The following is a 113,608-nucleotide window of genomic DNA, read 5'->3' on the forward strand; positions in this document are numbered from 1 at the left end:
CTACACCGAGCAGCAGGCCATCGGCAAGCGTTCGCGTATCTTCAGCCGCAACCGGGCCGTCGGTGGTCTTGGCGAGGATGCCCTGCAGCAACTGCAGCAGCATGGCTACTGGCAAGGTGATGTTCAGGACAAACACCGGCAGGGCCATACTTACCCGGTGTGGCTCAGCATCAGTGCGGTGCATGACGAGCATGGTCAGCTCAGCCATCACGTTGCGGTCTTTTCCGACATTACCGCCCGCAAGGAGGCGGAGACTCGCCTGCACTATCTGGCCAACCATGACCCGCTGACCGGACTCCCCAACCGCACGCTGCTGCATGAGACGTTGCAGCATGCGATGCAGGCGGCCCGCCTGCATGAAGAATCCCTGGCCCTGTTCTTTATTGACCTGGACCGCTTCAAGATCGTGAACGACAGTCTGGGCCATGATGCGGGCGATCAATTGCTACAGGCCGCCACCCGTCGCCTGGCAGAAGTCATCGGCCAGCAAGCCTTGCTCGCCCGTATTGGCGGGGATGAGTTCGTGGTACTGCTGGAGCGCTGTCACGAGATCCCGGTTGCCGCGCAATGGGCCGAGCGCTTTCTGCAGGCCATGGCCCAGCCGTTCAGCATCCTCGGGCGGGAGTTCTATCTGGGCTGCAGCATCGGCATCAGCCTGTTTCCGCATGATGGCTCGGACGGCCATACCCTGCTCAAGAATGCAGACCTCGCCATGTATCGGGCCAAAGAGGCAGGCAAGAACACCTACCAGTTCTTTGCACCGGAGATGAATACCCGCGCCTTCGAGTTTCTGATGATTGAGCATAGCCTGCGTCAGGCCATGGCTCATGAGCAGCTGGAGCTGCACTATCAGCCCCAGGTGCGCCTGCAGGATCAGCATATGGTCGGCGTTGAAGCGCTGCTGCGCTGGCAGCACCCGGAGCTGGGCCAGGTTCCGCCCTCCCGCTTCATTCCACTGGCCGAGGAAACCGGCCTGATTGTCAGCCTGGGGGCCTGGCTATTGCAGCAATCCTGCCTGCAGTTGAAGCAATGGCATCAGGAGGGCAGGCAGGGATTGCGGCTATCGGTCAACCTTTCGCCCCGTCAGTTCAACCATGGCTCGCTACTGCCAACCGTACAGGCCGCCTTACAGGACAGCGGTATTGATCCGGGCTGCCTGGAGCTGGAGATCACCGAGGGGATGATCATGCAGCAGCCCGACGAAGCCCGCCGCATCATGGCCGATCTGCGTCGTCTGGGGGTACGGCTGGCGATTGACGATTTTGGTACCGGCTACTCATCACTGGCCAACCTCAAGCTGTTTCCGATCCAGACGCTGAAAATCGACCGGGCCTTCATCACGAGTCTGGCGGATTCCAGCAGTGACCGCGCCATTGCCACCACCATCATTCAGCTGGGCAAACTGCTGGGTATGACCGTGATTGCAGAAGGCGTGGAAAACCAGCAGCAACTGGCCTTTCTGAATGAACATGGCTGCGATATTGCCCAAGGCTACTGGTTTGGCGCAGCCAGCCGGGCAGCCTCGCTACCCTCTTCCCCCGTCCGCTCAGGAGCTCACCCTGCATGAACGCCCCCAGCACTGAGGTACGTCAGCAAGCCATCCGACGCCTGTTGATCGGCATTGCCCTGATTCTGGTCGCCATTGTCGTGCTCAATGCCCTGTCCCGGCTGAAAGAAAGCCAGCGGCGTGAGTTACTGGCCTCCGCGCCAACCGTCGCCTCGCTGGCGGTGGAAGAACCGGTGGCCAGCCAGCCAGCCCCCGCAGCCAGCACCGCCCTGCCCGCCTCCGCCGCCAGCGAACCCTTGTCGGCGGCCAGTCAAGCGCAGACTGCCAGTGCACCGGTAGCGGCGTCCGTTGCCCCCAAACCGCAACCGCCGGTTGTCCTTAACCATACCGGCCTGCCACCGGTTGCCACCACGCCAGCGGCAACAACGGCACCGCCCGTCAAACCACAAGCCGCACCCGCGGCAACGCCGCCCAAGCCAAGTCAAGCTTCCGGCGCGGCGACTGCTCCCACAAGCCAGCCCAAGCTCACGACAAAACCGCAGGCAGCCCCCTCTGCCAGCCCCGCCCAACCGGCAACCCCACCTGCCGCCCCCCCCACCCCTCAAGCCCTCCCGCTCCCTGTCAAATTAACCGGTGCCGCCGAGGGTCAATATCAGGTGCAGCTGGGGCTGTTCAGCCACCCGGACAACGCCACGGCCCTGTTGCGACGCTTGCAGGAAAACGGGGTGGCTGCCCATCTGGAAAGCCGGGTGGTACTGGGCCCCTTCAAGGACAAAGCCAGCGCCAAGGCGGCTGTCGCCCAGCTACGCGCGCTGGGCGTACAGCCTATCGTGGTGGGCGGGGGCGAGTAAATCCGGCCAGACCAGCAGCCTCAGTCTGGCCGCCACACCACCTCCAGGCCAGGCATATCAGCCGCCCCCTGCAGCGTGTGATCATGGCCGAGTCCCGGCACCCACACCAAGTGACCTTCCGCATGAAACAGCGGCGTCCGCTCCCGCTGCCAGGGCGGCACTCCTGCCGCCTGCCATAGCTTGACCAAGGTCTGGCGAGGCTGTTTGGCGTGCCGCTTCAGCACTTCCCCACCCTGCCTCGGTGCAATGCGCAGGGTCTGCCCCAGCCAGGCCACTGGCCAGCCACCCTGCTCGGTGGCGCGCACCTGCACCCGGCCTCCCCAGCCGGGCAAGGCGGTGTCACCGTACTGCACCACCCAGTCGCACGCTTCACGCGGCGGGGTAAAGTCGGCCACCCAGTACAGCACACCGCGATACACCCGCACGCTGCCCGCCGCGCCTGGCAGCGAGACTTGCAAGAGGGCATCTGGCCGCACCGCCTGCAAGGCTTCGCGCAGCGCCTCCAGCCAGCGCCAGGAAGGCGGGCGCTGCTGATGCCGCACACACAGCTGATGGCGCAGCAGGTTACGCTGCCGGTGTGCGGGCAAGGCCAGCAAGGCGGCAACCGACAGACCCTCGCCCTCAGCCACCGTTACCCTGTCCTGCTCCGCCAGCTCGGCAAGGCAGGCTGCTGCATCCTGTTGCACCCACTGGCTGCGGGTCAAGGTCTGCCGGTAGGCGGGGTAGCGCTGCGCCAGTTGCGGCAGCAGCTGCTGCCGCCAGAAATTGCGGTCAAAGCGGGTATCCTGATTGCTCGGGTCCTCCACCCATGGCAGCTGATGCTGCTGAGCATACGTCTCCAGCGTTTGACGCGGCAGTGCCAGCCAGGGACGCAATTGACGCAACGTACCCACCGCCTGCTCGCTGGCCATGCCTTGCAGACCCTCCGGCCCCGCCCCGCGCAGCAGCTGCATGAACAGGGTTTCCATCTGGTCGTCCTGATGCTGAGCCAGCAACAGCACGTCCTCAGCGGTCTGGTACAAGGCCTGATAGCGATGACGCCGCGCCACCGCCTCCAGACTCTCGCCACCTTTTCGTGCCACTTGGCAGCGCTGCACTGTCAGGGGAATCTGCCAGCGGCTGCACAGCTGCTCACAAAACGTGACCCATTCCTCTGCCACGGCCTGCAGACCATGGTGGACATGGCAGGCGGCCAGCGGTACGGCATGCGCTTTGGCCCAATGCTGTGCGGCATGCAGCAGGCACACCGAGTCCAGTCCGCCCGACAAAGCCACCCACAGCTGGCGTGGCGGCTCTGCCAGACGGGATAACGCTTCATCCAGCGCGTGATAGGGACTTGCTTGCATATGCAGGCCTCCAAAACAAAACGGCGTCTTGCGACGCCGTTTGATCCAGCCGGGGCAGCCTCACGATCAGGCGGCCTCTTCCTTGAACTTGCCGTAAGCCATCAGCCGATCGTAACGCTGATCCAGCAGGGTATCCACCGGCAGGGTCTGCAAGCCTTTCAGTGCTTCCTGCAAGGCTTTCTTCAGCGAAGCGGTCATGGCGCGCGGGTCACGATGTGCACCACCAACGGGTTCATTGACCACCTTGTCGATCAGACCCAGGGTCTTCAGACGGCTGGCGGTAATACCCAGCGCCTCTGCAGCATCCGGCGCACGCTCGGCGGTTTTCCACAGAATGGACGCACACCCTTCCGGCGAAATCACCGAGTAGGTGGCGTATTGCAGCATGAGGGTGACGTCCCCCACCGCAATGGCCAATGCCCCACCGGAACCTCCTTCACCAATCACCGTGCAGACCACCGGCACGCGCAGACGGGCCATTTCAAACAGGTTGCGGCCAATCGCCTCAGACTGGCCACGCTCTTCCGCGCCGATCCCGGGATACGCACCCATGGTATCAACAAAGGTCAGCACCGGGATGCCAAACTTCTCGGCCAGCTTCATCAGGCGCAAGGCCTTACGATAGCCTTCCGGTTTGGGCATGCCGAAGTTGCGCAACACCTTTTCTTTCGAGTCGCGCCCCTTCTGGTGGCCAATCACCATCACCGTTTGACCATTGAAGCGTGCCATGCCACCGACAATCGCCTTGTCATCGGCAAACGCACGGTCGCCATGCAGTTCCTGAAAGTCGGTAAACAGGCCCGCCACATAGTCCAGCAACTGCGGGCGCTGCGGATGGCGTGCCACCTGCGAAATCTGCACTGCCGTCAGCTTGCTGTAGATGCTCTTGGTCAATTCCTGACTTTTCTTCTGCAGCCGCTCGATCTCTTCCGAGATGTCTACGGCAGAATCATCCTGCACATAGCGCAGCTCTTCAATTTTGGCTTCCAGTTCGGCAATTGGTTGCTCGAACTCAAGAAAGGTGGTTTTCATCCGGTTCGGATTCCACTGGAAAAACGGCGCCTATCATACTACCGTCCAGGTCAATTCACCAAACCATCAATCCAGACTGTTTGCACCAGCGCTCATGCAACTTCGTCAAAAAGCAGTGAACATCCGCCAAATGGCGCGTCAAACATTTTTGAACACCAGTTCACAACGTGTTGCCGGTTTTTGATAGCCGCGCCGCTTCTCCAGATTGAGCAAGATCGGGTACTTGACTTTCGGCTCCACCGCCCGCGTTTCCGGATTCCGGCCCAGCAACATCAGGATGGCAATCTGCTCGGCTTGCTGGCAATCCAGCAAGGCGCATTCTTCATCCGTCAAGGTCAGCTCATAGCTCACCCCGAACAGAGAGGGATCGACCACGCTGAAGGTGATCTCCGGCTGGTCCAGCGATTGCAGCCAGCGTACCTGTGGCTGGGCACTGCCTTCGTCGTACAGCAGCTGGAAGCGGGTACACTGCTCCAGCCCCGGCAACCCGGCAGGAAAGGTCAGCACGGTTTCCGGGTCCACATCCAGGGGGCCAAACCATTCGGTCATCACTTGCATGCGGTGCTCCTGTTGTGTGTTTGTGTATTCTCCCAGCATAGCGCCCCAAGCCAGAAAGTACCAGCGCTTGGCAAAGCGACGGGGGTGGCATAGCATAGCGCCGGTACACCGTGCAGTGTTTTCAATTCAAGGACCCCACATGCATTTCTCCCCTGTGAGCTTCTGGCTGATTTGCGGACTGGTGCTGGTCGGTCTGGAATTGCTGACTGGCACGTTCTATCTGCTGATCATCGGTGTTGGCACGCTGCTGGCTGCGGCTGCGGCCTGGCTCGGTCAAGGCCCGGTCATCCAGCTGCTGGCGGCCAGCATCGGCAGCCTGCTGGGTGTGTTGCTGTTGTGGCAGCGACGCAAAGCCGATACCGGTCTGGCAGCCGCCTCGCCCAGTCTGGACATTGGTCAACAGGTGGAGCGCATCTCAAACCCGCAAGACCGTTTGCAAGTTCGCTACCGAGGTACGGTGTGGCAGGCCGAGTGGCTTAATGCGCCGGCCGCCGAAGGGGTGCCGCTGTATATTCATGCCATGCGTCAAAATGTGCTGATCATCAGCGATCAGCCGGTGCAGCAAACCTGATTCCCATCCGAGGAGATCATCGTGTCTTCCCTGTCGAACCTGCTGGAGTTGTATATGCAGAACGTTGCCCTGATCCTGTTGGTGGTCGCCGTCATTCTGGTATTCATGTCGATCCGCGTGGTGCCACAGCAAAGCGCGCTGATTGTGGAGCGACTGGGGCGCTTTCGCGCGGTGCTGGAACCTGGCCTCAATGTGGTGTTGCCGATGATTGACCGGGTGGCCTACAAGCATAGTTTGAAAGAAATCCCGCTGGACGTCCCCAGTCAGATTTGCATTACCAAGGACAATACCCAGCTGCAGGTGGATGGCATTCTGTATTTTCAGGTAACCGACCCCAAGCTGGCCTCCTACGGCACCAGTGATTACATCCTGGCCATTACCCAACTGGCGCAGACCACCTTGCGCTCGGTGGTGGGCAAGATGGAGCTGGACAAAACCTTTGAGGAGCGCGACGAGATCAACCACACAGTAGTGATGGCACTGGATGAGGCGGCCGTCAACTGGGGGGTGAAGGTGCTGCGTTATGAAATCAAGGATTTGACGCCGCCCAAGGACATCCTGCACGCCATGCAGGCACAGATCACCGCCGAGCGCGAAAAGCGTGCGCTGATTGCTGCCTCCGAAGGCCGCAAGCAGGAGCAGGTCAATATCGCCACAGGTGAACGTGAAGCCGCCATCCAGCGCTCAGAGGGCGACATGCAGGCGGCGATCAACCAGTCGGAAGGGGAAAAGCAGGCCGCCATCAACAAGGCGCAAGGCGAATCTGAAGCCATTCGGCTGGTGGCGCGTGCGACCGCCGAGGCTATTCATATGGTGGCGCAAACCATCAAGCAGCCGGGCGGACTGGAAGCCGTCAACCTGAAAGTGGCCGAACAATATGTCGAGGCGTTTGCCAAGCTGGCCAAGACCGGCAACACCCTGATCGTGCCGAGCAATCTGTCCGATGTCAGTAGCTTGGTCAGCAGCGCCATGCAAGTGGTCAAGAACAGCGGGACCAGCAGCCAAGGCTGAACGGAACAACAGCATTACCACAGGCCATGCCTCGCATGGCCTGTTTGCATTCTGGAGCTCGCATGACCCCACCCCGACACTGGGACTTGTTCTGCGCTGTCATCGACAACTTTGGCGATATCGGCGTCTGCTGGCGGCTGGCACGCCAGCTGCAGCACGAGTATCAACAGCCCGTGCGGCTGTGGGTGGATGATCTGACCGTGTTCCGCCAGCTCTGCCCGAGCGTGGACCCGACACAAGCACAGCAATGGGTTGAGGGCATTGAGATCGTGCACTGGCTGCCGGACAGGTCCCTCGATCATCTCCAGCCCGGCGAGGTGGTCATCGAGGCCTTCGCCTGCAACCCGCCGGAGGCCTTTCTCACGGCCATGGCCCGGCAAGCCGTGAAGCCACTATGGCTGAATCTGGAGTACCTGAGTGCGGAGGACTGGGTGCCGGGCTGTCACCTGCTGCCCTCGCCCCACCCTCGTCTGCCCCTCCGCAAATATTTTTTCTTCCCTGGCTTTGTACCGGGTACCGGCGGCCTGTTACGCGAAGATGGGCTACTGGCCCAAGTGGCAGCAGATCGCCAGCAGCGTGCGCTGTTCTGGCAGTCATTGGGGCTGGCGATTCCGGAAGCAGCCTTGTGTGTCTCCCTGTTTGCCTACGAGAACCCCTGCCTGACCGAGTTGCTGCAGGCCTGGCAGCACAGTCCGGTGCCCATTCATTGCCTGATGCCGCCGGGTCGGGTCGTTCCTGATCTGCTGAAAGCCTTGCAGTGGTCCGAGCTGCCTGTTGGCCGCAGCGGCAGCCGGGGTGCGTTGACCGTACACGCCCTGCCCTTTCTGTCACCCCGCCACTACGATCAACTGCTGGCCTGCTGTGACCTGAACTTTGTTCGCGGCGAAGATTCCTTCGTGCGGGCACAATGGGCTGCACAAGCCATGGTGTGGCACATCTACCCTCAGGCGGAGGACGCCCATGTGCCCAAGCTGGAGGCCTTCCTCGATGGCTATCTGAGCTCTGCGGACAAGACACTGGCCACTCCGCTACGCCAGCTGTGGCATGCATGGAACGGCTTGGGTCCACTGGCGGACAGCTGGTCCGCCCTCATGGCGCAATGGCCGCGCTGGCAGCAACACGCCCGCCAATGGCAGCAGCAACAGGCGCAGCAGCCCTCGCTGGCAGACAATCTGGTCGAATGGGCCAAAACACGTTAGAATAAGCTGTTTTGGCGCAGCGTTTTCCGGATTGCGCCTTGGTCAAACTGTACAGGACGTAACGATGAAAACCGCTCAGGAACTCCGCTCTGGCAACGTGTTCATGGTTGGCAGCGACCCGATGGTCGTGCAGAAAACCGAATTCTCCAAGTCTGGCCGTAACGCCTCGGTCGTGAAGATGAAGATGAAGAACCTGCTGACCGGCGCTGCTTCGGAAGCCGTTTACAAGGCCGATGAAAAATTCGACGTGGTGGTGCTGGAAAAGCGTGAATGCACCTACTCCTACTTTGCCGACCCGATGTATGTGTTCATGGACGCCGAGTACAACCAGTACGAAGTGGAAAAGGACAACCTGGGTGACGTGCTGAACTTCCTGGAAGACGGCATGGAAGACCAGTGCGAAGTGGTGTTCTACGATGGCAAGGCCATCTCGGTTGAACTGCCGACCACCATCGTGCGCGAAGTGGCTTACACCGAGCCGGTCGCCCGTGGCGACACTTCTGGCAAGGTGATGAAGGCTGCGCGTCTGGCCAGCGGCTTCGAGCTGCAAGTAGCTGCCTTCATCGAAATCGGTGAAAAGATCGAAATCGATTCCCGCACCGGTGAATTCAAGCGCCGCGCCTGATTCTCAGACTGCACGCAATCAAAAAGCCCCTTGCTTGCAAGGGGCTTTTTGTTGTCCCATTACCAGCGGCTTAACGTCCCATCGCCAGATATTCAAAGCCTTGGGCGCGTACCAGTGCCGGATCGTACAGGTTCCGCCCGTCAAAGATGACCGGCGTTTTCAGCGCTTGCTTTAACCACTCGAAGTCCGGGCTACGGAATGGCTTCCACTCGGTAGCGATCAGCAAGGCATCGGCTTGCGCCACCGCTGCATTGGCCGATTCAGCAAACTGCACGCGATCCAGCGCGATACCGGCAGCCTGCATCGCCACCCGTCCGGTCTCCATGGCAATCGGGTCAAACACCGCCACCGTCGCACCGCGCTGCAACAGCCCTTGCAGGATGGTCAGGCTGGGCGCTTCACGCATGTCGTCGGTATTGGGCTTGAATGCCAGTCCCCACAGGGCAAAATGCCGCCCGACCAGGTCCTCACCAAAGCGTTGCACCACCTTATCCACCAGTCGCTGCTTCTGCTGCTCATTGGCATGCTCTACCGCTGCCAGCACCGCCAGTTCGACGCCCGAAGCCTGCGCAGTGCGCTGCAGGGCCTGCACGTCCTTAGGGAAGCAGGAGCCACCATAACCAATGCCCGGATAGAGAAAATGATAGCCAATGCGCGGGTCAGAGCCGATGCCTTGGCGGACCAGCTCAATGTCCGCGCCCAGGCGTTCGGCCAGATTGGCCAGTTCGTTCATGAAGGAAATCCGCGTCGCCAGCATGGCATTCGCTGCATACTTGGTCAGCTCGGCAGAGCGCACGTCCATCCACACCATGCGGTCATGATTACGCTGGAACGGCGCATACAGCTCACGCATCAGTTTGCGTGCCGTCTCATCCTCACACCCGACCACGATGCGGTCGGGGCGCATGAAATCTTCAATGGCCGCCCCTTCCTTCAGGAACTCCGGATTGGATACCACGCTGAACGGGATATCCACACCCCGCGCCTGCAGCTCCTGCTGTACCGCCTGCCGTACCTGATCGGCGGTACCCACCGGTACCGTGGACTTGTCCACGATCACACGGTATTCCGTCATATGGCGCGCCAACTGTCGGGCCGCCGCCAGTACATACTGCAGATCCGCCGAGCCATCCTCACCCGGCGGCGTCCCCACCGCGATGAACTGCACGGTGCCAAAGGCAGCCGCCTCAGCTGCATCGGTGGTAAACGACAGGCGGCCTGCCGCCACATTACGGCGGATCACTTCATCCAGCCCCGGCTCATGGATCGGCACTTCGCCCTGCTGCAGGCGGGCGACCTTGCGGGCATCCACATCCAGACACAGCACCATATTGCCCACATCGGCCAGACAAGCGCCACTGACCAGCCCGACATAACCGGAACCGACTACGGTAATCTTCAAACCACTTCTCCAATCTCCTGCCGGATGGCGTGCAAGGCCGCCAACGGATCTTCTGCTCGGGTAATGGGCCGCCCCACCACCAGATAGTCACTGCCAATGGCGATGGCTTCAGCCGGGGTCAGGATGCGCGCCTGATCGTCCGCTGCCGCGCTGGCCGGGCGAATCCCCGGGGTGACGGTCAGGAATCCGGCACCGCACGCTTGCTTGATCGGCTGCACTTCCTGCGCAGAACTCACCACCCCATCAAAACCGCTGCTGCGGGTCAGCGCAGCCAGCCGCAGCACATGCTGCTCCAGCGTGCCCTGTACACCCAGCTCGGCCAGCTCGTCCTGCTGCATGCTGGTCAGTACGGTGACAGCGATCAACAGCGGGCGATGTGACAAGCCCTCAACCCGCTCGCGCGTGGTTTCCATCATGCGGCGACCGCCGGAGGCATGGACATTGACCATCCACACCCCCAGCTCTGCGGCCGCTCGTACCGCTTGCGCCACCGTATTCGGAATATCATGAAACTTGAGGTCAAGAAACAGGCTGAACCCCAGCGCCTGCAGCTGCTCCACGATCGCTGGGCCTGCACAGGTGAACAGCTCTTTGCCCACTTTCAGGCGGCAGGCCTTGGGGTCCAGCTGTCGGGCCAAGGCTAGGGCGGAGGCGGCATCGGCATAATCCAGTGCCACCACAATGCGGGGCGAATGAAGCAAAGTCATCAGGGCCATCCTCTACGGCAAACTGGCTTGCCCGCGCAGGGCGCTATAGCTTTCCCACTCGGCGCAGCCCGGGCAATGCCAGAAATACTGGCGGGCACGGAAGCCGCAATGGCGGCAGCTGTGCATATTGTGCTTGTCGGCATGCTGGTGGACCAGGTTACGCACCTGCTCGAGGTCAGCACGGCGCTCCGGTGGCGCCACCAGCAGCTGCACCTGCAGCAGTCGGTCCAGACCGAGCAGCGAGGGCTGACGGCGCACTTCATCGCGCAGCAGCTCGTAACTGTCCTGCAGTTTTCCGGCCTGCTGCAACGCCAGATTAAGGGGCTCCAGCAAATCCAGGCTCGGGTAGCGCTGATACAAACCACGCAACAGCGTCAGCCCTTCATCCTGCCGTCCTTCATCCTGATAGATGCGCAGCACCTTCTCGGCCACCATGTGCAAGTAGTCCGGGTTCTGCTGCTCGATGCGCAGCCACGCTTGCCGCGCGGCATCGGGCTGGCCTTGCATCAAGGCCAGATCACCTTGCAGCAGGGTGGCACGTACGCATTTACGGTGCACTTCCAGTGCGGATTGCAAATACGGCCCCGCCACCTCCCACTGTGAAGCGCTCATCGCCCGCTGGGCCAGCTCACAGTAGAACTGTGCCACTTCATGCTGGTGGGCATGCGCAGCATCCGGCAGTTGGCTGGCCATGTCGATGGCCTTCTGCCACTCCCGCTCCTGCTGATAGATGTTCAGCAGCGCCATGCGGGCCTCGGTGGCCTGGCCGTTATCCAGCAACTGGCGGTAACTGTCTTCCGCCCGGTCCAGCAGGCCTGCTCGCTGGTAATCCTCACCCAGCGCCTGCAGGGCTTGTGAGCGCACATCGGGGCTCAGATCGGGACGTTGCAGAATGGATTGATGCAGCTTGATGGCACGGTCAAGCTCGCCCCGTTTGCGGAACAGGCTGCCCAAGGCAAACTGTAGCTCCACCGCATCCGGGTGGTGATGCGCCACGCTGACCAGCGCGCCCAATGCCCGGTCCGGTTGCTCATTGAGCAGAAAATTCAATCCTTCAAAATAGGCCTTGGGCACCGCCCGCGAATCGCGCAGCAATTGCCGGATGTCGATACGGGCCGCCAGCCAGCCCAGCCCAAAGAACACCGGCAGCAGCAACAACCAGAGGTAATCAAATTCCACAGTGGATCCGTCAGATCAGAGAACGGCGTCGGATGCCGGTTGGGTCAGCGGGCTGGCAGCAGCATTGCGGTTGCGCAACTCCCGTTTGAGGGCGAGCAACTCACGACGCACGCGCATCACGAACACCATGCTGGCCAGCAGGCCAAACAGGGTGCCCACGGCAAAGAACACCAGCAGCAACACCACCAGCGGCGTCTGCCAGGCATGACCCTGAAACAGGTTCAGACTGACCGTCTGGCCGTTTTTCATGGCAAACGCCAGCAGCAGGATGAACAGGGTGATTTTCAGCAGCAGGAACACATAGCGCATCGCGGCACCTCTCCAAGCATAACCCCGCATTGTACCGGAGAAGCGCCCTCACGGACAGGCGCACCCCGGTGCGTCCAGCGCGCCTTACGCCAGACGGGCCAGCCCCCGTGCCAGGTCCGCTTGCAGATCCTGTACTGACTCCAGCCCGACCGACACCCGCAGCAGCCCCTCACCAATACCCGCCAGCTCACGGGCCTCCGGGCTGATGCGGAAGTGGGTGGTGGTGGCCGGGTGGGTGATGGTGCTGCGCGAATCCCCCAAATTGCCGGTGATGGAAATCAGCTGGCAGGCATCAATCACCTGCCATGCGGCCTCACGCCCGCCCACCACCACAAAAGACAGCATGCCACCCGGCAGTGCCAGTTGCGCGCTGGCCAGCTCATGCTGCGGGTGGTCAGGCAAACCGGGATAGAACACCCGCTTGACCGCCGACTGCGCTTGCAGCCAGGCGGCCAGTTCGGCAGCGTTGCGGCAGTGCCGCTCCATGCGCAGCGGCAAGGTTTCCAGTGCCTTCAACAGCACCCAGGCATTGAAGGCAGACAGCGTCGGCCCGGCGGTGCGCAGGTAGAGGAATACTTGCTGCATCAGGTCCGCCTTGCCCAGCACCGCGCCACCCAGCACGCGACCCTGTCCATCCAGATATTTGGTGGCCGAATGCACCACCAGATCCGCCCCCATCTGCAAAGGCTTCTGCAGGATCGGGGTCGCAAAACAGTTGTCGACCGCCAGCAGTGCACCCGCCTGGTGCGCAATTTCCGCCACGGCGCGGATATCGCCCACTTCGGTCAGCGGGTTGGACGGTGTTTCCATGAAGAACAGGCGGGTATTTGGCTGCACCGCATCGCGCCAAGCGGCTGTCTCCGACAGCGGCACATAGCTGACACTGATGCCGAAGCGGGAGAGGATGTTGTTGAACAGGCCAATGGTGGAGCCAAACAGGCTTTGCGAGGCGACGATGTGGTCACCCTGCTTCAGCAAGGCCATGCACAGCGCATTGATGGCCGACATGCCGCTGGCAGTGGCCACACAGCGCTCTGCCCCTTCCAGCGCCGCCAGCCGGTTTTCAAACATGGTGACAGAGGGATTGGTAAAGCGCGAGTAGGTATAACCCGGCTCCACCTCGGCAAAGCGGGCAGCCGCTTCAGCAGCGGAAGTGAACACATAGCTCGAGGTGGGATACATCGCCTCGCTGTGCTCGCCAAAGGGTGAGCGTTCCGTGCCGGCGCGGATGGCCAGCGTCTCATCATCCCAGTCCGGTGTACCGGCTCCCTGCTGCTGCATGTGTTTACTCTCCGTAACGCAAGGCTTGCTCGGCCACGCCCAGATTCAGGTCCAGATTGCGGGTCTGGCCATCATCCGCCGCATCCGCCGAACCATCACTATGGCGATTCTCGATACCGGCCAGATAGGCTTCGGTGATGTCGCCCGTGGTATAGCAACCATCAAAGCAGGAGGCATCGAACGAGGTATTGGCCGGATTGGCCGCCCGTACTGCGGCTTTCAGCGTGTCGAGGTCCTGGTAGATCACCGCATCAGCACCGATTTCAGCGGCAATCTGCTCATGGCTACGACCATTGGCCAGCAGCTCGCTGCGGCTGGGCATGTCAATACCGTAGACGTAGGGGAAACGCACCGGCGGCGCAGCCGAGGCGAAGAATACCTTGGTCGCCCCGGCATCGCGCGCCATCTGCACGATTTCACGGCTGGTGGTGCCGCGCACGATGGAGTCATCCACCAGCAACACATTCTTGCCTTTGAACTCCATGCCGATGGCGTTCAGTTTCTGCCGTACCGACTTCTTGCGCATGGCCTGGCCCGGCATGATGAAGGTGCGACCAATGTAGCGGTTCTTGATGAAACCATCGCGGTACGGCAGGTTCAGCTTGTTGGCCAGCTGCAGTGCGCTGGGGCGGCTGGAGTCCGGAATCGGGATCACCACGTCAATCTGCTCGCCGTTCAGCTCATGGCGCACCTTGTCGGCCAGACCGCTGCCCATGTTGAGGCGGGTTTCATGCACCGATGCGCCGTCGATCACCGAATCCGGTCGCGCCAGATACACAAACTCAAAGATGCAGGTGTTGAGGCTGGGGTTCTCGGCACACTGGCGGTTGTGGAAAGTACCATCAAACTCGATATACAGTGCCTCACCCGGCGCCACATCCCGCACCATGTGAAAACCGAGCGAATCCAGCGCCACCGACTCGGACGCCACCAGATATTCCTTGCCCAGTGCCGTATCAGCCTCACCATACACCAGCGGGCGAATGCCGTAAGGGTCGCGGAAAGCCACCAAACCATGCCCTGCGATCATGGCGACTACCGCATAAGCACCACGACAGCGGCGATGTACGGCGGAAATGGCAGCAAACACGCCATCTGCATCCAGCCGGGTACCCTTGCTCTGCTTTTGCAGCTCATGTGCCAGCACATTGAGCAACACTTCGGAATCGGAGTGGGTGTTGATATGCCGCAGGTCGAGCTGGAACATTTCCTGTTTCAGCTGTTCGGCGTTGGTCAGATTGCCGTTGTGTGCCAGCACCACACCAAACGGTGAGTTGACATAGAACGGCTGCGACTCTGCCACCGAGGAGGAGCCCGCAGTCGGATAGCGCACATGGGCAATCCCGGCATGACCCATCAGCGAGCGCATATTACGGGTGCGGAACACATCACGCACCAGGCCATTGCCCTTGTGCATGTGGAAGGAATTGCCATTGGCGGTCACGATGCCTGCGGCATCCTGCCCACGGTGCTGAAGAACCAGCAGACCGTCGTACAACAACTGGTTGACCGGTTGCTGGCCAACGGTGCCCAAAATACCACACATAACGACTTGCCTCTTTCTGTCAGGGGGGTACCCGCAACGGCAATGATTACGGGCTGCTCATCCCCTCGCCTTCCGGCGCGGGGTCAAAACGGATGCTCTTGGCCAGGCCTTCCGGCAGCCAGGGTTTGCTTTGCAAGACCAGCGCCTCCATCGGCGCACTGAAAGCAGCATTACGCCAGAAATCGCTCTGCGGCAAGCGGGTCAGCCCGCCCAGCATCACCATCACCAGCGCCACCAGCAAGCCACGCAGCAAGCCAAACACGCCGCCCAGCGCCCGGTCCAGCGGCTGCAAGCCACTGCCTTTGATCAGCTCATGCAAGGTGATGCTGAGCAAACTCATCAGCAACCAGCCAGCCATCATCAGGATGGCGAAGGCCACCAGCATTTTCAGGGCCAGATTCGGTATGTCTGCCGGCAAGTACGGAATCAGATCCATATAAAAGGTCTGCGCCAGCGCGTAAGCCACCAGCCAGGTCAGCAGTGCCAGCAGTTCGCGCACCAGGCCGCGCATGACCGCCAACACCACCGAGGCCCCTACTACGGCCAACAGCATGTAGTCAAAGCTGGTCAAACAGACGCCTCCCGGCGGTGAAGATCAATCGACATCACCTGCCCGCCACCACAATGGCCTGCAAACCGGCTGCCTCGGCTTTCTGCCGGGCTTGATCGGCTTCATCCTTGCTGCCGTATGGCCCGGCACGCACCTTGCTGACTTCGCCATTCGGGGTATGAATGGTCACCACATAGGCCTTGAAACCCTGTCCGGACAGGGTTTTCAGCAAGGCCTTGGCTTTGCTGGCATCATTCAGCGCCGCAAACTGTACCGACCATTTGCCCGCTGCGGCCGCCGGACGCTCAGTGCTGGCTTGCTGCTCGCGCGCACTCACCAAGGCATTGAGTGGATCATCCTCAGCAGGCTTGGTCGCAGTCGGCTTGGTGGGCTTGCTGGTATTATCCGCTGCAGGCTTGGCACCCTCAGTTGGCTTTTCAGGTTTGGTGGTGGGCTTGGGCGTCGTCGCCTCCGGCTTGGTGGTGGCCGTCGCAGGCTTGGACACGGAAGCAGGCGTCTCCGTCGGCTGCGTCACCACAGCGGGGGGCTGAGGCGTATCCGCTGCGGAAGCGGTGCCGGGTTTCAGTGGCGGTGTCGAGCCATCCGGTTCGGGGATGTCGATCGGGATATCCTGCTCCACCGCACGCGGTTTCTGATCCAGCACCATCGGCAGGAAAATCACCATCAGCAGGACCAGCGCCAGGGCACCGACCAGACGGCGGCGTGCACGACGCTTCAGTTGTTGCTGCTCATCACTCAGACTCTGAATCCGCGACACCTTGTCAGCCATCCTTGTTTATCCCTACCCGAGCGCCCATGATTGCCCCGCGCCGCTCTGGCAGTATCATCAGCCCTTGCGGACCGATGGTGAGTCAATTTTCCGTCGTCACACCCTGCAGCATCTGGTGTAACGCCCTATTCTGGTGCCTGCCCTTGGCAGCCGTTCATGACCTAGCGGCCAGATGCCTCGCTGGGCGGCAGGGATGCAGCATGTTGCACCGGGGTGGCCGCTGCCTGCGGCTTCCTGGGCCGGTGAACCGGAAACAGCGTAATCAATAACACCGCCAGTAAAGCCACGCCGTAGAGCACATGCCCCCAGCGCTTGCGCTGGGCCGTTCGCGCCTGCCATCGCTGCCATGCGGTGGACGGCACCTCGGGCTTGTCCGCGTCCACTTTCAATGCGCCCCTGCCTTATCCCGCGCCTGCAATACCGCACCTACCGTCACAAAGGAACCAAACACCACAATCCGGTCCCGCTCCCCCGCCTCTCGCTGGGCAAACTGCCATGCGGCTTCCGGGGAGGCAAATACACTGGCCTTGCCTGCACTCTGACTCGCCAGCGCCTGCAAGGTTTCCGCTTTGGCACCCCGTGGCGGCGGCAGATCACAAAACAGCCAGTGATCCACTTGCGGCTGCATCGCCTGCAGCACCGCCAGCTGATCCTTGTCCTGCATCATGCCGCAAATGGCAAAGGTACGCTCGAAATAGCCCATCTGCGACAGATTCTGCACCAAGGCCCGCGCAGCATGCGGATTATGCCCGACATCGAGCACCACCGCCGGACGACCCGGCAACACCTGAAACCGCCCCGGCAACTCCACTTCCAGCAGGCCACGACGCACCGCCCCCATGCTGACCGGCAGACGTGCATTGAGCTGCGTAATGGCTGCCAGTGCCGCTGCGGCATTGGCGAGCTGATAACTGCCGCGCAGCGCCGGGATGGGCAAGGAATGGAAGGCTCGCCCCTCGCACCAGCACTCCCACTGGTTTTCCATGCGGCGGTAGCCGAAACCATCGCCGCTGGAATCCCGCTGCAGTGGTAACCAGTGAGCGCCAATCGAGCGCGCATGCGCCACGATGGATGCCGGGATCTCCGGGTCGGTACAGATGGCAGGTTTGCCACTGCGATAAATCCCGGCTTTCTCAAAACCGATCAGCTCGCGGGTATCGCCCAGCAAGGCCTGATGATCAAGGTCAATGCTGGTGATGATGGAGGCATCCGGCTCAAAGGCATTGACCGCGTCCAGCCGCCCACCCAGCCCGACTTCCAGAATCATGACATCGACCGCTGCAGCCATGAACGCCGCTACCGCGGCCAGCGTGCCAAACTCGAAATAGGTCAGCGCCACCAGACCGCGCCCTTGCTCGACAGCCGCAAAGGAAGCGCACAGTGCCGCATCATCTATCGGCTGCACATTCAGACGGACCCGCTCGTGGTAGCGCAGCAAGTGCGGTGAGCTGTAGACGCCCACCTTGTAGCCCGCAGCACTGTAGATGCGCTCCAGCATGGCGCAAGTCGAACCCTTGCCATTGGTGCCCGCCACCATGATGACCGGACAGGTTGGCTTGAGCGCCATCTGCTGGATTACCCCTTGCACGCGGGCCAAGCCCAGCTCGATCACATCCGCGTGCAGGGCTTCCAGGTGAGCCAGCCAGCCGCTCACATCCTGCGGCAAGGCATTAGCCTCTCCGTGCTGCGTGGTCGCCAGTGGCATCAGGCGTCCAACGGCGGGTTGTTCTGCAGCAGGGTCAGCAGCTCGGCAATACGACGACGCAAGTCACGACGATCCACAATCATGTCGATGGCGCCATGCTCCAGCAGGAATTCGGAACGCTGGAAGCCTTCCGGCAGGGTTTCGCGCACCGTCTGCTCAATCACGCGGGAACCGGCAAAGCCGATTTCGGCCCCCGGCTCGGCCATCACGACGTCACCGAGGAAGGCAAAACTGGCGGACACGCCACCCATGGTCGGATCCGTCAGCAAGGAGATATATGGCAGCTTGCGATCGGCCAGCCGGGTGAGCGCGGCGCTGGTTTTGGCCATCTGCATCAGGGAATTCATCCCCTCCTGCATGCGGGCGCCACCGGAAGCGGCAATACTGATGAAAGGCACGTTCTGTTCCAGTGCGGCGTTGACCCCCCGCACAAAGCGCTCGCCCACCACCGAGCCCATCGAACCGCCGATAAACTTGAACTCAAAGGCCGCCGCCACCACCGGCTGACGCAGGATGGCACCTTGCATCACCAGCAGGGCATCGGTCTCGCCGGTTGCCGCTTCAGCCGCTTCCAGACGATCGACATAGCGCTTGCTGTCCTTGAAACGCAGGATGTCGATCGGCTTGACCTCGGAGGCCAGCTCGAAACGACCTTCCGGATCCAGCAGCATTTCCAGCCGGGCCCGCGCGCCCAGCGGGTTGTGGTGATTGCACTTCGGGCAGACGAACTGGTTATTTTCCAGGTCAGTCCGGTACAGCACAGCTTCACAAGCAGAGCACTTGCTCCACAGGCCTTCCGGCACCACGGTCTTGCCACCTGCCGGTTTGCTTTTGATTTTGGGCGGCAGCAGTTTTTGTAACCAGCTCATGGTTTATCCTCACATCCAATTACGCACCTCCCGTCACCGGGAGCACTGCCCATCACGCAGCGGTAGCCGCATCCATGGCAGCACGCAGCTCGGCCACCAGCCGCTGCAGGTTCCCTGCCAGCGTGTCAGCCGTGCTGCTTTCAATTTCCTTCACCAGCCGCGAGCCTATGATGACGGCGTCCGCCACCTTGGCCACGGCTGCGGCTCCAGCACCATCGCTGATGCCAAAGCCGACCCCGATTGGCAAGTGAATGTGCTTGCGCAGCTCAGGCATGCGCGCACCCACTGCACTGTAATCCACGTGACTGGCCCCGGTCACCCCCTTGAGGGAGACATAGTAGACATAGCCCTGTGCCCGCTCGGCAATCGCCTTGATCCGGGCTTCCGGCGTGGTCGGTGCCAGCAGGTAGATCGGGGCGATCTGCTGCGCCTTCAGGGCTGTCAGCAGCTCATCACTCTCTTCCGGCGGCACATCCACCGTCAGCAGACCGTCAACGCCCGCCATTTTCGCACGATTTGCGAACACCTCATAACCCATTCGCGCGACCGGGTTGGCATAGCCCATCAACACCACCGGCGTCTGGCTATCGGTCTTGCGGAATTCGGCCACCATGTCGAGCACCTGCCCGAGTCCGACACCGTGTTTCAAGGCACGCTCGCTGGCACGCTGGATCACCGGGCCATCGGCCATCGGGTCGGAAAACGGCACACCGAGTTCGATCAGGTTGGCGCCACCGGCGACCAGCGCGTGCATCAGGCTGACGGTTTGTCCGGGGTGTGGATCCCCGGCGGTGATGAAAGGGATCAGCGCTTTGCGGCCACGCTGTTGCAAGTCGGAAAACAGGGCGTCGATACGGGACATGATGCTTTCAGTATTCGGGTTGCGGAGCGGCGCTTACAGGGTAATGCCCATGCGCTTGGCGACGGTATTGATATCTTTGTCGCCACGGCCAGACAGGCAGACAAGGATCGACTGGTCGCGCGACAAGGTCGGGGCGATACGCCGGGCATGCGCCAGGGCATGGCTGCTCTCCAGCGCCGGGATGATCCCTTCAAAACGGCACAGGTCGTTGAACGCCTGCATGGCCTCATCATCGGTCACCGCCGTATATTCGGCGCGACCCACATCCTTGAGCCAGCTGTGCTCTGGCCCCACGCCTGGATAATCCAGCCCGGCAGAGATGGAGTGGGTTTCAATGACCTGCCCGTTTTCATCCTGCATCAGGTAAGAACGCGCACCATGCAAAATGCCCGGTTGTCCGGCGGACAAGGGGGCGGCATGCTTGCCGCTGTCCAGACCATGCCCACCCGCCTCGACGCCAACCAGCTTCACCGCCTCATCCTGCAGGAAACCGTGGAACATGCCGATGGCGTTGGAACCGCCGCCCACGCAGGCCACCACCTGGTCCGGCAGGCGCCCGGTCAGCTCCAGAATCTGCGCCCGTGCTTCGCGGCCGATCACCGACAGGAAATCCCGCACCATCATCGGGTAGGGGTGCGGGCCCGCTGCGGTGCCGAGAATGTAGAAGGTGTGGTCCACATTGGTCACCCAGTCGCGCATCGCTTCGTTCAGCGCATCCTTCAGGGTGCGTGAGCCACTGGACACGGGCACCACGGTGGCCCCCAGCAGTTTCATGCGGAATACATTAGGGGCCTGACGCTGTACGTCTTCCTCGCCCATGTACACCACGCACTCCATACCATAGCGCGCGGCAACGGTCGCGCTGGCCACGCCATGCTGACCCGCACCAGTCTCGGCAATCACCCGGCGCTTGCCCATGCGGCGCGCCAGCAACGCTTGCCCCATGGCGTTGGAAATCTTGTGTGCGCCGGTATGGTTCAGGTCTTCGCGCTTCAGATAGATTTGCGCACCACCCAGCTGTTCGGACCAGCGCGCGGCGTGATACACCGGGTTGGGGCGGCCCACAAAGTGCTTCAGTTCGTATTCAAACTCACGACGAAAGGCGTCATCTTGCTTGAAGTGCTCGTACTGTTGCCGCAGCTCATCCAGTGCCGACATCAGGGTTTCAGCGACATAGACGCCACCATAAGGGCCAAAATGACCACGGGCATCCGGCACACTGCGGAAATCGACCTGCTTCATTGCTTACCCCACATAGGTTGTTGCCACTGCACGCATGAACGCTTCGATGCGCGCCGGGTCCTTGACCCCTTTTTCCCGCTCTACCCCGCCGGACACGTCAACGGCCCAAGGTTTGACACGGCCAATGGCCTCGGCCACGTTGTCCGGGTCCAGCCCACCTGCCAGAATCAACGGCAAAGGCAAATCCGCCGGGATCAGCGACCAGTCAAACGACTGCCCCGTCCCGCCCGGCACCCCGGCCACCCAAGCATCCAGCAACAAACCGGCCGCATCGGCGTAGTTTTCGGCATATTGTAGCAAATCCAGCCCCGGTTTGACCCGCACTGCTTTCAGGTAAGGACGACCGAAGCTGCGGCAGAACGACGGCGATTCATCGCCATGAAACTGCAGCACATCCAGCGGGCATTGGGCCAGCACTTGCCGCACCTCGGCCTCAGTGGGATCGACAAACAAGCCCACTGTGGAGACAAAGGCAGGTACATGGCGGAGCAAGCCTGCGGCTTGCGCAATGCTCACACCACGGGGGCTGGGCGGATAAAACACCAGTCCAATGGCGTCTGCTCCGGCTTGGGCCGCCGCCGCCACATCCTCTGGACGGCTCAGGCCGCATATCTTGACGCGGGTACGCATGGGGAAACTCGATGAAATATGAAAGGACCTGCAGCGCAGCCTACCTTACCAGAACAGGCGGCCTTCGTCATGCCAGGTTGGCAGCTGATATACCTCCGGGTACTCGACACCGGCCAGATACAAACCCTCAGCCGCAAACATCGGCGCCCCCTTGCTGCGGTCACGACTGGCCAGCAGATCGGCCATCCAGCTGACCGGGGCCCGTCCGGTCCCCACGTGCACCAAGGCCCCGACCATATTGCGCACCATGTGATGCAGGAAGGCATTGGCGGTAAAACGCAGCTCGATCAGCTCGCCCTGCCGGCCCGGTGCATCATGGGTATGCAAGCTCAGCTGTTGCAAATGCTTGATGGGCGATTTGGCCTGACATTCGCTGGAGCGAAACGCACTGAAGTCATGCTCCCCCAGCAGGCAGCTGGCGGCCTCCTGCATGCTTTGCAGGCTCAGCTTGTGATGCAGCCAGCCCACGCGGGTCGCCAGCAGGCCGGGCCGTACCGGGTGGCTGTACAGGAAATAACGGTAACGTCGCCGCATGGCGGAAAACCGGGCATGAAAGGGTGCCTCAACCGGGCGCGCCCATAACACGGCCATATCATCCGGCAAGTGACTATTGACCCCACGCACCCAGGCCTGCTCCAGCCGGTGTACCTCGGTATCAAAATGCACCACCTGCATGCTGGCATGCACGCCGCGATCCGTACGCCCTGCAGCATGCACGGTGCTGAATTGCCCGGCGATGGTTTCAATCGCCGCCTCCAGCCGGGCTTGCAGGGTATCTACCTGCGGCTGGCGCTGCCAGCCCGCAAAGGCGGTGCCCCGATATTCCAGCCCCAACACCCAACGCATGCCATTTCCTTGTATTTGAACAGGCATGGGTTATACCACTGCCCCTCCCAAATGGACACCCCAAAATGCATACAGCAACCTCAATGAGGTTGCTGTATGCATGGTCTTGCGCACAGGCAAAGGCAGGTCATCTGACCTGCCCTGTAGCTTACTTCAGCTGATCCAGCAAGCGCCGGGCTTCGGATTGCTGCTCACCACTGCCCTCCTGCTCCACTTCGCCCAAGATCTCGCGCGCACCTTCCTGGTCACCCATTTCGATATAGGCTTTGGCCAGATCCAGCTTGGTGGCCACCGGATCGTCGCCCTCATCCATCGAGAACTCACCCACCTCGCCGGCGGACGATTCGCCGAGGTCCAAGCTGATGTCGCCAAGATCCATGTCGAGGCCATCGTCTGCAGCCGGGGCAGCACTTGGTGCCGCAGCCTTGGGCGCATCCAGGTCAAAGTTGAAGTCCAGCATGGCAGCTTCGTCAGCTGCGGCTTCAGCTGCTGGCGCAGCAGCCGGGGCATCCATCTCCAGCTCCGGCATATCAAGCGACATGTCCAGATCCAGCGACGGCGCTTCCTCCGCAGCGCTGGCAGCCGGTGCATCTGGCGCGCTCAGGTTCATGTCGCCCAGATCGAAGTCCAGCAATACCGGTGTTTCATCGGCAGCGGCCTCCGGTTCTGCAGTCACAGCAGCCTCAGCCGGGGTTCCGAGATCGAAGTCCAGATCCAGTTTCTGAGTCTGGTCCATGGCAGGCGCGGACGCCGCCGCCGGCTCATCACCCGGCAGGCCAAGGTCGAAGTCCAGATCGGTTGCCGCCGGAGCTGCAGCCGCGGCAGCGGCCACCGGGGCGGCTGCTTCAACCGCAGGCATGCTGGCCGTCTTGCTCATCGCCTCTTGCTGGCTGCCACCATAGAGCGGGTTTTGCGGATCGACCTGGCGGCCCATCTCGGCAGCCTTGCTCCACTGCGGCCCCATCCCCTGGGTATGCTTGTGCAGTTCGGCGGCTTGCGCGTTGAACGCTGTCACATCCTTGCGATTGGCGTAAATCTCCATCAACTTGACCCGCACTTCGTGGCGGGTGCCATCCTTGTGCAGGGCATCCCTCAGGATTTCTTCTGCCTGCGGATCGCGGCCATAAGCGAGGTAAACCTCTGCTTCAGCAATCGGATCGACCTCATCGGTATCGATCTGCCCCAGGCCTTCGCGGCTGAAATCGGTCAGGAAGGAGTTTTCCGTCGCGCCGGTATTGATGATGGCGCCACCGGTATTGCCAATATTGGTATTGGCGCGCAGGTCACTGCCCGTGATGATGCTGTCGTCAAAGCGGCCACGACGACGGCGGCGCATCACCAGCAACCCGCCAATCAGCGCCACAGCACCGACTGCGCCACCAATGATGGGCAAGTTCTCCATCACCACATCGGTCCATTCCGGCTCAGGGGCAGGTGCCTCCTGAACAGGTGCAACACGGCGCGGTTTGGCGGCAGGCTTGGAAGCCTCCTGCTCGGCACTCGCCACTTGCGGTTTGGCTTCACTGCTGGCGGTTTCCACAGCAGCACTGGCCACCGGCGCTGCCGAAGCCGCAGCGACCGGCAGCGGTTCGGAGGCTACTGCAGGTTTGGTGGGTTCTGCGGGCTTGACCGGCTCAGCAGGTTTGGTCGGTTCTGCAGGCTTGACCGGCTCAGTCGGTTTGCCGCTCTGCCCTGCTTTGGCCTGATCCTGAAGGCGCTTCATTTCCGCGTCCTTCAGCTTTAGCAAATCGCTCAGCTTCTTGTTCAGCGCTTCCTGCTCAGCCACCCGGTCCTGCAGTTCCTTCAGCTTCTTGTCTCGCGCCAGTGCTTCTGCTTCCAGCGCCTGCACCTTGTCCTTGGCTGCCTTGTTGCTGGTGGCATCGCTATTGGCGCTGGCCTTGCCGATCTGGCCCTGGGTCACCTTGACGGTACCCTTGTCGCCGTTGGCGGCAGCGGCACCCTTGTCCACCACCTTGGTTTCAATCTTGCCGCTGCTGGACTGGCCAGACTCACTGCTGCCGGAGGCGGGCTGCTGTGCCGCATTGCTGGCCACCTGCTGGCGATAACCGCTCCAGTTGGACGCATGCAGGCGGATCTCCTTGCGGGCTTCCGTCTGCGAAATGGCCTGAACCGCAGCCTGGTCGGGCACCTTGATGATGCTGCCAACCTTCATGCGGTTCATGTTGTTACGCTCGAAAGCATCGGGGTTGGCTTGATACAGCCCAACCAGCATTTGCTCCAGCGAAACATCATCATATTTGTTGCGACCCGCGATGCTGGCCAGTGTGTCGCCCCGCTTCACGGTGTAATCACCGCTGGCAGGCTCAGCTGCTGGCTCGGTTTTGGCGGGCTTGGCAGGTTTGGCTGGCTTGTCGGCCGCAGGCTGACCATTGGCCAGCAGCTGCTGATCCAGCGGAATGCTGGAGCGGAAGTTCTGTTTCTTGCTGCCTTTGCTGCCTTTGGTCGTGGGCAGGTTGACCGTTGGCGCATTGCCGGTGGGCTTGGCCGTCATCTTGTAGTCGGCGGGGTCGAGCAGCGCGGTGAACTCTTTCACCACCTTGCCAGACGACCAGGACAGCTCGACCAGCACATCGACAAACGGCTCATTGACGGGCTGTCCCGTCACCATGCGCACGTACGACGAGCCATTGCTTCGTCGCTCAATCGTGAAGCGCGCCCCGGCCAGCTGCGACGGAAAATCAATCCGCGCATCCCGATAGGCATCTTGCGAAGCCATGCGGATGATGAAGTTGGAGGGGTCTTCGTTAGCCCCGGTCACCAGCTCGATTTCTGCATGCAGGGGTTGCCCCAGTCCGGACAGGACGGTCAGCTTTCCCAAACCCGCAGCGCCGGCAACCATCGGGAACGCCAACAAGGCGGAAGCCACCAGCCTTGCTGTTGTTTTAGTGTAGATGCCCACGATGCCTCTCCTTGCCCTTGCCATATTATTGAATGTCATATTTTAAAATAACATCATGCAGTTAGCGTTGCAAGCTAAATACAAGCATAAAGTTGCCTACGTAAAAAGCTCATTTAAATGAAGAATTTACGAACAATGCGGCGTGACAAAATTACAACAGCATGTCATGCCTGTACCCAATTCGCTACGCATTGCACCACTGCTGTTGCATTCAGGCACATCGGGTCCGCACACAGCCAAAACCCCACACGCCGAGGGCTGATTTGCCGCAGCCGACTCACAAAAACATCGGCCTTGCCAATCACATCAATGGGCGTCATATAGCCCCCCGCCTTGGCCTCATCCCGCAGCAAGACCGTCTGGGCCGTATCCAGCCGGGTTCTGACTGCTTCTTCTGAGGCTTCATGATCCAGCTCCAGCGTTACGGAAGCTGCCAACCCATAAAACACCGGGGCCTGCACCGCCGTCACACTGACCAGCAGATCATCCCGCTGCAACAAGCCGGGTAACTGTTCCGCAACCCGCTGCTCCGTGCGGGTATGCTGTGCATCAATGAAGGCACCCACTTGCGGTATAGCATTAAATGCACTGCGCACCGGAAAACTTGCCAGTTCCACATCCTGATTATTGAAGAGCGCCACCGTTTGCTGGGCCAGTTCCTCTACAGCATCCCGCCCGCGTGACGCAGCCGGATACAGGGCGGTGACGTGAACCGCCGCCACGCCCCACTCTTCTTCGAAGCTGGGCAACACCCGCGCCAGCATGTGCGCCAAAGGCTCAGCCACCACCATGCTGGACGAAGTAATATCCCCCTCCAGCACCATCAGGCTGGCACCCGGCAAGCCACCCGAGAGATCCAACACCATGCAGCCGCTGGCTTGTGCTCGCGCTGCATGCCGCTGTACCACACGCTCACTGGCTGCGAAGACCACAATATCCGCTTGAGAGAAGTCAAAATCATCCACAGCCGACACCCGCAGGGATTTGCCCTGCCATTCGATGGTGTCACCAGACGAATCCGTGCTGGCCAGCGGGTACAAGGTAGTCACCGGCACCGCCTGGCTGTCCAGTTGCTCCAGTACCATTTCCCCCATGGCCCCGGTAGCACCCACCAAAGCCAGCCGACAAGGTTTACTCATGTTTCTTTCCATCCGTTCCTGCTACCAAAACAAAAGGGCGCGCCGCGCCCTGCATCGGGGAATCCCCCATGGCTACCCGCTTGCCGCGTCAGCCCTGCACCTTGCAGCGTTCACCCAGCACACTCTCTGCATCCGGCCCCAGCCGCCATACTTCGCTGCCCTCACCCGCCGCGCCTTGACTGTACTCAAAGCTGACGTACATGGGCTTGCGCCCTTTGTCGGCCACCTTGAAGAAGCGGAACTGATACGTTGCACTGTCTTCATCACACGACGTGCGCAAGGCCTGTACAGGCTCACCTTGCAGCATGGCCATGCCCTGCGCACGCCGGGCATCCAGCTGAAGTTCAGCCACCGCCACATACAGTCGGGCGCCTTTCAGCTCAATCCAGGCCGGCACACTCCCCTTGGCCAAGGGCAGCATGATTTTGCCTTGCAGGGTGTAGCCATGATCGCTGATTTGCTGGCGCGACCACTTCCAGACGGTCTGCGGCAATTTTTCTGCATCCTGCCACGCCACATTCGTCTGGGTGGTATCGGCAGGTACCGACAAGGCGCGCAATACCGGCGACAAGGGTGCGGCGTGCAACATCGGCACCACGAACAGCATCATCAGCCCAGCCCGGTGTTTACGCATCGGCATGCCTTGCTCAGTTCATAAAATAAACAGGGTTCATGATGATATCATGAACCCTGTCTCACTCCTACGCTACCGGCTGATTTACAAACGAGTCAGCGCTCCAGCAAGATACGCAGCATGCGGCGCAACGGCTCCGCCGCACCCCACAGCAGCTGGTCACCCACCGTGAAGGCACCCAGGTAATCCGGCCCCATATTGAGCTTGCGCAGGCGGCCCACCGGCACCGACAAGGTACCCGTCACCGCCGTCGGGGTCAGTTCACGTGCGCTGATTTCACGCTCATTCGGCACCACCTTCACCCAGTCATTGGCCTGGCCGATCATGTCCACCAACTCATCCAGTGGCACATCGCGCTTGAGTTTGATGGTCAGTGCCTGGCTGTGGCAACGCATCGCACCAATACGCACGCAGATGCCGTCCACCGGAATCGGGTTGGCTTCGCGGCCCAGGATCTTGTTGGTTTCCGCCTGCCCCTTCCACTCCTCCTTGCTCTGACCGCTTTCCAGTTGCTTGTCGATCCACGGAATCAGGCTGCCTGCCAGCGGCACGCCGAACTGGTCGGTCGGGAAGTCGCTGCTGCGCATGGTCGCCGCCACCTTGGCGTCGATATCCAGAATGGCGGAAGCCGGGTCGGCCAGCAGATCAGACACCCCGGCATGGATGCTGCCCATCTGGCGAATCAGCTCGCGCATGTTCTGCGCACCAGCACCTGACGCCGCCTGATAGGTCATGGCACTCATCCACTCGACCAGATTGTTCTGGTAGAGACCGCCCAGCGCCATCAGCATCAGGCTGACGGTGCAATTGCCGCCAATATAGTTCTTGACGCCACGCTTGAGGCCGTCGCGGATCACATCCAGGTTGACCGGATCAAGAATGATGATGCTGTCTTTGTCCTGACGCAGCGTGGAGGCGGCATCAATCCAGTAGCCTTGCCAGCCCGCCGCACGCAGCTGCGGAAAAACTTCACTGGTATAGTCGCCACCCTGGCAGGAAATGATGACATCCAGCGCTTTCAGGGCGTCAATCGAGCGGGCATCCTGCAATGCCGGACTGTCCTTGCCCACATTCGGGGCCGCACCGCCCACATTGGAGGTGGTGAAGAACACCGGCTCGATCAGGTCGAAATCGCGTTCTTCACGCATACGCTGCATCAGCACGGAACCCACCATGCCGCGCCAGCCAACAAACCCTACACGCATTTCCATTTTCCTCAAGCTGGTAGCGCCCCGCTTTTCCCCTCGTCCCACCGCTTGCGGGACGAAAGCGGAGGAGGTGTGAACTAGCCCTTCATCACGGTTTTGGTGATGATGGTGGTGGTGCGTTTGATGGACGCAATGCGGCCAGCCGGGGTCAGCTTGCCCGGCTGTTGCTTGCTGTTGATCAAACGCACACTGCTCATGTTCTTCCTGTTCCGCTCAGCGACAGATACGCTTACAGGGCTGCCAGTACGGCATCGCCCATCTGCGTGGTGGAGATCTTCTCGGTACCGGCCTCAAAGATGTCTGCAGTACGCAGACCCTGGGCCAGCACGGATTTAACTGCTGCTTCAATACGTTGCGCAGCGTCTTCCTTGGCAAAACTGTACCGCAACATCATGGCTACTGACAATATGGTTGCCAGCGGATTGGCCAGATTCTTCCCGGCGATGTCCGGTGCCGACCCATGACAAGGCTCGTACAAGCCCTTGTTGTTGGCGTCCAGCGAGGCTGATGGCAGCATACCGATGGAGCCGGTCAGCATCGAGGCCTCATCCGAGAGGATGTCGCCAAACATGTTGCCGGTCACCATCACGTCAAACTGCTTCGGGTTGCGCACCAGCTGCATGGCGGCGTTATCTACCAGCATGTGGCTCAGCTCCACTTGCGGGTAGTCCTTGCCCACTTCGGTCACCACGTCGCGCCACAGCTGGGTGGCTTCCAGCACGTTCATCTTGTCCACCGAGCACAGCTTGCGGTTGCGGCGCATGGCCGTCTCGAAGGCCACCTTGGCAATGCGGCGAATCTCCGACTCGCTGTACACCATGGTGTTGTAACCCACGCGCTCGCCATTGCGGGTTTCAATGCCACGCGGCTCGCCAAAGTAAATATCACCCACCAGCTCCCGGATGATCATGATGTCCAGCCCGGACACCACTTCCGGCTTCAGGGTAGAGGCATTGGCCAGTTCCGGGTAGAGCACGGCCGGGCGCAGGTTGGCAAATACACCCAGCTGCTTGCGGATGCCGAGCAGACCACGTTCCGGGCGTTGCTCACGCGGCAGGTTATCCCACTGCGGGCCACCGACGGCACCCAGCAGGATGGCATCGGCCGCTTGTGCCAGCTTTTGCGTTGCTTCCGGATAGGGGCTGCCGGTGGCATCCACCGCCCCACCACCCAGCACGCCGTATTCATACTCGATCGGCAAGCCATCGCTGCGCAGGGCATCCAGCACCCGCACGGCTTGCGCCACAATTTCCGGACCGATGCCGTCACCCGGCAGAATGGCAATCTTCATGTCTCAAACTCTCAACTCAGAAAAACAAATCGCCCCGAAGCGGGGCGATCCAGATCACTCAGGCAAACAACCATGGCTGCTGCTGGCGGCGCGTCGCCTCATAGGCACGGATCTCGTCCGCGTGCTCCAGCGTCAGCCCAATTTCATCCAGCCCATTGAGCAAGCAATGCTTGCGATGCGCTGTAATCTCAAAACCATAGCGCTGCCCATCCGGCGCTACCACCACCTGCGCTGCCAGATCAATGGTCAGGCGATAGCCAGCACCCGCCTCGCACTGGGCAAACAGGCGGTCCATCACTTCTGCCGGCAGCACGATCGGCAGCAGGCCGATCTTGAAGCAGTTGTTAAAGAAAATATCTGCAAAGCTCGGTGCCAGCACGGCGCGGAAGCCATAGTCTTCCAGCGCCCACGGTGCATGCTCACGGCTGGAGCCACAGCCGAAGTTCTCACGGCACAGCAGAATCTGTGCGCCTTGATAGCGCGGCTGGTTCAGCACGAATTCCGTATTGAGCGGGCGCGTGCTGTTGTCCATACCCGGCTCACCATGGTCCAGGTAGCGCCACTCATCAAACAGGTTGGGGCCAAAGCCGGCCCGCTTGATGGACTTGAGAAACTGCTTGGGAATGATGGCGTCGGTATCGACATTGGCCCGGTCCAGCGGACACACCAAACCATCAAGGGTCTGAAAAGCCTTCATGCTCAGCTCGCTGCTTTCTGGATGGCCTCGCCACCCTTCTCGATATCCTTGCCCACGCCCTTGACGGTATTGCAACCAGCCAGCCCCAGCAGGACAGACAACAGACCCAGCATCATGATCTTGCGCATGTGATTGACTCCTTGTTTAACAGTGCTTACTGGCGTTTCCAGTTGCGCACGTCCACAAACCGGCCCTCAATGGCTGCCGCAGCGGCCATGGCCGGGCTGACCAGATGGGTGCGGCCACCCTGCCCCTGGCGTCCCTCAAAATTACGATTGCTGGTGGAGGCGCAGCGCTCACCCGGTTGCAGCCGGTCCGCGTTCATGGCCAGACACATGGAGCAGCCGGGCTCACGCCACTCGAAGCCTGCCGCCACGAACACCTTGTCCAGCCCTTCGGCCTCAGCCTGGGCCTTGACCAGGCCACTACCCGGCACCACCAGCACAGCCTTGACGTTCGCCGCCTTTTGATAACCCTTGGCCACCGCCGCGGCCTCGCGCAGGTCTTCAATACGGGAGTTGGTACAGGAGCCAATGAACACGATATCGACCGGAATCTCGGTCATCGGTGTACCGGCCTGCAGACCCATATAGGCCAGCGCACGGGTCATGCCTTCCTTGCGGACGGCACTGGCTTCTGCCGCCGGGTCCGGCACACGGTCATCCACCGTCACCACCATTTCCGGGGAAGTGCCCCAGGTCACTTGCGGGCGCAGCTGGCTGGCGTCGAGCTCAACCACCGCGTCAAATGCCGCACCTTCATCCGATACCAGCGTGCGCCAGAAGTTCACTGCCGTATCCCACTGCTCGGCCTTCGGTGCAAACGGACGTCCTTTGACATAGTCGATGGTGATCTGATCCACCGCCACCATGCCCGCACGTGCACCGGCCTCGATGGCCATATTGCACAGGGTCATGCGGCCTTCCATGGAGAGGCTGCGTACCGTGCTGCCGCCAAATTCGATGGCGTAGCCGGTGCCACCCGCCGTTCCGATCTTGCCGATCACGGCCAGGGCCACATCCTTGGCGGTCACGCCAAAAGGCAGCGCCCCATCCACCTTGACCAGCATGTTTTTGGACTTCTTGGCGACCAGCGTCTGCGTCGCCAGCACATGCTCCACTTCCGAAGTGCCAATGCCATGCGCCAGGCAACCAAAAGCACCGTGGGTGGAGGTATGGCTGTCGCCACACACCACCGTCATGCCCGGCAGGGTCACCCCTTGCTCCGGCCCCACCACGTGCACAATGCCTTGCCCGTGATCACGGAACGGGAAATAAGCCAGCGAACCCACTTCACGGATGTTGGCATCCAGGGTTTCAACCTGCTGACGGGAGGTGGGGTCTTCAATGCCCTTGTCCCAGTCCTTGGTTGGGGTATTGTGATCCGCGGTTGCCACAATGGAGCTGGTGCGCCATACTTTGCGCCCCGCCAGCTTCAGGCCTTCGAACGCCTGCGGGCTGGTGACTTCATGGACCAGATGGCGGTCGATATACAGCAGCGCTGTACCATCCGCCTCTTCACGTACTACGTGGTTCTGCCAAAGCTTGTCGTATAAGGTTTGCGCGGCCATTGTCTGTCACTGGGAGGTGGGAAACAGCCTTTGATTATTACATACGGGGGCAGACACGCAATAGAGGAAAAGTACGCGATGGCAATATTTTTTACTGCCATCAAAAATTGCTTCAGGCGAAGGTATCCACCCCGCCCAGCTTGCCATGCCGTACCCACACTTGCGAACCTGAGCCAGCATGGCCACTGACGCCAGACACCCCCGCCATTGCCTCGCCTTGCTGCCAGCCACGACGCTCGCCTCGCTCCTGTGACTGACCTTGCTGCGTCATGCTTTGCGCCCAGGCGGCTTGCTGCTGGCTATCTGCACCGACATTGACATTGCCCAGAGACAAGCCGCTACCTGCAAACATTTCAATCAGTCGCGGGCTGGCGGACTGAATGGCCTCACGCACCGCCGCGTGTGGCGAGACAAAGTTCAGCGTGGCTTCCTGGTTCTGAATGGTCAACCGCACTTCCAGCGGACCCAGATGGGGCGGGTTCAATTGCAGCTCGGCGGACTGCATGTTCTGGCTCGCCATGAAAACGGCTCGCTGTGACAAGGCTTCACGCCAGCGCTCATCCCCCACCGGCACCGGAATGTGCAGGGTGGCAGGGCGAGCTGGCTCGGGATTTTGCGGTTGGGACACGGCAGGGGTGCTGACTGCTTTATGCGGGAGCTCCGGTTTTTCAGCGGGCTGGCGCAGGCTATCCATCACCTCGGCAAACTCGCCGCCCTTGCGCTTTTTGCCTCCTTCCAGCGGAGAAACCCCTTCCTCTGCTGCCAGGCTGGCCGTTTTTGCCGGGTCTGCGGCAAGGTTTGCCGATAAGCCATCCAGCTTGCCCGCCTTGCCGCCCGCCCCCTCTTCCGCCGTCGCACGGGGCGCTTGCTTCACGGTGGCGTTCCCCGGCATCACGGGCTGCGCCAAGGCCAGCCCCCACTGCTGCAGTAGCTGCTCCAGCGGCAGCGTGCCTTCGGCTTGCTCGTCTTTCTCCGGCAGCGGCTTGCTGTCTGCGCTCAGTTGCGGGACCGCTGTAGGCAGGTGGTTTTGCAGCATGGCCAGAAAATCGCCACCCTGCTCCGCCGGGGCTGCATCTGGCGCGGCGGAGGGGGTTGAAGCTGGGCTTTGCGTGGCCGTTACTACAATCATGGTCGGTCTCCCGGCATTATCTCGGACTGAGCCGACCCATGCAGGAACCATGCCACCTCAATGCCGCGACACACTCCCCTTGCGGCTGGCGAATTCATCCGTCTGCTTTTGTTCGCGCCGCGCCTCTTTACGCAGTTCGGTCTGGTCATGACGCTGCTGCAGTGCCTCAAAAGCCTGAACCTTCTGCTCACGCTCAAGCCATTGCTCCCGCGCCGCATCCCGCAACTGCTCACAGCGCTCGCATTCCTGCTGCTGCTGGGCAATCGCGGTATCCAGCTTGCCCAGAAACAGCAGGTAATCACGCCACTGCGTGACGGCCATGCCCTGCTGCTGCTGCCCGCCCAACCGCTGCTGATAGTCCTGCCGATACTGCTGCAACATGGCCAACTGCTGCTCAGCCGCCTGCACACGTGCCTGGGAGGCCTGCAAACCGCGAGCAGCCTCCTCACGCTGCTCTCGTGCCAGCTCCAGCAAACGCAGAAAAGGAAATTCCGCCATCAAACCGCCATCAGAAGACTCATCGCTTCAGTGTAGCAAGCCCGCAGGTGCTGCGGAATGACAAACCGCGCCATCAGGCGCGGTTTGTCATTTCAGGCTGCAAATCATTACTGGCTGGCCGCGCCCTCCCTGGCCAACGCTTCCAGCGCAGCCGCGCCATCATCCTGCGGCGCCTCACTGGCGGGCGTATTGCCTTGCGCGGCGGGTGCTTCCGGCTGCTGCAGGTTCATCAGCACATCCCCTGCTTTCTCGGTCGACAAGGTCTCCGGCCCTTTCTCCTTGTTACCGATGGCCATGCCAGGGAAAGCCAGCACCAGTGCAATCATCAATATCTGAATGCCGACAAACGGCACGGCCCCCCAGTAAATGTCACTGGTCTTGACCTCCTTGGGCGCCACGCTGCGCAGGTAGAACAAGGCAAACCCAAAGGGTGGATGCATGAAGGAGGTCTGCATGTTCACCGCCAGCAGCACCCCGAACCAGATCGGGTCCACCCCCAGTTTGTGCGCCACCGGCATCAGCAAGGGCACCAAAATGAAGGAGATCTCGAAGAAGTCGAGGAAGAAGGCGATCACGAATACCAGCACCATCACCGTGATCAGGAAGCCCGTCGCGCCGCCCGGCAGGCTCAGCAGCAGATGCTCTACCCACAGATTGCCATCCACGGCGAGGAAGGCAATGCGGAACACCCGCGCCCCGATCAGGATGAACACAACAAAGGTGGTCAGCTTGAGGGTGCTGCGTACCGCCTGGCGCACCATGTCGACGGTGAGCTTGCGTTTCATCAGCGCCAGCAGCATGGCCCCGGTGGCCCCCATCGCGCCGCCATCGGTCGGGGTCGCCACCCCCATAAAGATCAGACCCAGCACCAGGAAAATCAGCAGGAGCGGCGGCATCAGCACCGTAGACACCCGTTCGGCCACCTGACCGAACAGCCGCAGGCGCAGCCCTTTGTTGAGGTAGACCAGCACAAAGCTGCCCATCATGCCTACCAGCCCGCTGGCAACAATGCGGGTATCCAGTGCTTCGGTCGGCACCGCGCCGTAGTACATGCTGTTGAAGGCAACCGAAATGCCCGCCCCCATACCTACCAGCAGCAGCAGGGAGGGCAAGCCGGTGCTGCCATTCGGCTCGCGCAGGGTACGCGCCTCCGGCGGCAAAGCCGGCACCATCGCAGGCTTCACGATACTGACAATCAACACATAGAGCGCATACAGGCCTGTCAATACCAGCCCCGGAATCAGCGCGCCCTTGTACATGGCGGCAATGTCCACCTGCATCTGGTCCGCCAGCACAATCAGCACCAGCGAGGGCGGGATGATCTGCGCCAGCGTACCGGACGCGGCAATCACCCCGGAGGCCAGCCGCTTGTCGTAGCCATAGCGCAGCATGATGGGCAAGGCGATCAACCCCATGGAGATCACCGAGGCCGCCACCACGCCGGTGGTTGCTGCCAGCAAAGCCCCCACGAAAATCACCGCATAGGCCAAGCCGCCGCGTATCCCGCCAAACAACTGGCCAATGGTGTCCAGCATGGCCTCAGCCATGCCGCTTTTCTCCAGGATCAAGCCCATGAAGGTAAAGAACGGGATGGCCAGCATCACCTCGTTCTTCATGATGTCGAACACCTGCACCGGCAGTGCCTGGAGGAACTGGAATTCGATCAGACCCAGGTTCATCGCGATGGCACTGAATACCAGACCGACCGCTGCGAGTGAGAAAGCCACCGGATAGCCGATCAACAGCATGATGATCAGCGAGCCGAACATGATCGGCGCCAACAGTTCTGTACTCATGCGGACGCTCCTGTTGACGGATCGGCTTCATGCCTGGGGGCGTCATCCGGCAGTTTTCCGCTCAGTCGCGCCAGCGATTTGATGATTTCGGACACTCCCTGCAGGCTCAGCAGCACAAAACCCAAGGGGATCAGGCCCTTCACCGGCCAGCGCACCAGGCTGCCGGCATCGCCGCCGTTCTCACCAGAAACCCAGTAACGCACGAAATCCGGCCAGGAAAAGTACACCAGCAACAAGGTCATCGGCAGCAGGAACAACACCCCGCCCAACAGGTTGATCACATGCTGCATGCGGCGAGACAGGTTGCCGAACAGGATGTCGATGCGCACATGCTCGTTCTCCAGCAAGGTATAGGCGCCACCCAGCATGAAGATGGCCGCAAACAGATACCACGACGACTCGGATACCGAGAGGGAGAGCTGGTGAAACAATTCGGACTTGTTGAAGAATTTGCGCACCAGCGCATGCAGGGTGGTCAACAGGGTGACGGCCAGCACCAGCCAGGCGGCACTCTGCCCGATCCAGCGATTGATGCCATCCACACAGCGCGAAAACCGCAGCGGCGCCATCACCACCAGCCCCAGCAGAACCGCCAGCACAGCAAACACCCACCAGGGCAAGCCTGGTGGTTTCAACCAGGCGGCCAGCGCCCAGATCACCACAGTTGCAAGGTATGGCACGGTATCCCCTCTCTTGGTCTTGTCTGTCTCCGTCACGGAATACGGAGTGCTGACAAGCCTAAACCGGGTGATAGCCCGCTTGCAGTGGGGGAAATCCCTGATGCACGGCTACAAATGCACAGGGCATCCGAAGATGCCCTGTGGTAGTGCCTGCTTCAGGCAGGCTTAGCCGATGCGCCCCGGAATGCGCGGGGTGGGCACCGATACGTCCGCATTCTGCGCGCGGTGGCGCAAGGCATGGTCCATCAGCACCAGTGCCAGCATGGCTTCAGCAATCGGCGTGGCACGGATGCCTACGCAGGGATCATGCCGTCCGGTGGTCTGCATCATGACGGCCTGACCGTGCAGGTCAATCGACCGGCGCTCCTGCGGGATGCTGGAAGTAGGCTTGATGGCGATGCTGACCCGGATATCCTGCCCGGTGGAAACCCCACCCAGCACACCGCCAGCGTGGTTGCTGGCGAAACCTTGCGGCGTCAACTCGTCGCAGTGTTCGGAGCCACGCTGTGCCACCGAGGCAAAGCCCGCACCGATCTCGACGCCCTTCACCGCGTTGATGCCCATCATGGCGTGAGCAATATCGGCATCCAGCCGGTCATACACCGGCTCGCCCCAGCCCACCGGCACCTGCTCGGCCACTACTTCGATGCGCGCACCGATGGAATCGCGGGCGGCACGAATTTCGTCCATATAGGCTTCCAGCTGCGGCACCACACTGGCATTGGGGGCAAAGAAGGGGTTGTTGGCCACTTCGTCCCAAGACTCAAAAGGAATGCTCACCGTGCCGAGCTGACTCATATAACCGCGGATGCGGATACCAAAGCGCTCTGTCAGCCACTTGCGGGCAATTGCCCCAGCCGCCACACGCACTGCCGTTTCGCGTGCGCTGGAGCGGCCACCACCCCGGTAATCCCGCACCCCATACTTGTGCCACCAGCTGTAATCCGCATGGCCGGGCCGGAAGGTGTTGGCGATCTTGCTGTAATCCTGACTGCGCTGATCCTGGTTCCGAATCAGCAGCGCAATCGGCGTACCGGTGGTACGCCCCTCGAACACGCCGGAGAGAATCTCCACCGTATCCGGCTCCTTGCGCTGAGTCACATGGCGGGAGGTGCCCGGCTTGCGACGGTCCAGCTCGGCCTGGATATCCGCTTCGGTCAGCGCCAGTCCGGGCGGGCAGCCGTCCACAATGCAGCCAATACCGGGACCGTGGCTTTCGCCAAATGAGGTGACACAGAACAGATGGCCAAACGTATTACCCGACATGATGCGACACCGACCCTGGCTAATTCGGAAAAGAGTTTGAGTGTAACACAGGCCACCCAGCCCTCGTCCCCGCCACACTCATAAGGTTAGATGCATTCGCTATTTCCATATGGCGGGCGATTCCACTATGCTGTGACCAGACCAAATACCGCCTTGCTGCGGCAACATGACGAGGACCTCCCCCATGCGTATCGCTCAAAACGTGACGGAACTGATCGGCAACACCCCGCTGGTCAAGCTCAACCGGGTCAACGCGGCCCAGAACGCCACCATCGCCGCCAAGCTGGAATTTTTCAACCCGGCGCACAGCGTGAAAGACCGCATCGGGGCGGCGATGATTGACGCTGCAGAAGCGGCAGGCCTGATCAAACCAGATACCGTCATCGTCGAGCCCACCTCTGGCAATACCGGCATTGCCATTGCCATGGTGTGTGCAGCGCGGGGGTACAAGTGCGTGCTGACCATGCCGGAGAGCATGAGCAAGGAGCGCCGCATGCTGCTACGTGCCTACGGTGCCGAGCTGATCCTGACTCCGGCGGCTGAAGGCATGGGCGGCGCCATCAAGAAGGCCGAGGAGCTGGCAGCCAGCGACCATCGTTATCTGATCCTGCAGCAATTTGCCAACCCGGCCAACCCGGAGATTCATCGCCGCACCACGGCAGAAGAAATCTGGCGCGATACCGATGGGCAGGTGGACATCATCGTTTCCGGTGTTGGCACCGGCGGCACCATCACCGGGGTGGGTGAAGTCCTGAAGGAGCGCAAGCCCGGCCTGCAGGTGTTTGCCGTGGAGCCGGACGCTTCCCCCGTGCTGTCCGGCGGCCAGAAAGGCCCGCACCCGATCCAGGGCATTGGTGCCGGTTTTGTACCAGCTGTACTGAATACCGGGGTTTACGACGGCATCGTGCGCGTCAAGAATGACGATGCCTTCAGCACCGCACGCCGCATGGCGGCAGAAGAAGGCCTGCTGGTGGGCATCTCCAGCGGTGCGGCAGTATGGGCCGCCACCGAGCTGGCCAACCAGCCGGAGAACAAGGGCAAGCTGATCGTGGTGGTGATCCCGTCGTTCGGCGAACGCTACCTGTCCACCGCGCTGTTTGAACACCTGGCCGGTTAAACCTCGACACCATCGCCAGGGGCGCAGAGCCTGCGCCCCTCGCTGTCCTCATGGACGCCCCAGCCGAGGTGGCGTGCCAATTGGCAAGCCAGTGCCTCCGCATCCACAGCGGGCGCATGGCTGCTACAGATAAACTCGATCACATTGATTCTGTCCGGCAGGGCTGCACCGGTGTGGTAGTTACCCTGCGCATCCGCCTGCGCCAGCACCACCTCCAGCCACGGCAACCCTTCAGCGGCCATAAACGACTGCGGCCCGCTTTGCTGCAGTTGCGGACAGGCCAACAGCCAGGACAGGACGGCGCCGGTGTCGGCCATGCGGCTATAATCATCCGCGCCACGCAAGGTCAGGTACCAGGTCATGGCGCGGCGATGCTGCGCGCTTAGCTGGCCAGTGCTTCTTCCAGCACGGCGATGAAGCGGGCATTCTCTTCCGGCAGGCCGATCGACACCCGCAGGCAGTCGTGCAGGCCATAGTTGCCCAGCGGGCGCACGATGACACCGCGTTGCAGCATGAAGCGGTTCAAGGCGGCCGCATCACCACAGTGGAAGGTCACAAAATTGCCGCTGGCCGGGATAAAGCTGACCCCCAGACGCACAAAGGCATCGGTCAGCTGCTTCATGCCCTGACGGTTGACTTCAACCGAGCGGGCCAGGAAGTCTTCGTCATCCAGCGCAGCCACCGCAGCAGCCTGGGCCAGGCTGTTGACGTTGAACGGTTGGCGTACCCGGTTGATCAGGTCGGCTACCTCCGGCTGCGCCAGCAGGAAACCCACCCGCAGCCCGGCGAGGCCGTAGGCTTTGGACAAGGTACGGCTGACAATCAGGTTGGGGAAGCGCTGCAGCCAGCCAATGCTGTCGGCGCGCTGCGCGGGGTCCAGGTACTCGGTATAGGCTTCATCCAGCACCACCAGCACACGGGCGGGCACCTGCTCCATGAACTCCAGCAGCTCACCCGGCCGCAGCAAGGTGCCGGTCGGGTTGTTCGGGTTGGCGATAAACACCAGTTTGGTATCCGGGCGGATGGCCGCCAGCATGGCCGGCAAGTCATGCCCGTAATCCTTGGCCGGAACCGCAATGGCTTGCGCGCCGACCGACTGCACCGCCAGCGGGTACACCGCAAACGCGTACTGGGCAAACACGGCAGAATCCGCCGCGGTCAAAAAGGTACGGGCAATCAGCTCGAGCGTATCGTTGGAACCATTGCCCAGCACCACATGCTGCGTACTCACGCCAAACTTGCTGGCGATCTTGTCCTTCAGCGCAAACGCATTGCCATCCGGATAGCGGGCGATGTCCTCCGCCGCTGCCAGCATGGCCGCCTTCGCTTTCGGGCCCATGCCCAGCGGGTTTTCATTGGAAGCCAGCTTGACGATGCTGGCCTCATCCAGCCCCATTTCACGGGCCAGCTCGGAAATCGGCTTGCCCGGTACATAAGGGGCAATCGAACGAATATATGCAGGGGCGAGTTCAGTGAACGACATGATTGTGTTTCATCCAGTACGTGATGGCGAACATCCAGCCTGTTTCTGTTTTGGTGTTGCAGCCGCACGGTCTTTGCCGTGTCGGTTTTGACATTTCGTTTAGAGCACGGCCACAGGGTAAGAACCTAATATCTTCACAAACGCCGCACGCTCACGCAGCGCCTCAATGGCATCCTGCACCTGGGTCTGGCTGTGGTGGCCTTCTACATCCACAAAGAAAACATACTCCCACAAACCGGTACGTGAAGGCCGCGACTCAAACTTGGTCATCGACACGCCACGCTCGGCCAGCGGCGCCAGCAGCTGGTGCACGGCCCCCGGCTGGTTGCGGGCCGACATCACCAGTGAGGTCTTGTCATGCCCAGACAGGGTGGCATCGTGCGTACCCAGTACCAGGAAACGGGTGGTGTTGTTGGGCTCGTCCTCGATATTGCGGGCGAGGAAGCCGAGATTGAAACGCTCTGCCGCTGCCTCACCGGCAATCGCAGCAAAGCGACTGTCTTCCGCAGCCAGACGCGCCGCTTCGGCATTGCTGGCCACCGATACCCGCTCCACATCCGGCAGATGCTTGTTCAACCATTCGTGGCACTGCGCCAGCGACTGCGCATGCGAATACACCTTTTCGATGTGGTCCAGCGACGGTACCGAACGCAGCAAATGCTGATGGATGCGCAGGATCACTTCACCACAGATCTGCAGCGGGGTTTGTGTCAGCAGATCGAGCGAACGGCCCACCGCGCCTTCGGTCGAGTTCTCCACCGGCACCACCGCATAGTCTGCCTCGGAGGACTCACACACCCGGAAGACCTCGTCAATGGAGGCGCACGGCAGCAAACGCGCCGCATGACCAAAATGCTTGAAGCTGGCGGACTCGCTGAAAGTGCCCGCCGGCCCCAGATGGGCGATGGTCAGCGGCTTTTCCAGCGACAGGCAGGCCGACATGATCTCGCGGAACAGCCGGGCCACGGTTTCACCGCTCAGTGGGCCCGGATTCAGCTCCTTGATCCGGCGCAGCACCTGTGCCTCGCGCTCCGGGCGGTAGATGATGCCGCCGCCTTTGATCTCGCCAATGGCGCGTGCATGCTCGGCACGCTGGTTGAGCAACTTCAGGACCTGCTGGTCCAGGCTATCAATCGCATCACGATGCTGCTTGAGGCGTTCCTCGGACATATCGCCTCCTTAACCGCGCCGTTGCGCGAAATCCCGCATGAAGGCGACCAGGGCCTCCACCCCGGCCAGCGGCATCGGGTTGTAGATGGACGCGCGCATGCCCCCCACCACCTTGTGCCCCTTCAGCTGCAGCAACCCAGCCGCCTTGCTCTGCGCCAGGAAGTCTGCATTCAGCGATTCATCCCGCAGACGGAACACCACATTCATGCGCGAACGCGCCGAGGCTTCTACCGGGGCAAAATAGAAACCACCGCAATCATCCAGATAGCGGTACAGCAGGTCTGCCTTGGCCTTGTTCAACTGCTCGATGCCCGCTACGCCCCCTTGCTGCTTCAGCCACTTGAACACCAGCCCGGCCAGGTAGATGCCGTAGGTGCTGGGGGTGTTGAACAGCGAACCTGCATCCGCATACTTGCGGTACTGCAGGGTGATCGGGGTAATCGGCAAGGCGTGGTCCAGCAGGTCATCGCGCACGATCACTACGGTGACCCCGCTGGGGCCGATGTTCTTCTGCGCACTGGCGTAGATCAGGCCAAAACGCGATACATCCACCTCACGCGAGAGGATGTTGGAGGACATGTCTGCCACCAGCGGCACCGCGCCGACATCCGGAATATCCTGAAACTCGACGCCATTGACGGTTTCATTCGGGGTGTAGTGCACATAGGCGGCACGCGGGTCCAGCTCCCAGCCACTGCGGTCCGGGATGCCGTGGAAAGCATCACCCGCACTGCTGCATACTTCCCGCGCTTCACCATAGCGGGCGGCTTCCTTGACCGCCAGCGTCGACCAATGGCCGGTGTTGACGTAATCCGCGCGGCCAGTACGGCCAATCAGGTTGAGCGGCACAGCTGAAAACTGCCCCTGGCCACCGCCTTGCATGAACAACACCTGATAGTTGTCCGGAATCGCCATCAGTTCGCGCAGATCGGCAATCGCTTCGTCAATGATCTGCTGGAATTCGCCACCGCGGTGGCTCATTTCCATCACGCTCATGCCTGAACCGTGCCAGTCCAGCAATTCCGCTTGCGCCTGCTCCAGCACGACACGCGGCAGCATGGCCGGTCCTGCCGAGAAATTGAAAATCGACATGCCCTTCAACCCTTGCCGGGCCCACCCGGCATTCCTGGTTACCGTGACGGAGCGTGCTGCAGCTTATTCTTCAGCCACCGGACTCGTTCCATCTTCCCCTTCCGTCTCGATGACTTTGGCCAGCCCGGTCAGGATTTCGCCCTCATCCAGATTGATCAGCGTCACGCCCTGTGTGGCGCGACCCATCTCACGAATCTCGCTCACCCGGGTGCGGATCAGCACCCCGCCGGTGGTAATCAGCATGATTTCATCGGTCGCCTCCACCAGCGCGGCGGCCACCACCTTGCCATTGCGCTCGCTGGTCTGGATGGCGATCATGCCTTTGGTGCCGCGGCCATGTCGGGTGTACTCGGTGATCGAGGTGCGCTTGCCGAAGCCATTTTCGGTGGCGGTCAGTACCGACAGTGTCTCGTTCTCAGCCACCAGCAGCGCCATCACCTTCTGGCCGTCTTCCAGTGCCATGCCGCGTACACCGCGTGCGCCGCGCCCCATGGCACGGACATCATTCTCGTCAAAGCGAACCGCCTTGCCCGCGTCGGAGAACAGCATCACGTCGTGCTGGCCGTCGGTCAGCGCCACGCCAATCAGGTGATCACCTTCATCCAGCGTCACGGCGATGATGCCGGCCTTGCGCGGGTTGGCAAAGTCGGACAACGGGGTCTTCTTCACCGTACCCAGCGCGGTCGCCATGAAGATATAGCGGTCGTCGGTGAACTCACGCACCGGCAACACGGCAGAAATCTTTTCACCTTCGGACAGCGGCATCAGGCCCACCATCGGGCGACCACGGGCATTACGCGCACCCTGTGGCAACTCATAGACCTTGAGCCAGTACACCCGACCTGCATCCGAGAAGCACAGGATGTAATCGTGGGTATTGGCCACAAACAGCTGGTCGATGAAATCATCGTCCTTGGTGCTGGCGGCCTGCTTGCCGCGCCCGCCGCGCTTCTGCGCCCGGTAGTCTTCCAGCGGTTGCGCCTTGATGTAGCCGGTGTGGGACAGGGTCACCACCATGTCTTGCGGTGCGATCAGGTCTTCGGTGCTCAGATCCTGCGCATTGCGCACGATCTCCGAGCGGCGACCATCACCATATTGCGATTTGATCAGGGTCAGCTCATCGACGATGATGGCGGTCACTCGTTCCGGACGGGCCAGAATGTCGAGCAGATCGGCAATACGGTCCAGCACTTCGCGGTATTCGTTGACGATCTTGTCCTGCTCCAGCCCGGTCAGGCGTTGCAGGCGCAGGTCCAGAATCGCCTGGGCCTGTACTTCGGTCAGGCGGTAACCTTGTTGCGACAGACCAAACTCAGGCGCGACATCATCCGGGCGCGTGGCATCGGCCACCGCGCGTGACAGCATTTCTTCCACCAGCGCCGAGCGCCACTGGCGATCCATCAGCGACTGCTTGGCAATCGCGGGCGTCGCCGCCGCCTTGATCAAGGCGATGATCTCGTCCACATTGGACAGCGCCACCGCCAGACCTTCCAGCACATGGCCGCGTTCACGCGCCTTGCGCAGCTCGAAGACGGTGCGGCGGGTCACCACCTCGCGGCGGTGACGCAGGAAGCATTCCAGCATCTGCTTCAGGTTCAGCAGGCGCGGCTGGCCATCGACCAGCGCCACCATGTTCATGCCGAAGGTGTCCTGCAACTGCGTCATCTTGTACAGGTTGTTGAGCACCACGTCGGCGTTTTCGCCGCGCTTGAGCTCAATCACCACCCGCATGCCGTCCTTGTCGGACTCATCCTGGATGTGTGAAATGCCTTCCAGCCGCTTTTCGTTGACCAGCTCGGCTATCTTTTCCAGCAAGGTGCGCTTGTTGACCTGATACGGCAGCTCATCGACCACGATGATCTGCTTGTTGCCCTTCTCCATGTCTTCCACATGGCAGCGCGCCCGCATCACGACGCGGCCTCGGCCTGTCCGGTAGCCCTCGAATACACCGGAGACACCGTAGATGATGCCCGCAGTCGGGAAATCCGGCGCCGGAATCAGCTCGATCAGCTGATCAATCGACATTTCCGGGTCTTGCAGCAGCGCCAGGCAGCCGTCGATCACCTCACCCACGTTATGCGGCGGGATATTGGTCGCCATGCCCACCGCGATACCGGAAGCACCATTGATCAGCAGGTTGGGGATGCGCGAGGGCAGGATCAGCGGCTCATCCAGCGAGCCATCGTAGTTGGGGCCGAAATCGCAGGTTTCTTTTTCGATATCCTGCAGCAGCTCGTGTGCAATGCGGGACATGCGGATTTCGGTATACCGCATCGCGGCGGCATTATCGCCATCCACCGAACCGAAGTTACCCTGACCATCCACCAGCATGTAGCGCAAGGAGAAATCCTGGGCCATGCGCACAATGGCGTCGTACACGGCGGTGTCACCATGCGGGTGGTACTTACCGATCACGTCCCCGACGATACGGGCAGACTTTTTGTAAGCCCGATTCCAGTCGTTGGACAACTCGTGCATGGCGTACAAAATGCGGCGATGCACCGGCTTCAGGCCATCGCGTACGTCCGGCAAGGCGCGCCCCACGATGACGCTCATGGCATAGTCGAGGTACGACTTGCGCATTTCCTCTTCAAGGCTGACCGGAAGGGTTTCTTTGGCGAATTGATCCATGAGGGGCTATAGCAGCTTTAAAGGACTGAAACCCTGCGAGTGTACCATGAGCGCCCCACCTGCTCTAGCACGGCATCAGACCCCTGCCCAAGTATTCAGGTATGCATAAAGCATGAAAGACTGTAAAATAGTGTTGTAAACCGTTGGAAAAGCGCAAAATTCACGTCTCGTTCAGCTTTCCCGGCTTGTCGGGTTGAACTTTTGCGCTACAATTCGGACCAACAACGCTGTATGCCGTACAAGATTTACTGGCAGCTGCCCTGTAGGCAGTCGTTAAACGCCAGCCGCAATTGACTTAGCTGAGATGGGAGTACACCTGTGATGAAAAAAAGCAAACTGAGCCTGATGTTGGCTGCCGCCGTGATGACCATGGGCGTTTCGGTCAGCAGCATGGCACATGACAGCGACCCGTATTCGGGTGACGCCTACCTGACCGACACCCGTGGCAAGGTGGTGCGCAACGCCTATGACGAGTGCTGGCGCACGGGCTCCTGGACTCCGGCCAAGGAGATCTGGGGTTGCGGCGGCGCTGCTCCGAAGAAAGACGCACCGAAGGCTGAAGTGAAACCGGAAGTGAAGCCGGTTGCCCAGCCGAGCGGCCCGCAAAAGCCGGCCTTCGAAAAGGTGATGCTGTCTGCTGAAACCTTGTTCGACACCAACAAGGCCGTGATCAAGCCGGAAGGCAAGGCTTCGCTGGATGATCTGGTCAGCAACCTGCAGAAGTTCCCGGAAGTGGAACTGATCCTGGTGACCGGCCACGCCGACTACCGTGGTTCCGACAAGGCCAACATGACCCTGTCGCAAAAGCGTGCTGATTCCGTGAAGGGCTACCTGGTCTCCAAGGGCATCGCGGCTAACCGCGTTCAAGCCGAAGGCAAGGGTGAATCCGAGCCGGTTACCCACGCTGGCGACTGCAAGGGCAAGAAGGGCTCCGCCCTGTCCAGCTGCCTGCAGCCGGACCGTCGCGTGGTGGTGGAAATCGCCGTGCAGCGCGAAGTCAAGTCCAACTAAGTCTGGACTGTCTGCAAAAAACCCCGCTGCGGCGGGGTTTTTTGTTATCGGGTTCAGCTTCTGTCCAGACTGCAAGGAACAATATGGCTGGACCCGACTCTGAACCTGACTTTGACTGCTGGAGTGTACCGTGCGCGCCCTGCATCACCTGGCTTTGAGCCTCACCTTGCTGTCAGGCATGACCTTGGCCGATGGTCTCGATCAGTTGAACGCCTGGCTCACCGATACCACCCCCATGCGCGCCCGCTTCACCAAGGCGGTGGCCGAGAAAGGCCTGGGGCCGGAAGTCAGCAGCCTGTTTGGCGAGCACCGCATGGAGGGGGACTTTCTGCTGCAGCGCCCCGGCCTATTCCGTATGGAATACCGCCAACCCAACTGGCTGATGTATGTGGGTAATCCGCAGGACATCATGGGGGGTGACGGGCGGCGTAACAAGATGGAACGCTGGCCACTGGAAAGCGCCCTAGGCAGCTTCCCCGAAGCCTATCTGGCCAACCCGGACAAGCTGCAGCAGGCATTCACCTTGACCGCCGCCAAGGCACACGACGGGCTGGAATGGGTCCTCGCCCTTCCGCGTCAGGCGCATAGTCCCTTCCGACGTATTGAATTAGGCTTGGCCGAGCAACAGGTACGCCAGATGGTAACCGTCAATCGTTACGGGCAGCGCACTCACTATGTGTTTGACCGCTTCCAGCCCTGCCCGCCGCTGTAATCTTGCGCAATCCCCTATGGCACAAGCCCCATCCATGAAACAATAGACAGCGGCTGCCTGCGCAGCCTGATTTCACCGACATGAGCACCTTATCCATGAAACTGTTGTCCCGCCTCGCCTTGATCCTACCGTTATTGGCCGGTGTAGCCGCCGCCGATGGCATGAGCCAGCTGAAAGCGTTTCTGGATGGGGGGCAATCCGCCAGTGCCGTATTCACCCAGACGGTAGTTGGCAAGCAAAAACGCCAGCAATCCAGTGGCACCTTCGAGCTGCAGCGCCCCGGCAAATTCCGCTGGGAATACCTCAAGCCCTTCCCGCAGCTGATTGTCAGCGATGCCAAAAAAGTCTGGGTGTACGACCCCGATCTGGAGCAGGTCACCGAGCGCAACCTCACCCGCGCCATTGGCGACACCCCAGCCGCCCTGCTGGCAGGCTCCAATGAGCTGGAAAAGGGGTTCAGCCTCAAAGCGGCGGGTAGTCATGATGGCCTGGAGTGGGTGATTGCCACCCCCAAGGATGCAGAAAGCACCTTCAAGCAGATTGAGCTGGGCTTTACCGAGAACCAGCTCAAGCGCATGGTGATGCAAGACCAGTTCGGCCAGACCACCACGGTCGACTTCAGCCAGATCCAGCGCAACCCCAAGCTGGACCCCAAACGCTTTGAGTTCACCCCACCCAAGGGGGCCGACGTCATCAAGGACAAGGGCTGAGATGACTGGAGACCTGTTCAGCCAGACACCGCCCCCACCGCTGGCCGAGGCACTGCGCCCGCAGCATATTGATGAGGTAATCGGTCAGCGCCACCTGCTGGGGGAAGGCAAACCCTTGCGGCTGGCGTTTCAATCCGGCAAACCGCACTCCATGATCCTGTGGGGGCCACCCGGCGTGGGCAAAACCACCCTGGCCCGCTTGACCGCGCAGAGCTTCGACTGTGCCTTCATTGCACTTTCTGCGGTGTTCTCCGGTGTGAAGGACATCCGTGCGGCGATGGAGCAAGCCGAGCACAACCTGCAGCAAGGCCGGCACACCATCCTGTTTGTCGATGAAATTCACCGCTTCAACAAATCGCAGCAGGATGCGCTGCTGCCCTACGCCGAATCCGGGCTGATCACCTTTATCGGTGCCACCACCGAGAACCCCTCGTTTGAGGTCAACGCCGCCCTGCTCTCCCGCGCCCAGGTCTACGTACTGCAACCCTTGAGCGACGAAGAGCTGAAGCAACTGTGGCAACGGGCACAGCATAGCGCTGTGAGCGATCTGCAACTGGACGATGCCGCGCTGGATACCCTGGTCGGCTACGCCGATGGCGACGCCCGCCGCTTCCTCAATCTGCTGGAGCAATGCCGCACGGCGGCGCGGACCTCCGGCATCGAGCAGGTGGACAGCGCCTTCCTGCAAGAAGCCCTCACCCTCAATGCCCGCCGGTTTGACAAGGGTGGCGACCAGTTCTACGACCAGATTTCCGCCCTGCACAAGTCCGTACGCGGCTCCAGCCCGGATGGTGCGCTGTACTGGCTGTGCCGCATGCTCGATGGCGGCGCCGACCCGCTCTACCTCGCCCGCCGCATCATCCGCATGGCGTGGGAGGACATCGGCCTGGCCGACCCGCGCGCCATGCAGATCGCCAACGACGCCGCGCTGACCTACGAGCGGCTGGGCTCCCCCGAAGGCGAACTGGCCTTGGCACAAGCGGTGATCTATCTCGCCGTGGCTGCCAAAAGCAATGCTGGCTATATGGCCTACAACCAGGCCAAGGCCTTTGTCAAACAGGACAAGAGCCGCAGCGTGCCGGTACACCTGCGCAATGCACCGACCAAGCTGATGAAAGAACTCGGCTACGGCCACGCCTACCGCTACGCCCACGACGAGCCCCATGCCTACGCCGCAGGCGAAACCTACCTGCCGGACGATATGCCCGCTCCACACTGGTACCAGCCCACCCCGCGCGGGCTGGAGAGCAAGATCAGCGAGAAGCTGACACAACTGCGCAAATGGGATGACGAGGCGAAACAGTAGCTGCTAGGTCCCGGATGAATATCTGCCAAAAAAAAGTTACCGCTACTGATCGGTCGTGAACGCCCCGCCACCTACATGGCACAGACTTTTCTTAGGGGTGAAGTCCACGCATCATGTTTAGTGTCGATGCACTGCCCCCAATGGAGACAGGGATTCCACATGGATGATCTAAAAGCACACGAGGTCATTAGGCGAGCTGAAGATTTGATAGAGGCAGGAGGCTGTCAAGCAGCCTATGATTTGTTACTGCCCTTACTCGCAGAAGGCAGGCCAGAGGCGATGTTTTTGTATGCGCAGTTTAGTATTTCAAGGCTAGAGACCGACGATGAATTTGAGCTCCGCAGCTTTAAGCTTTTACAACAAGCTTCGGAGCGAGGATATGCTCCAGCAACTTATGCACTTGGCGTTTGCTTTGAAATGGGAGACCTTGTCGAGCAAGACATCATTAGAGCGTCTGGTTTGTACAAGAGCGCTTCGGATAGCGGATATCCAAAAGCAAAACTAACTCATGGCCTGAATCTGTTTTACGGCTCACTCGGCGTACCTAAAGATGAAGCACAGGGCCTAGCATTAGTAAAACAGGCTATTGCTGAAGGGGTTGAGGGGGCTGCCGAAGCATTGGATCTAATCAAGGCTGCAGGACAGGGCAGAACTTGACTGAACACTTGGTTACCATCGCAAGGGCTGGGCCTTGGATCACACCCATGAACGCCAAGGCGTCCGCATGTTAATTCCGATTGAACAGATTCAACCTGAGCACCCCCATGCAAAAAGGCCCTTTCGGGCCTTTTTGTTTATCCACAGCGCCAGCTTGCTTACGCCAGCGGCTGGGTTTCCTTGTCCAGCTCGAAGGCCTTGTGCAGCACACGTACCGCCAGCTCCATATATTTCTCGTCGATGCCGACGGAAATCTTGATCTCGGAGGTGGTGATCATCTGGATGTTGATGCCCTCTTCTGCCAGTGCGCGGAACATGGTGCTGGCAACACCGGCGTGGGAACGCATGCCGATACCCACCACTGACACCTTGGCGATGTCTGCCGAGCCGGTCACGCTGGCGCCACCGATGTGGGAGAGGCTCTCTTCCAGGATGGCCTTGGCCTTCTGGAAGTCATTACGGTGCACGGTAAAGGAGAAGTCCGTAGTGCCGTCGTGGCTGATGTTCTGGATGATCATGTCCACATCCACATTGGCATCCGCTACCGGGCCGAGGATCTGGAAGGCAATGCCCGGCTTGTCCGGTACACCGCGCACGGTAATCTTGGCTTCGTCGCGGTTGAAGGCGATGCCGGAGACGATCGGTTTTTCCATGGAGTCTTCTTCCTCAAACGTAATCAGGGTACCTTCGCCCGGGTCGTCCATGAAGCTGGACAACACACGCAGCTTGACCTTGTATTTGCCGGCAAATTCTACCGAGCGGATTTGCAGCACCTTGGAGCCGAGGCTGGCCATTTCCAGCATCTCTTCAAAGGTGACGGTCGGCAGCCGTTTGGCTTCCGGTACGATGCGCGGATCGGTGGTGTATACCCCGTCCACGTCGGTATAGATCTGGCACTCGTCTGCCTTGAGTGCAGCCGCCAGTGCCACACCGGTGGTGTCCGAGCCGCCCCGGCCCAGCGTGGTGATGTTGCCGCCGGGGTCCATGCCCTGGAAGCCCGCCACGATCACGATGGTGTCGTTGTCGAGATCCGAGCGCATGCGCTCGGTGTCAATATGTTCAATACGTGCCTTGGTATAGGCATCGTCGGTACGAATGCACACCTGCCCGCCGGTGTAGCTTTTGGCTTTGTATCCGAGGTCTTGCAGGGCCATGGCCAGCAGCGCGATGGTGACTTGCTCTCCAGTGGAGACCATCACATCCAGTTCACGCGGGTCCGGGCTGGCCTGCACTTCCTTGGCGAGGGCAATCAGGCGGTTGGTTTCGCCGCTCATGGCGGAGACCACCACCACCAGCTGGTGTCCGGCTTGCTTGAACCGGGCGACCCGCTTGGCGACGTTCTTGATTCGTTCCGGCGTACCAACCGAGGTTCCGCCGTATTTCTGTACGATGAGCGCCATTGCCTGTTTCCGATGCAGAATCAACTAGTCAAAAGAGGGTTTATTCTACTGCAGGCACGCCGTTTGCGGCGACCTGCGCTTAGAAAAAAATGCCTGTTCGCATATAACCCCGGATTGTAAAGTCATCAGGGTTACATGACACTCCGTACTATCCCGGTCAGGCACGCATTTGACGCGAGCCCGCCCAGCGGGAGTACACTGTCGCCTTGCTGACTGCCCCGCCATTTCCCATGACTTCTCCATTACGCCGTCTGTTGCAATATACCCGCCCGCACCGTCGTGACATCGTGCTGGGCACCACCTACTCCATCCTCAACAAATTTTTTGATGTGCTGCCGGAAGTGCTGATCGGGGTGGCGGTGGATGTGGTGGTCAACCGGCAGGATTCCTTCCTCGCCCGCATGGGGCTGAGCAGTGTCAGCATGCAGTTGCTGCTGCTGGGCCTGCTGACCGTGTTGATCTGGGGGGGCGAGTCGCTGTTCCAGTATCTGTATGAGGTTAAGTGGCGCAACCTGGCGCAGACCATCCAGCATGGCTTGCGCATGGATGCCTACCGCCATGTTCAGCAGCTGGACATGAATTACTTTGAGAATCAGAGCACCGGCAAACTGCTGGGCATCCTAAATGATGACATCAACCAGATGGAGCGCTTCCTCAATGGCGGCATCAACGCCATCATCCAGGTATTTTGCTCCTCCATCCTGGTCAGCGCGGTGTTCTTCGTACTGGCACCCAAGATTGCGCTGATCGCGCTGCTGCCGGTGCCGCTGATTCTCTACGGTGCCTTCTGGTTCCAGCGTCGGCTGGAGCCGCGTTATGCCGTAGTGCGAGAAGCCGCCGGGGTGTTGAATGGCCGGCTGAACAACAACCTGCTGGGCATTGCCACCATCAAGAGCTTTGCCGCCGAAGAGCGTGAGGCCGAGCACATTGAGGCCGCCAGCAACATCTATCGCGAGCACAACCGGGCAGCGATCCGCTTTTCCTCGGCCATCACCCCGGTGATCCGCATGGCCATCCTGTCCGGCTTTGTGGCAACCCTGGTTTATGGCGGCATGCTGACCTTGAGCGGGGAGCTGGCCGTAGGCGGCTACAGCGTGCTGGTGTTCCTCACCCAGCGCCTGCTATGGCCGTTGACCGGCCTCGCCGAAATCACCGATCTCTATCAACGTTCAATGGCCTCGACGCAGCGGGTGCTGAACCTGCTGGAGACGCCGCTGCACATCCCCTATGGTGGGCAAACCCTGTCGCGGGGTACGGTCAAAGGCCAGCTGCAGTTTGAAGGCCTGCATTTCGCCTATGGCGAACAAGCGGTACTGGATGGCGTAGAGGTAACGGTTCCCGCCGGGCAGACGGTGGCGTTTGTCGGCAGCACCGGCTCCGGCAAGAGCACACTGATCAAGCTGTTGCTGCGCTTTTATACCGCCCAACAAGGCCGCATCACCCTCGACGGGCAGGACATCCAGCAGCTGGACCTGCAAGGCCTGCGCCGCGCCATCGGTTACGTCAGCCAGGACACCTTTCTCACCGATGGCACGGTAGCCGAGAACATTGCCTACGGCTTGCCGGAGGCCAGCCGCGAGCAGATCATCGCCGCCGCCCAGGCTGCCGAAGCACATGCCTTCATCAGCCAGTTGCCGCAAGGCTACGATACCCGGGTGGGTGAGCGCGGGCAAAAGCTCTCCGGTGGACAGCGTCAGCGCATCGCACTGGCGCGGGCGGTGTTGAAAGACCCGCCGATTCTGGTGCTGGACGAGGCCACCTCGGCGGTGGACAACGAGACCGAAGCCGCCATCCAGCGCTCGCTGGATCATCTGGTGGTGGGGCGTACCACGCTGATGATTGCGCACCGCCTCTCCACCATTCGCAACGCCCATTGCATCTATGTGCTGGAGCAAGGCCGTATCGTCGAGCACGGCACCCATGACCAGCTGGTGGCAGCCAATGGCAGCTATGCCAGTTTGTGGCGCCTGCAGACGGGCCAACGTGACCCGGGCAACGATCTGGGCCTGGCTGCCCTCTGAGCCGCACCATGAGCAGCCCGCCCTATGTTGGCCGCTTTGCCCCCTCGCCGACCGGTCTGCTGCACTTCGGATCGGTACTGGCGGCAATCGCCAGTTATCTGGATGCCCGGCAGCACGGCGGGCGCTGGCTGGTCCGCATGGAAGATCTCGACCCGCCGCGCGAGCAGCCCGGCGCTGCCGAGCACATCCTGCACACCCTGGAGGCGCTAGGCCTGCATTGGGATGGCGAAGTGATGTGGCAAAGCCGTCGTCACGAGCACTACCTGGCCGCCCTGCAGCAACTGGAAACCGCAGGCTGGGTTTACCCCTGTGGCTGTTCGCGCAAGGATGTTGCCTCACTGGCACACGCTGGGGTGGAAGGTCCGGTCTATCCGGATACCTGCCGCAACGGCATGCGCGGTGACGAGTTGCGCGGCTGGCGCGTCCGCACGCTGGACAGTCCCATCCACTTCCGCGACCGCATTCGCGGCCACCTGCAATACAATCTGCACCGCGATCTGGGGGATTTCATCCTGCGCCGGGCCGATGGCCTGTTTGCCTATCAGCTGGCAGTGGTGGTGGATGATGCCGAGCAGGGCATCACCGAGGTCATTCGCGGGGTGGACCTGCTGCACTCCACGCCACGGCAAATCTGGCTGCAACAATTACTGCACCGGCCCACGCCGCACTATGCCCATCTGCCGCTGGCATTGAGCCAGCAAGGGCAAAAGTTGAGCAAGCAGAATCTGGCACTGCCGGTGGATGCCGCGCACGCGCCGCAGCTATGGTGGCTGGCCTTGCAGTTTCTGGGGCAACACCCGCCAGAAGCCCTGCTAGGGGCCGAGGTGGCAACCCTGCAGCAGTGGGCAATAACCCACTGGCAGCTCAACCGGGTACCGCGTGACAATCAGCCCGCGCCCACCGGGCTGGAAGGTAATGCATCCAGCATCTGAGTCAGCGTGTCCGCAAACACCGGATAATCCTGCAGCAGAATCGCCAAGTGCGCTTCAATGGCAGGCCAGTCGCCTTTGGCCTTGGTCAGCAGGTCAATCTGGCGGCAGGGCTCATAGGGCGACACGGCAATAAAGTTGCCCAAAGCGCCTTTGAGGCTATGCGCACGCTGCTGGGTGACGATGTAATCCCGCTCCCGCACGCTCAGTTGCAAGGCCGCCAGCCGCTCGGGCAGCTGAGCCAATAGCAGGCGCGCCGCTTCCTGCACCAGCTGCAGCGGTACACCCAGCTGCAACACTTGTTGCTCGATGGCCTGCTGCATGGGAGAAACAGGGGTTGCTGCGGTCTCGTTCGCCAGCGGCAAGGGCGCATAGGGCAAGGTCAGCACCGATTCCAGCGTTGCCATGTCCAGCGGCTTGGGCCAAACGCGCTGTGCCCCTGCTTGCAGGCAGGCCGCCTCCGACGGAAACCCCGAAGTGGCTTGCAATACCATACGGTGTGGTTGCGGGCACAACACGGCCAGCATCTGCAGCATGGCCAGCACGCCCTCGCCGTCAGGGGGGGCATCCAGCAGGATCAGGTCACAAGCCGGGGATGCGGTCTGGGGTTCAGCCAGCCGGGACAGGTGCACCCGGCAGCCAAAACGTTGCAGCATGCGCGGCAGGCTGGCCTGTGCGCCCACCTCCCCTTGCAACAACCAGACCTGCTGCGCCTGCCACATGCGGGACTCCTGTTCAGGTTCAATCAAAGGCATGTTGCAATGCCTGCTCCAGACGGGCGATTGAGAGCACCGTCATGCCCTCAATCGCCTGCTTGGGGGCATTGGCCGCAGGGACAATGGCATGGGTAAAGCCCAGCTTGGCAGCCTCGCGTAAACGCTCCTGCCCGCGCTGTACCGGCCGTATCTCCCCCGCCAGCCCCACTTCACCAAACACCACCAGTTTGTCCCGCAGCGGCTTATTCTTGTAGGACGACACCACGGCCAGCAAGATGGCCAGATCGGCAGCCGGCTCGCTGATGCGCACCCCACCCACGGCATTGAGGAACACATCTTGGTCGAACAAAGCCAGCCCAGTATGCCGATGCAATACCGCCAACAGCAAGGCCAAACGGTTCTGTTCCATACCATTGGCCAGTCGTTTCGGGTTCAAGGCGTGGGCATCGTCCACCAGCGCCTGCACTTCCACCAGCAGCGGGCGCGTGCCTTCCTGTGTCACCAGCACGCAGCTGCCTGCCACCGGCTCGGCATGGCCCGAGAGGAACAGCGCCGAGGGATTGCTCACCCCGCGCAGCCCGCGTTCGGTCATGGCAAACACGCCCAGTTCGTTGACCGCACCAAAGCGGTTCTTGAAGGCGCGTACCAGCCGGAAGCTGGAATGGGTGTCGCCTTCAAAATACAGTACGGTATCAACAATATGCTCCAGCACCCGGGGACCCGCCAGTGCTCCCTCCTTGGTCACGTGTCCGACCAGCACCAGCGTGGTGCCGCTTTGCTTGGCATAGCGGGTAAGCTGTGCCGAGCATTCCCGCACCTGGGCCACGCTGCCGGGAGCGGAATTGAGGCTGTCCGAGTAGACGGTCTGGATCGAGTCAATCACGGCCAGATGGGGCTTGTGGGCCTCCAGCGTGGCCAGAATGCGCTCCAGCTGGATTTCCGCCAGCAGCTGAATGCCCTTCGACGGCAGCGCCAGCCGCTTGGCGCGCAGCGCCACCTGCTGGGCCGACTCTTCACCGCTGACGTACACCACCCGCATCTGGTCGGCCACGGCACTGAGCGCCTGCAGCAACAAGGTGGACTTGCCAATGCCGGGGTCGCCGCCCAGCAGCACCACGCCCCCCTCCACCAACCCGCCGCCCAGCACGCGGTCAAACTCACCAATGCCGGTGGGCCGGCGCGGCACATCCTGAGCCTCCACCTGCTCCAGCGGCAGCAGCTGACTGGCCGCAGCCAGCCCCTGAAAACGGCTGCCGCGCGTCTCTACAGCGGTTTCCTGCAAACTGTTCCAGCTGTTGCAATGCGGGCACTGCCCCTGCCACTTGGGCGAACTGCCACCACAGGCATTGCACACATACTGCACCTTGGCCTTGACCATTCGTCTCGTCCTTCTTGCACCGTACGGGGTGCGGATTACAATTTTTTACCGCCCGTCACAGGCTGATACGTCTGTAGCAATCATGGACATGCTTTCTGCATGGTGGCAGTGCTACAGTGAGATCACCCTGAAATGGAGCCCTTACCATGCAAGCTGTTCTGCGAACCCTGCCCCTGCTGCTTGGCCTGCACGCTGGCGTGCTGCTCGCCAAAGGCATGGGCGAAGACGAAGCGCGCCATCTGCTCAACCGCACCGGTTTCAGCCCGGATTACCGGGCCATTCAGCAGTACGCGCTGCTCAGCCGGGAAGAAGGGGTAGATCGCCTGCTGAGCAGTGTGCAGACCCGCCCTGAAACCGAGCCGCCTGCCGAGATTGTGCAGTATACCCCGCCCTCAGCCATCAAGTCGCTGAGTGAAGACGCCAAGCGGGACTTCCGTCGTACCTTGCGGCAGCAAGGTGCACAATTGCAGGACTGGTGGCTGGGCGAAATGCTGACCACCCGTTCCCCGCTCACCGAGCGCCTGACCTTGCTGTGGCACAACCACTTCACCTCCAGCCTGGACAAGGTGAAAGAGCCGGTACTGATCTACAAGCAAAACCTGTTGCTGCGGCAACACGCGCTGGGCAACTTCGGCACCCTGCTGCATGCGGTCACGCGCGACCCCGCCATGCTGGTCTACCTGGACAATGCCCGTAGCAAGAAGGAACAGCCCAACGAAAACTATGCCCGCGAGGTGATGGAGCTGTTTGCGCTGGGTGAAGGTCATTACACCGAGCAAGACATCCGTGAAGGCGCACGCGCATTGACCGGGCTCACCCTCAACCCGGACACTGGCGAAGCCATCTTTGCCCCCAAACGGCACGACAGCGGCGAGAAAACCCTGTTTGGCCAGCGTGGCCGCTATGACCCGGATACGTTTATCGACCGCATCTTGCAACAACCGGCCACCGCAGAATACGTCACCCGTCGCCTGTGGCGCGAGTTTGTCTCCCCCAGCCCGGACGAGAGAGAAGTGCAGCGGCTGGCACAACAATTCCGCCAGGATCAGCTGGAGATGAAGCCCCTGCTGCGGCGCATGCTGCTCAGCCCGGCGTTCTGGGACCCGAAAAACCGTGGCACGCTGGTGAAATCACCGGTTGAGCTGGTGGTGGGGACCCTGCGTCAGTTCCAGCCACATCTCTCCGGCAGTCAGGCCCTGGTGCGTGCCGCCGGCGGCATGGGGCAAGAGTTGTTCAACCCGCCCAACGTCAAGGGCTGGCCCGGCGGCAATGACTGGATCAATACCGCCACCCTACAGGCCCGCCGTCAGTTCCTCGACCAGGTTTTCCGAGGCAGAGACCTGCCGATGCCCGCCCCACAAATGGCGGACGCCCCCATGAGCAAGGGCGAGATGAGCAAGGGTGAACGTCAGACCCAGGTGCTGACCCGGGCGCTCAGCCGCATCGACATCAATGGTCAGCAATGGCTGCGCCAGTTTCCGGACAGCCCGACAGGGCGACAGCAGGTGCAACTCACGCTGCTGCCACTACCGGCCAGCGGCATGAAAGACAATACCGAGCCGATGAATGAAGACTGGCTGCTGCAGCTGGTGCTGAGCCCAGCCTACCAGCTGAAGTAACAAGGAGCCCCACATGCAACGCCGACACTTTCTGCAAGCCCTGTCTGCCAGCGCCCTGCTCTCCACCCTGCCGGGTACGGCCTGGGCCCGGGATGGCAAGGACTACCGCAAGCCGCTGATTCTGATTGAACTCAAAGGCGGCAACGACGGCCTCAATACCGTGGTGCCCTATGCCGACCCGCTGTACGCCAGGCTGCGCCCCAAGCTGGCCCTGCCGCGTGACCAGATCCTGCAGCTGAACGGGCAGCTGGGCCTGCACCCGAAACTGCAGCCGCTGATGCCTTTCTGGCAGCAGCAGCAACTGGCCATCCTGCACAATGTGGGCTACCCGCAGCCCAATCAGTCCCACTTTCGCTCCATTGAAATCTGGGATACCGCCAGCGATAGCCAGAGCTACCTGCCCGATGGCTGGCTGACCCGCCAATTCAGCAGCGAGCGGGTACCCGCCAGCTACGCAGCCGATGCGGCCATTCTCGGCAGCCAGACCCTTGGCCCGCTGCTGGGGCGCTCGCGCACCGTGGTGCTCGGCAGCCGCAAGCTGGAAGGCGGCATGATGGAAGACGGCATGGCAGGCCAGCAGGTCAGCGCGCTGGAGCATTTGCTGAAGGTGGAAACCGATATAGGCACCGCCGCACGCGGCCTGCACTACGGCAAGGTGGACACCGAATTTCCCAAGACCGGCTTCGGCAGCGACCTCAAGCGCGTGGCCCAGCTGATCGCCGGCAATAGCCAGGTGGCCGCCTTCCGCCTGACACTGGGCAGCTTTGACACCCATACCAATCAGCTGGCCACCCAGGACCGGCTGTTGGGCGAACTGGCCGATGGCCTTGCAGCCCTGAGCCAGGCCCTGCAGACGATGGGCAAGTGGAACGACACCCTGATCCTCACCTATGCCGAGTTTGGCCGCCGGGTGGCTGAAAACGAAAGTGGCGGCACCGATCACGGCATGGCCAATGCGCACTTTGCGCTGGGTGGCCGCGTCAAGGGTGGTTTTCACGGCGAAGGCCCGCGCCTGCACGATCTGGACAACGGCAACCTGCGCTACCAGATCGACTTCCGCAGCGTCTACGCCAGCGTAATCGACCGCTGGTGGAACAGCGACAGCAGCCGGGTGCTGGGGCAACGCTACTCCCCCGTCGCCTTCATCTGAGCGCTTGCCCCGCGTCCAACGGGCAGCCCCGCCCCCACGGCGCGGGGCTTTCCCGTACAATAGCGGCCATGCGTATACTGGCCATTGATACCTCGACTGAGCAGCTCTCGCTCGCCCTGTGGCAGGACGGAGCCACGCTCGACCACGCCTGCCCGGCTGGGCAGCAGCATTCCTCACTCACCGTGCCGCTGATCCAGCAATTGCTGGCTGAGGCCGGTTGCAGCCCGCAGCAGCTGGATGCCATTGCCTACCCGGTCGGCCCCGGCTCCTTTACCGGCCTGCGGATCGGCTGTGGTGTGGCGCAAGGCTTGGGCTACGCACTGGATAAACCGCTGATTGGCCTCTCCACCCTCGCCGCGCTGGCGGCATCGGTGGATGCCGATCAGGTGCTGGCCTGCCTCGACGCCCGCATGAACCAGCTCTACGCTGGCCGCTACCGTCGCACTCCCTCAGGCTGGGAAAACGTACTGCCCGATGGCCTGTACAACCCGGAGCAACTGCCGCTGCCAGAAGAGGACGGCTGGCATGGCGTCGGCAACGGCTTTGCCGCGCAGCCCGGCTTGCAGGCCCGCGCGCCGCAACTGCAGGTGGTGGATACCCAGCGCCTGCCGCATGCACGTGAACTGGCACAGCTGGCCGCTGCGGCTTTTCAGCGCGGCGAAGCCGTACCGGCGGCGGAAGCCGGGCTGGTCTACCTGCGCGATAAAGTGGCGCTCACCACCCGCGAGCGGGAAAAGGCATGAGCACGCCGCAGATTCAGCGCCTGGGGCAGCATGATCTGGATGCGCTGGTGGAGCTGGACGCCGCAGCTGGCCCCTGGCCGTGGAACCGCAACCAGTTTCAGGGCTCGCTGGAGCTGGGCGACCGCGTCTACGGCTATGTGCAGGATGGCGAGCTGCTGGCCTTTGCCATCATCCAGCCGGTGCTGGACGAAGCCAGCCTGCTCAACATCGCCGTGGCCGCCAGCCAGCAAGGGCAAGGCATCGCGCGCACCTTCCTGCGCAGCCTGCTCACCACACTGGCGGCAGAAGGCATCCACAAGGTGTTTCTGGAAGTACGCGCCAGCAACCAGCCTGCCCGCGCCCTCTACACCCGGCTTGGCTTTCAGTCGGCAGGTGTGCGCCGCAACTACTACCCCATTCACGGTGGCCGTGAAGACGCCGACTGCATGGTGCTGCAGCTGGAGGCCGCATGAACCCACATGACCCAGCGCTGCTAAGCGTACTGGAGCTGAGCCCGGTATGGCTGCCAAAGGGCAGCAGCGCAGCGCTGCAGCCCGCAGTGGCCAAAGCTGCCCCACCACAGCTGGAACCCATCGCCACACCGGAACCGCACCTGCAGACGACACCCGCGCCCGTCGCAGAGATCGCAGCGCCAGCCACTACCCCGGCAGCCCCTGCCCGCCCGCTCAACAACGCTGCGGCTCGAGGTCTGGCCGAGGCGCTGGCGGCCGCCCGTGGCCGCGCCCGCCCGATGGAGGACAGCCCGCCCGCCCCAGCCGAAGCCACGGCAGCTACGGTCGCCGCGCCCGTTGCTGCCCCCTCCGCCTGGGCGCATCTGGACTGGGAACCGCTGGCGGAGCAAGTACGCGATTGCCGCGCCTGTGGCCTGTGCCAAAGCCGTACCCAGACCGTGTTTGGCGTGGGTGACCGCAAGGCCGAATGGCTGATTGTGGGTGAAGCCCCCGGTGCCGAGGAAGACCGCCGTGGCGAACCCTTTGTCGGCCCTGCCGGACAACTGCTGGACAATATGCTGGCCGCGCTGCAGCTCACACGCGGCGAGAACGTCTACATCGCCAACGTGCTGAAATGCCGCCCGCCCGCCAACCGCGACCCGCTGCCGGACGAAGTACAGGCCTGCAGCCAGTACCTGCAGCGGCAGGTGGAGCTGCTGCAGCCGCGCGTGATTCTGGCACTGGGCCGCTTTGCCGCCAACACCCTGCTGCAGTCGGAGAGCAGCATCGCCGCCCTGCGCGGCAAGGTACACCACTATCAGCAGATACCGCTAATCGTCAGCTACCACCCGGCCTACCTGCTGCGCAACCTGCCGGACAAGGCCAAGAGCTGGCAGGACCTGCTGCTGGCCCGCCGCACCTGGCTTGGCCACAAAAACCCGCCAGCGCAGGCTTGACGCCAAGGCAGGAGGCCGGTATAGTTCGCCCTCTCGATGCCGCTGGCGGCGTAACAAGCCGGATGCGTCGGACAATGGTGGATGTAGCTCAGTTGGTAGAGTCCAGGATTGTGATTCCTGTCGTCGTGGGTTCGAGTCCCATCATCCACCCCAAGATTGCAAAGCCCGACCTCTGGTCGGGCTTTTTTATTTTCAGCTCGCCCCCCTTGATCTATACTTTGTTCTACAGGAATACCAACCCGCTCTGAAATTGAGTATGCATGCTTGGCTGCTGGAGGTGGCTAAAGAGTGTCTTTCCCGAACGCTCTGTACGATAGGACAGGCTTTTTTATTCTACGACACCATTGACCAACTATGATGCAAAGTGGAGGATGCGCCGGATACTACAGCTTGCCCAAAGTACTCCAGCCACCCTACAACCTACCATCATAAACATGATCAAACCAGATTTCCCAGCACTGTTAAACCCAGGGAAGCACATAATTTCCACTCGAGAACTACACGTCCTTGCTGTGGCTCCATTTGAGCAAAGTCGGCATCGCCAAGATCTATATGACAAGTTAGTGAGTTGGATCAAAGCGGTACAAATACTAGGTTTGAGCGGTACACTGTGGCTAGATGGATCATTTTTAACAGGCAAACCAGCCCCGAATGATATTGACTGTGTCCTCTGGGGTCCTCATTGGATTCACAACACAGATGACCTTACCGAGGCAAAGAAAGCAGAAGCTTTTCATCTATTAGATAGAGCAATCGTGGGCAAGCTCTATAACATTGATCTCTATATTGAGGCCCCAACTGATGACCAGAAATTCAACCGTGAAGCATATTGGGGAGGTGTTCTGGGATTTGCCCACGATAGAAGTACTGCTAAGGGCTTTGCGGAGATAGGCATATGAGTAGCAAATTTCTGCGAGAGCATACCGCGACACTGAAAGACTTTGCAGCGGCCACAGAGAAACGAGCACAAGCCGCACCCGACGATTTTCTTCTCCAACTTACTGCAAAAAATCAACGACAAGCAGCTGAAGATGCCCAGCATCAGCTCTTGCTTCTAGAAGCCGCAGAGGTTGGAGAACTGGTAGATCTTCGCCTTCTTGGGCCAAGGGCAAATGGGAGTATATCCCTCGATTGGTTCCTTGAAGCCATGAGTCCACTTTCCAAGGCTTGGAAGCTTGCGGCTCATCGATTAAGGTATGGACATGATGCTAATCGCAGCGTCGATGCAGAGGTTGTAAGTGCTCTAAACCTTAAGCTTGCAGGGATAGGCTATGGATCAACGCGTATTTTTGTAACTGGCAATGCGCTTCCCGACCTAACAGGGGAGAGCTTGCTTCAAACCACACTTACCCAAGTTTTTCGCTTGCTAAACTCTCATCAGGATGAATTTTATGATGCTGTAGACGCCGTGGGTGGTAAATCTGCGCGACAGTTAAGTGAATTCATGAAGGCATTAGATGGAGCCGGCCTAGCCGCACAGTTCACGTGGCAATCACCTCGGGGTAAGCTGTTTTGGGAGGGGCAGCCACGCGAGATAGTGCGTATTCGCTCATTGTTAGACACATTTTGTGAACCAGAACGCTATGTAGAGGTTATTGAGGGGCGCGTGGCAGGTATCACAGATACAGGCAGGCTCGATCTTCGAACCGACGATGGCAAGATCTCCATAAGGTTCCCCCTAAGGCTCACAGAGCAAGTTCAGCGTCTTACCATCACCTCTGTAACCCGAATCAAAGTTGAGACCTCGAAGTACTGGGACTCTGTTGGGAAAAAAGATATTTATAAGCGGCAATTAATATCAGTTGAGTAACCGCCAGCCTTTTCGGTGTGTCCTCAGATTCATCGGCTTTTACATCCATTCCACTCACTTACAACTCACCACCCCACATGCAAGCCCGCCTCAACCTGATCCTGCTGGGCGTAGACGATATTGCGCGCAGCGCAGCATTTTATGCGGCGCTGGGCTGGCCTGCGGCGGCGAGTTCGCATGCGGGTTTTGTGAAGATTGATCTGGGTGGCGTGGTGCTGGGGCTGATTGCGCGGCGTGATCTGGCGCAAGATGCCGGGCAAGCAGATTCGTTGCCGCAGCAGGCGGCGCACAGTGCGCTGGTTTATCTGGCGCGGGCAGCGGAGGAAGTGGCTGAGGTGCTGGCTGCCGTTGCCTTGCTCGGGGGTACGGTGGTGAAACCGGCTACCGAGACGGCATGGGGGGTCGCCGGGTATTTCCGTGACCCGGACGGGCATTTGTTTGAGGTGTGCTACGAGGCAGCCTGGAATCTGGATGCCCATGGCCGCCTGTGGGTGTAGCCTGTTACGTTACGGCTGGGCACGGGATGTACAGGAGATGAGATTGCGCACGGCAAGGGGTAAGCAATGGCTAGTGGTCATCCTGGCACTTGCGGGTTTGTCTGCACAGGCGCAGCCCTCCTGCAGTGGTGAGCTCTACCGACAGGCGGAGTCCGCTCTGCCCGCCGCCAATGCCAGCTGGCCCGCTTTGCATCGGCACTGGCGCCAATATGCCGCCTGTGATGATGGTGCTTTGGCCGAAGGCTACTCCGAGGCCGTGGTGCGGCTATTGCTGGACCGCCCGCAATGGCCCGCGCTGAATCGCATCACCACGCAAGATGCACGTTCCCGGCACTGGCTGCTGGGCCATGTGGATGAATCGGTGTCAACGGCGGACTTGCAGCAACTGCAGGCACAGACAGCCACATGCAGCAGCGCGCTCTGCCATGCAGTTCAGCAAGCGCTGGCACGCACGCAGGCCCGCTCGACTACCCCCTGACCGCGCTACGCTTCCTCTACATGCGCCGGGCGCAGGAACCAGGCGACGATACTGAGCGGGAACAGTACCAGCATCACCCAGAACAGGATGCGCCAGTCACGGTTACCGGCTTCCAGCAGCTGCATGGATTCGACAAAAAACACTTCGCAGGCTCCATTGCCAGTATCGGTGCGTACCGTGCTGCTGCGGCGGGTGAAGGTGGGGTTGCCGTTGACCACGGTGGTATAGTCCGCCAGATAACCTTGCAGGCGGATCTGGTCGCCGATGCGGACTTTGCGCAGCTGCCGGGCCAGACTGTGCTGATCGGTCAGGATGTGGTTGTTGCTGAGGCTGCTGCCGTCGAACTGTTGCCAGGTTTCGCCGTTGCCGCTGCTGACCCAGCAGGTCCATTGGTCGTTGTGGTAGTCCAGCTTGCGGAATACGCCATTCTTGAGGTTGTGGCCCCAGACCACGCACAGGTCCATCAGATTGAGGTTGTCGTTGGACTCGCGGTGTACATAGTCCCACCAGGCATCGGAATCATGGCGGCTGACCACCAAGCCGTAGAGGTCGTAATCAAACCGGGGCTGGATGCGGTAGTCGATGCCCTTCACCCGGGTGGTGAACGGGGCTTTGTAGGTGGTGTCTTGCACCGGGGCTTGTGCCAGCTCGGGCCGCCATTGCTGCACCCCGAGCAGCGATTCCCGCATGAAGGCAGAGATCAGCAGTAACAGCAGACTGCCCCAGAACCACACAGCCACAAACCGGCGCAACATCATTGCTCCCCTTGGTCCATGCCGCTCATTGTGTCATATCAAGGCTGTCGCGTGGCAGGCTGTTGCATCATGCAGGTATCCCGTCTGGCTGGAGCGTGCCATGCATCATGTTGTGCTGTTGTTTCATCTGCTGGGTGCCAGTATCTGGACTGGCGGGCATCTGCTGCTGGCGCTGGTGATCCTGCCGCAAGTGCTGCGCTCGCGCGATCTGCCCCGCCTGCAGCAGTTTGAAGCCGCCTTTGAGCGGGTGGGGATTCCTGCTCTGCTGATTCAGGTGGCCACCGGCTTGCTGCTGGCTTGGCAGCGCCTGCCGGTATTCTCGATGTGGCTGGACTGGAATAACCCGGCCGCTCGCCCCATCCTGTGCAAGCTGGTGTTGCTGCTGCTGACCCTGCTGCTGGCACTGGACGCCCGGCTGCGGCTGATCCCCAGGCTCACGCCGGAGCGGCTGCCTGCGCTGGCCTGGCATATCATCCCGGTTACCCTCATCAGCGTGCTGTTCGTGGTCACGGGTGTGGCTTTTCAGGCGGGCTGGCTGTATTGAGGATCATGCCGGGGCGCTACCCGGCAAGGCTGTCAGTTGCTGTAGCAACCAGCGTGGCGCAGCGGCAGTCTGGTAGCGGGCATGCTGGTAGAGGCAGACGGCAAAAGCAGGCACCGGCAGCGGGAGGGGGCGCTGCACCACGGGCAGCGCTTTGCCCAGCACTTGTGCCGCCCGGCGGGGAATGCTGATCAGCAGGTCGGTCTGGGCAATCACAAACGGCGCGGCCAGTACGGAAGGCAGGTGCAGGCTGACCTGTCGTTGTCGCCCTTGCGCGGCCAGCACCCGGTCCACCACCCCCTGGCTTTCATTCCACGGCGTCACCACCACATGCTGGGCGGACAGGTAGGCTTCCAGCCCCCAAGCGCCGTCCAACAGCGGGTGACCTTGCCGCAGCAGAACCACGTAGTCATCTTCAAACCAGCGGTGGCTGAGAATCTGGCCTGGCAAGTCCGGCTGATCGCCAGTGAAGCCCACAGCAAAATCCAGTTGTCCACTGGCCAGGTCCGCCACCGGCACATGCTGCTCACTGCTCACCACCCGCACATGGACCTTGGGCGCGTCCACGGCCAGCTTGGCCATCAGCGGGGGCAGCAAGACGCAGGCGGTGTAATCGGTGGCCGCCAGCACAAAGCTGCGCTCACTGTGGCGAGGGTCGAACCCGCCAGCACCTTGCAGCGCGCCACCCAGCATCTGCAGCGCGGCGTGGATGTCCGCCGCCATGTGCTGCGCATACGGTGTCGGCTGCATGCCCTGCCCAACCCGTACAAACAGCTCGTCTCCCACAGCCGCCCGCAGCCGTGATAGCGCGTGGCTGAACGCCGAAGGGCTCAGCGACAGCACATCGGCCGCCACGGTGACTTGTCGGCTGTGGTACAGGGCGTCGAACACCAGCAACAGGTTCAGGTCCAGCCGTCGCAAACCATGATGCATACTGTTCACCCACATATGAAAACAATGCACTACATGCAGCACAGTAAATCACATACCATAGCCGCATTCAATGCACTGGAGCACATGCCATGTCCCTGACCCTGCGTCCCGCCACCCGTGAGGATATCCCCCGTTTGCTGGCCCTGATCCGGGAACTGGCGATTTATGAACGCGCCGAGCATGAAGTGCTGGCCAGCGAGACTGACCTGCAGGCCAGCCTGTTTGGCGGTGACCATACCGCGCAGGCGCTGTGCTGCGACGTGGCAGGGGAAACCATCGGCTATGCGGTGTATTTCTACAGCTATTCGACCTGGCTGGGTAAACGCGGGCTGTATCTGGAAGACTTGTACATCACCCCCAGCCAGCGGGGTCATGGTTATGGCAAACAAGTGTTGCGCCATCTGGCGCAGCTGGCCGTCGAGCAAGGTTGCCCGCGCTTTGAATGGAGCGTGCTGGACTGGAACCAGCCCGCCATCGACTTCTACCAGTCGCTCGGCGCTGCCCCGCAATCGGAATGGGTACGCTACCGCATGAGCGGTGACGCGCTGCAGCAGTTTGCCCGTAGCTCGGACTGAGCCTCTGGCGGCACCCGCAGTGCCGCCAGTGACCTCACTTGCAGCGAACCAGCGTAGACCACTCGCTGTCCATCGGCTTGTCCAGCACCGAGAGCCACAGCAGCGATTTGCCATCGTGGGACAGGAAGAAGCTTTGCTTTTCCTCCCACTCGCTGCCGCCGCCCGACATCTTCATCTGCACCTGCACCTGGCGTGGGCTGATGACGGTGAGCGACATTACTTCACCGCCACCATCGCCCCCTTGCAGACTGCTGCCCTGCAGGGCAATCACCTGCATCGGTACTTTGCACCCCGCCGCCGTGGGTGCCCACTTGCCCTGAAACGCCTTGGGCAAGGACACGCCTGCCTGTGCCACGCTCATCATCAGCAACAATCCCGAAACACTTGCCACACGCTGCCACACCTGCATGCTACTTTCCTCCAAGTATCACGTCGGCCCAAGGCCAACTTCCGTGCCCAGTCTGCCCGACACTCGCTGTTCCACACAGTACAACACGGCCCCAGCACTTACTGGCAACGCACCAAGGCAAACCATTCGGAGTCATGCGGCTTGTCTACATTGGAAATCCACAGCAGAGACTTGCCGTCGTGCGACAAAAACAAGGTCTGCATCTCCTCTCGTACTCTGCCACCACCTGACAGTTTCATCCTCACCCGATACTGCACAGGACTCAGCATGGTGAGCGACTGCATCTCAGCACGACCATTGCCCATCTGCAGGCTGTGTCGTTGCAGGGTCAGCACATTGTTGGGCTGCTTGCAGTCTGCCACCGTCACCGCCCACTTACCCTCAAAAACCGGGGGCAGCGATTCTACCTCTCCCGCTGCACAGGTCATAACCAGCAGGCCCGCCACCCATCCAAGGTTTAAGCGCATTTAAATGTGATGTCCTTCATCATGTCATCAGCATTGACCAATACTCAACCAGACAGGTTCCCCACAGCATACAATGACGGTTTTGACGCCCGATGTGTGACTTGGAAACACTGGACATCCTGTATCAGGACGACGCCCTGATCGCCGTACACAAACCGGCTGGCCTCCTGGTCCACCGCAGCGAGCTGGATCGCCACGAAACCCGGTTTGCCGTGCAGATACTGCGTGACCAGGTGGGCCATCACGTCTACCCGGTACACCGGCTGGACAAAGGCACCTCCGGCCTGCTGCTGTTTGCCCGCTCCGCTGAAGCATGCAAGCTGGCGGCCATTGCCTTTGAACACCGACAGGTGAAAAAGGGCTATCTGGCGGTGGTGCGAGGCTGGCCCACTGAAACCGGCGAGATCGACCATCCGCTGACCCGCCATGCTGATGCAGCAGCAGACGCCCTGCCCCAGCCCGCCCAAACCCGCTTTCACACCCTGCAGCGCATTGAGCTGCCGTGGCAGATCGACCGCTACCCGGTGAGCCGCTACGCGCTGCTGACACTGGAGCCGCTGACCGGGCGGCAGCACCAGCTACGTCGACACCTCAAGCACGTCAGCCACCCGATCATTGGCGACGCCACCTATGGCAAAGGGCAGCACAACCGGCGTTTTGCCGAGCACACCGGCGTCCACCGTCTGCTGCTCGCCAGCACCCGACTCGCACTACCCCACCCGCTCACTGGACAGTGGCTGGAACTGCACTGCCCGCTGGAAGCCAATTTCCGTCAGGTGCTGGACACCCTCGGCTGGCCAGAACCCGCCGCGCCGCCCCTGTCAGACCAGCGCGGGTGACGTCCGGCCGCAAGCCGTGTACAATCCGCGCCCGGAGTGTCTGCGTAGTTCAATGGATAGAACGGGGTCCTCCTAAGACTCAAATACAGGTTCGATTCCTGTCGCGGACACCACACCCCTTCAGCCCCCAAACACCTTGCGCAAGATCTTGCTGGCCTGCCCGACCGGGTCGCGGCGGATGGCTTTTTCCTCTTCGGCAATCATGTAGTACAGGCCGTCCATGGCCTTGTGTGTCACGTACTGGTCGAGGTTGGCTTCCTGTTCGCTCAGCAGGCCCAGTTTGGCGGCTTGACCAGCGTAGGCATTGTATTTGTCCGCCAGCTTGAGCCGTCCGGTCGCCTTGCTGACGATCGGCAGAAAGCGGCCAGCCAGGGCATCGCTGGTGGTACGGCGGAAGTAGTCGGTGGCGGCAGTCTCGCCGCCGGTGAGGATGCCTTTGGCGTCCTGCCAGCTCATGTTGCGAATCGCCCCCACCAGAATCGGCTTGGCTTCCTTGACGGCACTTTCAGCCGCCCGGTTCAGGGTGAGTTTCAGTTCGTCGGCCTGCTTGCTCAGCCCCATGCTGTTCAACAGTTTCTCTGCTTTGCGCAGGGTGTCGGGCAGCGGAATACGCACCGTGTCGTTTCCCCAGAAGCCATCCAGTGCCCCCAGCCGCCCCACGGCTGCCGCGGCCCCTTTATTCAAGGCCTCCTGCAGGCCGGACACTGCTTCGCGGTCGGTCAGGCGCGAGACATCCAGCGCCAGCGCCGGTACGGCAGCCCCCAGCGCCAGCAGCAGGCTTACCGGCATGATCCAGCGTTTCATCATCGCTCTTCTCCAGCAAAAACGGCCCTTGCGGGCCGTAGGTGATCTCTAGGATTGCAGCTCTGGCAGATCGCGGAACAGCTCCAGCGCCTGCGGATTGGCCAAGGCTTCGCGGTTGGTCACCGGGCGGCCATGTACCACATTGCGCACCGCCAGCTCCACAATCTTGCCGCTCAGAGTGCGCGGAATGTCGGCTACCGCCACGATCCGTGCCGGCACATGCCGTGGCGTGGTGTTCTGGCGGATACGATCCCGTATCTGCTTTTGCAGCACCTCGTCCAGCACCACCCCCTCGCGCAGCCGCACAAACAGCACCACCCGCACGTCGCCTTCCCAGTCCTGCCCGATGCAGAGAGACTCTACTACTTCTGGAATGGTTTCCACCTGACGGTAGATTTCCGCCGTACCGATGCGTACACCACCAGGATTGAGCACCGCGTCCGAGCGACCATAGATGATCAGGCCGCCACGCGGGGTCAGCTCGGCGTAATCACCATGCACCCAGACATTGGGGAAGCGCTCGAAGTAGGCCGCGCGGTAGCGGCTGCCATCGGCGTCATTCCAGAAACCGACCGGCATGGAAGGGAAAGGCTTGGTACACACCAGCTCGCCTTTTTCACCCACCACCGGCTGGCCTGCGTCATTCCAGATCTGCACGGCCATGCCAAGGCCCCGCGCCTGCAGTTCGCCACGATAGACCGGCAAGGTTGGCGCGCCCAAGGCAAAGCAGGACACAATGTCGGTCCCGCCGGAAATGGAGCACAGCGCCACTTCTGCCTTGATGTCGCGGTAAACGTAGTCATAGCTCTCCGGCAGCAGCGGCGAGCCGGTAGAGAACACAAAGCGCAAGGCGGACAGGTCAAACTGCTGGCCGGGCTTGCAGTCATGCTTCTCCAGCGCGGAGAGGTATTTGGCGCTGGTGCCAAAGTGCGTCAGCTGGTGTTGCTCGGCAATCCGCCACAGGATGCCCGGCTCCGGCGCAAACGGTGAGCCGTCATACAGCACCAGGGTCGCGCCGACCGCCAGTGCCGACGCCATCCAGTTCCACATCATCCAGCCGCAGGTGGTGTAGTACATCAGGCGATCGCCGGTGTGCAAGTCACCATGCAGGATGTGCTCTTTCAGGTGTTGCAGCAGGGTGCCGCCCGCGCCATGCACAATGCACTTCGGCTTGCCGGTGGTTCCCGAGGAATACAGGATGTACAGCGGATGGTCGAATGGCAGTTGCACAAAGTCGATGTCCGCCGCCGGATGCGCCGCGGTAAACCCGGCCCAGCTCACCGCCCGTGGCACCTGGGCAAAGGTCGGGTCTTGTTCCACCTCCGCGTTGAGCAATGGCCACACCACCACCTGCTGGATGCAGGGCAGCTGCTCGACAATACCGGCGATTTTTTCCAGTGAATTCAGTCGCTTGCCGTTATAGAAGTAGCCATCCGAGGTGAACAGCACTTTGGGCTCAATCTGGCCAAAGCGGTCGAGCACGCCTTGCACGCCAAAGTCTGGCGAGCAGGAGCTCCATACGGCCCCCAGGCTGCTGGTCGCCAGCATGGCCACCAGCGTTTCCGGTGCGTTGGGCACAAAACCGGCCACACGGTCCCCCACCCCAACCCCGGCAGCCCGCAGTGCCTGCGCTACCCGCGACACTTCATCGTACAGCTGCTTCCAGCTCCACTGCCGGTAGCATTGATCCTCGGCGTGAAAGTGCAGTGCCGTCGCGTCATCGCGGCGACGCAACAGGTTCTCGGCAAAATTGAGGCGCGCGCCGACAAACCAGCGCGCCCCCGGCATGCGGTCAGCATCCTGCAGTACGGTCGTGGCGGGCTGGCTGGCGCGTACTTCGGCAAATTGCCACAGCGCAGACCAGAATGCCTCGATTTCATTGACTGACCAGTCATGCAAGCCAGCATAATCCGCTATACTGAGCTGGTGGTGAGAATTGACCCAGTGCTGGAACGCGGTCAGTCGGGTTCGGGAAACGGCAGCGGTGTCGGGCTGCCAGACCAGATCGGACATCGGGGGAGGCTCCTTCATGCAGAGACGGCGGGCTTGGCGCGCATGGCGCTTGTGTTCAGTCACTTCTGACTGGAGGCGGTCTGTGCCGCTTGACCGCCATTCTAGCCCACTCGCCCGCAAAGATGGAAAAAGCTGTCTTCACACGCCCTGCAGTACCCCGTGGCTTCTGCTATGCTTCACTGGCAATGAACATGTTTTCCTTTCGCCCACAACGGTGAGACCAAGCCTGCAATGAAAGTCAAATTTCGGCTTACCCTGCGCGCTGCGCTGATCCTGACTGTGGTACTCGCCTTGCTGATTCCCGCCGTGGGTAGCGGTTACTATGCGGTCAACAAGCGCCAGACCGAGCTGTACGATGCCTTTTCCAGTGACCGCAAGCGTCTCGCACAGATTCTGACGCTGGGCATGCAGGAGCCGGTGTGGAACCTGAGCCAGGAATCGGCACGCCCAATCGTGGATGCCATCGCCAGTGACAAGCGCATTGCCAGCATCAATGTCACTGCCGAAAACATGGGGACTTTCCTGTCGCTGTACCGGCTGGAAAATGCCAACGGCAAGGATTTTGCCGAGGTGCAGCCCATTGTCCGCAAGGGTACGGTGATTGGCACCGTCAAGATCGTGATGTATGACGGCCCCTTGCAGGAACAGCTCGCGCTGTACCGCACCACCTTTTTCTATACCCTGGTGGGTCAGCTGTTGCTGAGCATGGGGTTGATCCTGCTGTTGATCCAGCGCCGTCTGCTGCTGCCGTTGCGCAAATTGCTGTCCGAATCCGCCGATCTGGCCCACAAGCGCCTGGACAGCCCCTTCCAGTGGGAGCGTACCGACGAGCTGGGCAACCTGGGACAATCGCTGGAGAGCACACGGGTTGCCCTGAAAAGCCTCTTTCTGGAACTGGAAGACAAGAATCACCGGCTGGAAGAGGACTTGCTGGCACGCAACCGTTCAGCCCAAGCACTGGCGATCAGCGAAGAACGCTACCGCTCGCTGATTGAGAATGCGCCGGAAGCCATTGTGGTGATCGACGTCGATACCGGGCTGTTTGCCGATGTCAACCCGCGCGCCTGCGAGCTGTACGGGCAAAACCGCGAGCGCCTGCTCAGCATGGCATTGGCCTCACCGCAGCTGTCGCCGGAATTCCAGCCGGACCGCCAGCGCTCGGATGAAAAGAGCACCCGCCTGCTGGAAGCCACCTTTGCCGGACAGCCGCAAGTCTTCCAGTGGATGCACGTGACCAGCCGCCATGGCGAGGTGTTTGTGGAAGTGCGCCTGTCGCGCATGCCCTCACTCTCCGGCAAATATGTGCGCGGCACGGTGGTGGACATCACCCAGCGCAAGCTGGCAGAAGACCGCCTGCGTCTGGCCTCGCAGGCCATCACCCAGAGCCGTGACGGCATTGTGATTCTGGACAAGGATTTCCGCATTGTCTCGGCCAACCCCGCCTTCTGCCAGATGCTCTCCTCCACCGAGAGTGAATTGCTGGGGCAAGTGGCGCCGATGTTGCGCAGCAAGGACCAGAACCAGAGCCTGATGGACTCCATCCGTCACCATCTGGCCTCCCACCCCTATTGGGAAAGTGAAATCTGGACTCGCAAGCAGAGTGGTGAGATGTTCCTGCAGCTGGTCACCATTACCCCGATCCGCTTTGACGATGGCAGCATCAAGAATTTCGTCTGCATCACCTCGGACATCACCGAGCAGAAGCAGCATGCCGACCACATCTGGCATCTGGCGCATCACGACACCGTCACCGGCCTGCCCAACCGCAACCTGCTGCAGGACCGGCTGATGCAATCCATCCTGCAGGCCGAGCGCAGCAACAAGAAGAGCGCGCTGCTGTTCATCGACCTGGACCGTTTCAAGAACATTAACGACACCCTGGGCCACAGCTTTGGTGACCGCTTGCTCAAGCATGTGGCGGACCGGCTGATCGGCTGTGTGCGGCATGCCGATACCGTGGCACGCATCGGCGGCGACGAGTTCGTGATCGTGGTGTCCAACATGAACGACGCGATGGATGCCAGCAGCACGGCGCAAAAGATCATGGAGGCGCTGACCAGCACCTTCGTCATCGACAATATGGACCTGCACATCACCCCGTCCATTGGCATCTCCATCTGCCCGGATGATGGTGTCACCGTCGATAGCCTGATGCGCAATGCCGACACCGCCATGTACCACGCCAAGGACAATGGCCGGAACAACTATCAGTTCTTCAAGCAGAGCATGAACACGGTCGCCACCGAGCGGCTGGACATGGAGCGTCAGCTGCGTACCGCCATCAAACTCAAGCAGTTCGAGCTGCACTACCAGCCGCAGGTCGACTTGCAGTCTGGCGCACTGGTGGGCATGGAGGCCCTGATTCGCTGGCGCCACCCGGAGAAGGGTCTGGTATCCCCGCTACGCTTCATCCCGATTGCCGAAGAAACCGGACTGATCGTGCCGATTGGCGAGTGGGTGCTGAAAGAAGCGTGCCGCCAGAGCAAAGTGTGGCAAGACATGGGCTTGCGCAAGACACCGGTGGCCGTCAACCTCTCCGCCCGCCAGTTCCTCAAAGGCAGCCTGGTCGATACCGTGCAGCAAGCGCTGGACGAAAGCGGCCTGGAGGCGGAATTCCTGGAGCTGGAAATCACCGAATCACTGCTGATGTACGAGGTGGAAGACACCATTCAGTTGCTGACCCGGCTCAACGATCTGGGCGTGTCGCTGGCGATTGACGACTTCGGCACCGGCTACTCCAGCCTCAGCTATCTCAAGCGTTTCCCGATCGACCACCTCAAGGTGGACCGCTCCTTTGTGCGCGATGTGATCAATGACCCGGATGACGCCTCCATCACCTCCGCCATTGTGGCCATGGCCCACAACCTCAAGCTGAACGTGGTGGCCGAAGGGGTGGAAACCGAAGATCAGGCCCAGTTCCTGCGTGATCTCGGCTGCGAATACGCCCAAGGCTATCTGTACAGCATGCCACTGCATGCTGACGACATGACCGAGTTCATTCGGCAGCACAGCGAAGCCTGAGCACGCCGTGGCCGATGCCACGGCTTGCCTTTTTGCGGCAGCTTCGCCAAAGTAGCGGCTTTTGTTGCTTTGGTGTGCCATGTTGCCCAGCCTGTACCAGCGTTTGTCGCAAGCCGTTGGCGTTTCCGCCGCCCAGATCCGCTCTGCCGTTGACTTGATGGATGAAGGCGCCACCGTGCCCTTCATCGCCCGCTACCGCAAGGAAGTAACCGGCGGCATGGATGATGGCCAGCTGCGCCTGCTGGAAGAGCGGCTGCGCTATCTGCGCGAGCTGGATGAACGGCGCGACAGCATCATGGGTAGCATCCGCGAGCAAGGCAAGCTGAGCCCCGAGCTGGAGGCCGCCCTGCTGGCCGCCGATACCAAGCAGACGCTGGAAGACCTCTACCTGCCCTACAAGCAAAAGCGCCGCACCAAGGCGCAGATTGCCCGCGAGGCCGGTCTGGGTGAGCTGGCACAGCGCCTGCTGGAGGAAGCCGACATTTCGCCTGAAGGGGCTGCCACCGCGTTCATCAACGCCGAGGCCGGCTTTGCCGATGTGAAGGCAGTGCTGGATGGTGCCCGCCATATCGTGATCGAGCAGATGTCCGAACAGGCGCCGCTGGTGGGCCGCCTGCGGCAACTGCTGTGGGACGAAGGCATCCTGTGCAGCAGCCGGGTGGAAGGCTCGGCAGACGCCGCCAGCAGCAAGTTCTCGGATTACTTTCAGTATCAGGAAGCGCTGCGTGCCATCCCTTCTCACCGCGCGCTGGCGCTATTTCGGGGGCGTAATGAATCGGTACTGCAACTCAGCCTGCTGCTGCCAGAGCAACTGGAAGGCGACAGCCGAGCCAGCCATCGCGGCGAGCAATACATCGCCCAGACCTTCGGGCTCAAGGATCTGGGTCGCCCGGCGGACAAATGGCGGATAGACACCGTACGGCTGGCCTGGCGCGCCAAGCTGGCACTGAGCATTGAGCTGGAGCTGATGCAGCAGTTGCGCGAGGCGGCAGAAACCGAGGCCATCCGTGTGTTTGCCGCCAACCTGCGCGACCTGCTGCTGGCCGCCCCGGCGGGCCCACGCGCCACCCTGGGGCTGGACCCCGGCCTGCGCACTGGTGTCAAGGTGGCGGTGGTCGATGCCACCGGCCAGCTGTGTGCTACGGAGACCATCTACCCGCACGCCCCGCGCAACGACTGGCAAGGCAGCCTGAAAACCCTGGCGCAGCTGGCCCGTGCCCATCAGGTGGAACTGATCGCCATTGGCAACGGCACCGCCAGCCGCGAAACTGACAAACTGGCTACTGAGTTGATCCAGCACTACCCGGAGCTGAAGCTGCAGAAGCTGGTGGTGTCCGAAGCCGGTGCGTCGGTGTACTCGGCGTCTGAGCGGGCCGCACAGGAATTCCCGCAGCTGGACGTCAGCCTGCGTGGCGCGGTGTCGATTGCCCGCCGCCTGCAAGACCCGCTGGCGGAGCTGGTCAAGATCGAACCGAAGGCCATCGGCGTGGGTCAGTATCAGCACGATGTCAACCAAACCCAGCTGGCCCGCTCGCTGGACGCGGTGGTGGAAGACTGCGTAAACGCGGTGGGGGTCGATGTGAACACCGCCTCGGCCGCCCTGCTCACCCGTGTCTCCGGCCTCAGCAGCACCCTGGCGCAAAACATCGTGCAATGGCGTGACCAGCACGGTGCGTTCCGCAACCGCCAGCAGCTGCTGGATGTACCACGGCTGGGCCCGAAAGCGTTTGAACAGGCCGCCGGCTTCTTGCGCGTCAACCAAGGGGATAATCCGCTGGACGCCTCCGCCGTTCACCCGGAAGCCTACCCGCTGGTGGAGCGCCTGCTGGCCCGACTGGCCAAGCCTATCAAGGCGGTGATGGGCGATACCCGCCTGCTGCGCGAGCTGGAGCCCGCCAGCCTGACCGACGCGCGCTTTGGTCTGCCCACGGTCAAAGACGTGCTGCAGGAGCTGGAAAAGCCAGGCCGTGACCCGCGCCCGGAATTCCGCACCGCCAGCTTTACCGAAGGGGTAGAAACGCTGAAGGACCTGCAGCCGGGCATGACGCTGGAAGGCGTCATCACCAACGTGACCAACTTCGGCGCCTTTGTCGACATTGGCGTGCATCAGGATGGGCTGGTCCACATCTCGGCGCTGTCGAACAAGTTTGTGAAAGACCCGCGCGAGGTGGTGAAGGCCGGGCAAGTGGTTAAGGTCAAGGTACTTGAGGTGGATCTGCCGCGCCAGCGCATCGCGCTGACCATGCGCCTGGGCGACGAAGTCAAACCGGCGGCTGCGCCCGGTAATAGCCGCAGCCCAACCCCTGCCCGCAAGCCCGCCAGTGCAGCAGCCCCGGCCAATACCGCACTGGCCGACGCCTTTGCCCGTCTGAAGCGCTAAGCATGAACCAGAGCAGCCTGTTTGATGCCCCCTTCCCGTCTGCGCTGAAAGATGGCCTGGCCAGCCTCTCGCCTGCCTGGCAGACCCTGTTGCAGCAGCCTGTGCTGGCCCCGGTCTGGCCCGCCCTGCAAGCCCGGCTGGACGCCGAGTTGCAAGCCGGTGCCACCATCTACCCGGCAGACCCGTGGTTTGCGCTACGCCTGCTGCAACCGGAGCAAGTACGGGTGGTCATCCTCGGCCAAGACCCCTACCACGGCCCCGGCCAAGCCCACGGGCTGGCTTTCTCGGTGCCGGAAGGGGTCAAGCCACCGCCCTCGCTGCGCAATATGTTCAAGGAAATCAGCCGCGATTTTGGTACCCCACCGCCCGCCAGCGGCAACCTGCAGCGCTGGGCCGCACAAGGGGTATTGCTGCTCAATACCGTGCTGACCGTGCGCCACGGCGAAGCCGCCAGCCATCGTGGCTGGGGCTGGGAAGCGGTGACCGATGCCCTGCTGCAGCAACTGGCCCAGCGTCAGCCTTGCGCCTTCCTGCTGTGGGGCAGTGATGCCCAGCGCAAGCGCGAGCTGCTGCGCACCCCCAGCAGCCTGGTGCTGGAAGCCCCCCACCCCTCCCCGCTCTCCGCCCACCGCGGCTTTATCGGCTGCGGCCATTTCTCGCAGGTGAACCAATGGTTGCACGCGCAAGGCCTTCCCGCGATCGACTGGTAAGCCCACCACCCCTTATATATCGCAAAAAGAAATATAAAAATTAATTAAAATAATTTAATAGAATAAAAAATTCACCATAAAATACGACTCAGTACTTTGACCACCCAGCCCGACCGGGGCTGGACTATGCAAGGTAACCCTGTCACTTACAAGGAACGCATCATGAAGTCCCGCCTGACCCGTATTGCCCTTGCTACTACCCTGCTGATTTCGGCGCCCGCCTTTGCCCAGGATGCGCTGGCCCAGATCAAGGCTGCTGGCGTGCTGAAAATCGGTACCGAAGGCACCTACGCCCCGTTCACCTACCATTTGCCGTCGGGCGAGCTGACCGGCTTTGACGTGGAAATCGCCCAGGCGGTTGCCAAGAAGCTGGGTGTGAAGGCGCAGTTTGTCGAGGGCAAGTGGGATGGCCTGATTGCGGGTCTGGACGTCAACCGCTACGACGTGGTGGTGAATGAAGTCACCATTACCGATGCCCGCAAGGCCAAGTACGACTTCTCGCAGCCCTACATCCTGTCCAAGCCGGTGCTGATCGTCGCCAGCAACAACAGCAGCATCAAGTCCTTTGCGGATCTGAAGGGCAAGAAGTCCGCCCACACCCTGAGCAGCAACTTTGCCAAGCAGGCACAGTCCTTTGGCGCGGAAGTGGTGGGCACCGATGGTTTTGAGCAATCCGTCGCCCTGGTGCTGACGGGCCGTGCCGACGCCACCATCAACGACAGCCTCTCCTTCCTCGACTTCAAGAAGAAGAAGCCGGACGCACAGGTGAAAGTGGTGGCCACCAGCAAGGATGCAGAAGCCTCCGGCATCCTGCTGCGCAAGGGCAATCCGGAACTGCTGGCCGCCATCAACAAGGCGCTGGCTGAGCTGAAGCAGGATGGCAGCTACCTGAAGCTGTCGCAAAAGTACTTCGGCGAAGACGTATCGCAGTAAGCCCCGCCCTGCGGCCCGGCGCAAGCGGGGCCGCACCCCTGACAAGGCGTTCGGTTTGCGAACGCCTTGTGCTTTTGTCAGACTGTGGGTCTGACCTTCGCTGCAGGATATGCCATGCCACACTGGCTCAATATCATGGCCGACTCGTTCTGGCCACTCTTGCTGGCCGGGCTGAAGTTCACCGTGCCGCTCACCTTGCTAACCTTTGTCAGCGGCATTGCGCTGGGCTTCGTCACCGCGCTGACCCGCCTCTACGCCCCGACCCCGCTGGTCTGGCTGGCGCGCTTTTATGTGTGGGTGATTCGCGGCACGCCAATGCTGGTTCAGCTGTTCATCATCTTCTATGGCCTGCCCAAGGTCGGTATCACGCTGGACGCCTGGCCTGCTGCGCTGATCGGCTTTACGCTCAATGTGGGTGCCTACAGCTCGGAGATCATCCGTGCGGCCATCGGTGCGGTACCCAAAGGTCAATGGGAAGCCGCGCACGCACTGGGCATGACCCACTGGCAGGCGCTGCGACGCTCCATCCTGCCGCAGGGCCTGCGCATTGCCGTACCGCCACTGGCCAACACCTTTATCGCCTTGCTGAAAGACACCGCACTGGCGTCTGTGGTCACCGTGCCGGAAATGTTCCAGCAAGCACAGCGCATTGTGGCGGAGAACTATGAGCCGCTGATCCTGTACGTGGAAGTGGCATTGATTTATCTGGCTTTCAGCACGGTGCTGAGTGTGCTGCAGGACAAACTGGAGCGGCGGCTGAACCCGACACCGCAAGGAGCACGGGCATGATTTCGCTACAACACCTTAATAAATCGTTTGGCAGCCTGCAGGTCCTGCACGATATTAACCTCAACGTGCCAGAGGGCCAGGTCACCGCTTTGATCGGTCCCTCCGGCAGTGGCAAGAGCACCCTGCTGCGCTGTGTCAATCTGCTGGAGCTGCCGCAGGATGGTACGCTGCAGCTGGCCGAACAGCGCCTGGACTTTCAACCCAAGCGGCCCCCAGCCCAGTCAGCTATCCTGGCGCTGCGTCGCCGCACTGGCATGGTATTCCAGAACTTCCAGCTGTTCCCGCACCTCAATGCGCTGGACAATGTAGTGGAAGGTCTGCGAACTGTGCACCGCTGGGCGCGCAGCAAGGCGGAGCAGCATGGTCTGGCATTGCTGGACAAGGTCGGACTGGCGCACAAAGCCAAGGCCTGGCCGCATGAGCTCTCCGGTGGTCAGCAGCAGCGAGTGGCCATTGCCCGCGCGCTGGCCTCCTCTCCGCAAGTGCTGCTGTGTGATGAGCCTACCTCCGCGCTGGACCCGGAATTGGCGGGCGAAGTGGTCGAAGTACTGCAAACGCTGGCGGCAGAAGGCACCACCATGCTGATCGCCACCCACGACCTGCGTCTGGCAGCTCACATTGCGCATCAGGTGGTGTTCATGGAGGCAGGCCGGATTGTCGAGCACGGTGCGGCCCAGGCCCTGTTCATGCAACCGCAGCAGGCGCGCACCCGCGGCTACGTCTCCACCCTGTTCCACGGGCTGCCAGAACACTGGCAGGCCTAGGCATCATTATGTACTGGGTGGATCGCTGCATCTGTACCGGCATACTGTTCAGCGAGGTGCTGGCACTAGAGGGCGACCTGCGCACACGCATGCAGCACAGCGGGGCGGGCTTGAACTGCAAGCACTGCCGCCCCTTCCTGCGCGAGGCTATCGCCAGCGGCTCACCGCGGGTGGTGCTGCAACCTGACCACCCACAGTTTGCCGTGCTGGTACAGCATTTTCACTTAAGCGATGAAGCTCAAGCGCCAGGCTGCCAGTCCAGCACAGGTTCGGCCTGAAACAGGTTGTGCATCCGCACCCGCTTGGGCCGCACGATCACCACGCAGTAGCGCGGGTCGTTCACATCCTGAACAAAAGCCTTCAGGCCCTCAAACCAGAATGCCTCACGCTCCTCCTGTGACGTACTGATCTTTGCCCGACCGGTGACGCGTAACCAGGTTTCTGAGCGGGCATGGCTGGCCCCCAAAATCAGCTGCACATCCGGCTTGTCCCAAATTTGCGCTACCTTGTCCGAGTCCAGGTGCGTGCTGAAGCGGATGGTCATGTCCGCATCGGCCTTGCCAACCACCGGTCGCAGTTGCGGCAGTCCATGTTCGTCTACGGTGGCGATATGCAGCAGTTGCAGGTCTTGGCTCATTTGCCGCATCTGTTGGTGCAGGTCTTGCATGCTACGCTCCTTGGTGTGTTAACGAATCATCCGGGGTCTCTGATGCCATGGCTGGCAACCAGTGACGCAAGGCGACGCGAGCCCCCATCCGCTCAAACAGCTTGAACAGACCATAGAGGGTGCGGTCGAAAAACATCAGGTCAGGGGCAACCTGCTTGAGTCCATTGAAGTGGCTCATGCGCTGCATCAACACCAAGCCCGCTTCGCTGTGGGCAGGCTGGTGGGTGAAGTCAAAGTGGCTATCACGCCACGGCTCGGCAATCCACTGGCAGAATGCCGCCATGTGGGGATAGTCGGCTTCCAGATCACCGTCATAGCGCATGCCCATCGCCTGCCAGGCTGCCAGCAGCTGTGCTGGGCTTTGTTGCAGATGGGCGTGCATCAGCTGCGGCCAGTGCTGGACAAACTCGGCGGAGAGCGGGCGTACCGCGCCAAAATCCAGCAGCACCACTTGACCATCCGGTTGAAACAGAAAGTTACCGGGGTGGGGGTCGGTATACAGCTGACCTCCTTGCAGGGCCGCCGACATCACCGCATCCAGCAAACGCTGGGCGGCCCGGTCACGGTGGGCCTGATCGGGCACCGTGGCCAGCCAATCATCCAGATGCATGCCCTGCATGCGGGTGGTGGTCAGCACCGTCGTACTACTGTGACTGGCAATCCATTGCGGAACCTGCACCCCATCTACCTGCAGCCGCTGGTAAAACCAGTCTGTCAGGCGGGCTTCACGCACATAATCAACCTCATCCAGCAAGCTCTGATGCAGCGCAGGCAGCATGTCCAGCAGTTGCGCGGCACGCGGCATGCCCCGCAGCGCCAGCCGCAGCAGTGCCATGTCGCTGTCGATGGTGTAACGAATGCCGGGATATTGCAGCTTCACCGCCACCGCCCTGCCATCCGGCAAGGTCGCGGCGTGTACCTGCCCCAGGCTGGCAGCCGCAAATGCATCCGCTTCAAAATGGCTAAAGCATTGCTCCGGCGCTTGCCCCAGTCCCTCTTGCAGCACTTTACGGATCAGCACCCGGTTGAGCGGCGGGGCCTGATGGCAGGCCTGGCGCAAGTGCCGCTGCCAGGCTTCCGGCAGCAGCGCCTGCTCGCTGCTTAGCCATTGCGCCACCTTGAGGGCTGTACCCCGCAGCTGGGCCAGCACTTCAAACAATTGTGCCGCCTCGCGCTCTTCCAGCTGCTGCTGAGCCTGTATCCGCGCACCTGCTTGCATAAAGGGACGTTTGATACGGTGCTGCAAGCGCCCTGCCCCCACCCGGGCCAGTACGCTGCCACTCAGCCGCAAGCGTGCCCATTTGCCTTCGGGCAGCTTACTCATCAGCTACCCCCATGAAGCGGCGTTTGCGCTTATGCAGCGTCTGGCGAGCCTGCCGGGCGCGATCCAGATGACTGAGCACATGAGTGCGGAACAGGAAGGACACCAGCTCCATCGCCTTGCCCACCAGTGCGGTTTCCAGTATCCCGGCAATCACCGCCATGGCGCGGTCCAGCATGGCACTGGTCTGGCTGAACTGCTCCGAGCCATCGCGCAGCCAATAGGCCAGCACGGCAGTCTGAAAATCCCAGAACAAGCCCGCCAGCAACGCCAGCCCCGCCTGTTCAGGGATTTCCCCGGCCTCGATGGCGGCAGCCAGCATGTCTTCCACCATGCGGACATAGTGCTGGCGCGCCTCATCCAGGTGTAGGTGGCTGGCCACCGGCGAATGGAAGGTCAGCCGGAATACTTCCTGCAGGAACTCCCGTGCGGGCAGCCACGCTTGCAACTCCGTCTCCACCAGCTGCTGCAACTGTTCGCTCAGGCTGTATTCATGAAAGTCCGGAATCGCCTGCAGGGCCGCTTGTACCTGCTGCTGCACATGCGCACAGTAGCCATACAGCAGGGACTCCTTGGTCGGAAAGTAATTGTAGATGGTGGCCGACCCCACCCCGGCCCGCTCGGCGATCTCCCGCATCGACGCCTGGCGGAAGCCCTTATCGGTCACCACGGCCACCGCAGCCTCCAGCAAGCGCAGCCGGGTTTGCTGTTTTTCCTGTTCGGAAACTTTCATTCCCCACCCCACAATGTGAATTTGCTATTTTTAATTTAGCATATTTTAAAATTTTTTGTATAGCATTTTCATTTGAAAGACGAGGGTGTTGATCCGAGCCAAAGTCCGGGTACAGGAAACACGCAGCAGGAGGGAGATAGGGATTTGGGACGCTAGAAACAAAAAAAGCGCCCTTGCGGTGCGCTGATCTTGTGGTGGCGTCCCCACGGGGATTCGAACCCCGGTTATCGCCGTGAAAGGGCGGTGTCCTAGGCCTCTAGACGATGGGGACGTCGGTGCAACATTGATTTCAGAGTTCAGACAGAAGCCTGTTGTCTGTTCCCTGCTTCGGTGGTGGAGGTAAGCGGGATCGAACCGCTGACCTCTTGCATGCCATGCAAGCGCTCTCCCAGCTGAGCTATACCCCCTTGCGAAGAGAGTCGGATTATAAGGAAGCTGTTTCGGCTTGTAAACCCCCTGCCGTTACTTTTGCAGGGTTTGCGGGCAGATGCTGCAACATCCAGTCGATCAAGTACTGGCTGACCTCATCCCGATTTTGCTCATTGAGCAGTTCATGTCGCCCTCTCGGCCAGATGCGGGCCTGCACATCCGGGTTACCGGCCTGCTGATAGCGCTTGACCAGCTGGCGGCAACCCAGCCCGCCCATGCTCACCGGATCTCGGCTACCCGCCACCGCCATCAAGGGCAATCGGGCCGCCTCCGCGTGCAAGCGGTTCTCGGCCTGCTCCAGCGCCGCGACCCCTTGCAGCAGATCGTCCCACAGCTGAGCGGTGCAATGGAAGCCACAGCGCGAATCTGCCAGATAGGCATCCACCTCCGCCCTGTCGCGGGAAAGCCAGTCAAAGCCGGTACGCGCAGGCAGAAATTGCAGATTGAAGCTTCCAAACACAAGCTTGTGCATGGTTGAGCATGGCTGATTGAAGCCTCGCTTGCGCCCTTGCCGCCGTGCCACACTCGCCAGCAAGCGATTGCCCGGCCCCAGCCGCCAGCCGGTGGCACTGACCATCGCCCCGGCCAGCGATGCCGCATGCTGCAGCAACCAGGCGCGCAGGATGAACGAGCCCATGCTGTGACCGAAGGCAAACTGTGGCACACCCGGCTGGCGCTGCTGCACCCAGCGCTGTACCACCGTCAGGTCATCCTGCACCCGCTGCCAGCCACCACGATCGGCAAAATGCCCCAGCGGCGTGCCCTCACCCACCGAATCACCATGGCCGCGATGGTCATGCGCATACACTGCAATCCCCGCCGCGCCGCACGCCTCGGCAAAACGGGCATAGCGCGCCGCATGCTCGGCCATGCCATGCGCCACCAGCAGCACCGCTCGCGGCGCACCCTCCGGCTCCCACGCCCACAAAGCCAGACCAAAGCCATCCTCCGCCTGTACGGTATGCCGCGACGCCTGCATGGACATAATGCCACTCCGTAGTGAACTTTGATTCACATTCTGCGGCAGCAAGAGGTGAAGGGCAAGGGGGACAATGGAGACGAATCACCGCCATTGCACATCCTGCGCATTTCATGGCAGCCTGCAGCTTCCAACCTGCCACTACCGAGCCCGCATGCGCATTGCTTACTTTGCCCCACTGGCCCTATTGCTAGCCGCAGTAGCAGCCCCGGCCCATTCGGCGACCAGCTGCTCATCGCTACGTTCCCGCTTTCTGGCGCAGGCCCATGCCACCCACTTTCGCGCATGGACGCAACACCGCCAGTGCGCTGCAGCACTGCCAGAAGATAACGCCGCCCTACAGCAGTTGGAAATGCAGACGGCGCGTGGCCAAACATGGGCGGCACACGCCTTGGCCCGGGTACTCGAGCGCCTGGATGGTGGCAATCTGGAAGATGGCCTGCTTGTACTGGGACAGTTTGCAGATCAGCGCCCAACCACCCTGCTACATATGGCGCATGATGGCGAGCTTTCACTGCGTAACATGAAAAACGCACTGATCATGCACCCGGCTACGCTGATGGACAACCTCGCAGCGCAGCTGGCGGGCCTGCAAAGACGCTTGCAGCGGATTCAGCAGGTGAAGGCGCCAAGTTTGAGGCTTGAGCAAGCCGAAGCCGTGCAAGCTTTGCAACACGCCATAGCGAGGATTCCGGCACCACAGCCGTGAAACCGAAGTATCGGCACGGGCTTGACGCTATCCTGTCCCGGCTGATTTACACGATGCGGCTGCAGAGTTCGGGATGCGCAGCATACACCTGCGATTAGCTCACCGTACAATCGGCATGGCATAGCGAATGACAGAATCAGGGCTGGTGGGATGGTAGTTCTCATCATAGACCTCCATATCCCAAGCACCGCTATGCTGATAGTCTTCCGTCAGTAGCCAGCTGCCATATGCATAGTTGACGGTATGATCAAGGTCCGCCACACGTCCGCGATGGGTAAAGCAGGCATATTCTGTGGCCGGCAGGTCTATTGCTACCATGTCTTCAGGAGGCTGGGTTAACGGTGCCACTGGAGCGCATGCCACGTATATCAAACGGTCACTTCCATCATCCTCTGGCTTGATCAGACCATACATTTCCTTAGGCTCAGCGTGGTCGGCAATTTCACTGGCCCGCGCCAGAAATGTTTCCCACAGCGGCGGAATCTGCTTTGCGACATTATTCTTGTCCGAGCCCGTACCGTGAAAATAAGTACGCATCCCGATCACACGCTGGGCGGGCCAGTGCTGGAGGACTGGGGAAAGGGTCATTCCAGCATGCAGGTGCTGCAAGTACCCCTCATCGAAGGCCGCCTTGACTGGGAACAGGTTACGGCGACCCATTTTTCGATATTGCCCTGGCGTCATCAGATACATCTTGCTGAATGCACGGGTAAAGCTGGCCTGACTCTCGAAACCCGTCGCCATCGCAATCTCAATGATACGACGCCCTGGATCACGCAACGCCTCAAGGGCGGCCGCCAATCGTCGAGAGCGGATATAGGTTTTGAGTGTCTCGTGAGTCAGCGCGCAAAAAATTCGCTGAAAATGCCATTGGCTCAGTCCTGCAGCAGCCGCGATATCGCCAAGTGTGAGGGGCTGGTCAAGCCGCTGCTCCACATAGTCGATACCTCGCCTGATGCAGGCCAGATAGCGAGACCTTTGCACTCTACTGCCGTCGGCAGGGGCGACGTGGTTCATGGTGCCCCAGTTTCAAAGAAGCCATTCATTGATATCAGCTTGCCTTCCCCGTCAAACTCCACGTAGCTGACGCCTTCACTTAAAGCGCTACCATCCGGCCCGCACATATGCCATCGTACTGCAGCCCGTGCGTGATGTGTATGGAACCAAGCGGTGACAAAATAGCATCCTGGAAATTGCCGCTGAAAGTCTTCAATGTAAGCTGACAATTCATCCCAGCCCTGACATTGCGTCAAAGGATCACGGTATATACATTGCTGCGACAATACCCGTGAAAACTGTTCACGCCGCTGCACCGCACTTTGGGGGCGCCATACCGCACAGTATCCCTCCCAAACGTCCCGATATTGGTTTTGATCAATTGATTCCATGGCTGAGTCCTCAACGTTAATGAGGCTCCCAGACTAAACTCGCGCGCTCGGCCCATTTTGATATTTCGTGCGAAAAACAGTCCTCCCTTAAGACCCGCGAGGTTTGACTGCCTCATTGACGCTTGCGTTGCCGCTTTACCTGCTTGCGAGCCACGTTGGCCGCTTTGATGATGGCCGCACAGTCCTGCGTGCTGGGAAGGGTTCGTGTGGTATCGATGGTATGCCAGCCCCCACAAGCGGGATCCGGGCAGCCACAAATGGTGAAATACACCGGGTGGTGCATCAACCCTTCCCGCCTCTGCCTGGCCTGAGTCCGCTCCCGGCTCTTGATGATGTCGACAATGGCGCTTCGGCGTAGAAATGGCTTAGACATGTACATTCCATGATGACGCAAGGTTAGCACCAATAGGAAAGCCACTCACCCCTGCGCCGGGCCCGGCAGCAGCTCAGTCAGCGCGGTCCAGCTTGGGTCTTGGTAGGCAGAGAGTTCCAGCGGGTAGGTCGGGTGGCCAGCCAGCCCCTGGTTGAGGCAATCAATGAAGGTCTGATTGTCCAGCGCGTAGTAGCGCCACTCCTTCAGACCGCTGCCGGTGATGCAGGCAGCCTGTACCGCTGCGTGCTGCGTAGCCAGCGCGGCTTCCAGCGCATCTTCAAAGTGGATGGTGTCCTGATTGTCCTTGGGCAGCGGCAAGCCGTGCTCGTTGGCGGCATAGCGCCATTTAATGATGATCAGGCTGGCGTAGCGCTGGCAGTCCGCGCTATCCGGCAGGTGCGAGCGGAAGCGCACAATCACCGGCTGGCCGTTGGCTTCGGCCTCTCCGACCGTCCAGCTATCCTCTCCGTACATCGCTTGCATGTGCACCACCCAAGGTCTTTCGTTGATTGAAGCGGGAGCATAGCAGAGATCAGCCCAGCAAGCAGTTGATGTACAGCCCATGCAAGCCGTTGCGCGGCAGAGATAGAATGAGAAAAGGGCCAGTCAGCAAGCTGACCGGCCCTGTATTCTGGCGCACCCGGAGCGATTCGAACGCCCGACCCTCTGGTTCGTAGCCAGATACTCTATCCAACTGAGCTACGGGTGCAAGGTACAACAGTACTGCAAGTGGCGCACCCGGAGCGATTCGAACGCCCGACCCTCTGGTTCGTAGCCAGATACTCTATCCAACTGAGCTACGGGTGCGCTGTCTAGTGGCGGAGAAAGAGGGATTCGAACCCTCGATACACGTTTTAGCGCGTATGCTCCCTTAGCAGGGGAGTGCCTTCGACCTCTCGGCCATTTCTCCGTCAAGAGAGGCGCAATCATAATGACTTCGCGGCAGTGCGTCAAGCCATGTTGCGCATAAATTCGTGCTACGACGCCAATCCAGCCTGTGCCAGGTGGATTTTCTGGCCACGCACGCCCTTCCCTTCTGCCCCGAGCAGATAGAGGTAGGCCGGCAGCAGGCTATCAATGGTCGCCATGCCGATTTGCGACTCCGCCGGGTGGGTACGACGACGCGCCGGGGATTGCACCGGCCCCGGCACCAGCACGTTCACCCGCAGATGTTCATGGCGGGACCACTCGTCCGCCCAGCCGAGTGCGGCATGCTCCAGCGCGGCACGCGAGGCGGCAAAAGCCCCCCAGTAGGCCGAAGGCTGGCTGGCATGGCTTTCCGAGGTGACAATCACCGAGGCATCCGGCGAGTTCATCAACAGCGGCAGGCAGGCCTTGGTGAGGGCGAATGGCGCAATCACGTTGACGCGCATCATGGTCTGCCACACGTCGATGGTTTCGTTGCTCATCGGCGACAGGTCACCGCAGTGGGCGGCGCAGTGCACAATGCCGTCCAGCCGTTTCAATTGCCGCTCCAGCACCGACACGGCGTAGTTGTATTCCTGCTCGCTGGCGGTAGCCAGATCGAGTGGCAGAATGGCCGGAGTCGGGCCACCTGCGGCCTCGATCTCGTCGTACAGGCGCTCCAGTGCTTTCACCCGCTTGCCGTGCAGCACCACGGTGGCCCCCAGTTTGGCGCAGGTCTTGGCCAGCGCACCACCAATGCCGCCGCTGGCACCGGTAATCAGGATGACCCGCCCTTCCAGCAGATTTGCCGGAGCCTGATAGTCCTTCATAGGATAGTCCTGTTGTGTCATGGTTGTGTCCATTGTGCCAGCAGGGCCTGCGCTGCAGCCACGCCGCTGCGCACCGCTCCCTCCAGCGTGGCCGGGTAATCTCCGGCCAGATAATCGCCCGCCAGCCGCACACGCGGCGAGGCAGTGTGTCCATCCGGCCGATGCAGGCCGGGGGTACAGGCAAAGGTTGCCCGCGCTTCATGCAGTGTCTTGCACCACAGCGGGGCAGGCAAGCCGGGAAAAGCCTGGGCCAGCTCGCTGGCGGCCTGGCTGGCAATCTGCTCGCCGCTCATGGGCTGCGTCATGGCTGCGCTGATCACGGCCGCCATACGGCCATCCTCGCCCAACAGCACGCCCCGGTCAAACACCCAGTGTACAACACCGCCCGGCAGGCAGTGATGCAGACCGATCATGGCCTGTGGCAAACGGGTGCCTGCCGGATACTGCAGGTAGACGGTGCGTATCGGCTGCCAGCCAAACTGCGACACCGCCTGCAAGGCGGCCGGGGCCTGCTCGGTGTGCAGCAGCGCAGGCAACTGGTGCGGACCGGTGGCGCAGATCACGCCGTCCACCGACTGCCATTCGCCCTTGACCTGCAAGGCCACCTGATCATCCTGCAAGGTGAGCTGTGTAACCTTTTGGCCCAAGTGTACCGCATGCTGCTGTGCCGTCAGCCAGGCCAGCGCCGGTTCCGGCAGCAGGGCCGAGAGATCCACCGTCGGCAACAGCATCTGGGCGGCGTCGCCCCCCGCCAGCAGGCTGTCGCGCACCACGTTGTAAAACACCTGAGCAGAAGCTTCCTGCAGCGGGGTATTCAGCGCCGCATAGCATAGTGGCTCCCAAAAGGTCTGGATGACCCGTGGGGTTTGACTGGCCAGCCACTCGCTGGCAGGTCGGTCCTCACTGCGAAAGCCGCGCAGGCGTAGCCCGGCCAGAAAGCGCAGCAGCGCCTGCTTGTCCGCCCACCCCCAGCCCTGCGCGCGCAGCAAGGCCCACAGGGTGGTCAGCGGCGCACCCCAGGCCGGCGCTTGCAGCAGCATCTGCTGCCACATCTCCCAGCGCAGCGGCATGCGGCGAAAGGGCAAGGGGCCGCGGTGGACCTTGCGCATCAGGCGCAACAGCTCGGTATAGGCCCCCAGTGCAATGTGCTGGCCGTTATCCAGCGCCTGATCGTGCCAGTGAATGCGCCGCGCCCGACCGCCCGGCAAGGGGCCAGCTTCAAACAGGCTGATCTGTGCTCCAGCATCGGCCAGCGTCAGCGCTGCCGCGACGCCAGCGTAACCGGCACCAATCACGGCAATATGCGGTGGCTTGCGCATCAGGACTTGATGCCAAGAAACCAGGTTTTCCAGGCCAGCCACAGCTTGCGCAGCGGCGGCAGGCTGAGGCGCTGGTTCAGCACCTTGCCGGGCCCATCCAGCCGGATTTCTTCCAGCGTGGTGCGATAGATCGCGGCCATCACCAAACCGGGGCGCTGCGCCTTGCGGTCCACAGCGGGCAGCAGCGATAACGCATGGTGGTAAGCGGCCATCGCCCGCTCAATCTGGAACTGCATCAATTGAACAAAGGCTTCGCTTTCTTCATAACGCTTGAGCATATCGACAGGGACGTTGAAGCGCTGCAGGTCTTCCACCGGCAGATAGATGCGGCCCCGGCGCACATCTTCGCCGACATCGCGGATAATGTTGGTGAGCTGGAAAGCGATGCCAAGTTCATGTGCATAATCCAGCGTTGCCGGGTCCTGATAGCCGAAGATCTGTGCTGACACCTGCCCCACCACCCCGGCGACACGGTGGCAGTACAGCAGCAGATCGTCATAGCGGGCGTAGCGGGCCTGTTCCAGGTCCATCTGCATGCCGTCGATGATCTCCTGCAGCAAGGATTCTTGCAGACCATAGCGGGCAATGGCCGGTTGCAGCGCACGCATCACCGGGTGCTGCGGCTGCCCGGCCCAGGTGAAGGCCACCTCGTTGCGCCACCAGGCCAGCTTGGCCCGGGCCACATTGTCGTCATGCACCTCGTCCACCACATCGTCCACCTCGCGGCAGAAGGCATAGAAGGCAGTAATGGCTCGTCGGCGTTCCGCGGGCAGAAAGCGGAAGGCGGCAAGAAAACTGGAGCCACTGCGTGCAGCAGCTTCTTCGCAATACTGGTCTGGTGTCATGGTTTCCCCGGCCAGGCCGGCCAACAGGCGCGGGACAGCATGTACAGCCAGTCCCCCGCTTTCAATACCGGGCGCTGCGTGAAGACATCGCCCTGGACATCCCACAGCTTTTTCAGGATGCGCTCACCGCCGAGCACGATCATGCGTAACTCCAGCCCCATCCGCCCCGGCAGCACCCGTGCCAGCGGTGCACCGGCCTGCAGCAGCTTGCGGGTACGCTCGATCTCAAAGCGCATCAGTGCCTGCCAAGCCGGGTTCACCTGCCCAGCGGCGATCTGCGCTTCCGTCACCCCAAAGCGCTGCAGGTCTTCCTGCGGCAGATACACCCGCTGCTTTTGCCAGTCGATCGCCACATCCTGCCAGAAATTGATCAACTGCAGCGCGGTACAGATGCCGTCTGACAATGCCAGATTATGTGGCGTCGCCCGCCCGTACAGATGCAGCAACAAGCGGCCCACCGGGTTGGCTGAGCGGCGGCAATACTGCACCAGCTCACCGAAGTCGGCATAGCGGGTCTTCACCACGTCCTGGCTGAAGGCATCCAGCAGATCGTGAAACAGGGAGAGCGGCAAGTCATGCTCGCGAATCACCACCGCCAGGCGTTGAAAGAGCGGTTCAGCAGGCGTTTCACCCCGCCCGATGGCCTCCAGCTGCTCACAGTAGTGTTGCAGCGCCGCCAGCCGCTGCTCAGCGGCGACCTCGCCCTCATCCGCCAGATCATCGGCGGAACGGGCAAACGCATAGATCACTTCGATGGGCCGCCGCAATCGGCGCGGCAGCAAGACCGAAGCAACCGGAAAGTTTTCGTAATGATCAACCGGCAACGGGTAGCCTGCACAGAGGTTAAGGGTCATCGACCCGGCGGGCGGATTATAGCGCGAAGCGCCCTGCCCCGTCCGGCTGCAAAAATGCGCGCAGGGGGTTTACAGCCCGCCGGGGACTCCCTATAATGCGCCTCTCTTCGCAAGGGGGTATAGCTCAGCTGGGAGAGCGCTTGCATGGCATGCAAGAGGTCAGCGGTTCGATCCCGCTTACCTCCACCACCGAAGCAGGGAACAGACAACAGGCTTCTGTCTGAACTCTGAAATCAATGTTGCACCGACGTCCCCATCGTCTAGAGGCCTAGGACACCGCCCTTTCACGGCGATAACCGGGGTTCGAATCCCCGTGGGGACGCCACCACAAGATCAGCGCACCGCAAGGGCGCTTTTTTTGTTTCTACCTATCCCAAGATCACGACCTTGAATGAAAAACGCCCGCCATGAAGACGGGCGCTTGCACGACTGCTGCAGCGACATCAGGGCGCAGTACGCTCCGCCACGATCCGCCACTTGTTGCCGTCCTGCACCAGCTCCAGCGTCTTGTTGACGGTATCGCTGAAGTCTGCCGACTGATAAACCTGCCGGAACTGCACGCGGGCCTTGCTGCCCTCCTGGCTGCTGACCTTCACGTCTTCCAGCTTGACGCTGATGGTGCCCGGCTTGTTCAGGCGTGCGCGGCGTTGCTTAGCCCACTGATCCCTGCTCAGGCCACCTTCCGGCACAAAGCTGTCTGCATAGAAGGCCAGATAGGCATCCACCTGCTTGCCAGACCATGCGGCGGACCAGTCGCTCGCCAGCTTCAGCAAGGTATCATTCAGCGAACCGCCCGCCATCGGCTTGATGGCATCCGGTTTCGGGGCTTCGGCGGGCGCATCAGACGACACAGCCACATATGGCTTGATTACCACCGACTTGCGATCCAGCACCGGCAGCGGCACCATGCTGTCACCACAGCTGAGCCGGTCGTTATCATCGGCCGGGTCATCACTCAGCTCGGCGGGCTGGGTGTCGGTAATCGGTGCCAATTTGAGCGCGGGCAGCAGCGTGGAGCTGGTGCCCAGCACCCGCAGCTGCGCCAGCTGCAGCTCATACTCAGCCACCGCCAGTGAACGGCGAGCATCAAACAGCTCGTTTTCGGTATCCAGCAAGTCCAGCAAGGTGCGCTGGCCGATGTCAAATTGCTTGCGATAGGCATCGCGCGCTTTTTCTGTTGAGAGCTGATGCTGTTCCAGATAGTTGAGCTGCTCGCTCAGCTTGCGTACATCGCTCCAGGCAATCGACAAAATCTGTCGGTTATCACGACAGGCCTTGTCGCGCAGGTCCATGGCGAGGTTGAGCCGCTCGGAGAACTGGCGGATGCGGGCTGAATCGGTACCGCCGTTATAGAGATTGTAATTCAGCACCAGCTCGACCACACCGGTCCGGTGCTTGCCGTAAACACCATCGGTATTGCGGCTCAGGTCCTGTCGTGCGCGCAATTCCAGCGACGGCAGGTTAGCCGATTTGCGCACATCCACCTCGGCGCGCGCCGCGCGTACATTCTGCACCGCAGCCAGGAAGGACGGGCTGCGCTTGAGCAGCCCCGGCATCAGATCGGCCGCAGCAGGCAGGCTCTTCTCCAGCGATGGCACATCCTGCAGATCTGCAGCAGGCAGATCACCCACAATGCGCTGGAAACGTGCGGTGACATCGTGCAGGTTGGATTCATCGGTCAGCCAGTTGGATTCGGCCAGGGCCAGACGGCCTGCGGCCTGCTCCAGATCCACCCGACGCCCCACCCCGGCTTTGACCCGCTGCTCGATCTGGTCAAAGATGCCTTTGTGCACACCGTAGTTGTCCCGTGCCAGCGCGGCCAGCTTGCGGTAGCGCAGTACATCGATATAAGCACGCCCGGCTTCCAGCGCCACGTCGTCGGTGGTAGCCAGCAAGTCATAGTAGCCAGCCAGCTTGGCGTAACCCAGACGCTTGACCTCGCTGCTGGTGGCGAAACCATCAAACAGCACCTGGCGCAGGCTCAAGGTAACCCCACGGCGGGTATAGTCACGGTCCTTCTGACCCGGATCGACCTGATGTTCACGACCAATGCCGGCGGTCAGATCCACACGCGGGCGGAAGCCGCCACGGGCTGCATCCTGCTCGGCAGCAGCAGCATTGAACACATGCCACTTGGCCAGCACTTCCGGATTCTTCATGATGGCCTGCTCGGTGGCTTCCTTCAGGGTTGCCGGAGCCGCCAATAACATGCTGGGCACACTCAGTGCCAAGCCCACACACATAACGGTCCACTTCAACTTCAGCATGGAATGCCCTTCCTCGCCCGGTTTGCCTTTGATGACTGGTGCGCATTGTAACCCTAGCATACAACGGTATCTGTCAAGGATTGTTAAACTGTATCCCGCATACCACGCTAGCGTGCTGTGGCTCGTTCCAGACAGTTGCCGGCTTCTGTTCCATAATAGAATGACTCCTGTCCGGTAACCGGTCCTGACATGTCCCGCTGGCCCGCTTGGCGAACCCTCCCCCTGCTATACAAGGGGGTCTGGTTGCTGCCTTTTCTTGTGCTGCTCTCCCCGCCTTCACTGGGCTGGGATTTTGACCGCTTGCAACGCGCTGCCAGCCTGCGCGGCAATGCAAACGGCCAGCGCCTGTTTGCCGAGTGGCGTGAGCTGATGAATGACAGCCGCAGCCTGGGCGAAACCGACAAGCTGAAACGCCTCAATGAATTCTTCAACCGGCGCCTGAGCTTCAGTGATGATGTTAGCATATGGGGTCAGGCCGACTACTGGGCGACACCGCTGGAGAGCATGGGCAAGGGCAGCGGCGATTGTGAAGATTTTGTCATTGCCAAGTACTTCAGCCTGAAGGAGCTTGGCGTACCGGTTCAGAAGCTGCGGCTCACCTATGTGCGCGCCCGCATTGGCGGTCCGAACAGCAGCATCAGCCAGGCGCATATGGTGCTGACCTACTATGCGGCGCCCGATGCAGAGCCGCTGGTGCTCGACAACCTGATTACCGACATCCGCCCGGCCTCACGCCGCAGCGACCTGACGCCGGTGTTCAGCTTCAACAGTGATGGACTGTGGGCCGGTGGCACGGCCAGCAGTGGCAGCCCGGTAGACCGCCTCTCGCGCTGGAAAGAATTGCTACTACGCATGCAGGCAGAAGGTTTTGATTAGGAAGGAATGACCGTGTCCCTGTTCCGACAACTCTGGCTGGTGGTGGTGGTGTCCACGCTGATTGCCTTTTCAGGCAGCTTTGTGGTCAGCATGTTTACGGCCCGCAACTACCTGCAGCAGCAACTCTTTACGCAGAGTACCGACAGTGCCGCTTCGCTGGCACTGTCGATGTCCCAGCAGAAGAAAGACCCGGCCACGGTAGAGCTGCTGGTCAGCGCGCTGTTCGACAATGGTCACTTCCGCCTGGTGCGTTATAGCGATGTGCATGGCAAAACCCTGGTAGAGCGCGTCAACCGTACCCCACCGGACAAGGTGCCGGAGTGGTTTGTGCGCCTGTTCCCGCTGGATGCGGGTCAAGGGGTGGCCCAGGTATCAGACGGCTGGATGCAGTCTGGCAGCGTCACCATCATCGCCCACACCCGCTTTGCCTACCAGGCGCTATGGGATGGTGCACTCAAGCTGTTCCTGTGGATCCTGATCGCCGGGGTGCTGACCGGGCTGATGGGCTCTGCCTTGCTGCGCACCATCCAGCGCCCGATGCGGCGCGTGGTCGAGCAGGCGCGTGCAATTACCGAGCGGCGCTTTATTACCATCCCCGAGCCCCGCACGCCTGAGTTACGCAGCCTGGCGCAGGCCATGAACCGCATGGTCACCCAGGTGAAAGCCATGTTTGCCGAGCAGGCCAGCCGCATTGAGCAACTGCGACAGGAAGCCAACAACGATGCCCTGACCGGCCTCGCCAACCGCGATTACTTCGAAAGCCGGTTGCGCAGCGCCCTGCATGATGACGATGCCCCACCGACCGGCGCCTTGCTGCTGATCCGGCTGTTTGACCTGGCCGGGATCAACCAGCGGCTAGGTCGGGACCGGACCGACCAATTGCTGAGAGAAGCCGCCGACCGCATCCGTGAAAGCGCCGCAGAAGACGATGAACGCCTGCTGGCGCGCTTGAACGGCGCCGATTTTGCCCTGCTCGACCTGAGGGCCGATGTCAGCGAAACCCGGCATCTGGCACAGCAAATCCTTGACCGACTGACCGATCTCTACCGCCAGGGGCTCACCGACCAGGACAATGTGGCACATATCGGCTTTACCCTGTACCAGCACGAAGATGACCCCGCCCAGCTGTGGCAGCAGGTCAGCGAGGCGCTGGCCCAGGCGCAGGCCACCGGCGCCAACCAGGCCCGACAGGCCGAGCAGGCCGACCGTGCACGTATGCTGGATGTCGCCCACTGGCAGCCTCGTCTGGAGCAGGCGCTACAGCAGCAGCACTTTGCCCTGGGTCAGTTCCCGGTCTTGAACATGCAAGGGGAACGCCTGCACGATGAACTGATGCTGCGGCTGCGTGATCTGGAAAGCGACGGCCTGCTGCCCGCCGGGCGTTTCATGCCCGCCGCCGCCCGCCTCGGCCTGATCCCGCAGCTCGATCTGGAGGTGGTACGGCTGGCGCTGCAGCACGTCAAGCAAGCCCGGCAACCGGTGGCCATCAACCTCGCCGCCGCATCGGTTCTCTCCACCGAGTTTCAAGGCAAGCTGCTGCTGCAGCTCAACCAGCACAGCCGCGAAGCCAAATACCTGTGGTTTGAAGTCAATGAGCATGGCTTCCGCGACGAACTGCAGGCACTGGGGCAGCTGGCGACCCGCTTGCGCCCCTTGGGCTGCAAGGTGGGTATTGAGCACTTTGGCCGACACTTCAACAGCATTCCACGCCTGCATGAGCTGGGACTGGACTACCTGAAAGTGGACGGCAGTTTCATCCACCAGATTCACGACAACCGGGGCAACCAGCTGCTGGTCAAAGCCATCGCCGACATCGCCAACAACCTTGGCATCATCACCATCGCCGAGCGAGTGGAAAGCGAGCAGGAATGGCAAGCCTTGCAGGCATTAGGCATTCAAGGGGTGACCGGCCCAGCGGCGACGCGGCATGGTGGCTGAAGAGGGATCGATAAATGAAGATGCACACGGGTTTACGCTGGGCGCTACTGCTCTTGCTCACCCTCGCCCTCCCGTTCACCTATCAGCTGGGTCGTCAGCACGGTCGCGAGCAGGGTTATCACCAAGGTTTTGCCCGAGGGCAGGTTGAGCTGGCCATTGCACTGCATGGCGCATTGCCCTATCAGGTGGACGGACGCACGCCCGAGAACAGCTATCAGCGCTGGCGAAGCATCAAGGATATTGATCTCTTTATCCTCACCCGCAATGGCGTCAAAACCTTGGCCTGGTGGGGTGATGCGCCGAAGCCCGCCAAATTGTGAGGTCTTTGGCAAGACTGCAGGCAAGCTGATATGAGAAAAGGTCGCCCAAGCGACCTTTATCATTTGAATGGTCGGGGTGAGAGGATTCGAACCTCCGACCCCCTGCACCCCATGCAGGTGCGCTACCAGGCTGCGCTACACCCCGACCGAGCCCGCGATTATACCGAATTCCGCAAGGAATGCCAGTCAGGCACGCAAGATTGCCAGAATTTCTCCCAGCGACTGCCGGATTGGCAGAACCGGCTCGGCGACAACCGGTGCCGTATGCGCCGACACCGGCGCATCGATGCCCAGATCCAGCTCAGACAAACGATTGCGCGCACCGCTGATGGTGAAGCCTTCTTCGTACAGCAAACCGCGGATGCGACGGATCAGCAGCACTTCGTGGTGCTGATAGTAACGGCGGTTGCCGCGCCGCTTGACCGGCTTGAGCTGGGTGAACTCCTGCTCCCAATAACGGAGCACATGCGGCTTCACCCCGCACAAGTCGCTCACTTCTCCGATGGTGAAATAGCGCTTGGCCGGGATCGGCGGCAGATCAGGCTTGTTCGTTTCGACCATGGCTGGTTTCGACCAGTCCCTTCAGTTTCTGGCTGGCATGGAAAGTCACCACGCGACGCGCCGTAATCGGAATCTCTTCTCCGGTTTTCGGATTGCGACCCGGACGCTGCGGCTTGTCCCGCAGCTGGAAGTTGCCAAAGCCGGACAGCTTGACGCTCTCCCCCGCTTCCAGCGAGGTGCGGATTTCCTCGAAAAAGGCTTCCACCATTTCCTTGGCTTCCCGCTTGTTCAAACCGACCTGCTCAAACAGGACGTCGGCCAGTTCGGCCTTGGTCAAGGTTGTTACCATTATCGCCCCCACGACGTCAGTTGCGCAGTTGCGCGCCATGTTGCCGTGAAGCCTCTGCCAGCAGGGTGGCAATCGCCCCCTCGATTTCCTCGTCGGTCAGAGTCTTCAGAGTATTGTGCAACATCACGCGAAGCGCAAGGCTCTTTTTACCGCTTTCTATGCCTTTACCTGCATACACATCAAACAGGCTGATTTCGGTCACCAGCGCAGGTGCACTGGCGCGCAAATCATCGACCAGCTGCTGTGCAGGCAGCTGCTGGTCCACCACCAGGGCGAGGTCTCGCCGCACGGCCGGCAGGCTGGAAATGTCCTGATAATCCGGCAAAGGTACCTGTAATACCGGCGATGCTTCCAGCTCGAACACTACCGGTGCTGATGGCAGATCATACGCCTGAACCCACTGCGGGTGCAGTTCGCCGATCCAGCCGATGTCCTGCCCGTTCAGTTGCACCCGCGCCGAGCGGCCGGGATGCAATGCCGGGTGACTGTCCTTGATGCAGCGTACCGTACCGGAAGCTTGCAATAACTGTTCCATGTCTGCCTTGACATCGAAGAAGTCCACCGCACGCCCACTATCCGCCCACTGCTCCGGCAGCGCGCTGCCCCAGGCCAAGGCGGCCACCCGCATCGGCTGGGCGTAGCCGGCCACCGTCAGCGGGCCATTCTGCACACTGGCGTCACGCAGGAACACCTTGCCCAGCTCGAACAGCCGCACACGGGCGGCCTTGCGGTTGAGGTTATAGCGCAGGGTGCTGACCAGGCCACCGATCAGGCTGGAGCGCATCACTTCCAGATGGCTGGCGATCGGGTTCTTCAGGGCAATCGCATTGTCGTTGCCAGCGAAATCCCGCTCCCAGGCACGTTCGACGAAGCTGTAGTTGATCACTTCCTGATAATCCACATCGGCCAGCAGCACGCGCAGCTGATGCAGCGAGCGGGTGGCTTCGGTAGCGATCCGCATGTTGGCAGGCACCTTGGGTGGGCGGGCCGGGATGCGCTCAAAGCCGTACACCCGCGCCACTTCTTCCACCAGGTCTTCTTCAATTTCCAGATCGAAGCGGTAAGACGGCGGCGTCACCACCAGCCGCATCTCGCCGCCCTCTTCGCTGCGCTGGCAAGGCAAGCCGAGGCGGCGGAAAATCTGCTGCATGGTGTCGTCGTCAATGTCGACCCCAATCAGCTTGCGGGCACGCACGGTACGCATGCTCACCGGCGGGCGGGCGGGCAGCTCGGCCACTTGCCATTGCACCGGCCCCGGTTCGCCACCGCAGATCTCCACAATCAGCTGGCTGGCGCGTTCCATGGCACGGGCCGTACCATCGAAATCCACACCGCGTTCGAAACGGTGCGAGGCGTCCGAGCTGAAATTGTAGCGGCGGGCGCGCCCGGCAATCGCCGCCGGGAAGAAGAATGCCGCTTCCAGATAGATGTGGCGGGTATGCAGCTCCGCCTTGGTGGACTGGCCACCCATGATGCCAGCCAGGCCAATCGGGCCGCTGTCGTCGGCAATCAGCAACACCGATTCGTCCACCGTCACCGTCTGTTCATTCAGCAGCTTCAGCTGTTCGCCAGCGCGGCCAAAGCGCACGTCGATGCTGCCTTGCAGGCGGTCGAGATCGTACACATGCAGCGGCTGGCCCAGCTCCAGCATCACATAATTGGTCACATCCACCAGCGCGGAAATCGAGCGCAGACCAACGCGCTCCAGCCGCTGCACCATCCAGGCCGGGGTCTGTGCCTTGGCATCCACATTGCGGATCACCCGGCCACCAAAGCGGCCACACCCAGCCGGGCTGCTGATGCGCGCCGGGAAGGTGGCGTCGCTCTGCGGCGACACCGGCAGCATCGCCGGCATCTGCAGCGGGGTATCGGTCAGCGCCGAGACTTCACGCGCCACCCCCAGCAGGGACAGGCAATCGGCGCGATTGGGCGTCAGCTTGATGGTGATTTTCTGGTCGTCCAGCTGCAACAGCTGGTAGACGTCAGCCCCCACCGGGCTGTCTTCAGGCAGTTCCAGCAGGCCACCGTGGTCTTCCGACAGGCGCAGCTCGCGGGCCGAGCACAGCATGCCAAAGCTCTCCACACCCCGCATCTTGACTGGCGCAATCACAAATGGCTTGTCTGCGCTCTCACCCGGCAGAGCCGCCCCTACCAGCGCGCAGGGGATCTTGATCCCGGCGCGAGCGTTCGGCGCACCGCAGACAATCTGCAGGGTTTCGCCGCCCACATCTACACTGCACACATTCAGCCGGTCGGCATTCGGGTGCCGTTCGGTGCTGAGGATATGCCCCACCACCACCTTGCTGAACGGCACGCCCACCGGATCGCAGTCTTCCACTTCCAGACCGGCCATGGTCAGCAGGTGGGTCAGTTGTTCAGTCGTCAACGCCGGATTGACCAGCGTACGCAGCCATTGTTCAGAGAATTGCATGATCGCCTACGGTATGGATGTCAATAATCGGGGTGCTGCTCAGGCAAACTGGCGCAAGAAACGCAGGTCGCCTTCGTAGAACAGCCGCAGGTCGTTGATGTCGTAGCGCAGCATGGCCAGGCGCTCGATACCGCTGCCAAAGGCAAAGCCGGTATAGCGCTCCGGGTCCAGCCCGAAATTGCGTACCACACTGGGGTGCACCTGCCCGGAGCCGGATACTTCCAGCCATTTGCCCTTCAGGCGGCCACTGCCGAAGCGCATGTCGATCTCGGCAGACGGTTCGGTAAACGGGAAGAAGGAAGGCCGGAAGCGGACTTCCAGGTCATCGGTTTCAAAAAACTGTTGCAGGAAGTTGGTATACACCCCCTTCAGGTCTGCAAAACTGATGTCCTCGGCGATCCACAGGCCTTCGACCTGGTGGAACATCGGCGAGTGGGTGGCGTCCGAATCCACCCGGTAGGTCTTGCCCGGTGCAATCACCTTGATCGGCGGCTGATGCATGCGGGCATAGCGCACCTGCATCGGGCTGGTATGGGTACGCAGCAGCAGCGGCTGACCGCTGGCGTCGTCCACGTAGAAAGTATCGTGCATCGAGCGCGCCGGGTGGTTTTCCGGCTGATTCAGTGCACTGAAGTTATACCAGTCGTCCTCGATTTCCGGGCCGTCGGCCACGTCGAAACCAATGGAACGGAAAATTTCTTCGATCCGCAGCCAGGCACGGCTGACCGGATGGATGCCGCCACAGCCACGTCCACGGCCCGGCAGCGAAACATCAATCGCTTCCTCGGCCAGCCGGGCATCCAGCTTGCGCTGCTGCAGGGTCTGGCGTTGCGCATTCAGTACCGCCTCGATGGCTTCCTTGGCCTGGTTGATCAATTGCCCAGCCTGCGGCCGCTCCTCGGCGCTGAGCCTGCCCAAGCCCTTCATGTGCTCGGTCAGCTCCCCCGTCTTGCCCAGATAGCGGGCTTTTGTCTGTTCTAGCACCGCTTCATCGGTGATGGCACTGAGGGTCGATTGGGCTTCTGCGACAATGTCGGCAAGGCTACGCATAAAGATTTCAATCCAGTCCGTAGACGGTTCAACAGGGAAAAAAAAGGGAGGCTGATTCAGCCTCCCTTTGTGTGCCAGCAGGCTTAGGCGAGGCTTGCCTTGGCTTGCTCAACGAGCTTGCCAAAGGTCACCTTGTCAAAAACAGCCAGATCGGCCAGAACCTTGCGGTCCACAGCCACAGCTGCCTTCTTCAGGCCATTCATGAACACACTGTACGACAGACCCAGCTCGCGAGCGGCCGCGTTGATGCGGGTGATCCACAGGCGACGGAACTGACGTTTGCGTTGACGACGGTCACGGTAGGCGTATTGGCCAGCCTTCATCACCGCCTGTTTGGCGATGCGATAGACGTTTTTCCGACGACCGCGATAACCCTTGGCCAGCGCGAGAACTTTTTTGTGACGGGCACGTGCCGTTACACCGCGTTTAACTCGTGGCATTGTTCATACTCCTTATGCAAACGGCAACATGGCACGGACAGAAGCCATGTTGGTGCTGTGAACTGCTGCGCTGCCACGCAGTTGACGCTTGTTCTTGGTGGTCTTCTTGGTCAGGATGTGACGCTTGAACGCTTGGGAGCGCTTCACGGCACCACTGCCCATAACCTTGAAGCGCTTTTTCGCGCTGCTCTTGGTTTTCATCTTCGGCATGGTATTACCTTTTTTTCAAATCGGCGCCGGGTGGTCGAACCGTTCGACACTTAAACCACGGACACCGCCTGTTTTCCCGTTGCCGGGAAACTTGCGGCAGGCAGGATGCCCTGCCCGCTTCATACGTTGGCGATCAACGCTTTTTCGGCGCGATCACCATGATCATCTGGCGACCTTCCAGCTTCGGGAACTGCTCCACCGTGCCATGCTCGGCCAGATCGGCTTCCACCCGCTTGAGCAGGTTAAGGCCAAACTCCTGGTGGGCCATTTCCCGGCCCCGGAAGCGCAAGGTGATCTTGGTCTTGTCACCTTCATTGAGGAACCGGATCAGATTCCGCATCTTGACCTGATAGTCGCCTTCGTCCGTCGCAGGGCGGAACTTGATTTCCTTCACCTGCATCTGCTTTTGCTTGGACTTGGCTTCCTGCTTGCGCTTGCTCTCCTGGTACTTGTACTTGCCGTAGTCCATCAGACGGCAGACCGGAGGTTGGGCTTGCGGTGCAATTTCTACCAGATCAACTTCAGCTTCTTCCGCCAACTGCAGGGCGGCGCGCGAACTCATGATACCCAGCTGTTCGCCTTCCAGCCCGACCAACCGCAATTCCGGCAGGTTGATCTCGTAGTTGATGCGCGGTTCTTTCTCTTGAGCGATGACAATATCTCCTGTTTATTGAACGACTTAGCGCCGCCCGGCCACGTCCGCGCGGAATAGCGCGGCCACCTCGGCCAGCGGCAGCTGCCCCAGATCCTCACCTTTGCGGTTGCGTACGGCTACGGCGCCGGCTTCCATTTCTTTATCGCCGACAATCAGCAAATACGGCAGACGCTGCAAACTGTGCTCGCGAATTTTATAGGTTATTTTCTCGTTTCTCAAGTCCGAGTCAACGCTAAAGCCTTGTTCTTTCAAGAAATCAACCACTTTACCCACATATTCAGCCTGACGATCGGTAATGTTGAGCACCATCGCCTGCACCGGCGCCAGCCACATCGGGAAGCTGCCAGCGTGGTGTTCGATCAGGATGCCGAGGAAGCGCTCAAACGAGCCAATGATGGCCCGGTGCAGCATCAGCGGGCGACGACGGCCATTGTCTTCCGTGACATACTCGGCATCCAGACGCTCCGGCAGCACCGCATCGAGCTGAATGGTGCCACATTGCCAGGAGCGGCCCAGCGCATCCTTGATGTGGTATTCCACCTTGGGACCATAGAAAGCGCCCTCACCCGGCAGCTCTTCCCACTCCACTTCACAGGCACGCAGCGCAGCACGCAGGCCTTCTTCGGCCATGTCCCACAGCTCATCGCTACCGGCACGCTTTTCCGGGCGCAGCGACAGCTTGATCGCCACCTGGTCAAAGCCGAAATCGCCATATACTTCCATCGCCAGCTTGTGGAAGGCTTTGACCTCTTCAATGTACTGGCCTTCGGTACAGAAAATGTGGCCATCATCCTGCACAAAGCCACGCACCCGCATCAGACCATGCAAGGCGCCGGACGGCTCATTGCGGTGGCAGCCGCCAAACTCGGCCAGCCGGATCGGCAGCTCACGGTAAGAGCGCAGACCGTTATTGAAGATCTGGATGTGCGCCGGGCAGCTCATCGGCTTCAGCGCGTAATCGCGCTTTTCCGATTCGGTGGTAAACATGCCTTCGCGGTAGTTGTCCCAGTGACCGGAACGCTGCCAAAAGGTGCGGTCCATCAGCTGCGGCGTACGCACTTCGTTATAGCCCACCTTGGCCAGCTTCTTGCGCAGGTATTGCTCCACCATCTGCCACAGATGCCAGCCCTTGGCGTGCCAAAACACCATACCCGGCGCTTCATCCTGCAGGTGGAACAGGTCCAGCTGCTTGCCCAGGCGGCGATGGTCACGCTTTTCAGCCTCTTCCAGCTGGAACAGGTAGGCTTCGAGGTCTTCCTTCTTGGCCCAGGCGGTACCGTAGATGCGCGTCAGCATCTCGTTGTTGGAGTCGCCACGCCAGTAAGCACCGGCCACCTTCATCAGCTTGAATACCTTGAGCTTGCCGGTAGACGGTACGTGCGGGCCACGGCACAGGTCGGTGAAGTCACCCTCACTGTACAGGCTCACATCCTCACCTTGCGGGATGGAGGCAATGATCTCGGCCTTGTAGTGCTCGCCGATGCCCTTGAAGTAGCTAACCGCTTCATCACGCGGCAGCACCTTGCGCGTCACCGGAATGTCGCGCTTGGCCAGCTCCTGCATGCGCTTTTCGATCGCCTCCAGGTCTTCTGGCGTGAACGGGCGCTGGTAGGAGAAATCATAGTAGAAGCCGTTTTCAATAACCGGGCCAATGGTGACCTGAGCCTCCGGATACAGTTCCTTCACGGCATAGGCCAGCAAGTGTGCCGTAGAGTGGCGAATGATCTCCAGCCCGTCTGCATCACGCTCGGTGACGATGGCGACATCGGCGTCTTCGGTCAGCAGGGTCGAGAGGTCAACCAGCTTGCCATTGAGGCGGGCTGCCAGTGCAGCACGGGCCAGACCGGCACCAATATTGGCGGCAACATCAAACAAGGAAACCGGCTGCTCAAACTCGCGCTTGGAGCCATCGGGTAAACGGGCTATCGGCATGATCCTGTGGGTCCTGTAAGGAAAATACGGGCAAAAAAAAGTGCGGTCGAGCCGCACTTTTTTTCAACAACGTGACGCGAACTCTACCGGCGAGATTGCTCAGCTAGTCGTCGTAGTTCGGTTCAGTTGCATGATCATTCGTCCTGATCGGGGATGGTTTGACCGCCATCATACCTGAGGCAGTGCATTTTGGGTAGCGCCCGCATTCGGCAAACGATGGCGCTCGTGGACAGGTCATGGTCGGGAATGATGGCGTATTGATCCGCCGAGAGGCGAACAATCGTCAGGCTGCTCCCGATGGGCATCGGCCTTGGCGGAGCCGCAGCCGTCGAACTGATCCACCATCCCGATAACGAGGAGGCAAGATGACGAGCAATCGTGGTGTTGTTTACGTAGGGCCCGGCAAGGTAGAGGTGCAATCCATCCCTTTCCCGAAACTGGAAAATCCGTTTGGCAAAAAAATCGAGCACGGCGTGATCCTGCGCGTGGTCTCCACCAATATCTGCGGCTCGGACCAGCATATGGTACGCGGCCGTACCACTGCACCGGCAGGCCTGGTGCTGGGTCATGAGATCACTGGCGAAGTGATCGAAGTGGGTCGCGACGTGGAAACCCTGAAGCTGGGCGATCTGGTATCGGTTCCCTTCAACGTGGCCTGTGGTCGCTGCCGTACCTGCAAGGAACAAGCCACCGGCGTGTGCCTGAACGTGAACCCGTCCCGTGCCGGTGGCGCTTATGGCTATGTCGACATGGGCGGCTGGATCGGTGGTCAGGCTGAGTATGTGATGGTGCCGTATGCAGACTTCAACCTGCTGGCCTTCCCCGACCGCGACCGTGCCATGGAGAAGATCCGCGACCTCACCTGCCTCTCCGACATTCTGCCCACCGGCTTCCATGGCGCAGCCTCTGCCGGGGTGGGGCCCGGCTCTACCGTCTATATCGCCGGCGCAGGGCCGGTAGGCATGGCGGCGGCGGCTTCGGCTCGTCTGTTGGGCGCAGCGGTGGTGATCGTTGGCGATGTGAACCCGGCCCGTCTGGACCACGCTCGCAAAGTGGGCTTTGAGACCGTCAACCTGTCGCTGGATGCCACCCTGGGCGAACAGATCGCGCAGATTCTCGGTACACCGGAAGTGGATTGCGCGGTGGATTGTGTCGGCTTTGAAGCCCGTGGTCACGGCCACGACGGTGTGCGTTTTGAGGCCCCCGCCACCGTGCTGAACTCGCTAATGGAAATCACCCGTGCCGCGGGCAAGATCGGCATCCCCGGTCTGTACGTTACCGATGATCCGGGTGCGGTAGACGATGCCGCCAAGCGCGGCGCGCTCTCGATCCGTTTTGGCCTCGGTTGGGCCAAGTCGCACAGCTTCTTTACCGGCCAGACCCCGGTGATGAAGTATAACCGGGCGCTGATGCAGGCCATTCTGTGGGACCGCATCAACATCGCCGAAGTGGTCGGGGTACAAGTCATCACGCTGGACCAGGCGCCGAACGGCTATGCCCAGTTCGATGCCGGTGCGCCGCAGAAGTTTGTGATTGACCCGCACGCACTGATCCGCCGGGCCGCCTGACAGCCCGTTCACGCCTGGGACCGACCTCGCAAGAAGGTCTCAGGCGCCCCTCCTCTGACCCTGCTGGGCTGTACCAGACTGGTGATACGCCTTACCATCAGCTTCTTCCCATCGCCTGCCAACCCATTCTGAGGTCATCATGTACCCTGCCATGCTAGACATGCTCCGCGCATTCCCTGCCGATCTTGAAGCTTGTTACGCCCTGTTTCCACCCCACTTGGTAAACTGGAAGCCTTCATCATGGGAAGGTATCCCCAGTGAGTCATTGAGCGCGATTGAGCAGATTTGTCACGTTTGGGATATTGAGAAGGACGGTTACCACGTCCGTTTTCAGCGTGTGCTGAGTGAAGACAACCCGACTCTGGTTTCACTGGATACCGATGCGCTGGTCATCAGCGGACAATACAGCCAGGCCAATGCGAACGACGTACTGGCTGCGTTTAAATCTGCCCGCCTCCACACCCTGGATCTGCTCTCCAACTTGACAGAGACACAGCTGCGCCGTTCAGCCGATTTCCCGGGCTATGGCAAAGTGACAATGCATGGTCTGATTCATTTCCTGTGCAGTCACGATCAGCAGCATCTGGCCGGATTACACTGGCTGTTGGGGAAAATTCATTCCAGCGCGGCAAGCCTGTCCGCTTAATGCCATCCTTGTTGGGATGAGGTCGCTTGCGGCGACTCCCCAAGCGCCCTACTTCATCCCCAAGCTCGCGCAGGCAGAAATAAAAAAACCGCAAGTATCAGTATACTTGCGGTTTTTTTGGAATTCGTTGGTAGGCACGATTGGACTCGAACCAACGACCCCCACCATGTCAAGGTGGTGCTCTAACCAGCTGAGCTACGTGCCTAACGAAGAAGCGAGACTATACCAGCCTGATTTCTACTGCGCAAGGCCCTGAGCGCGTTTGCGGGCGATTTTTTTCAAATCACCCACAGCGGTCACGCCGCACGGGCAGGCTTGCGCCGGGGCCACAGATAGCGGTAGGTAAAGCCCGGGAAACCAAATACCAGGAAGATGCAGAATACGCTGACGTAAAACGGCATCACGTTCTGACTGTGCACCGGCGAGCTGAGCGATTCCAGCATGCGGCCCAGCAGTAGCGCCAGTGCAAAGCACATTATACATTCCAGCACCCGCATCCACACCGGCTTGCTGACGGGTTTCCACACCATCAGCAGCGGGCGGTTGAGCAGGAACGGCAGGTTGGCCAGCAGCAGCCAGCCCACGAGCAACAGTAACAGGCTGGTGGACTGTGCCATGGCTTAACCCAGGTGAATATTACGGCTGCACAGATCCAGCAGCCATTGCGGCATCACGCCGAGTGCCAGAATCGCCAGCGCGGTCAGAACCAGCAATACTCGCTGGCTCGGGCAGCGGGTAAAGCCTTCCGACGATTCCGGTGCATCAAAATAGGCCAGTTTGACGATGCGCAGGTAGTAGAAAGCGCCAATCACCGACAGCAGCACCACCGTGACCGTCAGCCAGGTCTGGCCGGACGCCAGCACCGCGCTCAGTACCGAGAACTTGCTGATGAAGCCCACCGTGGACGGGATACCGGCCATCGAGAACATCACCAGCAGCAGCACGCCACCGAACAGCGGGCTACGCTTGGCCAGACCCTTGAGGTCTGACAGGTTCTCGGCTTCAAAGCCGCTGCGCGCCAGCAGCAGGATGAGGCCAAAACCACCCAGCGTCATCAGCATGTAGGTGACGACATAGAACATCGACGCCGCGACACCGTCCTGCGTATTGGTCATCACGCCCAGGATCACAAAGCCCATGTGCGAGATGGCCGAGTACGCCAGCATGCGCTTGAGGTTAGTCTGCGCAATGGCGGTGAGGTTACCGATGGCGATAGACGCCACCGCCAGCACCGTCAGCATCATCTGCCAGTCCACATGCAAGGCAGGCAGGGCGATCACCAGCGTACGGGTCAGGAATACAAAGGCGGCCAGCTTCGGTGCCGAGCTGACGAACAGGGTCACCGCGGTCGGCGAGCCGTGGTACACATCCGGCACCCACATGTGGAACGGTACAGCGCCCAGCTTGAACGCCAGACCGGCTACCATGAACACCAGACCAATCTTCACCAGAATGGCATTGGCCGCACCACTGCTCAGCATGGCGGCGATGTCTTCCACGAACAGGGTGCGGGTACCACCGTAGACCATGGACATACCGTACAGCAGCATGCCAGAGGCCAAGGCGCCCAGCACAAAATACTTCATGGCGGCTTCGGTGCTGCGCACGCTGTCACGCTCCAGCGCCACCAGGGCGTAAGTCGCCAGCGACATCACTTCCAGACCCACGTACATGGCGAGCAGGTTGTTGGCGGAGATCAGCACGAACAGGCCAAACAGCGCGAACAGCATCAGGATGCGGTACTCGCTCTTGAAGAAGCCGCGATCTTCCGCATAAACACGCCCAAACACCATGACCAAGGCGACAGTCATCACCGCCGCCAGCTTGGTTACCCACGCCATGCCGTCCAGCACGAACATGCGGTTGAAGGTGTACTGGGCGACATCTCCCGGCTGGTTGTGCCAGACCAGCCAGCCAGTACCCAGCAAGGCCAGCAGGCTCAGTGCGTAGCTGAGGTTTTGCCGCTCATCACCGAGCAGCAGATCGACAATCAGCAGCAACGAAGCGGCACACAGCAGGAACAATTCCGGCAGCGCGGGTGTGAGGTTGATTCCAGCGAGCATCATTGGGTTCAATTTCCAGCGTAAGTGATGGCAAGCATACCGGTAGCGCCAGGCGCCACCGGCCTCCTTACATGGCCTGCTTCTCGGCCACCAGCGTAATCAGTTGGGTTACCGAAGCGTGCAGCTTCTGGGCAACCGGCTCCGGGTACAGGCCCATGCCCAGCACGGCGGCAGCCAGCAGGGTCAGCACCAGGGCTTCACGGGCGTTGATATCGGTCAGTTCGCGCACATGGTCATTGGCAATGTCACCAAAGATCACGCGCTTGTACATCCACAGGGTATAGGCCGCACCAAGGATCAGGGTGGTGGCTGCCAGCATGCCCACCCAGAAGTTCACCTTGGTGGCACCGAGAATCACCAGGAATTCACCAATGAAACCACTGGTGGCTGGCAGACCGGCGTTGGCCATGGCAAACAGCATGAAGAAGGCGGCGAACTTGGGCATGGTGTTGACCACGCCACCATAATCAGCAATCTGGCGGCTGTGCACGCGGTCGTACATCACACCGATACAGAAGAACATGGCGGCAGACACGAAACCGTGCGAGATCATCTGCTGCATCGCGCCTTCCACTGCCACCGCGTTGAGCTGGGTGCCGGAGAACAGGAAGATGCCGAGGGTCACAAAGCCCATGTGCGAGATGGAAGAGTACGCCACCAGCTTTTTCATGTCCTGTTGCACCAGGGCCACCATGCCGATGTACACCACCGCCACCAGCGACAGCGCCACAATCACCCAACCGTATTGCTGGCTGGCGTGCGGCGCAATCGGCAGGCAGAAGCGCAGGAAGCCGTAACCGCCGATCTTCAGCGTAATGGCCGCCAGCACCATGGAGCCGCCGGTCGGCGCTTCCACGTGGGCATCCGGCAACCAGGTATGCACCGGCCACATCGGCACCTTCACCGCAAACGAGGCAAAGAAGGCGATCAGCAGATACACCTGCACATCCTTGGCAACGCTCAGCTTGTGGAAGTCCGCAATGTTGAAGCTGCCACCAGCCTGCTGGCTGAGGTACAGGAAAGCCACCAGCAGGAGCAGCGAGCCCAGCAGCGTGTAGAGGAAGAACTTGACCGAAGCATAGACCCGGCGCGGACCACCCCAGATACCGATGATCAGGTACATCGGGATCAGCATGGCTTCAAAGAACACGTAGAACAGCATGGCATCGCTGGCGGCAAACGAGCCGTTGATCAGACCAGACATGATCAGGAAGGCGGCCAGGTAATGTGCCACACGCTCCTGGATCACTTCCCAGCCCGCCAGCACCACCAGCAGGGTGATGAAGCTGTTCAGTACGATGAACAGCATGGAGATGCCATCCACCCCGAGGCTGTAGCGGATGTTGAAGCGGGTGATCCAGTCGTAGTTCTCAATGAACTGCAGGCCACCGTGCAGATCGGCAAAGCCGGTAAACAGCGGCAGCGTGACCAGGAAACTGGCCAGCGCACCGAGCAAGGCCACCCAGCGCACCTGCGTCGTGGCCAGCAGCGAGCTGACAATCAGCACCAACACCCCGGACAGGATGGGTAACCAGATCGACAGACTTAACAGATGATTCTCAAACATAGAAGACCCAATACGTTCTGTTTTGTTTGTATGCCGGAGCGTGTCTCAGTGCTTGAACAACAACTGGCTGAACCAGTAGGTGATCGCCACCATGCTGGCGAGGATCATCACCAGTGCGTAGTGGTTCAGCAAGCCAGTCTGTGCACGACGGGTAATGCGGGAGAACAGGCCCACCAGCTTGGCGCTGCCATTCACCACCAGGCCGTCGATCAACAGCACATCGCCCACCTTCCACAGCAACCAGCCCAGACCCCGTGCGCCACGGGCGAACACGTTGAAGTACAAGTCATCCAGGTAATACTTGTTTTCCAGCAAGCGATACAGCGGCGCGCAGACTTGCTTGATGCGGGCCGGGATCGACGGTGCCTTCAGGTAGAAGAACCAAGACAGAGCCACACCGGCCAGTGCCAGCCAGAACGGGGCATGCTTGACGGCCGACAGGCCCATGGCCAGTGCCGTGCCACCAGCGTGCTCGAATTCTTCCTTCATCTCGGTCATCACATGATGGCCGTGGCTGTAGATCACGCCGTCAAAGAAGTTGCCATACAGCATCGGCTCAATCGCCAGATAACCGATGACCAGCGACGGAACCGCCAGCAGGACCAAGGGCAAGGTCACCACCCAGCGCGACTCATGCGGCTCGCCACCATGGTGATGGTCGTCATGACCGTGATGGTCATCGTGCTTCACATGGCGGAAACGCTCTTCGCCGTGGAACACCAGGAAATACATGCGGAAGGAGTAGAAGGCGGTCACGAACACACCCACGATCACCGCAAAGTAAGCGAAGTGTGCACCCGGCAGATCAGACATGTGCACCGCTTCAATGATGCTGTCCTTGGAGTAGAAACCGGACAGGAACGGGGTGCCGATCAGCGCCAGCGAACCAATCAGCGAGGTGATCCAGGTCCACTTCATGTACTTGCGCAGGCCACCCATGTTGCGGATGTCCTGATCATGGTGCATGCCGATGATCACCGAACCGGCAGCAAGGAACAGCAGCGCCTTGAAGAAGGCGTGCGTCATCAGGTGGAACACCGCCACCGAGTAGGCGGATGCACCCAGCGCCACCGTCATGTAGCCCAGCTGCGACAGGGTGGAGTACGCCACCACGCGCTTGATGTCGTTCTGGATGATGCCGAGGAAACCCATGAACAGCGCAGTGATCGCACCGACCACCAGCACCACGTTCAGTGCCACGTCGGAGAGTTCAAACAGCGGCGACATGCGGGCCACCATGAAGATACCGGCGGTCACCATGGTCGCGGCGTGGATCAGCGCAGAAATCGGGGTCGGGCCTTCCATCGAGTCCGGCAGCCATACATGCAGCGGGAACTGGGCCGATTTACCCATGGCACCGACGAACAGCAGGATACAGATCACGGCCATCAGCGGCCATTGCTGGCTGCCGATCAGGTTCAGCGTCACGCCTTGCCAGAATTGCTGATGCGCTGCGGCTTCAGCGGCCGGCAGGCCAACACCCACCTGACGGAACACATCGGCGTAATCCAGCGAACCGAAGTGCGCCAGCACCAGACCAATCCCCAGCACAAAGCCGAAGTCACCAACACGGTTGACCAGGAAGGCCTTGAGGTTGGCGAAGATGGCGGTCGGCTTCTTGTACCAGAAACCGATCAGCAGGTAGGACACCAGACCCACCGCTTCCCAGCCGAAGAACAGCTGCACGAAGTTATTGGCCATCACCAGCATCAGCATGGCGAAGGTAAACAGCGAGATGTAGCTGAAGAAGCGCTGGTAGCCCGGATCTTCTTCCATGTAACCCACGGTATACAGGTGGACCATCAGCGACACGAAGGTCACCACCACCATCATCATCGCGGTCAGACGGTCGATCAGGAAGCCGACCTGGAAGCTGATGCCATCCACCGTCAGCCACTGGTAAACCGTGCCGTTGTAGGGCTTGCCGACGGTCATCTGGTCATGCAGCACGTAGGCAGACAGCACAAAAGCCACCAGCACACCAAGGATGGTAACCGTATGGGCGCCCGCCCGGCCGATGAACTTGCCGAACAAGCCAGCCAGCAGGGCACCGACCAGCGGCGCTAACGGGACAAGCAGATACAGATTTTGCATAGCGGACGTCGTGCCTGTATATCGTTTGAATCTCTCAACAGGGGGCGATGCAGCTCGCCTCCCCTCCCCTTGCGGCGATCAGCCGCAGGATCAGCCCTTCAGCGTACTCAAGTCTTCCACGTTGATGCTGTTTAGGTTACGGAACAGCACCACCAGAATCGCCAGACCGATGGCAGATTCAGCCGCCGCCACCGTCAGGATGAAGAACACGAACACCTGCCCTGCCATGTCATGCAGGAACTGCGAAAACGCGATGAAGTTGATGTTCACCGCCAGCAGCATCAGCTCAATCGCCATCAGCAACACAATCAGGTTGCGCCGGTTCAGGAAGATGCCCAGCACGCTGATGGCAAACAGGATGGCGGCCAGCACCAGATAATGGGTCAAGGTCAGCACGCGATGTCTCCTGTCATTCAGCCGCCGGCTGCTCGGCAGCCGGAGCCTGCGGTTTTTCGGCAGCCATTTGCACCAGGCGCACGCGGTCTTCGCGCTTCACCTTGGCCTGCATGCCGGGGTCCACATACTTCTGATCCTTGCGGTGACGCAGGGTCAATGCCACGGCGGCGATGATGGCCACCAGCAGCAGCACGCCGGCCACTTCAAAAGCATAGATATAATCGGTGTACAGCAGCTTGCCCAGCGCCTTGCTGTTGCTGGCCTGAACCAGTACGCCGTTCGGCGCGCCCACATCGGCACCGCGCTGCTTGAGCAACAGCACCAGTTCACCCACCATGATGGCGGCCACCACTCCGGCCAGCGGCAGGCTCTTCCAGAAGCCCTTGCGAATGGTTTCGATGTCAATGTTGAGCATCATCACCACGAACAGGAACAGCACCATCACGGCACCGACATAGATCAGCACCAGACCCACGCCGAGGAATTCGGCCTGAATCAATACCCACAAGCCACTGGCGGTCACAAACGACAGCACCAGAAACAAGGCCGCATGTACCGGGTTACGGGCCGTCACGACCCGCAGCGCTGCCACCACCAGAATGGTGGCGAACAGGTAAAAAGTGATTAGTTGCAGACTCATCTTGCGTTTCGCCCTGTCATGTATGCGGTAGGATCAGCGGTACGGCGCATCCGCCTCGCGGTCCTTGGCAATCTGTGCTTCGTACTGGTCACCCACCGCCAGCAGCATGGGTTTGGTGTAGTACAGATCGCCGCGCTTTTCACCGTGGTATTCCAGAATGCGGGTCTCGACGATCGAGTCAACCGGACAGGATTCTTCGCAGAAACCGCAGAAGATGCACTTGGTCAGGTCGATATCATAACGGGTGGTACGGCGGGTCCCATCGTCACGCTGTTCGGACTCGATGGTGATCGCCATCGCCGGGCACACCGCTTCACACAGCTTGCAGGCAATGCAGCGCTCTTCCCCGTTCGGGTAACGGCGCAGGGCATGCAGGCCACGGAAGCGCGGCGATTGCGGCGTCTTTTCTTCCGGAAACTGCACGGTAATCTTGCGGGCAAACATGTGACGCAGGGTCACGCCCATACCCTGCAGCAACTCGTACAGCAGGAAGGTTTTGAAAAAATTGCGAATCGGGTTCATGTTTCTCTGACCTTGCAAGCCTCAGCCATTACCACGGTGAATACGGGGTTTGCATCACCACAGCGATCACCACCACCCAGATGAGGGTCACGGGGATGAACACTTTCCAGCCCAGACGCATGATCTGGTCGTAGCGATAACGCGGGAAAGTGGCGCGGATCCACAGGAACACAAACAGGAAGAACGCCATCTTTGCCAGCAGCCACAGGATGCTGCCCTGGCCGAGCACACCCCAGCTGGCCGGGAACGGCGACAGCCAGCCACCCAGGAACATCAGCGATGCCAGGGCGGAAATCAGGATCATGTTGGCGTATTCGCCGAGGAAGAAGATCGCGAACGCCATGCCGGAGTATTCCACATGGAAACCGGCCACGATTTCGGATTCGCCTTCGGC

113 protein-coding genes and 11 tRNA genes (2 of these 124 only partly in view) are annotated in these 113,608 nt (G+C 60.9%); 43 read left to right on the top strand and 81 right to left on the bottom strand.

Annotation, left to right across the window (positions count from 1 at the left end):
• Together HF682_RS02090 and HF682_RS02095 are read left to right on the top strand one after the other, a co-directional pair.
• Positions 1–1,567, top strand: the 3' portion of a protein-coding gene (locus tag HF682_RS02090) for a sensor domain-containing protein (RefSeq protein ID WP_168875598.1). It extends 1,190 nt beyond the left edge of the window; only the last 1,567 of its 2,757 coding nucleotides appear in the window; the start codon falls outside the window, past its left edge; the stop codon is at positions 1,565–1,567.
• The gene (locus HF682_RS02095; RefSeq protein WP_168875599.1) at positions 1,564–2,358 is read left to right on the top strand and encodes an SPOR domain-containing protein; all 795 of its coding nucleotides are present in this window, start codon (positions 1,564–1,566) and stop codon (positions 2,356–2,358) included. The genes HF682_RS02090 and HF682_RS02095 overlap by 4 nt, the downstream gene beginning before the upstream one ends.
• 20 nt (positions 2,359–2,378) lie before the next feature.
• On the opposite strand, the gene tilS is transcribed toward HF682_RS02095, so the two are convergent.
• The 3 genes from tilS to fliW all read right to left on the bottom strand — a co-directional run bounded on the left by tilS (position 2,379) and on the right by fliW (position 5,294).
• Entirely contained in the window at positions 2,379–3,704 is a 1,326-nt protein-coding gene (gene tilS / locus HF682_RS02100) for a tRNA lysidine(34) synthetase TilS (protein ID WP_168875600.1), read from the bottom strand.
• 66 nt (positions 3,705–3,770) lie between these two features.
• Positions 3,771–4,736: an acetyl-CoA carboxylase carboxyltransferase subunit alpha gene (locus tag HF682_RS02105; RefSeq protein WP_168875601.1), complete on the bottom strand. Its 966-nt coding sequence runs from the start codon at positions 4,734–4,736 to the stop codon at positions 3,771–3,773.
• Between the two features lie 138 nt (positions 4,737–4,874).
• Positions 4,875–5,294 (bottom strand): flagellar assembly protein FliW, encoded by a 420-nt coding sequence (gene fliW, locus HF682_RS02110; protein WP_168875602.1) that lies wholly within the window; start codon positions 5,292–5,294, stop codon positions 4,875–4,877.
• Between the two features lie 139 nt (positions 5,295–5,433).
• Between fliW and HF682_RS02115 the strand changes: the two genes are divergently transcribed.
• From HF682_RS02115 to efp, 4 genes are all read left to right on the top strand, one after another.
• On the top strand, positions 5,434–5,865 hold the full coding sequence (locus tag HF682_RS02115) for an NfeD family protein (RefSeq protein WP_168875603.1): 432 nt from the start codon (positions 5,434–5,436) through the stop codon (positions 5,863–5,865).
• Positions 5,866–5,919: 54 nt separating this feature from the next.
• The gene (locus HF682_RS02120) at positions 5,920–6,876 is read left to right on the top strand and encodes an SPFH domain-containing protein (protein ID WP_168876871.1); all 957 of its coding nucleotides are present in this window, start codon (positions 5,920–5,922) and stop codon (positions 6,874–6,876) included.
• 62 nt (positions 6,877–6,938) lie between these two features.
• A complete protein-coding gene (earP, locus tag HF682_RS02125) occupies positions 6,939–8,075 on the top strand; it encodes an elongation factor P maturation arginine rhamnosyltransferase EarP (RefSeq protein WP_168875604.1) in 1,137 nt (378 codons plus the stop codon).
• Positions 8,076–8,139: 64 nt separating this feature from the next.
• The gene (efp, locus tag HF682_RS02130; protein WP_168875605.1) at positions 8,140–8,700 is read left to right on the top strand and encodes an elongation factor P; all 561 of its coding nucleotides are present in this window, start codon (positions 8,140–8,142) and stop codon (positions 8,698–8,700) included.
• A 70-nt stretch (positions 8,701–8,770) separates the two neighbouring features.
• Here the strand turns inward: efp and HF682_RS02135 are convergent, their stop codons facing one another.
• The 28 genes from HF682_RS02135 to aroC form a co-directional block, all read right to left on the bottom strand.
• Entirely contained in the window at positions 8,771–10,102 is a 1,332-nt protein-coding gene (locus HF682_RS02135) for a UDP-glucose dehydrogenase family protein (RefSeq protein ID WP_168875606.1), read from the bottom strand.
• Positions 10,099–10,809 carry an orotidine-5'-phosphate decarboxylase gene (gene pyrF, locus HF682_RS02140; RefSeq protein ID WP_168875607.1) on the bottom strand — a complete coding sequence of 237 codons (711 nt, stop codon included), beginning with the start codon at positions 10,807–10,809 and terminating at the stop codon, positions 10,099–10,101. The genes HF682_RS02135 and pyrF overlap by 4 nt, the downstream gene beginning before the upstream one ends.
• A 12-nt stretch (positions 10,810–10,821) precedes the next feature.
• Positions 10,822–11,988, bottom strand: a complete 1,167-nt coding sequence (gene lapB, locus HF682_RS02145) for a lipopolysaccharide assembly protein LapB (protein WP_168875608.1) — start codon at positions 11,986–11,988, stop codon at positions 10,822–10,824.
• 15 nt (positions 11,989–12,003) lie between these two features.
• Positions 12,004–12,297, bottom strand: a complete 294-nt coding sequence (locus HF682_RS02150; protein ID WP_168875609.1) for a LapA family protein — start codon at positions 12,295–12,297, stop codon at positions 12,004–12,006.
• Between the two features lie 84 nt (positions 12,298–12,381).
• Positions 12,382–13,578 carry an O-succinylhomoserine sulfhydrylase gene (locus HF682_RS02155; protein WP_168875610.1) on the bottom strand — a complete coding sequence of 399 codons (1,197 nt, stop codon included), beginning with the start codon at positions 13,576–13,578 and terminating at the stop codon, positions 12,382–12,384.
• Between the two features lie 4 nt (positions 13,579–13,582).
• Complete coding sequence (gene purF, locus HF682_RS02160; RefSeq protein WP_168875611.1) at positions 13,583–15,124, bottom strand: amidophosphoribosyltransferase; 1,542 nt, start codon at positions 15,122–15,124, stop codon at positions 13,583–13,585.
• 46 nt (positions 15,125–15,170) lie between these two features.
• A complete protein-coding gene (locus HF682_RS02165; protein WP_168875612.1) occupies positions 15,171–15,695 on the bottom strand; it encodes a CvpA family protein in 525 nt (174 codons plus the stop codon).
• A gap of 34 nt (positions 15,696–15,729) precedes the next feature.
• A complete protein-coding gene (locus tag HF682_RS02170; RefSeq protein WP_168875613.1) occupies positions 15,730–16,464 on the bottom strand; it encodes an SPOR domain-containing protein in 735 nt (244 codons plus the stop codon).
• Positions 16,465–16,625: 161 nt separating this feature from the next.
• A complete protein-coding gene (locus tag HF682_RS02175) occupies positions 16,626–16,853 on the bottom strand; it encodes a hypothetical protein (protein ID WP_168875614.1) in 228 nt (75 codons plus the stop codon).
• A complete protein-coding gene (gene folC, locus HF682_RS02180; protein WP_168875615.1) occupies positions 16,850–18,169 on the bottom strand; it encodes a bifunctional tetrahydrofolate synthase/dihydrofolate synthase in 1,320 nt (439 codons plus the stop codon). Before folC ends, HF682_RS02175 begins: the two co-directional genes overlap by 4 nt.
• A complete protein-coding gene (accD, locus tag HF682_RS02185; RefSeq protein WP_168875616.1) occupies positions 18,169–19,038 on the bottom strand; it encodes an acetyl-CoA carboxylase, carboxyltransferase subunit beta in 870 nt (289 codons plus the stop codon). Before accD ends, folC begins: the two co-directional genes overlap by 1 nt.
• Before the next feature lie 52 nt (positions 19,039–19,090).
• Positions 19,091–19,900 carry a tryptophan synthase subunit alpha gene (gene trpA / locus HF682_RS02190; protein ID WP_168875617.1) on the bottom strand — a complete coding sequence of 270 codons (810 nt, stop codon included), beginning with the start codon at positions 19,898–19,900 and terminating at the stop codon, positions 19,091–19,093.
• A gap of 33 nt (positions 19,901–19,933) precedes the next feature.
• On the bottom strand, positions 19,934–21,142 hold the full coding sequence (gene trpB, locus HF682_RS02195) for a tryptophan synthase subunit beta (RefSeq protein WP_168875618.1): 1,209 nt from the start codon (positions 21,140–21,142) through the stop codon (positions 19,934–19,936).
• A gap of 3 nt (positions 21,143–21,145) precedes the next feature.
• Positions 21,146–21,772 carry a phosphoribosylanthranilate isomerase gene (locus tag HF682_RS02200; RefSeq protein WP_168875619.1) on the bottom strand — a complete coding sequence of 209 codons (627 nt, stop codon included), beginning with the start codon at positions 21,770–21,772 and terminating at the stop codon, positions 21,146–21,148.
• A 45-nt stretch (positions 21,773–21,817) separates the two neighbouring features.
• The gene (gene truA, locus HF682_RS02205) at positions 21,818–22,618 is read right to left on the bottom strand and encodes a tRNA pseudouridine(38-40) synthase TruA (RefSeq protein ID WP_168875620.1); all 801 of its coding nucleotides are present in this window, start codon (positions 22,616–22,618) and stop codon (positions 21,818–21,820) included.
• A 148-nt stretch (positions 22,619–22,766) separates the two neighbouring features.
• Positions 22,767–25,538: a motility hub landmark protein FimV gene (locus HF682_RS02210; RefSeq protein WP_168875621.1), complete on the bottom strand. Its 2,772-nt coding sequence runs from the start codon at positions 25,536–25,538 to the stop codon at positions 22,767–22,769.
• A 164-nt stretch (positions 25,539–25,702) separates the two neighbouring features.
• A complete protein-coding gene (locus HF682_RS02215) occupies positions 25,703–26,677 on the bottom strand; it encodes an aspartate-semialdehyde dehydrogenase (protein WP_168875622.1) in 975 nt (324 codons plus the stop codon).
• A gap of 88 nt (positions 26,678–26,765) precedes the next feature.
• Positions 26,766–27,317, bottom strand: coding sequence for a hypothetical protein (locus HF682_RS02220; RefSeq protein WP_168875623.1), 552 nt, complete (start codon positions 27,315–27,317; stop codon positions 26,766–26,768).
• Positions 27,318–27,406: 89 nt separating this feature from the next.
• Complete coding sequence (gene asd / locus HF682_RS02225) at positions 27,407–28,516, bottom strand: aspartate-semialdehyde dehydrogenase (protein ID WP_168875624.1); 1,110 nt, start codon at positions 28,514–28,516, stop codon at positions 27,407–27,409.
• A gap of 232 nt (positions 28,517–28,748) precedes the next feature.
• Positions 28,749–29,810, bottom strand: a complete 1,062-nt coding sequence (gene leuB, locus HF682_RS02230; RefSeq protein WP_168875625.1) for a 3-isopropylmalate dehydrogenase — start codon at positions 29,808–29,810, stop codon at positions 28,749–28,751.
• 58 nt (positions 29,811–29,868) lie between these two features.
• Positions 29,869–30,507 carry a 3-isopropylmalate dehydratase small subunit gene (gene leuD, locus HF682_RS02235; protein WP_168875626.1) on the bottom strand — a complete coding sequence of 213 codons (639 nt, stop codon included), beginning with the start codon at positions 30,505–30,507 and terminating at the stop codon, positions 29,869–29,871.
• A gap of 2 nt (positions 30,508–30,509) precedes the next feature.
• Positions 30,510–30,635 (bottom strand): entericidin A/B family lipoprotein, encoded by a 126-nt coding sequence (locus HF682_RS02240; RefSeq protein WP_168875627.1) that lies wholly within the window; start codon positions 30,633–30,635, stop codon positions 30,510–30,512.
• Positions 30,636–30,661: 26 nt separating this feature from the next.
• On the bottom strand, positions 30,662–32,077 hold the full coding sequence (leuC, locus tag HF682_RS02245) for a 3-isopropylmalate dehydratase large subunit (protein ID WP_168875628.1): 1,416 nt from the start codon (positions 32,075–32,077) through the stop codon (positions 30,662–30,664).
• Between the two features lie 112 nt (positions 32,078–32,189).
• Entirely contained in the window at positions 32,190–33,206 is a 1,017-nt protein-coding gene (locus HF682_RS02250) for a flagellar hook-length control protein FliK (protein WP_168875629.1), read from the bottom strand.
• Positions 33,207–33,263: 57 nt separating this feature from the next.
• Positions 33,264–33,704, bottom strand: coding sequence for a flagellar export protein FliJ (gene fliJ, locus HF682_RS02255; protein WP_168875630.1), 441 nt, complete (start codon positions 33,702–33,704; stop codon positions 33,264–33,266).
• Positions 33,705–33,811: 107 nt separating this feature from the next.
• Positions 33,812–35,500, bottom strand: a complete 1,689-nt coding sequence (locus tag HF682_RS02260; RefSeq protein WP_168875631.1) for a TRAP transporter large permease — start codon at positions 35,498–35,500, stop codon at positions 33,812–33,814.
• Entirely contained in the window at positions 35,497–36,180 is a 684-nt protein-coding gene (locus tag HF682_RS02265; RefSeq protein WP_308418687.1) for a TRAP transporter small permease subunit, read from the bottom strand. The genes HF682_RS02260 and HF682_RS02265 overlap by 4 nt, the downstream gene beginning before the upstream one ends.
• A 165-nt stretch (positions 36,181–36,345) precedes the next feature.
• Positions 36,346–37,446, bottom strand: a complete 1,101-nt coding sequence (gene aroC / locus HF682_RS02270) for a chorismate synthase (protein WP_168875632.1) — start codon at positions 37,444–37,446, stop codon at positions 36,346–36,348.
• Between the two features lie 184 nt (positions 37,447–37,630).
• Between aroC and cysK the strand changes: the two genes are divergently transcribed.
• On the top strand, positions 37,631–38,563 hold the full coding sequence (gene cysK / locus HF682_RS02275; RefSeq protein WP_168875633.1) for a cysteine synthase A: 933 nt from the start codon (positions 37,631–37,633) through the stop codon (positions 38,561–38,563).
• Here the strand turns inward: cysK and HF682_RS02280 are convergent.
• The 5 genes from HF682_RS02280 to gyrA all read right to left on the bottom strand — a co-directional run bounded on the left by HF682_RS02280 (position 38,560) and on the right by gyrA (position 44,939).
• Positions 38,560–38,925, bottom strand: a complete 366-nt coding sequence (locus tag HF682_RS02280) for a hypothetical protein (RefSeq protein ID WP_168875634.1) — start codon at positions 38,923–38,925, stop codon at positions 38,560–38,562. The two genes, cysK and HF682_RS02280, sit on opposite strands and share 4 nt — an antisense overlap.
• Before the next feature lie 20 nt (positions 38,926–38,945).
• Positions 38,946–40,046, bottom strand: a complete 1,101-nt coding sequence (hisC, locus tag HF682_RS02285) for a histidinol-phosphate transaminase (protein ID WP_168875635.1) — start codon at positions 40,044–40,046, stop codon at positions 38,946–38,948.
• A 99-nt stretch (positions 40,047–40,145) separates the two neighbouring features.
• The gene (gene pheA / locus HF682_RS02290; protein ID WP_168875636.1) at positions 40,146–41,216 is read right to left on the bottom strand and encodes a prephenate dehydratase; all 1,071 of its coding nucleotides are present in this window, start codon (positions 41,214–41,216) and stop codon (positions 40,146–40,148) included.
• 9 nt (positions 41,217–41,225) lie between these two features.
• A complete protein-coding gene (serC, locus tag HF682_RS02295; protein ID WP_168875637.1) occupies positions 41,226–42,308 on the bottom strand; it encodes a 3-phosphoserine/phosphohydroxythreonine transaminase in 1,083 nt (360 codons plus the stop codon).
• A gap of 63 nt (positions 42,309–42,371) precedes the next feature.
• Positions 42,372–44,939 (bottom strand): DNA gyrase subunit A, encoded by a 2,568-nt coding sequence (gene gyrA, locus HF682_RS02300; RefSeq protein WP_168875638.1) that lies wholly within the window; start codon positions 44,937–44,939, stop codon positions 42,372–42,374.
• Positions 44,940–45,260: 321 nt separating this feature from the next.
• Here gyrA and HF682_RS02305 point away from each other — a divergent pair, with 321 nt between their 5' ends.
• The 5 genes from HF682_RS02305 (at position 45,261) to HF682_RS02325 (ending at position 49,335) form a co-directional block, all read left to right on the top strand.
• On the top strand, positions 45,261–45,950 hold the full coding sequence (locus HF682_RS02305; protein ID WP_205881867.1) for an OmpA family protein: 690 nt from the start codon (positions 45,261–45,263) through the stop codon (positions 45,948–45,950).
• Between the two features lie 130 nt (positions 45,951–46,080).
• Positions 46,081–46,662 carry an outer membrane lipoprotein carrier protein LolA gene (locus HF682_RS02310; protein WP_168875639.1) on the top strand — a complete coding sequence of 194 codons (582 nt, stop codon included), beginning with the start codon at positions 46,081–46,083 and terminating at the stop codon, positions 46,660–46,662.
• Positions 46,663–46,757: 95 nt separating this feature from the next.
• Positions 46,758–47,372: an outer membrane lipoprotein periplasmic chaperone LolA gene (lolA, locus tag HF682_RS02315; protein ID WP_205881868.1), complete on the top strand. Its 615-nt coding sequence runs from the start codon at positions 46,758–46,760 to the stop codon at positions 47,370–47,372.
• A 1-nt stretch (position 47,373) separates the two neighbouring features.
• Positions 47,374–48,678, top strand: coding sequence for a replication-associated recombination protein A (locus HF682_RS02320; RefSeq protein WP_168875641.1), 1,305 nt, complete (start codon positions 47,374–47,376; stop codon positions 48,676–48,678).
• Between the two features lie 159 nt (positions 48,679–48,837).
• Positions 48,838–49,335: a tetratricopeptide repeat protein gene (locus HF682_RS02325; protein WP_168875642.1), complete on the top strand. Its 498-nt coding sequence runs from the start codon at positions 48,838–48,840 to the stop codon at positions 49,333–49,335.
• Between the two features lie 158 nt (positions 49,336–49,493).
• On the opposite strand, the gene HF682_RS02330 is transcribed toward HF682_RS02325, so the two are convergent.
• Positions 49,494–50,735 carry an aspartate kinase gene (locus HF682_RS02330; RefSeq protein WP_168875643.1) on the bottom strand — a complete coding sequence of 414 codons (1,242 nt, stop codon included), beginning with the start codon at positions 50,733–50,735 and terminating at the stop codon, positions 49,494–49,496.
• A gap of 230 nt (positions 50,736–50,965) precedes the next feature.
• On the opposite strand from HF682_RS02330, the gene HF682_RS02335 reads away from it, so the two are divergent.
• Positions 50,966–52,756: an ABC transporter ATP-binding protein gene (locus tag HF682_RS02335; protein ID WP_168875644.1), complete on the top strand. Its 1,791-nt coding sequence runs from the start codon at positions 50,966–50,968 to the stop codon at positions 52,754–52,756.
• A gap of 8 nt (positions 52,757–52,764) precedes the next feature.
• Positions 52,765–53,688 (top strand): tRNA glutamyl-Q(34) synthetase GluQRS, encoded by a 924-nt coding sequence (gene gluQRS, locus HF682_RS02340; RefSeq protein ID WP_168875645.1) that lies wholly within the window; start codon positions 52,765–52,767, stop codon positions 53,686–53,688.
• Here the strand turns inward: gluQRS and HF682_RS02345 are convergent.
• Together HF682_RS02345 and radA are read right to left on the bottom strand one after the other, a co-directional pair.
• Positions 53,643–54,440: an Hpt domain-containing protein gene (locus HF682_RS02345; RefSeq protein WP_168875646.1), complete on the bottom strand. Its 798-nt coding sequence runs from the start codon at positions 54,438–54,440 to the stop codon at positions 53,643–53,645. The genes gluQRS and HF682_RS02345 overlap by 46 nt on opposite strands.
• Positions 54,427–55,779: a DNA repair protein RadA gene (radA, locus tag HF682_RS02350; protein WP_168875647.1), complete on the bottom strand. Its 1,353-nt coding sequence runs from the start codon at positions 55,777–55,779 to the stop codon at positions 54,427–54,429. The genes HF682_RS02345 and radA overlap by 14 nt, the downstream gene beginning before the upstream one ends.
• Before the next feature lie 146 nt (positions 55,780–55,925).
• Here radA and HF682_RS02355 point away from each other — a divergent pair, with 146 nt between their 5' ends.
• From HF682_RS02355 to HF682_RS02400, 10 genes are all read left to right on the top strand, one after another.
• Positions 55,926–57,398 carry a DUF1800 domain-containing protein gene (locus tag HF682_RS02355; RefSeq protein ID WP_168875648.1) on the top strand — a complete coding sequence of 491 codons (1,473 nt, stop codon included), beginning with the start codon at positions 55,926–55,928 and terminating at the stop codon, positions 57,396–57,398.
• Positions 57,399–57,411: 13 nt separating this feature from the next.
• Positions 57,412–58,548: a DUF1501 domain-containing protein gene (locus HF682_RS02360; RefSeq protein WP_168875649.1), complete on the top strand. Its 1,137-nt coding sequence runs from the start codon at positions 57,412–57,414 to the stop codon at positions 58,546–58,548.
• Between the two features lie 68 nt (positions 58,549–58,616).
• The gene (gene tsaB, locus HF682_RS02365) at positions 58,617–59,291 is read left to right on the top strand and encodes a tRNA (adenosine(37)-N6)-threonylcarbamoyltransferase complex dimerization subunit type 1 TsaB (protein WP_168875650.1); all 675 of its coding nucleotides are present in this window, start codon (positions 58,617–58,619) and stop codon (positions 59,289–59,291) included.
• Positions 59,288–59,743, top strand: coding sequence for a ribosomal protein S18-alanine N-acetyltransferase (gene rimI, locus HF682_RS02370; RefSeq protein ID WP_168875651.1), 456 nt, complete (start codon positions 59,288–59,290; stop codon positions 59,741–59,743). The genes tsaB and rimI overlap by 4 nt, the downstream gene beginning before the upstream one ends.
• Positions 59,740–60,678, top strand: coding sequence for a uracil-DNA glycosylase (locus HF682_RS02375; protein ID WP_168875652.1), 939 nt, complete (start codon positions 59,740–59,742; stop codon positions 60,676–60,678). Before rimI ends, HF682_RS02375 begins: the two co-directional genes overlap by 4 nt.
• A 77-nt stretch (positions 60,679–60,755) precedes the next feature.
• A tRNA-His gene (locus tag HF682_RS02380) sits at positions 60,756–60,831 on the top strand.
• Between the two features lie 281 nt (positions 60,832–61,112).
• Complete coding sequence (locus HF682_RS02385) at positions 61,113–61,577, top strand: DUF6932 family protein (protein ID WP_373282858.1); 465 nt, start codon at positions 61,113–61,115, stop codon at positions 61,575–61,577.
• Positions 61,574–62,488 carry a biotin protein ligase-related protein gene (locus HF682_RS02390; protein ID WP_168875654.1) on the top strand — a complete coding sequence of 305 codons (915 nt, stop codon included), beginning with the start codon at positions 61,574–61,576 and terminating at the stop codon, positions 62,486–62,488. Before HF682_RS02385 ends, HF682_RS02390 begins: the two co-directional genes overlap by 4 nt.
• Positions 62,489–62,565: 77 nt before the next feature.
• On the top strand, positions 62,566–62,985 hold the full coding sequence (locus tag HF682_RS02395) for a VOC family protein (protein WP_168875655.1): 420 nt from the start codon (positions 62,566–62,568) through the stop codon (positions 62,983–62,985).
• 37 nt (positions 62,986–63,022) lie between these two features.
• Complete coding sequence (locus HF682_RS02400) at positions 63,023–63,463, top strand: hypothetical protein (protein ID WP_168875656.1); 441 nt, start codon at positions 63,023–63,025, stop codon at positions 63,461–63,463.
• Between the two features lie 5 nt (positions 63,464–63,468).
• Here the strand turns inward: HF682_RS02400 and HF682_RS02405 are convergent, their stop codons facing one another.
• The gene (locus HF682_RS02405; protein ID WP_168875657.1) at positions 63,469–64,218 is read right to left on the bottom strand and encodes a hypothetical protein; all 750 of its coding nucleotides are present in this window, start codon (positions 64,216–64,218) and stop codon (positions 63,469–63,471) included.
• Positions 64,219–64,318: 100 nt separating this feature from the next.
• On the opposite strand from HF682_RS02405, the gene HF682_RS02410 reads away from it, so the two are divergent.
• A complete protein-coding gene (locus HF682_RS02410; RefSeq protein ID WP_168875658.1) occupies positions 64,319–64,762 on the top strand; it encodes a CopD family protein in 444 nt (147 codons plus the stop codon).
• Positions 64,763–64,765: 3 nt separating this feature from the next.
• Here the strand turns inward: HF682_RS02410 and HF682_RS02415 are convergent, their stop codons facing one another.
• Positions 64,766–65,707 carry a LysR family transcriptional regulator gene (locus tag HF682_RS02415; RefSeq protein WP_205881869.1) on the bottom strand — a complete coding sequence of 314 codons (942 nt, stop codon included), beginning with the start codon at positions 65,705–65,707 and terminating at the stop codon, positions 64,766–64,768.
• A 74-nt stretch (positions 65,708–65,781) separates the two neighbouring features.
• On the opposite strand from HF682_RS02415, the gene HF682_RS02420 reads away from it, so the two are divergent.
• Positions 65,782–66,267: a GNAT family N-acetyltransferase gene (locus HF682_RS02420; RefSeq protein WP_168875659.1), complete on the top strand. Its 486-nt coding sequence runs from the start codon at positions 65,782–65,784 to the stop codon at positions 66,265–66,267.
• Positions 66,268–66,301: 34 nt separating this feature from the next.
• Here HF682_RS02420 and HF682_RS02425 read toward each other — a convergent pair whose 3' ends face one another.
• Both HF682_RS02425 and HF682_RS02430 read right to left on the bottom strand, forming a co-directional pair.
• Entirely contained in the window at positions 66,302–66,676 is a 375-nt protein-coding gene (locus tag HF682_RS02425) for a hypothetical protein (protein WP_168875660.1), read from the bottom strand.
• A gap of 98 nt (positions 66,677–66,774) precedes the next feature.
• Positions 66,775–67,143: a hypothetical protein gene (locus HF682_RS02430; protein ID WP_168875661.1), complete on the bottom strand. Its 369-nt coding sequence runs from the start codon at positions 67,141–67,143 to the stop codon at positions 66,775–66,777.
• 92 nt (positions 67,144–67,235) lie between these two features.
• Here HF682_RS02430 and HF682_RS02435 point away from each other — a divergent pair, with 92 nt between their 5' ends.
• Both HF682_RS02435 and HF682_RS02440 read left to right on the top strand, forming a co-directional pair.
• Positions 67,236–67,982, top strand: coding sequence for a pseudouridine synthase (locus HF682_RS02435; RefSeq protein ID WP_168875662.1), 747 nt, complete (start codon positions 67,236–67,238; stop codon positions 67,980–67,982).
• Between the two features lie 38 nt (positions 67,983–68,020).
• Positions 68,021–68,095: transfer RNA gene (locus tag HF682_RS02440), tRNA-Arg, on the top strand.
• Positions 68,096–68,102: 7 nt separating this feature from the next.
• Here the strand turns inward: HF682_RS02440 and HF682_RS02445 are convergent.
• Positions 68,103–68,789: a DUF4197 domain-containing protein gene (locus HF682_RS02445; RefSeq protein ID WP_205881870.1), complete on the bottom strand. Its 687-nt coding sequence runs from the start codon at positions 68,787–68,789 to the stop codon at positions 68,103–68,105.
• A gap of 45 nt (positions 68,790–68,834) precedes the next feature.
• On the bottom strand, positions 68,835–70,799 hold the full coding sequence (locus HF682_RS02450; RefSeq protein WP_240947035.1) for an acetoacetate--CoA ligase: 1,965 nt from the start codon (positions 70,797–70,799) through the stop codon (positions 68,835–68,837).
• Positions 70,800–71,030: 231 nt separating this feature from the next.
• On the opposite strand from HF682_RS02450, the gene HF682_RS02455 reads away from it, so the two are divergent.
• The 7 genes from HF682_RS02455 (at position 71,031) to HF682_RS02485 (ending at position 79,674) form a co-directional block, all read left to right on the top strand.
• Positions 71,031–73,820, top strand: coding sequence for a putative bifunctional diguanylate cyclase/phosphodiesterase (locus tag HF682_RS02455; protein ID WP_168875664.1), 2,790 nt, complete (start codon positions 71,031–71,033; stop codon positions 73,818–73,820).
• A 79-nt stretch (positions 73,821–73,899) separates the two neighbouring features.
• Positions 73,900–76,200, top strand: a complete 2,301-nt coding sequence (locus tag HF682_RS02460; protein ID WP_168875665.1) for a Tex family protein — start codon at positions 73,900–73,902, stop codon at positions 76,198–76,200.
• Between the two features lie 2 nt (positions 76,201–76,202).
• On the top strand, positions 76,203–76,910 hold the full coding sequence (locus HF682_RS02465) for a uracil-DNA glycosylase (RefSeq protein ID WP_168875666.1): 708 nt from the start codon (positions 76,203–76,205) through the stop codon (positions 76,908–76,910).
• Positions 76,911–77,072: 162 nt separating this feature from the next.
• Positions 77,073–77,843, top strand: a complete 771-nt coding sequence (locus HF682_RS02470) for an amino acid ABC transporter substrate-binding protein (protein ID WP_168875667.1) — start codon at positions 77,073–77,075, stop codon at positions 77,841–77,843.
• Positions 77,844–77,957: 114 nt separating this feature from the next.
• Positions 77,958–78,632, top strand: coding sequence for an amino acid ABC transporter permease (locus tag HF682_RS02475; protein ID WP_168875668.1), 675 nt, complete (start codon positions 77,958–77,960; stop codon positions 78,630–78,632).
• Positions 78,629–79,396, top strand: coding sequence for an amino acid ABC transporter ATP-binding protein (locus HF682_RS02480; protein ID WP_168875669.1), 768 nt, complete (start codon positions 78,629–78,631; stop codon positions 79,394–79,396). The genes HF682_RS02475 and HF682_RS02480 overlap by 4 nt, the downstream gene beginning before the upstream one ends.
• Before the next feature lie 8 nt (positions 79,397–79,404).
• Positions 79,405–79,674, top strand: coding sequence for a hypothetical protein (locus tag HF682_RS02485; RefSeq protein WP_168875670.1), 270 nt, complete (start codon positions 79,405–79,407; stop codon positions 79,672–79,674).
• Here the strand turns inward: HF682_RS02485 and HF682_RS02490 are convergent.
• The 6 genes from HF682_RS02490 to HF682_RS02515 form a co-directional block, all read right to left on the bottom strand.
• Complete coding sequence (locus HF682_RS02490; RefSeq protein ID WP_168875671.1) at positions 79,635–80,063, bottom strand: pyridoxamine 5'-phosphate oxidase family protein; 429 nt, start codon at positions 80,061–80,063, stop codon at positions 79,635–79,637. The two genes, HF682_RS02485 and HF682_RS02490, sit on opposite strands and share 40 nt — an antisense overlap.
• A 1-nt stretch (position 80,064) precedes the next feature.
• Positions 80,065–81,387, bottom strand: a complete 1,323-nt coding sequence (locus HF682_RS02495; RefSeq protein ID WP_168875672.1) for an ABC1 kinase family protein — start codon at positions 81,385–81,387, stop codon at positions 80,065–80,067.
• Complete coding sequence (locus tag HF682_RS02500) at positions 81,380–82,117, bottom strand: TetR/AcrR family transcriptional regulator (protein ID WP_168875673.1); 738 nt, start codon at positions 82,115–82,117, stop codon at positions 81,380–81,382. The genes HF682_RS02495 and HF682_RS02500 overlap by 8 nt, the downstream gene beginning before the upstream one ends.
• Before the next feature lie 195 nt (positions 82,118–82,312).
• Positions 82,313–82,388 (bottom strand) — tRNA-Glu (locus HF682_RS02505).
• 60 nt (positions 82,389–82,448) lie between these two features.
• Positions 82,449–82,524, bottom strand: a tRNA-Ala gene (locus HF682_RS02510).
• Positions 82,525–82,541: 17 nt separating this feature from the next.
• Positions 82,542–83,531 (bottom strand): alpha/beta hydrolase, encoded by a 990-nt coding sequence (locus HF682_RS02515; protein ID WP_240947037.1) that lies wholly within the window; start codon positions 83,529–83,531, stop codon positions 82,542–82,544.
• Between the two features lie 148 nt (positions 83,532–83,679).
• Between HF682_RS02515 and HF682_RS02520 the strand changes: the two genes are divergently transcribed.
• Positions 83,680–84,234 carry a hypothetical protein gene (locus tag HF682_RS02520; protein ID WP_168875674.1) on the top strand — a complete coding sequence of 185 codons (555 nt, stop codon included), beginning with the start codon at positions 83,680–83,682 and terminating at the stop codon, positions 84,232–84,234.
• Positions 84,235–84,333: 99 nt separating this feature from the next.
• Here HF682_RS02520 and HF682_RS02525 read toward each other — a convergent pair whose 3' ends face one another.
• The 11 genes from HF682_RS02525 to hpnC form a co-directional block, all read right to left on the bottom strand.
• The gene (locus HF682_RS02525) at positions 84,334–85,251 is read right to left on the bottom strand and encodes an AraC family transcriptional regulator (RefSeq protein WP_168875675.1); all 918 of its coding nucleotides are present in this window, start codon (positions 85,249–85,251) and stop codon (positions 84,334–84,336) included.
• Positions 85,248–85,622: a nuclear transport factor 2 family protein gene (locus HF682_RS02530; protein WP_168875676.1), complete on the bottom strand. Its 375-nt coding sequence runs from the start codon at positions 85,620–85,622 to the stop codon at positions 85,248–85,250. Before HF682_RS02530 ends, HF682_RS02525 begins: the two co-directional genes overlap by 4 nt.
• A 112-nt stretch (positions 85,623–85,734) precedes the next feature.
• Positions 85,735–85,995 carry a hypothetical protein gene (locus tag HF682_RS02535; RefSeq protein ID WP_168875677.1) on the bottom strand — a complete coding sequence of 87 codons (261 nt, stop codon included), beginning with the start codon at positions 85,993–85,995 and terminating at the stop codon, positions 85,735–85,737.
• Positions 85,996–86,040: 45 nt separating this feature from the next.
• A complete protein-coding gene (locus HF682_RS02540) occupies positions 86,041–86,478 on the bottom strand; it encodes a DUF695 domain-containing protein (RefSeq protein ID WP_168875678.1) in 438 nt (145 codons plus the stop codon).
• A gap of 149 nt (positions 86,479–86,627) precedes the next feature.
• Positions 86,628–86,704, bottom strand: a tRNA-Arg gene (locus tag HF682_RS02545).
• A gap of 21 nt (positions 86,705–86,725) precedes the next feature.
• Positions 86,726–86,802, bottom strand: a tRNA-Arg gene (locus HF682_RS02550).
• A gap of 9 nt (positions 86,803–86,811) precedes the next feature.
• Positions 86,812–86,905 (bottom strand) — tRNA-Ser (locus tag HF682_RS02555).
• A 67-nt stretch (positions 86,906–86,972) separates the two neighbouring features.
• Positions 86,973–87,752 (bottom strand): SDR family NAD(P)-dependent oxidoreductase, encoded by a 780-nt coding sequence (locus tag HF682_RS02560; protein ID WP_240947038.1) that lies wholly within the window; start codon positions 87,750–87,752, stop codon positions 86,973–86,975.
• Complete coding sequence (gene hpnE, locus HF682_RS02565) at positions 87,749–89,050, bottom strand: hydroxysqualene dehydroxylase HpnE (RefSeq protein ID WP_168875679.1); 1,302 nt, start codon at positions 89,048–89,050, stop codon at positions 87,749–87,751. Before hpnE ends, HF682_RS02560 begins: the two co-directional genes overlap by 4 nt.
• On the bottom strand, positions 89,050–89,895 hold the full coding sequence (hpnD, locus tag HF682_RS02570; protein WP_168875680.1) for a presqualene diphosphate synthase HpnD: 846 nt from the start codon (positions 89,893–89,895) through the stop codon (positions 89,050–89,052). Before hpnD ends, hpnE begins: the two co-directional genes overlap by 1 nt.
• On the bottom strand, positions 89,892–90,719 hold the full coding sequence (gene hpnC, locus HF682_RS02575) for a squalene synthase HpnC (protein ID WP_168876878.1): 828 nt from the start codon (positions 90,717–90,719) through the stop codon (positions 89,892–89,894). Before hpnC ends, hpnD begins: the two co-directional genes overlap by 4 nt.
• A 143-nt stretch (positions 90,720–90,862) precedes the next feature.
• Between hpnC and HF682_RS02580 the strand changes: the two genes are divergently transcribed.
• Both HF682_RS02580 and HF682_RS02585 read left to right on the top strand, forming a co-directional pair.
• Positions 90,863–90,938: transfer RNA gene (locus HF682_RS02580), tRNA-Ala, on the top strand.
• Between the two features lie 60 nt (positions 90,939–90,998).
• Positions 90,999–91,074: transfer RNA gene (locus HF682_RS02585), tRNA-Glu, on the top strand.
• Positions 91,075–91,192: 118 nt separating this feature from the next.
• On the opposite strand, the gene HF682_RS02590 is transcribed toward HF682_RS02585, so the two are convergent.
• Positions 91,193–93,016 (bottom strand): TolC family outer membrane protein, encoded by a 1,824-nt coding sequence (locus tag HF682_RS02590; RefSeq protein ID WP_205881871.1) that lies wholly within the window; start codon positions 93,014–93,016, stop codon positions 91,193–91,195.
• A 189-nt stretch (positions 93,017–93,205) separates the two neighbouring features.
• On the opposite strand from HF682_RS02590, the gene HF682_RS02595 reads away from it, so the two are divergent.
• Genes HF682_RS02595 through HF682_RS02605 form a run of 3 tightly spaced genes read left to right on the top strand, consistent with a single transcriptional unit; the run spans position 93,206 to position 96,150 of the window.
• Positions 93,206–93,892, top strand: coding sequence for a transglutaminase-like cysteine peptidase (locus HF682_RS02595; RefSeq protein ID WP_168875681.1), 687 nt, complete (start codon positions 93,206–93,208; stop codon positions 93,890–93,892).
• Between the two features lie 12 nt (positions 93,893–93,904).
• Positions 93,905–95,830, top strand: a complete 1,926-nt coding sequence (locus HF682_RS02600) for a bifunctional diguanylate cyclase/phosphodiesterase (protein WP_168875682.1) — start codon at positions 93,905–93,907, stop codon at positions 95,828–95,830.
• 14 nt (positions 95,831–95,844) lie between these two features.
• Positions 95,845–96,150, top strand: coding sequence for a hypothetical protein (locus HF682_RS02605; RefSeq protein ID WP_168875683.1), 306 nt, complete (start codon positions 95,845–95,847; stop codon positions 96,148–96,150).
• A gap of 68 nt (positions 96,151–96,218) precedes the next feature.
• On the opposite strand, the gene HF682_RS02610 is transcribed toward HF682_RS02605, so the two are convergent.
• From HF682_RS02610 to thrS, 9 genes are all read right to left on the bottom strand, one after another.
• A tRNA-Pro gene (locus HF682_RS02610) sits at positions 96,219–96,295 on the bottom strand.
• A 41-nt stretch (positions 96,296–96,336) separates the two neighbouring features.
• Positions 96,337–96,711, bottom strand: a complete 375-nt coding sequence (locus tag HF682_RS02615) for a MerR family transcriptional regulator (protein ID WP_168875684.1) — start codon at positions 96,709–96,711, stop codon at positions 96,337–96,339.
• The gene (locus HF682_RS02620; protein WP_168875685.1) at positions 96,689–97,000 is read right to left on the bottom strand and encodes an integration host factor subunit alpha; all 312 of its coding nucleotides are present in this window, start codon (positions 96,998–97,000) and stop codon (positions 96,689–96,691) included. Before HF682_RS02620 ends, HF682_RS02615 begins: the two co-directional genes overlap by 23 nt.
• A 16-nt stretch (positions 97,001–97,016) precedes the next feature.
• Positions 97,017–99,431, bottom strand: coding sequence for a phenylalanine--tRNA ligase subunit beta (pheT, locus tag HF682_RS02625; RefSeq protein ID WP_168875686.1), 2,415 nt, complete (start codon positions 99,429–99,431; stop codon positions 97,017–97,019).
• Between the two features lie 39 nt (positions 99,432–99,470).
• On the bottom strand, positions 99,471–100,481 hold the full coding sequence (gene pheS / locus HF682_RS02630; RefSeq protein WP_168875687.1) for a phenylalanine--tRNA ligase subunit alpha: 1,011 nt from the start codon (positions 100,479–100,481) through the stop codon (positions 99,471–99,473).
• An 83-nt stretch (positions 100,482–100,564) separates the two neighbouring features.
• On the bottom strand, positions 100,565–100,921 hold the full coding sequence (rplT, locus tag HF682_RS02635) for a 50S ribosomal protein L20 (RefSeq protein WP_168875688.1): 357 nt from the start codon (positions 100,919–100,921) through the stop codon (positions 100,565–100,567).
• A 12-nt stretch (positions 100,922–100,933) separates the two neighbouring features.
• Positions 100,934–101,131, bottom strand: a complete 198-nt coding sequence (rpmI, locus tag HF682_RS02640; protein WP_168875689.1) for a 50S ribosomal protein L35 — start codon at positions 101,129–101,131, stop codon at positions 100,934–100,936.
• A 133-nt stretch (positions 101,132–101,264) separates the two neighbouring features.
• Complete coding sequence (infC, locus tag HF682_RS02645) at positions 101,265–101,789, bottom strand: translation initiation factor IF-3 (RefSeq protein WP_168876880.1); 525 nt, start codon at positions 101,787–101,789, stop codon at positions 101,265–101,267.
• 21 nt (positions 101,790–101,810) lie between these two features.
• Positions 101,811–103,718, bottom strand: a complete 1,908-nt coding sequence (gene thrS / locus HF682_RS02650) for a threonine--tRNA ligase (protein ID WP_168875690.1) — start codon at positions 103,716–103,718, stop codon at positions 101,811–101,813.
• Positions 103,719–104,083: 365 nt separating this feature from the next.
• On the opposite strand from thrS, the gene fdhA reads away from it, so the two are divergent.
• A complete protein-coding gene (fdhA, locus tag HF682_RS02655) occupies positions 104,084–105,286 on the top strand; it encodes a formaldehyde dehydrogenase, glutathione-independent (RefSeq protein ID WP_168875691.1) in 1,203 nt (400 codons plus the stop codon).
• Positions 105,287–105,425: 139 nt separating this feature from the next.
• Positions 105,426–105,932 (top strand): DinB family protein, encoded by a 507-nt coding sequence (locus HF682_RS02660; protein WP_168875692.1) that lies wholly within the window; start codon positions 105,426–105,428, stop codon positions 105,930–105,932.
• A gap of 128 nt (positions 105,933–106,060) precedes the next feature.
• Here HF682_RS02660 and HF682_RS02665 read toward each other — a convergent pair.
• From HF682_RS02665 to nuoH, 9 genes are all read right to left on the bottom strand, one after another.
• Positions 106,061–106,137, bottom strand: a tRNA-Val gene (locus tag HF682_RS02665).
• A 91-nt stretch (positions 106,138–106,228) separates the two neighbouring features.
• The gene (locus tag HF682_RS02670) at positions 106,229–106,549 is read right to left on the bottom strand and encodes a DUF2818 family protein (protein WP_168875693.1); all 321 of its coding nucleotides are present in this window, start codon (positions 106,547–106,549) and stop codon (positions 106,229–106,231) included.
• Between the two features lie 3 nt (positions 106,550–106,552).
• Complete coding sequence (nuoN, locus tag HF682_RS02675; protein ID WP_168875694.1) at positions 106,553–107,998, bottom strand: NADH-quinone oxidoreductase subunit NuoN; 1,446 nt, start codon at positions 107,996–107,998, stop codon at positions 106,553–106,555.
• Between the two features lie 64 nt (positions 107,999–108,062).
• Positions 108,063–109,562, bottom strand: a complete 1,500-nt coding sequence (locus tag HF682_RS02680; protein ID WP_168875695.1) for an NADH-quinone oxidoreductase subunit M — start codon at positions 109,560–109,562, stop codon at positions 108,063–108,065.
• A 45-nt stretch (positions 109,563–109,607) separates the two neighbouring features.
• Positions 109,608–111,656 (bottom strand): NADH-quinone oxidoreductase subunit L, encoded by a 2,049-nt coding sequence (gene nuoL, locus HF682_RS02685; RefSeq protein ID WP_168875696.1) that lies wholly within the window; start codon positions 111,654–111,656, stop codon positions 109,608–109,610.
• Between the two features lie 90 nt (positions 111,657–111,746).
• Entirely contained in the window at positions 111,747–112,052 is a 306-nt protein-coding gene (gene nuoK, locus HF682_RS02690) for an NADH-quinone oxidoreductase subunit NuoK (protein WP_168875697.1), read from the bottom strand.
• 13 nt (positions 112,053–112,065) lie between these two features.
• Positions 112,066–112,692 (bottom strand): NADH-quinone oxidoreductase subunit J, encoded by a 627-nt coding sequence (locus HF682_RS02695; RefSeq protein ID WP_168875698.1) that lies wholly within the window; start codon positions 112,690–112,692, stop codon positions 112,066–112,068.
• Positions 112,693–112,725: 33 nt separating this feature from the next.
• Positions 112,726–113,205 (bottom strand): NADH-quinone oxidoreductase subunit NuoI, encoded by a 480-nt coding sequence (gene nuoI, locus HF682_RS02700; protein WP_308418713.1) that lies wholly within the window; start codon positions 113,203–113,205, stop codon positions 112,726–112,728.
• Positions 113,206–113,242: 37 nt separating this feature from the next.
• Positions 113,243–113,608 carry the final stretch of an NADH-quinone oxidoreductase subunit NuoH gene (nuoH, locus tag HF682_RS02705; RefSeq protein ID WP_168875700.1) on the bottom strand. The gene runs 678 nt beyond the window's last position, so 366 of the gene's 1,044 nt are visible here — the last part of the coding sequence; its start codon lies off the right edge, out of view — the gene reads right to left on this strand; its stop codon occupies positions 113,243–113,245.

Source organism: Leeia aquatica (genome assembly GCF_012641365.1).
GTDB lineage: Bacteria > Pseudomonadota > Gammaproteobacteria > Burkholderiales > Leeiaceae > Leeia > Leeia aquatica.

Coding starts and splice junctions, on each gene's coding strand:
- HF682_RS02095 (WP_168875599.1), top strand. CDS start 1,564: ATGAACGCCCCCAGCACTGAGGTACGTCAGCAAGCCATCCGACGCCTG.
- tilS (WP_168875600.1), bottom strand. CDS start 3,704: ATGCAAGCAAGTCCCTATCACGCGCTGGATGAAGCGTTATCCCGTCTG.
- HF682_RS02105 (WP_168875601.1), bottom strand. CDS start 4,736: ATGAAAACCACCTTTCTTGAGTTCGAGCAACCAATTGCCGAACTGGAA.
- fliW (WP_168875602.1), bottom strand. CDS start 5,294: ATGCAAGTGATGACCGAATGGTTTGGCCCCCTGGATGTGGACCCGGAA.
- HF682_RS02115 (WP_168875603.1), top strand. CDS start 5,434: ATGCATTTCTCCCCTGTGAGCTTCTGGCTGATTTGCGGACTGGTGCTG.
- HF682_RS02120 (WP_168876871.1), top strand. CDS start 5,920: ATGCAGAACGTTGCCCTGATCCTGTTGGTGGTCGCCGTCATTCTGGTA.
- earP (WP_168875604.1), top strand. CDS start 6,939: ATGACCCCACCCCGACACTGGGACTTGTTCTGCGCTGTCATCGACAAC.
- efp (WP_168875605.1), top strand. CDS start 8,140: ATGAAAACCGCTCAGGAACTCCGCTCTGGCAACGTGTTCATGGTTGGC.
- pyrF (WP_168875607.1), bottom strand. CDS start 10,809: ATGACTTTGCTTCATTCGCCCCGCATTGTGGTGGCACTGGATTATGCC.
- HF682_RS02150 (WP_168875609.1), bottom strand. CDS start 12,297: ATGCGCTATGTGTTCCTGCTGCTGAAAATCACCCTGTTCATCCTGCTG.
- HF682_RS02155 (WP_168875610.1), bottom strand. CDS start 13,578: ATGCAGCAGCAGGGAGCCGGTACACCGGACTGGGATGATGAGACGCTG.
- purF (WP_168875611.1), bottom strand. CDS start 15,124: ATGTGTGGTATTTTGGGCACCGTTGGCCAGCAACCGGTCAACCAGTTG.
- HF682_RS02170 (WP_168875613.1), bottom strand. CDS start 16,464: ATGGCTGACAAGGTGTCGCGGATTCAGAGTCTGAGTGATGAGCAGCAA.
- folC (WP_168875615.1), bottom strand. CDS start 18,169: ATGCCACTGGCGACCACGCAGCACGGAGAGGCTAATGCCTTGCCGCAG.
- accD (WP_168875616.1), bottom strand. CDS start 19,038: ATGAGCTGGTTACAAAAACTGCTGCCGCCCAAAATCAAAAGCAAACCG.
- trpA (WP_168875617.1), bottom strand. CDS start 19,900: ATGTCCCGTATCGACGCCCTGTTTTCCGACTTGCAACAGCGTGGCCGC.
- trpB (WP_168875618.1), bottom strand. CDS start 21,142: ATGAAGCAGGTCGATTTCCGCAGTGTGCCGGATGCCCGTGGTCATTTT.
- HF682_RS02200 (WP_168875619.1), bottom strand. CDS start 21,772: ATGCGTACCCGCGTCAAGATATGCGGCCTGAGCCGTCCAGAGGATGTG.
- truA (WP_168875620.1), bottom strand. CDS start 22,618: ATGCGTTGGGTGTTGGGGCTGGAATATCGGGGCACCGCCTTTGCGGGC.
- HF682_RS02215 (WP_168875622.1), bottom strand. CDS start 26,677: ATGAGTAAACCTTGTCGGCTGGCTTTGGTGGGTGCTACCGGGGCCATG.
- HF682_RS02220 (WP_168875623.1), bottom strand. CDS start 27,317: ATGCCGATGCGTAAACACCGGGCTGGGCTGATGATGCTGTTCGTGGTG.
- asd (WP_168875624.1), bottom strand. CDS start 28,516: ATGCGTGTAGGGTTTGTTGGCTGGCGCGGCATGGTGGGTTCCGTGCTG.
- leuB (WP_168875625.1), bottom strand. CDS start 29,810: ATGAAGATTGCCATTCTGCCGGGTGACGGCATCGGTCCGGAAATTGTG.
- leuD (WP_168875626.1), bottom strand. CDS start 30,507: ATGAAGGCTTTTCAGACCCTTGATGGTTTGGTGTGTCCGCTGGACCGG.
- HF682_RS02240 (WP_168875627.1), bottom strand. CDS start 30,635: ATGCGCAAGATCATGATGCTGGGTCTGTTGTCTGTCCTGCTGGGGCTG.
- leuC (WP_168875628.1), bottom strand. CDS start 32,077: ATGGCCGCGCAAACCTTATACGACAAGCTTTGGCAGAACCACGTAGTA.
- HF682_RS02250 (WP_168875629.1), bottom strand. CDS start 33,206: ATGATTGTAGTAACGGCCACGCAAAGCCCAGCTTCAACCCCCTCCGCC.
- fliJ (WP_168875630.1), bottom strand. CDS start 33,704: ATGGCGGAATTTCCTTTTCTGCGTTTGCTGGAGCTGGCACGAGAGCAG.
- HF682_RS02260 (WP_168875631.1), bottom strand. CDS start 35,500: ATGAGTACAGAACTGTTGGCGCCGATCATGTTCGGCTCGCTGATCATC.
- aroC (WP_168875632.1), bottom strand. CDS start 37,446: ATGTCGGGTAATACGTTTGGCCATCTGTTCTGTGTCACCTCATTTGGC.
- cysK (WP_168875633.1), top strand. CDS start 37,631: ATGCGTATCGCTCAAAACGTGACGGAACTGATCGGCAACACCCCGCTG.
- HF682_RS02280 (WP_168875634.1), bottom strand. CDS start 38,925: ATGACCTGGTACCTGACCTTGCGTGGCGCGGATGATTATAGCCGCATG.
- hisC (WP_168875635.1), bottom strand. CDS start 40,046: ATGTCGTTCACTGAACTCGCCCCTGCATATATTCGTTCGATTGCCCCT.
- pheA (WP_168875636.1), bottom strand. CDS start 41,216: ATGTCCGAGGAACGCCTCAAGCAGCATCGTGATGCGATTGATAGCCTG.
- serC (WP_168875637.1), bottom strand. CDS start 42,308: ATGTCGATTTTCAATTTCTCGGCAGGACCGGCCATGCTGCCGCGTGTC.
- gyrA (WP_168875638.1), bottom strand. CDS start 44,939: ATGGATCAATTCGCCAAAGAAACCCTTCCGGTCAGCCTTGAAGAGGAA.
- HF682_RS02305 (WP_205881867.1), top strand. CDS start 45,261: ATGAAAAAAAGCAAACTGAGCCTGATGTTGGCTGCCGCCGTGATGACC.
- lolA (WP_205881868.1), top strand. CDS start 46,758: ATGAAACTGTTGTCCCGCCTCGCCTTGATCCTACCGTTATTGGCCGGT.
- HF682_RS02320 (WP_168875641.1), top strand. CDS start 47,374: ATGACTGGAGACCTGTTCAGCCAGACACCGCCCCCACCGCTGGCCGAG.
- HF682_RS02325 (WP_168875642.1), top strand. CDS start 48,838: ATGGATGATCTAAAAGCACACGAGGTCATTAGGCGAGCTGAAGATTTG.
- HF682_RS02330 (WP_168875643.1), bottom strand. CDS start 50,735: ATGGCGCTCATCGTACAGAAATACGGCGGAACCTCGGTTGGTACGCCG.
- HF682_RS02335 (WP_168875644.1), top strand. CDS start 50,966: ATGACTTCTCCATTACGCCGTCTGTTGCAATATACCCGCCCGCACCGT.
- gluQRS (WP_168875645.1), top strand. CDS start 52,765: ATGAGCAGCCCGCCCTATGTTGGCCGCTTTGCCCCCTCGCCGACCGGT.
- HF682_RS02345 (WP_168875646.1), bottom strand. CDS start 54,440: ATGCCTTTGATTGAACCTGAACAGGAGTCCCGCATGTGGCAGGCGCAG.
- radA (WP_168875647.1), bottom strand. CDS start 55,779: ATGGTCAAGGCCAAGGTGCAGTATGTGTGCAATGCCTGTGGTGGCAGT.
- HF682_RS02355 (WP_168875648.1), top strand. CDS start 55,926: ATGCAAGCTGTTCTGCGAACCCTGCCCCTGCTGCTTGGCCTGCACGCT.
- HF682_RS02360 (WP_168875649.1), top strand. CDS start 57,412: ATGCAACGCCGACACTTTCTGCAAGCCCTGTCTGCCAGCGCCCTGCTC.
- tsaB (WP_168875650.1), top strand. CDS start 58,617: ATGCGTATACTGGCCATTGATACCTCGACTGAGCAGCTCTCGCTCGCC.
- rimI (WP_168875651.1), top strand. CDS start 59,288: ATGAGCACGCCGCAGATTCAGCGCCTGGGGCAGCATGATCTGGATGCG.
- HF682_RS02375 (WP_168875652.1), top strand. CDS start 59,740: ATGAACCCACATGACCCAGCGCTGCTAAGCGTACTGGAGCTGAGCCCG.
- HF682_RS02385 (WP_373282858.1), top strand. CDS start 61,113: ATGATCAAACCAGATTTCCCAGCACTGTTAAACCCAGGGAAGCACATA.
- HF682_RS02390 (WP_168875654.1), top strand. CDS start 61,574: ATGAGTAGCAAATTTCTGCGAGAGCATACCGCGACACTGAAAGACTTT.
- HF682_RS02395 (WP_168875655.1), top strand. CDS start 62,566: ATGCAAGCCCGCCTCAACCTGATCCTGCTGGGCGTAGACGATATTGCG.
- HF682_RS02400 (WP_168875656.1), top strand. CDS start 63,023: ATGAGATTGCGCACGGCAAGGGGTAAGCAATGGCTAGTGGTCATCCTG.
- HF682_RS02405 (WP_168875657.1), bottom strand. CDS start 64,218: ATGTTGCGCCGGTTTGTGGCTGTGTGGTTCTGGGGCAGTCTGCTGTTA.
- HF682_RS02410 (WP_168875658.1), top strand. CDS start 64,319: ATGCATCATGTTGTGCTGTTGTTTCATCTGCTGGGTGCCAGTATCTGG.
- HF682_RS02415 (WP_205881869.1), bottom strand. CDS start 65,707: ATGTGGGTGAACAGTATGCATCATGGTTTGCGACGGCTGGACCTGAAC.
- HF682_RS02420 (WP_168875659.1), top strand. CDS start 65,782: ATGTCCCTGACCCTGCGTCCCGCCACCCGTGAGGATATCCCCCGTTTG.
- HF682_RS02425 (WP_168875660.1), bottom strand. CDS start 66,676: ATGCAGGTGTGGCAGCGTGTGGCAAGTGTTTCGGGATTGTTGCTGATG.
- HF682_RS02430 (WP_168875661.1), bottom strand. CDS start 67,143: ATGCGCTTAAACCTTGGATGGGTGGCGGGCCTGCTGGTTATGACCTGT.
- HF682_RS02435 (WP_168875662.1), top strand. CDS start 67,236: ATGTGTGACTTGGAAACACTGGACATCCTGTATCAGGACGACGCCCTG.
- HF682_RS02445 (WP_205881870.1), bottom strand. CDS start 68,789: ATGATGAAACGCTGGATCATGCCGGTAAGCCTGCTGCTGGCGCTGGGG.
- HF682_RS02450 (WP_240947035.1), bottom strand. CDS start 70,799: ATGTCCGATCTGGTCTGGCAGCCCGACACCGCTGCCGTTTCCCGAACC.
- HF682_RS02455 (WP_168875664.1), top strand. CDS start 71,031: ATGAAAGTCAAATTTCGGCTTACCCTGCGCGCTGCGCTGATCCTGACT.
- HF682_RS02460 (WP_168875665.1), top strand. CDS start 73,900: ATGTTGCCCAGCCTGTACCAGCGTTTGTCGCAAGCCGTTGGCGTTTCC.
- HF682_RS02465 (WP_168875666.1), top strand. CDS start 76,203: ATGAACCAGAGCAGCCTGTTTGATGCCCCCTTCCCGTCTGCGCTGAAA.
- HF682_RS02470 (WP_168875667.1), top strand. CDS start 77,073: ATGAAGTCCCGCCTGACCCGTATTGCCCTTGCTACTACCCTGCTGATT.
- HF682_RS02475 (WP_168875668.1), top strand. CDS start 77,958: ATGCCACACTGGCTCAATATCATGGCCGACTCGTTCTGGCCACTCTTG.
- HF682_RS02480 (WP_168875669.1), top strand. CDS start 78,629: ATGATTTCGCTACAACACCTTAATAAATCGTTTGGCAGCCTGCAGGTC.
- HF682_RS02485 (WP_168875670.1), top strand. CDS start 79,405: ATGTACTGGGTGGATCGCTGCATCTGTACCGGCATACTGTTCAGCGAG.
- HF682_RS02490 (WP_168875671.1), bottom strand. CDS start 80,063: ATGCAAGACCTGCACCAACAGATGCGGCAAATGAGCCAAGACCTGCAA.
- HF682_RS02495 (WP_168875672.1), bottom strand. CDS start 81,387: ATGAGTAAGCTGCCCGAAGGCAAATGGGCACGCTTGCGGCTGAGTGGC.
- HF682_RS02500 (WP_168875673.1), bottom strand. CDS start 82,117: ATGAAAGTTTCCGAACAGGAAAAACAGCAAACCCGGCTGCGCTTGCTG.
- HF682_RS02515 (WP_240947037.1), bottom strand. CDS start 83,531: ATGTCCATGCAGGCGTCGCGGCATACCGTACAGGCGGAGGATGGCTTT.
- HF682_RS02520 (WP_168875674.1), top strand. CDS start 83,680: ATGCGCATTGCTTACTTTGCCCCACTGGCCCTATTGCTAGCCGCAGTA.
- HF682_RS02525 (WP_168875675.1), bottom strand. CDS start 85,251: ATGAACCACGTCGCCCCTGCCGACGGCAGTAGAGTGCAAAGGTCTCGC.
- HF682_RS02530 (WP_168875676.1), bottom strand. CDS start 85,622: ATGGAATCAATTGATCAAAACCAATATCGGGACGTTTGGGAGGGATAC.
- HF682_RS02535 (WP_168875677.1), bottom strand. CDS start 85,995: ATGTCTAAGCCATTTCTACGCCGAAGCGCCATTGTCGACATCATCAAG.
- HF682_RS02540 (WP_168875678.1), bottom strand. CDS start 86,478: ATGCAAGCGATGTACGGAGAGGATAGCTGGACGGTCGGAGAGGCCGAA.
- HF682_RS02560 (WP_240947038.1), bottom strand. CDS start 87,752: ATGACACAACAGGACTATCCTATGAAGGACTATCAGGCTCCGGCAAAT.
- hpnE (WP_168875679.1), bottom strand. CDS start 89,050: ATGCGCAAGCCACCGCATATTGCCGTGATTGGTGCCGGTTACGCTGGC.
- hpnD (WP_168875680.1), bottom strand. CDS start 89,895: ATGACACCAGACCAGTATTGCGAAGAAGCTGCTGCACGCAGTGGCTCC.
- HF682_RS02590 (WP_205881871.1), bottom strand. CDS start 93,016: ATGCTGAAGTTGAAGTGGACCGTTATGTGTGTGGGCTTGGCACTGAGT.
- HF682_RS02595 (WP_168875681.1), top strand. CDS start 93,206: ATGTCCCGCTGGCCCGCTTGGCGAACCCTCCCCCTGCTATACAAGGGG.
- HF682_RS02605 (WP_168875683.1), top strand. CDS start 95,845: ATGAAGATGCACACGGGTTTACGCTGGGCGCTACTGCTCTTGCTCACC.
- HF682_RS02615 (WP_168875684.1), bottom strand. CDS start 96,711: ATGGTCGAAACGAACAAGCCTGATCTGCCGCCGATCCCGGCCAAGCGC.
- HF682_RS02620 (WP_168875685.1), bottom strand. CDS start 97,000: ATGGTAACAACCTTGACCAAGGCCGAACTGGCCGACGTCCTGTTTGAG.
- pheT (WP_168875686.1), bottom strand. CDS start 99,431: ATGCAATTCTCTGAACAATGGCTGCGTACGCTGGTCAATCCGGCGTTG.
- pheS (WP_168875687.1), bottom strand. CDS start 100,481: ATGCGTAGCCTTGCCGACATTGTCGCAGAAGCCCAATCGACCCTCAGT.
- rplT (WP_168875688.1), bottom strand. CDS start 100,921: ATGCCACGAGTTAAACGCGGTGTAACGGCACGTGCCCGTCACAAAAAA.
- rpmI (WP_168875689.1), bottom strand. CDS start 101,131: ATGCCGAAGATGAAAACCAAGAGCAGCGCGAAAAAGCGCTTCAAGGTT.
- thrS (WP_168875690.1), bottom strand. CDS start 103,718: ATGCCGATAGCCCGTTTACCCGATGGCTCCAAGCGCGAGTTTGAGCAG.
- fdhA (WP_168875691.1), top strand. CDS start 104,084: ATGACGAGCAATCGTGGTGTTGTTTACGTAGGGCCCGGCAAGGTAGAG.
- HF682_RS02660 (WP_168875692.1), top strand. CDS start 105,426: ATGTACCCTGCCATGCTAGACATGCTCCGCGCATTCCCTGCCGATCTT.
- HF682_RS02670 (WP_168875693.1), bottom strand. CDS start 106,549: ATGGCACAGTCCACCAGCCTGTTACTGTTGCTCGTGGGCTGGCTGCTG.
- nuoN (WP_168875694.1), bottom strand. CDS start 107,998: ATGATGCTCGCTGGAATCAACCTCACACCCGCGCTGCCGGAATTGTTC.
- HF682_RS02680 (WP_168875695.1), bottom strand. CDS start 109,562: ATGTTTGAGAATCATCTGTTAAGTCTGTCGATCTGGTTACCCATCCTG.
- nuoL (WP_168875696.1), bottom strand. CDS start 111,656: ATGCAAAATCTGTATCTGCTTGTCCCGTTAGCGCCGCTGGTCGGTGCC.
- HF682_RS02695 (WP_168875698.1), bottom strand. CDS start 112,692: ATGAGTCTGCAACTAATCACTTTTTACCTGTTCGCCACCATTCTGGTG.